This is a genomic window from Halorubrum sp. JWXQ-INN 858, assembly GCF_009806985.1.
In the GTDB taxonomy this organism is placed as follows: domain Archaea; phylum Halobacteriota; class Halobacteria; order Halobacteriales; family Haloferacaceae; genus Halorubrum.
Genome location: NZ_WUAX01000009.1, coordinates 109600 through 222424, shown reverse-complemented (window position 1 = coordinate 222424; position 112825 = coordinate 109600). Strand labels below are relative to the sequence as shown.

The 112825-nt window shown below is 69.3% G+C and carries 106 protein-coding genes and 2 tRNA genes (2 of these 108 running past the window's edge); 60 read left to right on the top strand and 48 right to left on the bottom strand.

Annotated features, from left to right (window positions below):
- Positions 1-1122 carry the 3' end of a heavy metal translocating P-type ATPase gene (locus tag GRS48_RS08255; RefSeq protein ID WP_159485395.1) on the top strand. It extends 1512 nt beyond the left edge of the window, so the window shows 1122 of its 2634 coding nt (coding positions 1513-2634); the start codon falls outside the window, past its left edge; the stop codon is at positions 1120-1122.
- A gap of 58 nt (positions 1123-1180) precedes the next feature.
- Positions 1181-1675 (top strand): DUF411 domain-containing protein, encoded by a 495-nt coding sequence (locus GRS48_RS08250; protein ID WP_159485393.1) that lies wholly within the window; start codon positions 1181-1183, stop codon positions 1673-1675.
- A 21-nt stretch (positions 1676-1696) separates the two neighbouring features.
- Here the strand turns inward: GRS48_RS08250 and GRS48_RS08245 are convergent, their stop codons facing one another.
- Positions 1697-3637: a copper-translocating P-type ATPase gene (locus GRS48_RS08245; RefSeq protein WP_235028028.1), complete on the bottom strand. Its 1941-nt coding sequence runs from the start codon at positions 3635-3637 to the stop codon at positions 1697-1699.
- 33 nt (positions 3638-3670) lie between these two features.
- Between GRS48_RS08245 and GRS48_RS15230 the strand changes: the two genes are divergently transcribed.
- On the top strand, positions 3671-3970 hold the full coding sequence (locus GRS48_RS15230) for a hypothetical protein (protein WP_235028027.1): 300 nt from the start codon (positions 3671-3673) through the stop codon (positions 3968-3970).
- 982 nt (positions 3971-4952) lie between these two features.
- Here the strand turns inward: GRS48_RS15230 and GRS48_RS08240 are convergent.
- Positions 4953-6026, bottom strand: coding sequence for an aldo/keto reductase (locus GRS48_RS08240; RefSeq protein ID WP_159485389.1), 1074 nt, complete (start codon positions 6024-6026; stop codon positions 4953-4955).
- Between the two features lie 178 nt (positions 6027-6204).
- Here GRS48_RS08240 and GRS48_RS08235 point away from each other — a divergent pair, with 178 nt between their 5' ends.
- Positions 6205-6642 carry a universal stress protein gene (locus GRS48_RS08235; RefSeq protein WP_159485387.1) on the top strand — a complete coding sequence of 146 codons (438 nt, stop codon included), beginning with the start codon at positions 6205-6207 and terminating at the stop codon, positions 6640-6642.
- Positions 6639-7556, top strand: coding sequence for a tRNA pseudouridine(38-40) synthase TruA (gene truA / locus GRS48_RS08230; protein ID WP_321168360.1), 918 nt, complete (start codon positions 6639-6641; stop codon positions 7554-7556). Before GRS48_RS08235 ends, truA begins: the two co-directional genes overlap by 4 nt.
- A gap of 142 nt (positions 7557-7698) precedes the next feature.
- On the opposite strand, the gene GRS48_RS08225 is transcribed toward truA, so the two are convergent.
- Complete coding sequence (locus tag GRS48_RS08225) at positions 7699-8259, bottom strand: Rrf2 family transcriptional regulator (RefSeq protein WP_159485385.1); 561 nt, start codon at positions 8257-8259, stop codon at positions 7699-7701.
- A gap of 211 nt (positions 8260-8470) precedes the next feature.
- Between GRS48_RS08225 and nadE the strand changes: the two genes are divergently transcribed.
- Positions 8471-9364 carry an NAD(+) synthase gene (gene nadE, locus GRS48_RS08220; RefSeq protein WP_321168359.1) on the top strand — a complete coding sequence of 298 codons (894 nt, stop codon included), beginning with the start codon at positions 8471-8473 and terminating at the stop codon, positions 9362-9364.
- A gap of 173 nt (positions 9365-9537) precedes the next feature.
- Here nadE and GRS48_RS08215 read toward each other — a convergent pair whose 3' ends face one another.
- A complete protein-coding gene (locus GRS48_RS08215) occupies positions 9538-10938 on the bottom strand; it encodes a M28 family metallopeptidase (RefSeq protein WP_159485383.1) in 1401 nt (466 codons plus the stop codon).
- A 171-nt stretch (positions 10939-11109) separates the two neighbouring features.
- The gene (locus tag GRS48_RS08210) at positions 11110-12348 is read right to left on the bottom strand and encodes a PLP-dependent aminotransferase family protein (RefSeq protein ID WP_159485381.1); all 1239 of its coding nucleotides are present in this window, start codon (positions 12346-12348) and stop codon (positions 11110-11112) included.
- A 250-nt stretch (positions 12349-12598) separates the two neighbouring features.
- Between GRS48_RS08210 and GRS48_RS08205 the strand changes: the two genes are divergently transcribed.
- Positions 12599-12669, top strand: a tRNA-Gly gene (locus GRS48_RS08205).
- A 292-nt stretch (positions 12670-12961) separates the two neighbouring features.
- Entirely contained in the window at positions 12962-14491 is a 1530-nt protein-coding gene (locus tag GRS48_RS08200) for an ATP-binding protein (RefSeq protein ID WP_159485379.1), read from the top strand.
- 164 nt (positions 14492-14655) lie between these two features.
- Here the strand turns inward: GRS48_RS08200 and GRS48_RS08195 are convergent, their stop codons facing one another.
- From GRS48_RS08195 to GRS48_RS08170, 6 genes are all read right to left on the bottom strand, one after another.
- The gene (locus GRS48_RS08195) at positions 14656-15879 is read right to left on the bottom strand and encodes a magnesium transporter (protein ID WP_159485606.1); all 1224 of its coding nucleotides are present in this window, start codon (positions 15877-15879) and stop codon (positions 14656-14658) included.
- A gap of 184 nt (positions 15880-16063) precedes the next feature.
- A complete protein-coding gene (gene yciH, locus GRS48_RS08190; RefSeq protein WP_159485377.1) occupies positions 16064-16357 on the bottom strand; it encodes a stress response translation initiation inhibitor YciH in 294 nt (97 codons plus the stop codon).
- 61 nt (positions 16358-16418) lie between these two features.
- Positions 16419-18713 carry a DUF3488 and DUF4129 domain-containing transglutaminase family protein gene (locus GRS48_RS08185; protein ID WP_159485375.1) on the bottom strand — a complete coding sequence of 765 codons (2295 nt, stop codon included), beginning with the start codon at positions 18711-18713 and terminating at the stop codon, positions 16419-16421.
- Positions 18710-19921, bottom strand: coding sequence for a DUF58 domain-containing protein (locus tag GRS48_RS08180; protein WP_159485373.1), 1212 nt, complete (start codon positions 19919-19921; stop codon positions 18710-18712). The genes GRS48_RS08185 and GRS48_RS08180 overlap by 4 nt, the downstream gene beginning before the upstream one ends.
- Positions 19922-19925: 4 nt before the next feature.
- Positions 19926-20948: a MoxR family ATPase gene (locus GRS48_RS08175; protein WP_159485371.1), complete on the bottom strand. Its 1023-nt coding sequence runs from the start codon at positions 20946-20948 to the stop codon at positions 19926-19928.
- Between the two features lie 314 nt (positions 20949-21262).
- On the bottom strand, positions 21263-22591 hold the full coding sequence (locus tag GRS48_RS08170; protein ID WP_159485369.1) for a dihydroorotase: 1329 nt from the start codon (positions 22589-22591) through the stop codon (positions 21263-21265).
- A 215-nt stretch (positions 22592-22806) separates the two neighbouring features.
- Here GRS48_RS08170 and serS point away from each other — a divergent pair, with 215 nt between their 5' ends.
- The 3 genes from serS (at position 22807) to GRS48_RS08155 (ending at position 27387) form a co-directional block, all read left to right on the top strand.
- On the top strand, positions 22807-24177 hold the full coding sequence (gene serS, locus GRS48_RS08165; protein ID WP_159485367.1) for a serine--tRNA ligase: 1371 nt from the start codon (positions 22807-22809) through the stop codon (positions 24175-24177).
- A gap of 83 nt (positions 24178-24260) precedes the next feature.
- Positions 24261-25619, top strand: a complete 1359-nt coding sequence (locus GRS48_RS08160) for a HEAT repeat domain-containing protein (RefSeq protein ID WP_159485365.1) — start codon at positions 24261-24263, stop codon at positions 25617-25619.
- Positions 25620-25746: 127 nt separating this feature from the next.
- On the top strand, positions 25747-27387 hold the full coding sequence (locus GRS48_RS08155) for a phospholipase D-like domain-containing protein (RefSeq protein WP_321168357.1): 1641 nt from the start codon (positions 25747-25749) through the stop codon (positions 27385-27387).
- A gap of 28 nt (positions 27388-27415) precedes the next feature.
- On the opposite strand, the gene GRS48_RS08150 is transcribed toward GRS48_RS08155, so the two are convergent.
- The 3 genes from GRS48_RS08150 to GRS48_RS08140 form a co-directional block, all read right to left on the bottom strand.
- On the bottom strand, positions 27416-28060 hold the full coding sequence (locus GRS48_RS08150) for an HAD family hydrolase (protein ID WP_159485602.1): 645 nt from the start codon (positions 28058-28060) through the stop codon (positions 27416-27418).
- A 179-nt stretch (positions 28061-28239) separates the two neighbouring features.
- On the bottom strand, positions 28240-28659 hold the full coding sequence (gene lwrS / locus GRS48_RS08145) for an LWR-salt protein (RefSeq protein WP_159485363.1): 420 nt from the start codon (positions 28657-28659) through the stop codon (positions 28240-28242).
- Between the two features lie 76 nt (positions 28660-28735).
- Positions 28736-29011 carry a 4a-hydroxytetrahydrobiopterin dehydratase gene (locus GRS48_RS08140; protein WP_159485361.1) on the bottom strand — a complete coding sequence of 92 codons (276 nt, stop codon included), beginning with the start codon at positions 29009-29011 and terminating at the stop codon, positions 28736-28738.
- A gap of 152 nt (positions 29012-29163) precedes the next feature.
- Between GRS48_RS08140 and uppS the strand changes: the two genes are divergently transcribed.
- Complete coding sequence (uppS, locus tag GRS48_RS08135) at positions 29164-30108, top strand: polyprenyl diphosphate synthase (RefSeq protein ID WP_159485359.1); 945 nt, start codon at positions 29164-29166, stop codon at positions 30106-30108.
- 163 nt (positions 30109-30271) lie between these two features.
- Here uppS and GRS48_RS08130 read toward each other — a convergent pair whose 3' ends face one another.
- Positions 30272-30730 (bottom strand): NOB1 family endonuclease, encoded by a 459-nt coding sequence (locus tag GRS48_RS08130; RefSeq protein WP_159485357.1) that lies wholly within the window; start codon positions 30728-30730, stop codon positions 30272-30274.
- Positions 30730-30975: a PRC-barrel domain-containing protein gene (locus GRS48_RS08125; protein ID WP_159485355.1), complete on the bottom strand. Its 246-nt coding sequence runs from the start codon at positions 30973-30975 to the stop codon at positions 30730-30732. The genes GRS48_RS08130 and GRS48_RS08125 overlap by 1 nt, the downstream gene beginning before the upstream one ends.
- Positions 30976-31115: 140 nt before the next feature.
- Here GRS48_RS08125 and infB point away from each other — a divergent pair, with 140 nt between their 5' ends.
- Positions 31116-32909 carry a translation initiation factor IF-2 gene (gene infB, locus GRS48_RS08120; protein WP_159485353.1) on the top strand — a complete coding sequence of 598 codons (1794 nt, stop codon included), beginning with the start codon at positions 31116-31118 and terminating at the stop codon, positions 32907-32909.
- Positions 32910-32924: 15 nt separating this feature from the next.
- On the opposite strand, the gene GRS48_RS08115 is transcribed toward infB, so the two are convergent.
- Both GRS48_RS08115 and GRS48_RS08110 read right to left on the bottom strand, forming a co-directional pair.
- Positions 32925-33302, bottom strand: a complete 378-nt coding sequence (locus tag GRS48_RS08115; protein ID WP_159485351.1) for a DUF5811 family protein — start codon at positions 33300-33302, stop codon at positions 32925-32927.
- A gap of 53 nt (positions 33303-33355) precedes the next feature.
- Positions 33356-33901: a pyruvoyl-dependent arginine decarboxylase gene (locus GRS48_RS08110; protein ID WP_159485349.1), complete on the bottom strand. Its 546-nt coding sequence runs from the start codon at positions 33899-33901 to the stop codon at positions 33356-33358.
- Between the two features lie 123 nt (positions 33902-34024).
- Between GRS48_RS08110 and GRS48_RS08105 the strand changes: the two genes are divergently transcribed.
- On the top strand, positions 34025-35086 hold the full coding sequence (locus tag GRS48_RS08105; RefSeq protein ID WP_159485347.1) for a prepilin peptidase: 1062 nt from the start codon (positions 34025-34027) through the stop codon (positions 35084-35086).
- Between the two features lie 89 nt (positions 35087-35175).
- Here the strand turns inward: GRS48_RS08105 and dnaG are convergent, their stop codons facing one another.
- Positions 35176-36657, bottom strand: a complete 1482-nt coding sequence (dnaG, locus tag GRS48_RS08100; protein WP_159485345.1) for a DNA primase DnaG — start codon at positions 36655-36657, stop codon at positions 35176-35178.
- Between the two features lie 283 nt (positions 36658-36940).
- Here dnaG and GRS48_RS08095 point away from each other — a divergent pair, with 283 nt between their 5' ends.
- From GRS48_RS08095 to GRS48_RS08080, 4 genes are all read left to right on the top strand, one after another.
- Positions 36941-37174, top strand: coding sequence for a hypothetical protein (locus GRS48_RS08095; RefSeq protein ID WP_159485343.1), 234 nt, complete (start codon positions 36941-36943; stop codon positions 37172-37174).
- Positions 37165-38691, top strand: a complete 1527-nt coding sequence (locus GRS48_RS08090) for a sodium:solute symporter (RefSeq protein ID WP_394351196.1) — start codon at positions 37165-37167, stop codon at positions 38689-38691. Before GRS48_RS08095 ends, GRS48_RS08090 begins: the two co-directional genes overlap by 10 nt.
- A gap of 492 nt (positions 38692-39183) precedes the next feature.
- Positions 39184-40047, top strand: a complete 864-nt coding sequence (locus GRS48_RS08085; RefSeq protein WP_159485341.1) for a YqcI/YcgG family protein — start codon at positions 39184-39186, stop codon at positions 40045-40047.
- Positions 40040-40594 (top strand): cysteine hydrolase family protein, encoded by a 555-nt coding sequence (locus tag GRS48_RS08080; RefSeq protein ID WP_159485339.1) that lies wholly within the window; start codon positions 40040-40042, stop codon positions 40592-40594. Before GRS48_RS08085 ends, GRS48_RS08080 begins: the two co-directional genes overlap by 8 nt.
- Positions 40595-40642: 48 nt before the next feature.
- Here GRS48_RS08080 and GRS48_RS08075 read toward each other — a convergent pair whose 3' ends face one another.
- From GRS48_RS08075 to cmk, 4 genes are all read right to left on the bottom strand, one after another.
- Positions 40643-42418 carry a BCCT family transporter gene (locus GRS48_RS08075; protein ID WP_159485337.1) on the bottom strand — a complete coding sequence of 592 codons (1776 nt, stop codon included), beginning with the start codon at positions 42416-42418 and terminating at the stop codon, positions 40643-40645.
- A gap of 291 nt (positions 42419-42709) precedes the next feature.
- Positions 42710-44440: a histidine kinase N-terminal 7TM domain-containing protein gene (locus GRS48_RS08070; RefSeq protein WP_321168355.1), complete on the bottom strand. Its 1731-nt coding sequence runs from the start codon at positions 44438-44440 to the stop codon at positions 42710-42712.
- Positions 44441-44515: 75 nt separating this feature from the next.
- Entirely contained in the window at positions 44516-45478 is a 963-nt protein-coding gene (locus GRS48_RS08065; protein ID WP_159485335.1) for a UbiA family prenyltransferase, read from the bottom strand.
- A gap of 217 nt (positions 45479-45695) precedes the next feature.
- Positions 45696-46310, bottom strand: a complete 615-nt coding sequence (gene cmk, locus GRS48_RS08060; RefSeq protein WP_159485333.1) for a (d)CMP kinase — start codon at positions 46308-46310, stop codon at positions 45696-45698.
- 120 nt (positions 46311-46430) lie between these two features.
- Here cmk and GRS48_RS08055 point away from each other — a divergent pair, with 120 nt between their 5' ends.
- The gene (locus GRS48_RS08055; RefSeq protein ID WP_321168354.1) at positions 46431-49217 is read left to right on the top strand and encodes an ATP-dependent helicase; all 2787 of its coding nucleotides are present in this window, start codon (positions 46431-46433) and stop codon (positions 49215-49217) included.
- Positions 49218-49314: 97 nt separating this feature from the next.
- On the opposite strand, the gene GRS48_RS08050 is transcribed toward GRS48_RS08055, so the two are convergent.
- The 4 genes from GRS48_RS08050 to GRS48_RS08035 all read right to left on the bottom strand — a co-directional run bounded on the left by GRS48_RS08050 (position 49315) and on the right by GRS48_RS08035 (position 52296).
- Entirely contained in the window at positions 49315-49530 is a 216-nt protein-coding gene (locus GRS48_RS08050) for a hypothetical protein (RefSeq protein WP_159485331.1), read from the bottom strand.
- Positions 49531-49613: 83 nt separating this feature from the next.
- A complete protein-coding gene (locus tag GRS48_RS08045) occupies positions 49614-50861 on the bottom strand; it encodes a lactate racemase domain-containing protein (protein ID WP_159485329.1) in 1248 nt (415 codons plus the stop codon).
- An 80-nt stretch (positions 50862-50941) separates the two neighbouring features.
- Entirely contained in the window at positions 50942-51148 is a 207-nt protein-coding gene (locus GRS48_RS08040; RefSeq protein WP_321168368.1) for a hypothetical protein, read from the bottom strand.
- A gap of 167 nt (positions 51149-51315) precedes the next feature.
- On the bottom strand, positions 51316-52296 hold the full coding sequence (locus GRS48_RS08035) for a formyltransferase family protein (RefSeq protein ID WP_159485327.1): 981 nt from the start codon (positions 52294-52296) through the stop codon (positions 51316-51318).
- Between the two features lie 172 nt (positions 52297-52468).
- On the opposite strand from GRS48_RS08035, the gene purS reads away from it, so the two are divergent.
- From purS to GRS48_RS08015, 4 genes are all read left to right on the top strand, one after another.
- Positions 52469-52720 carry a phosphoribosylformylglycinamidine synthase subunit PurS gene (gene purS, locus GRS48_RS08030; RefSeq protein WP_159485325.1) on the top strand — a complete coding sequence of 84 codons (252 nt, stop codon included), beginning with the start codon at positions 52469-52471 and terminating at the stop codon, positions 52718-52720.
- Positions 52721-52778: 58 nt separating this feature from the next.
- A complete protein-coding gene (purQ, locus tag GRS48_RS08025) occupies positions 52779-53456 on the top strand; it encodes a phosphoribosylformylglycinamidine synthase I (protein WP_321168353.1) in 678 nt (225 codons plus the stop codon).
- Between the two features lie 89 nt (positions 53457-53545).
- Positions 53546-54640, top strand: a complete 1095-nt coding sequence (locus GRS48_RS08020; RefSeq protein WP_159485323.1) for a putative sulfate/molybdate transporter — start codon at positions 53546-53548, stop codon at positions 54638-54640.
- 10 nt (positions 54641-54650) lie between these two features.
- Positions 54651-55352, top strand: coding sequence for a hypothetical protein (locus tag GRS48_RS08015; RefSeq protein WP_321168352.1), 702 nt, complete (start codon positions 54651-54653; stop codon positions 55350-55352).
- 297 nt (positions 55353-55649) lie between these two features.
- Here GRS48_RS08015 and GRS48_RS08010 read toward each other — a convergent pair whose 3' ends face one another.
- On the bottom strand, positions 55650-56291 hold the full coding sequence (locus GRS48_RS08010) for a non-canonical purine NTP pyrophosphatase (protein ID WP_159485319.1): 642 nt from the start codon (positions 56289-56291) through the stop codon (positions 55650-55652).
- A gap of 170 nt (positions 56292-56461) precedes the next feature.
- On the opposite strand from GRS48_RS08010, the gene GRS48_RS15225 reads away from it, so the two are divergent.
- The 3 genes from GRS48_RS15225 (at position 56462) to engB (ending at position 58295) form a co-directional block, all read left to right on the top strand.
- Positions 56462-56704 (top strand): DUF1328 family protein, encoded by a 243-nt coding sequence (locus GRS48_RS15225; RefSeq protein WP_235028026.1) that lies wholly within the window; start codon positions 56462-56464, stop codon positions 56702-56704.
- A 171-nt stretch (positions 56705-56875) separates the two neighbouring features.
- Complete coding sequence (locus tag GRS48_RS08000) at positions 56876-57577, top strand: DUF4013 domain-containing protein (RefSeq protein ID WP_159485317.1); 702 nt, start codon at positions 56876-56878, stop codon at positions 57575-57577.
- A gap of 91 nt (positions 57578-57668) precedes the next feature.
- A complete protein-coding gene (gene engB, locus GRS48_RS07995; protein WP_159485315.1) occupies positions 57669-58295 on the top strand; it encodes a GTP-binding protein EngB in 627 nt (208 codons plus the stop codon).
- Positions 58296-58324: 29 nt separating this feature from the next.
- Here engB and GRS48_RS07990 read toward each other — a convergent pair whose 3' ends face one another.
- Both GRS48_RS07990 and GRS48_RS07985 read right to left on the bottom strand, forming a co-directional pair.
- Positions 58325-59371 (bottom strand): hypothetical protein, encoded by a 1047-nt coding sequence (locus GRS48_RS07990; protein ID WP_159485313.1) that lies wholly within the window; start codon positions 59369-59371, stop codon positions 58325-58327.
- Between the two features lie 160 nt (positions 59372-59531).
- Entirely contained in the window at positions 59532-60242 is a 711-nt protein-coding gene (locus GRS48_RS07985; RefSeq protein WP_159485311.1) for a DUF1405 domain-containing protein, read from the bottom strand.
- 136 nt (positions 60243-60378) lie between these two features.
- Here GRS48_RS07985 and GRS48_RS07980 point away from each other — a divergent pair, with 136 nt between their 5' ends.
- The 3 genes from GRS48_RS07980 to GRS48_RS07970 all read left to right on the top strand — a co-directional run bounded on the left by GRS48_RS07980 (position 60379) and on the right by GRS48_RS07970 (position 62983).
- A complete protein-coding gene (locus GRS48_RS07980) occupies positions 60379-61086 on the top strand; it encodes an FxsA family protein (protein WP_159485309.1) in 708 nt (235 codons plus the stop codon).
- Positions 61087-61189: 103 nt separating this feature from the next.
- Positions 61190-61263 (top strand) — tRNA-Ile (locus GRS48_RS07975).
- 310 nt (positions 61264-61573) lie between these two features.
- Entirely contained in the window at positions 61574-62983 is a 1410-nt protein-coding gene (locus GRS48_RS07970; protein ID WP_159485307.1) for a hybrid sensor histidine kinase/response regulator, read from the top strand.
- 6 nt (positions 62984-62989) lie between these two features.
- On the opposite strand, the gene GRS48_RS07965 is transcribed toward GRS48_RS07970, so the two are convergent.
- The 5 genes from GRS48_RS07965 to GRS48_RS07945 all read right to left on the bottom strand — a co-directional run bounded on the left by GRS48_RS07965 (position 62990) and on the right by GRS48_RS07945 (position 68409).
- Positions 62990-64435, bottom strand: coding sequence for an MFS transporter (locus tag GRS48_RS07965; RefSeq protein ID WP_200840231.1), 1446 nt, complete (start codon positions 64433-64435; stop codon positions 62990-62992).
- 192 nt (positions 64436-64627) lie between these two features.
- Positions 64628-65107, bottom strand: a complete 480-nt coding sequence (locus tag GRS48_RS07960) for a type IV pilin (RefSeq protein WP_159485303.1) — start codon at positions 65105-65107, stop codon at positions 64628-64630.
- Between the two features lie 138 nt (positions 65108-65245).
- Positions 65246-65950, bottom strand: coding sequence for a ferredoxin Fer (gene fer / locus GRS48_RS07955; protein WP_159485301.1), 705 nt, complete (start codon positions 65948-65950; stop codon positions 65246-65248).
- Positions 65951-66112: 162 nt separating this feature from the next.
- Positions 66113-68251 (bottom strand): catalase/peroxidase HPI, encoded by a 2139-nt coding sequence (gene katG / locus GRS48_RS07950; RefSeq protein WP_159485299.1) that lies wholly within the window; start codon positions 68249-68251, stop codon positions 66113-66115.
- Positions 68248-68409: a hypothetical protein gene (locus GRS48_RS07945; protein WP_159485297.1), complete on the bottom strand. Its 162-nt coding sequence runs from the start codon at positions 68407-68409 to the stop codon at positions 68248-68250. Before GRS48_RS07945 ends, katG begins: the two co-directional genes overlap by 4 nt.
- A 252-nt stretch (positions 68410-68661) precedes the next feature.
- Here GRS48_RS07945 and GRS48_RS07940 point away from each other — a divergent pair, with 252 nt between their 5' ends.
- Positions 68662-69978 carry a phosphoribosylglycinamide synthetase C domain-containing protein gene (locus tag GRS48_RS07940; RefSeq protein WP_159485295.1) on the top strand — a complete coding sequence of 439 codons (1317 nt, stop codon included), beginning with the start codon at positions 68662-68664 and terminating at the stop codon, positions 69976-69978.
- Positions 69979-70197: 219 nt separating this feature from the next.
- On the opposite strand, the gene GRS48_RS07935 is transcribed toward GRS48_RS07940, so the two are convergent.
- Positions 70198-71004: an SDR family oxidoreductase gene (locus GRS48_RS07935; protein ID WP_159485293.1), complete on the bottom strand. Its 807-nt coding sequence runs from the start codon at positions 71002-71004 to the stop codon at positions 70198-70200.
- A 117-nt stretch (positions 71005-71121) separates the two neighbouring features.
- Here GRS48_RS07935 and GRS48_RS07930 point away from each other — a divergent pair, with 117 nt between their 5' ends.
- From GRS48_RS07930 to cruF, 3 genes are read left to right on the top strand one after another with little or no spacing between them, the layout of a single operon-like run.
- Positions 71122-72720: an NAD(P)/FAD-dependent oxidoreductase gene (locus GRS48_RS07930; RefSeq protein WP_159485291.1), complete on the top strand. Its 1599-nt coding sequence runs from the start codon at positions 71122-71124 to the stop codon at positions 72718-72720.
- Positions 72717-73718 carry a prenyltransferase gene (locus GRS48_RS07925; RefSeq protein ID WP_321168351.1) on the top strand — a complete coding sequence of 334 codons (1002 nt, stop codon included), beginning with the start codon at positions 72717-72719 and terminating at the stop codon, positions 73716-73718. Before GRS48_RS07930 ends, GRS48_RS07925 begins: the two co-directional genes overlap by 4 nt.
- Positions 73715-74602 carry a bisanhydrobacterioruberin hydratase gene (gene cruF / locus GRS48_RS07920; RefSeq protein ID WP_159485289.1) on the top strand — a complete coding sequence of 296 codons (888 nt, stop codon included), beginning with the start codon at positions 73715-73717 and terminating at the stop codon, positions 74600-74602. The genes GRS48_RS07925 and cruF overlap by 4 nt, the downstream gene beginning before the upstream one ends.
- A gap of 41 nt (positions 74603-74643) precedes the next feature.
- On the opposite strand, the gene GRS48_RS07915 is transcribed toward cruF, so the two are convergent.
- Positions 74644-74868, bottom strand: a complete 225-nt coding sequence (locus GRS48_RS07915; RefSeq protein WP_159485287.1) for a hypothetical protein — start codon at positions 74866-74868, stop codon at positions 74644-74646.
- Positions 74869-75185: 317 nt separating this feature from the next.
- Between GRS48_RS07915 and GRS48_RS07910 the strand changes: the two genes are divergently transcribed.
- From GRS48_RS07910 to GRS48_RS07900, 3 genes are all read left to right on the top strand, one after another.
- Positions 75186-76946 (top strand): glutamate--tRNA ligase, encoded by a 1761-nt coding sequence (locus GRS48_RS07910; RefSeq protein ID WP_159485285.1) that lies wholly within the window; start codon positions 75186-75188, stop codon positions 76944-76946.
- A gap of 90 nt (positions 76947-77036) precedes the next feature.
- Complete coding sequence (locus GRS48_RS07905; protein ID WP_159485283.1) at positions 77037-77366, top strand: ferredoxin family protein; 330 nt, start codon at positions 77037-77039, stop codon at positions 77364-77366.
- Between the two features lie 33 nt (positions 77367-77399).
- Positions 77400-78077 (top strand): class I SAM-dependent methyltransferase, encoded by a 678-nt coding sequence (locus tag GRS48_RS07900; RefSeq protein WP_159485281.1) that lies wholly within the window; start codon positions 77400-77402, stop codon positions 78075-78077.
- 135 nt (positions 78078-78212) lie between these two features.
- On the opposite strand, the gene GRS48_RS07895 is transcribed toward GRS48_RS07900, so the two are convergent.
- A complete protein-coding gene (locus GRS48_RS07895; RefSeq protein WP_159485279.1) occupies positions 78213-81353 on the bottom strand; it encodes an adenosylcobalamin-dependent ribonucleoside-diphosphate reductase in 3141 nt (1046 codons plus the stop codon).
- A gap of 424 nt (positions 81354-81777) precedes the next feature.
- On the opposite strand from GRS48_RS07895, the gene GRS48_RS07890 reads away from it, so the two are divergent.
- Together GRS48_RS07890 and GRS48_RS15060 are read left to right on the top strand one after the other, a co-directional pair.
- Positions 81778-82017, top strand: a complete 240-nt coding sequence (locus GRS48_RS07890; protein ID WP_159485277.1) for a hypothetical protein — start codon at positions 81778-81780, stop codon at positions 82015-82017.
- A gap of 39 nt (positions 82018-82056) precedes the next feature.
- Complete coding sequence (locus GRS48_RS15060; RefSeq protein WP_200840230.1) at positions 82057-82203, top strand: hypothetical protein; 147 nt, start codon at positions 82057-82059, stop codon at positions 82201-82203.
- A 404-nt stretch (positions 82204-82607) separates the two neighbouring features.
- Here the strand turns inward: GRS48_RS15060 and GRS48_RS07885 are convergent, their stop codons facing one another.
- Positions 82608-82895: an amphi-Trp domain-containing protein gene (locus GRS48_RS07885; RefSeq protein ID WP_159485275.1), complete on the bottom strand. Its 288-nt coding sequence runs from the start codon at positions 82893-82895 to the stop codon at positions 82608-82610.
- A 186-nt stretch (positions 82896-83081) separates the two neighbouring features.
- On the opposite strand from GRS48_RS07885, the gene GRS48_RS07880 reads away from it, so the two are divergent.
- Both GRS48_RS07880 and GRS48_RS07875 read left to right on the top strand, forming a co-directional pair.
- Positions 83082-83357, top strand: coding sequence for a PadR family transcriptional regulator (locus GRS48_RS07880; RefSeq protein WP_159485273.1), 276 nt, complete (start codon positions 83082-83084; stop codon positions 83355-83357).
- A gap of 353 nt (positions 83358-83710) precedes the next feature.
- Entirely contained in the window at positions 83711-85057 is a 1347-nt protein-coding gene (locus tag GRS48_RS07875) for an aspartate aminotransferase family protein (RefSeq protein WP_159485271.1), read from the top strand.
- Positions 85058-85222: 165 nt separating this feature from the next.
- Here GRS48_RS07875 and GRS48_RS07870 read toward each other — a convergent pair whose 3' ends face one another.
- From GRS48_RS07870 to GRS48_RS07855, 4 genes are all read right to left on the bottom strand, one after another.
- Positions 85223-85669, bottom strand: coding sequence for a universal stress protein (locus GRS48_RS07870; RefSeq protein ID WP_159485269.1), 447 nt, complete (start codon positions 85667-85669; stop codon positions 85223-85225).
- A 157-nt stretch (positions 85670-85826) separates the two neighbouring features.
- Entirely contained in the window at positions 85827-87152 is a 1326-nt protein-coding gene (locus tag GRS48_RS07865; RefSeq protein ID WP_159485267.1) for a hypothetical protein, read from the bottom strand.
- 80 nt (positions 87153-87232) lie between these two features.
- Positions 87233-88291, bottom strand: a complete 1059-nt coding sequence (locus GRS48_RS07860) for an asparaginase (RefSeq protein ID WP_159485265.1) — start codon at positions 88289-88291, stop codon at positions 87233-87235.
- A gap of 153 nt (positions 88292-88444) precedes the next feature.
- Positions 88445-89233, bottom strand: coding sequence for a TMEM175 family protein (locus GRS48_RS07855; RefSeq protein ID WP_159485263.1), 789 nt, complete (start codon positions 89231-89233; stop codon positions 88445-88447).
- 129 nt (positions 89234-89362) lie between these two features.
- Between GRS48_RS07855 and GRS48_RS07850 the strand changes: the two genes are divergently transcribed.
- Entirely contained in the window at positions 89363-91021 is a 1659-nt protein-coding gene (locus GRS48_RS07850) for a DUF255 domain-containing protein (RefSeq protein WP_159485261.1), read from the top strand.
- 130 nt (positions 91022-91151) lie between these two features.
- On the top strand, positions 91152-91958 hold the full coding sequence (locus tag GRS48_RS07845) for a TrmB family transcriptional regulator (RefSeq protein WP_159485259.1): 807 nt from the start codon (positions 91152-91154) through the stop codon (positions 91956-91958).
- A 25-nt stretch (positions 91959-91983) separates the two neighbouring features.
- Here GRS48_RS07845 and GRS48_RS07840 read toward each other — a convergent pair whose 3' ends face one another.
- Together GRS48_RS07840 and mptA are read right to left on the bottom strand one after the other, a co-directional pair.
- Positions 91984-93207 (bottom strand): CBS domain-containing protein, encoded by a 1224-nt coding sequence (locus tag GRS48_RS07840; RefSeq protein WP_159485257.1) that lies wholly within the window; start codon positions 93205-93207, stop codon positions 91984-91986.
- Between the two features lie 182 nt (positions 93208-93389).
- On the bottom strand, positions 93390-94316 hold the full coding sequence (gene mptA / locus GRS48_RS07835) for a GTP cyclohydrolase MptA (protein WP_159485255.1): 927 nt from the start codon (positions 94314-94316) through the stop codon (positions 93390-93392).
- Positions 94317-94566: 250 nt separating this feature from the next.
- Here mptA and GRS48_RS07830 point away from each other — a divergent pair, with 250 nt between their 5' ends.
- The 6 genes from GRS48_RS07830 to GRS48_RS07805 all read left to right on the top strand — a co-directional run bounded on the left by GRS48_RS07830 (position 94567) and on the right by GRS48_RS07805 (position 98764).
- Positions 94567-94860, top strand: a complete 294-nt coding sequence (locus GRS48_RS07830; RefSeq protein WP_159485253.1) for a 50S ribosomal protein L21e — start codon at positions 94567-94569, stop codon at positions 94858-94860.
- A gap of 1 nt (position 94861) precedes the next feature.
- Entirely contained in the window at positions 94862-95218 is a 357-nt protein-coding gene (locus tag GRS48_RS07825; RefSeq protein ID WP_159485251.1) for an RNA polymerase Rpb4 family protein, read from the top strand.
- A gap of 114 nt (positions 95219-95332) precedes the next feature.
- The gene (locus tag GRS48_RS07820) at positions 95333-95968 is read left to right on the top strand and encodes a DUF655 domain-containing protein (RefSeq protein ID WP_159485249.1); all 636 of its coding nucleotides are present in this window, start codon (positions 95333-95335) and stop codon (positions 95966-95968) included.
- A gap of 90 nt (positions 95969-96058) precedes the next feature.
- A complete protein-coding gene (locus tag GRS48_RS07815) occupies positions 96059-96985 on the top strand; it encodes a 16S ribosomal RNA methyltransferase A (protein WP_159485247.1) in 927 nt (308 codons plus the stop codon).
- 1 nt (position 96986) lies between these two features.
- Positions 96987-98192, top strand: coding sequence for a mechanosensitive ion channel family protein (locus GRS48_RS07810; RefSeq protein WP_159485245.1), 1206 nt, complete (start codon positions 96987-96989; stop codon positions 98190-98192).
- A complete protein-coding gene (locus tag GRS48_RS07805) occupies positions 98189-98764 on the top strand; it encodes a HemK2/MTQ2 family protein methyltransferase (protein ID WP_321168350.1) in 576 nt (191 codons plus the stop codon). Before GRS48_RS07810 ends, GRS48_RS07805 begins: the two co-directional genes overlap by 4 nt.
- Before the next feature lie 78 nt (positions 98765-98842).
- On the opposite strand, the gene GRS48_RS07800 is transcribed toward GRS48_RS07805, so the two are convergent.
- Entirely contained in the window at positions 98843-99757 is a 915-nt protein-coding gene (locus GRS48_RS07800) for an ABC transporter substrate-binding protein (RefSeq protein ID WP_159485243.1), read from the bottom strand.
- Positions 99758-99949: 192 nt separating this feature from the next.
- Between GRS48_RS07800 and GRS48_RS07795 the strand changes: the two genes are divergently transcribed.
- From GRS48_RS07795 to GRS48_RS07760, 8 genes are all read left to right on the top strand, one after another.
- On the top strand, positions 99950-100951 hold the full coding sequence (locus GRS48_RS07795; protein WP_159485241.1) for a 5-methyltetrahydropteroyltriglutamate--homocysteine methyltransferase: 1002 nt from the start codon (positions 99950-99952) through the stop codon (positions 100949-100951).
- On the top strand, positions 100951-102024 hold the full coding sequence (locus tag GRS48_RS07790; protein ID WP_159485239.1) for a methionine synthase: 1074 nt from the start codon (positions 100951-100953) through the stop codon (positions 102022-102024). Before GRS48_RS07795 ends, GRS48_RS07790 begins: the two co-directional genes overlap by 1 nt.
- A 292-nt stretch (positions 102025-102316) precedes the next feature.
- The gene (locus GRS48_RS07785; RefSeq protein WP_159485237.1) at positions 102317-102562 is read left to right on the top strand and encodes an Hsp20/alpha crystallin family protein; all 246 of its coding nucleotides are present in this window, start codon (positions 102317-102319) and stop codon (positions 102560-102562) included.
- A complete protein-coding gene (locus GRS48_RS07780; protein ID WP_159485235.1) occupies positions 102559-104838 on the top strand; it encodes a CDC48 family AAA ATPase in 2280 nt (759 codons plus the stop codon). The genes GRS48_RS07785 and GRS48_RS07780 overlap by 4 nt, the downstream gene beginning before the upstream one ends.
- A 162-nt stretch (positions 104839-105000) precedes the next feature.
- A complete protein-coding gene (priS, locus tag GRS48_RS07775) occupies positions 105001-106164 on the top strand; it encodes a DNA primase small subunit PriS (protein WP_159485233.1) in 1164 nt (387 codons plus the stop codon).
- Positions 106165-106171: 7 nt separating this feature from the next.
- Positions 106172-107338: a hypothetical protein gene (locus GRS48_RS07770; protein ID WP_159485231.1), complete on the top strand. Its 1167-nt coding sequence runs from the start codon at positions 106172-106174 to the stop codon at positions 107336-107338.
- 86 nt (positions 107339-107424) lie between these two features.
- Positions 107425-108054: a LysE family translocator gene (locus GRS48_RS07765; RefSeq protein ID WP_159485229.1), complete on the top strand. Its 630-nt coding sequence runs from the start codon at positions 107425-107427 to the stop codon at positions 108052-108054.
- 74 nt (positions 108055-108128) lie between these two features.
- Positions 108129-109208 carry an aminopeptidase gene (locus tag GRS48_RS07760; RefSeq protein ID WP_159485227.1) on the top strand — a complete coding sequence of 360 codons (1080 nt, stop codon included), beginning with the start codon at positions 108129-108131 and terminating at the stop codon, positions 109206-109208.
- 25 nt (positions 109209-109233) lie between these two features.
- Here the strand turns inward: GRS48_RS07760 and GRS48_RS07755 are convergent, their stop codons facing one another.
- Positions 109234-109578, bottom strand: a complete 345-nt coding sequence (locus GRS48_RS07755; protein WP_159485589.1) for a DUF5802 family protein — start codon at positions 109576-109578, stop codon at positions 109234-109236.
- Between the two features lie 213 nt (positions 109579-109791).
- Between GRS48_RS07755 and GRS48_RS07750 the strand changes: the two genes are divergently transcribed.
- Positions 109792-110586 carry a trans-aconitate 2-methyltransferase gene (locus GRS48_RS07750; RefSeq protein ID WP_159485225.1) on the top strand — a complete coding sequence of 265 codons (795 nt, stop codon included), beginning with the start codon at positions 109792-109794 and terminating at the stop codon, positions 110584-110586.
- A gap of 68 nt (positions 110587-110654) precedes the next feature.
- Positions 110655-111107, top strand: coding sequence for a universal stress protein (locus tag GRS48_RS07745; protein ID WP_159485223.1), 453 nt, complete (start codon positions 110655-110657; stop codon positions 111105-111107).
- 53 nt (positions 111108-111160) lie between these two features.
- On the opposite strand, the gene GRS48_RS07740 is transcribed toward GRS48_RS07745, so the two are convergent.
- Positions 111161-111727, bottom strand: coding sequence for a peptidylprolyl isomerase (locus tag GRS48_RS07740; RefSeq protein WP_159485221.1), 567 nt, complete (start codon positions 111725-111727; stop codon positions 111161-111163).
- 229 nt (positions 111728-111956) lie between these two features.
- Between GRS48_RS07740 and GRS48_RS07735 the strand changes: the two genes are divergently transcribed.
- A complete protein-coding gene (locus GRS48_RS07735; RefSeq protein ID WP_159485219.1) occupies positions 111957-112157 on the top strand; it encodes a XapX domain-containing protein in 201 nt (66 codons plus the stop codon).
- A 91-nt stretch (positions 112158-112248) separates the two neighbouring features.
- Positions 112249-112825 carry the 5' portion of an acyltransferase gene (locus GRS48_RS07730; RefSeq protein ID WP_159485217.1) on the top strand. The gene runs 332 nt beyond the window's last position, so only the first 577 of its 909 coding nucleotides appear in the window; its start codon is at positions 112249-112251; its stop codon lies beyond the right edge, outside the window.

The window sequence follows — 112825 nt, the reverse complement described above, 5'->3', positions numbered from 1 at the left end:
GGCGTCCTCTACAAGGGGGCAGACGTCCTCGAGAAGGCTCGCGGGATCGACGTCGTCGTCTTCGACAAGACGGGGACGCTCACCCACGGCGAGATGCGACTAACGGACGTGATCCCCGTCGGGGAAGCGGTCGAAACGAATGACGGAGCGGGACTTGCAGACGGCGGACTCGTCGAAGGCGAGAAGACAGCGGTCGACGAGGAGCTCCTATTGTCGGCCGCAGCGAGCGCCGAGTCCGGCTCCGAACACCCGCTCGCGCAGGCGATCGTCAAGGGAGCGGCGGAACGCGATCTGCGGCTCGCCGACCTGACGGAGTTCGAGAACGTCCCCGGCCACGGTATTCGAGCGACGATTCCGCAGGGCGAAGCACTGGTCGGGAACCGGAAACTAATGCGGGACAACGGCATCGATCCGTCTCACGTCGAACACACGATGGAGCGACTGGAGCGCGACGGGAAGACGGCGATGCTCGTCGCGCTCGACGGCGAGCTCCTCGGCATCGTCGCGAACGCCGATACGGTTCGTGAGAGTGCCAAGGAGACAGTCGCCGAACTTCACCGGCGCGGCTACGAAGTGATGATGCTGACAGGCGACAACGAGCGCACTGGTCGAGCGATCGGTGAACAGCTCGGTATCCCCGATGAGAACGTCCACGCGGAGGTGCTCCCCGAGGACAAGGCCGACGAGATCGACGCCATCCAGTCCGACGGGTCGCGGGCCATCATGGTCGGTGACGGGGTCAACGACGCGCCGGCGCTGACGACTGCGCACGTCGGCGTCGCGATCGGCTCCGGGACGGACGTCGCCATCGAGAGCGGCGATATCACGCTGATGCGGGACGACCCGATCGACGTGATCAAGGCGATGCGGATCGCCGACGCGACGATCTCGAAGGTGCGCCAGAACCTGTTCTGGGCGTTCGCCTACAACACCACGTTGATCCCGATCGCGGCGATCGGACTGCTCAATCCCGCACTGGCCGGGATCGCGATGGCCGCCTCCAGCGTGTCAGTCGTCTCGAACAGCCTCGCGTTCATGAAGTGGGATCCGCACGACGACTACATCTTCCTCCCGTTCCGGCCGTTCGTGTGGGCGTACGAGCGGATCGTTCCCGAGAGCTGAGTCCCGAAAACTGAGAACGGACGAACGACGAACCAGGCATGGACCCGAAGGACACACGATGTCACCCGAACCGCTCTCCCGTCGGTCGATGATCGTCGCTGCGGGGACGACGGTCGCACTCGCCGGCTGTCTCGGCGGCGACGCGACCCGCGAGGAGTGGACCGTGCCGGAGTCGCTCGCCGCCACACATGCCGTCCAGTACAACGCACCGAACTGCGACTGCTGTAACGAGTACGCAGCGTACCTCGATGACCACCTCGACGACGAACTCGACGTGCGGGAGCCCGCCGACATCGACGCCGTCAAACGCGAACGCGGGATCCCGTCCGATCTCGACAGCTGTCACACGGTCGAACTCGACGACTACGTGATCGAGGGGCACGTTCCAGTCGAAGTCGTCGGCGAACTGTTCGAGAGGGAGTCCGACGTCGCCGGAATCGCCCTTCCGGGGATGCCCGCCGGCTCACCGGGGATGGGCGGCGAGAAGGACGGGGAGTGGACCGTCTACGCCTTCGATGACGACGGCGAGTATGAGCAGTTCATCGAACTGTAGACGAACTCGACTCACCGAGTGCTATTCGAGATCCGCCCGCCGGAGTCGCTGGGCGTTGATCGCGACGATGACGGTACTCGCGGACATGAGCACGGCCCCGACAGCGGGCGACAGGAGGATGCCGATCGGCGCGAGGATCCCCGCGGCGAGCGGCAGTGCGAACACGTTGTACCCGGTCGCCCACACGAGGTTCTCCTGCATCTTCCGGTAGCTCTTCTTGCTCAGTCGGACCAGCCGGACCACGTCGACGGGGTCGCTGTCCACGAGGACGATGTCACCGGCCTCCACGGCGACGTCCGTCCCCGATCCGATGGCGATGCCGACGTCGGCACGCGTGAGCGCCGGCGCGTCGTTGACGCCGTCACCGACCATCGCGACCGCCTTCCCCGCGTCCTGTAGTTCGACGATCTTCTCGTCTTTATCCTCGGGCAGGACTTCGGCGAACACGGTATCGACGCCGAGCTGGTCAGCCACCGCCTCAGCGACGTCCCTACTGTCTCCAGTGAGGATCGCGACCTCGATCCCCATCCGGTGGAGGGAGTCCACCGCATCCGCGCTCTGTTCGCGGATGACGTCCGCGAGGGCGACGGCCGCCACTACTCGGCCGTCGCGAACGAGGTAGACGACGGTCTGTCCCCGCTCCCCGGCGTCGTCCGTGAACGTAGCGAGGGAGTCGGGAACGTCGGTGTCGAGATGGGTCAGGAGGTTCGGCCCTCCGACGTGAAGCGGTTCGCCATCGACGGTCGCCCGCACGCCCCGCCCTTTCAGCGCCTCGAACCCGGTCGCATTCGGAACGGCTACTCCACGTGCCGTCGCCTCGTCTCGAATCGCCCGGGCGATCATGTGCTCGGAGTCGCCTTCGACGGCAGCCATCAGCGAAAGCGCGTCCCCCTCGTCGATCGCCTCGGTCGCGATGTCGACGACGCCCTGTTCCCCTTTCGTGAGGGTTCCCGTCTTATCGAACACGACGGTGTCGAGGTTTCGCGCCTCCTCCATCGCGATGCGGTCCCGGATGAGGATGCCGTTCTTCGCGGCGGTCGTCGTGTTGATGGCGACGACGAGCGGGACGGCGAGTCCGAGCGCGTGCGGACACGCGATGACGAGGACGGTGACGACGCGCTCGACCACCGTGAGGCCGAAACCGACGGCGACGGTCCACGCGACCGCGGTTATCGCTGCGACGGCGAGCGCGACGTAGAACAACCACCCTGCCGCCCTGTCGGCGAGCACCTGCGTCCGTGACTTGCTTTGCTGTGCCTCCTCGACGAGTCGCATGATGCCGGCGAGCGCCGTTTTCTCACCGGTCGCCGTGATCCGGACCCGAAGGCTACCGTCGCCGTTTATCGTCCCGCCGACGACGTTGGCGCCCGGCTCCTTCGAGACCGGTTTCGACTCGCCGGTGATCATCGACTCGTCGACGTTCGAGTCGCCCTCCTCGACGACCCCATCCGCGGGGACGTTCGCCCCGGGACGAACGAGGACGAGGTCGTCCTCGCGGAGGTCGTCGAGCGGGACCTCCTCGACGTCGCCGTCGTCGCTGATCCGCTCGGCAGTATCGGGCATCAACCCGGCCAGTTCGTCGAGCGCTCCCGACGCCCGACGGACGCTTCGCATCTCGATCCAGTGACCGAGCAACATGATGACGATGAGCGTCACGAGTTCCCAGAAAAAGCCCATCGTCTCCGGAATCGCCATCGCCGCGAGGCTGTAGACGAACGCGACGGTGATCGCCATCGAGATCAGCGTCATCATCCCCGGCTCCCGGTTCGCGAGCTCCGTTCGCGCCATCTTGAGGAACGGCACGCCCCCGTACGCGAACACGACGACGGCGAGCCCCGCCGCGATCAGGTCCGACCCCGGGAGCGGCGGCGGCGTGTACCCGAGCAATCCCTGTACGAACTCACTGTAGACGACGACCGGAACGGAGAGGACGAGACAGACCCAGAACCGGCGTCGAAACATCCGCTCGTGACCGCTGTGGTCGTGTGTCGCTCCGTGACCCTCGTGCGCATCGTGCCGGTGATCATCCTCGTGATCACCCTCACGATCACTCTTCTGGCCTCCGTGGTCGACGTCGTGATCCCCGTGGTGGTCGTGGCCGTCGCGGCCTTTCTTGGCCCCGTGGCTGTCGGTGGGTTCCGAGCCAGTGAACCGCTCTCCTTCACGTTGAAGACTGCAGACGCGACAGCACGGACACTGTTTATCCGTCGGCCGGTCGCGAGACGAACCGCCGTTCTGTTTCATTCGGCATGCCTCTCTGTAGTCCGCGGGTCCGGGGAGGCTCCGATTGAATAGCGGTTCTGACTTCGCATAGTCTACACATCACTGGCTTGATTTATGCTTCTTGTTGCTATCGGGACAGTCATGTGGGTGTCAGCTGGATGTGGATGTCGGCCGGGTCCGTTCCGCTCGTCGTCATTGCCGTTCTCGGTTACGGAGAAGCGAGGCGAAAGCCTCGCGCTTCAGCGCGGGGAGGACGTCAAGGACGAGGAGTTTCAGGCGCGGAAAGCGGTACTCAACCCCGATCGATAGAACGGAGCGGCTCTACTGAAATTCCGTCTTCGGACAAATTAACGTCCCAAACAGCTGCTCGGTACAGTGTGCGTACTGACCGCGGAGAGTCCAACCAACCGATAAATAAAGGACGCGAGATGCTTGATAAAAAACGAGCTCTTCCCCCAAGAACCGTGGACCCGAGAGTATGCTCGAGTGGAGTGAATCAACGAGGTTGAAGGACTCGAAGAGACGCCTCGTCCAACGGCCGGGTGACCGATCGCCTGCTGAACGCTGAGGGATTGGTAACTCTACGTGGCACTCAAAAGGGCTCGCATCACGGTCAGTTTATAACCCTCAGTGAGGTAATTCGGCTGTGGTGGCCGTGACGACGTGTTACCCCCTCTGAGCCCCTTGTGATGACGGGTTTCGCCCGAGCCACCACTTCCGACCGCCGAGAGCGACGGCGACGTGGCGACGAGACGCCCCGAAACGACGGCCGGGAGCTCGTAGTGGAAGTGAATCTCCGATCCCTCGACGTCGACGGGTCGTGCGGTTTCGACGCGAAAGGGAGGTCGTGCTCCGTCGGAGATCCGTACCCGTCGAACGGCGGCCCGAAGCCCCTCCTCGTTTCTCCTTAAAAGGACCCTCAGTTGGCTCGATCCCTATTTAAAGGCAGGGACGGGGCCGCTCAGGTCTTAAAGGGCGGGAACGGGGTCGGCCTCCTCAAAGCCGACGCCGACCGTGTCCGATCGCGGCGCGGGTCAGTGCGCCCCGATGCGGATCAGTAGGACGCGGCGCGCTTGTCGAGGCCGGCCGCCTCAATGTCCTCGCCGTCGACGGAGGTGCGGAGCACGTCCATCCCGTCGTCGCGGTCGATCCCGAAGTTCGTCGCGTACAACTCCTCCAGCCGGTCGTACTCCTCGTCGGTGATCGGCGGGACGTCGCTGGCGGCGCTCCACGCGGCGATGTCGTCGACGTTCCGGAACGTCGGCGTGACCGACGCGACCTCGTCGTGGGCGAGCAGCCAGCGGATCGTCGCCTGGCTCAGCGTGCGGGCCCCGACCTCGCCGTCGACGTCCTCCAGGAAGCGGATCGTTTCGACCTTCTCCCACCCCGTCTCGTACCACTCCTGGGGACGGTGTGACCGGTGGTCGCCCTCCTCGAGCACGGTGTCGGGCGTCACCTGCTCGTTGAGCAGCCCGGAGGAGTGGGGCACCCGCGCGATGACCGAGGTGTCCGATCCCGTCTCGCGGATCGTGTCGACGAAGTGGCGGCCCGGCTCCTGCTCGAACAGGTTGAAGACGGTCTGGACCGCGTCGAACTCCTCATACTCGACGGCGGCGTCGCCCTCCGCGAGCCAGCCGATCGAGGGGCCGAGCGCCCACCCGAGCGCGCGGACGCGACCGTCGGCCTTCCACTCGCGGAGGAGGTCACGGACCTCCCCGTCGACCTCGCTGACGTTCGCGTTGTGGAGCTGTAGCAGGTCGACGTAGTCGGTGTCCAGCCGGTCGAGCGACCGCTCGAACGCGGTCTCCAAGTAATCGGTGGTCAGCTCCTTCGGGAGCTCGCCGTGGCCCGCCTGCGGGTTGTTGTAGAAGTCGTAGCCGACCTTCGTCGCGAGCGTCACCTCGTCGCGCCGGCCGTCGATCGCCTTCCCGACGATCTCCTCGCTGTCGCCGTGGCCGTACACGTCGCCCGTGTCGATGTACGTCACGCCGTGGTCGAGCGCGTCCTCGACCATCCCGATCGCCTGTGACTCGCTTCGGTCCCCCCACCAGTTCGTGCCGACGACCCACGCGCCGAAGCCGATCTCCGACACCTCGACGCCGGAGGCACCGAGTTCTCGGTAGTGCATACCCCGAGTTGGGGATCGGGGCACTTAGCGGGTGCGGTCCGGTCCCGTGCTGTGGGAGCGGGATCGCGGCTTTATAAGGGTCGATCCTCGGCCGCTCCGTCGTTTCCGATCTGTCGTTCTCGGCCCGCCGTCGACGACGGCCGGTATCGTTTTGCACGCCGCGCCACCACGGACGGGTATGTACGACGACATCCTCCTCCCCGTCGCGCCGGGGGGCGAGGCGAACGACGCGATCCCCCACGCGAGGAGCCTCGCGCGGCGGTACGACGCCACGGTCCACGTCGTCTCCGCGGTCGACACGCTCGAACGAACCCTGGCGGGCCCCCGCGTGAGCGACATCGCGGGGCGCGTCGAGGGGGCGGCACGGAAACGCGTCGAAGCGGTGACGGCGTCGCTGGCGGACGACGGCGTCGCGGTGACCGGGAACGTCGTCCGCGGCGAGCCGCTCCGCGCGATCGAGAACGCGATCGAGGACACCGGTGCCGACGTCGTGGTGATGCCGACGCACGCCCGAACCGGGCTCCAGCGGGTCCTCCTCGGCAGCGTGACCGAGAAGATCGTCCGGACCTCGCCCGTCCCGGTTCTCACGGTGCCGATGGCGGACCGCGAGGCGTGACCCGGCGGCGCGCGTACCGGGTCGCGTACGACGGCCGGGGGTTCGCGGGGTTCCAGCGGCAGCCGCACGCGACGACCGTCGAGGGGACGCTGCTGCGCGCGCTCGCGAAACACGGGCTTATCGAGCGCGGCGACGGCCCGACGCACGCGACGCCGCCGGGGTACGCCGCGGCGGGACGAACGGACGCCGGCGTCTCCGCGGCGGCCCAAACCGTCGCGTTCGACGCCCCCGACTGGCTCACGCCGCGCGCGTTCAACGGGCAGCTCCCCGGGTCGGTCCGCGTCTGGGCCGCCGCCGACGCCCCCGCCGGCTTCCACGCGACCCACGACGCCGCGAGCCGCACGTACCGCTACCACCTCTACGCCCCACGGGAGTCCGGCTCCGACCAGGCGCCGGGGGAGGACGCTTCCGAGCCACCGTCGATCGACGACGCCCGGCTCGCCGGGGCGCTCGACCGGCTCTCCGGCGCACACGACTTCCGGAACCTCACGTCGGATCGAACCGGGACGGAACGTGACGTCCGGGCGACGGCGACCCGCGTCGCGGAGGACCTCGTCGTCGTCGAGGTGACGGCGGGCGGGTTCCCCCGGGCGTTCGTCAGGCGGCTCGTCGAGGCGGCCCGGCTGGTCGGATGCGGGGCGGCGGAGCCGGCGTTCCTCGATCGGGTCCTCGGGCCGGAACCGATCGACGGAGGACGCGGCGTCGGGCCCGCACCGCCGGAGCCGTTGGTGCTGTGGAACGTCGGGTACGAGGGCGTGCGCTTCGTGGTCGACCCGGAGGCGGCGGGGAGCGCGAGAGCCGTCTTCGATGAGCGGCGTCGCGAGGCGCGGCTGGCGGTCGCGACGACCGGCGCGATAGGGGACCGGATCGCCGCGACGGAGGGGTCCACCCGAGACGATGCGGGGACCGACTGAGTCCCGCCCGAGACGATACGGGAACCGACTGAGTCCTCCCCGAGACGATACGGAGACGGGCTGAGTCCCGCCTGGGGCGGGGATGACCGTCGAGAACCGAATCCGACCGAGACGGGTGCGTGACGCGGGAACGGGCCGGTCGTCAGTCGGCCGCGCTCCCGAGCCGCCCGCCGCCCGATCCCGGCTCGGTGGGTGCCTGCATGCTCCGCGCGCGGACGACGAGAGTGTTCTCCATCGGGTTCACGCCGTCGACGACGCCGACGATACGGAGCTTCACGGTCGGCGTCGGGCCGACGACGATCCGGTCGCCCTCGGAGAACTCGTGGAGCGACCCCCGGACGACGATCTCGACGCGGCAGAGGTCGGGGTTGTGCACGCTCGCCAGGTCGATCCCCTCGACGTTCACGCCGGGTACCGGGGTCCCCTCGCGCTCGACGGGGACCTCCGCGGGGTCGTCCATCCGCTCGATGTCCAGCGTCTCGTACGCGTTCACGGTCGGCTTGTATCCGCCCTTCGGCCCGGGAACGCCCTCGACCAGCTGGAGCGCCCGAAGCGACTGCATCTGGTTGCGGACCGTGCCCGGGTTGCGGTCGATCGCGTCGGCGATGTCGCGCCCGCGGACGACGGCACCGTCGCCGTCCGAGAGGTTCACGAGGGACGTGAGGATGCGTTTCTGGCTCGAACTCAGCTGAAGGGTCGACATGCGTACGAACTGATCCGAATCTGATTTCAATAAACGTTCGGTAGTACGCCCTTATACACTACTATAGACTAGAGAACGAGAGGAGAAAAAGACATTAGTGCACCGAGACGCCGTGGTACTACGAGAATGTGTTTCCGAATAACGGCCATCGATACGGCGGTGATCGACGATCGGGGGTAGCCATCAGGGCGATACCCGGGAGACAACTGCCGTGATCGACCGCGACGCCGCCGATGCGGAGATCGATCGGATCGCCTCGTTCCTCCGCACTACCGTGCGGGACGCGAACGCCGAGCGCGTCGTAGTCAACATGAGCGGCGGGCTCGACTCGACGGTCACCGCCGCGCTCGCGACCGAGGCCCTCGGCCCCGAACGGGTGTACGCGCTGATACTCCCGTGTAACAAGGCGAGCGACGCACACGCGCGGGACGCGGAGGCGCTCGCTGGAGCGCTCGGGATCGGTCACGACACGGTCCACCTCCAGCCGCTGCTCGCTCGGTTCGGGGCGCTCGTGCCCGACGAGTTCGACCTCCACGGGGAGCCAGTCGTGACCGGAAACCTCGTGGCACGGCTCCGGATGTCAATGGCGTACCTCGCCGCGAACGCGACCACGGGGCTCGTCCTCGGGACGACGAATCGGAGCGAGCACCTCCTCGGCTACGTCACCAAACACGGCGACGGGGCGGCTGACCTCCTCCCGATCGGCCACCTGTACAAGACGGAGGTCCGAGCGGTGGCCGAGGCGCTCGACGTGCCCACGTTCGTCCGCGAGAAGCCGCCGGCTGCGGGGTTCCTCCCCGGACAGTACGACCGGGACGAGCTGGGTGCGTCCTACGACGTCGTCGATCGGGTGCTGCGGCTGGGCGTGGACGGCGAGAACGCGGCGGTGGAGGGTGCGGCGGTGGACGGGAGCGGGACGGTGGACCGGAGCGGGACGGGGATCGACGCCGACGCCATCGCCGCACGGCTCGACGTCGACTGCGAGGTCGTCGCACGGCTCCTCGCACGCCACCGGCGGACCGCGCACAAACGCCGCCGAGCGCCGACGCCGGCCGACAGCGCGTCTCCACGCACGGACCCCGACCGCGACGGGGCCGGACGGTAGCACGAGCCCTAACGGGACTGACGGTGACGAGACCCGCCTCCGGCGACGAAACGCGGCGGTCGACGCGTTCGCTCCGACCATCACCACCGCAGCCGACCGTCACCACCGCGGCCAACCGTCACCACCGCAGCCAACCGTCACCACCGCAGCCGACCGTCAGCGCCGGTCGTCGCTCACTCCCACCCGGCCGGCCAGAGCGCGGCCGCGCGCATGCCGGTCTCGAAGTCGGCGTCGCGGAACGCGTCCGCGAGGCCGTCGGCGTCGAGCCGCGGGACGGTCCGGTCCGGCTCCGCCAGCTCGGCGACGACCAGCGCGATCAACATTCCGTGTTCCCGCAGGTTCCGGTCGTCCACCTTGTCGCGGGTGTCGGCGTGGGTGTGTCCCCAGCCGCGCCCGCGCTCGCCCGAGTCGCTGTGTAACTGGAGCGCCGGCACTCCCCGTCGGACGAACGGCCACTGGTCAGAGAACGGATGCGGCTCCGCCCGCACCTCGATCGGGTGGTTCGTCGCCGTGGCGACCGCGTCCGCGACCGCCGCGGTCGCGTCGGACGTGTGCGCGAGCGCGACGAGGTCGCGGAACCGTCCCGCCCCGTCGACGTTGACGACGGCTTTGACGGCGTCGAGCGCGACCGACCCGGCGAGGCGTTCGGCACCGAGCAGCCCGACCTCCTCACAGCCGACCGCGACGACGTCGACGCCGATCGGCAGGTCGGCGTCCGCGAGGATCCCGGCGGTCGTCGCGACCGTCGCGATCCCGCAGCCGTTGTCGAGCGCGCCCTCCGCGATGTCGTGGCCGTCGTAGTGGGCGACGAGCAGGAGCCGCTCGTCCGTGTCGGGGCCGACCCGGCCGACGACGTTCCGGCTCTCGGCCGGGGCGGCGGTCGCATCCACGGAGAGGTCGACGTGACCGCTCGTTCCCGGGGTGTTGGCGGCGTACTCGCGGAGCCACGCGCCGGTCTCCTTCGAGACGCCGACCGCGACCGCCGCGGCCTCCTCGCCGAACGTGAGCGACCCCGTCGGCGGGAGCTGGCCGTCGAGGTGGTTGACGAAGACGAACCCCGCCGCCCCCTCGCCGATCGCGTAGCCGAACTTCTCCATCCGGTGGACGAACCGGGACCCCGACGGCGTGGTCGTCGACGCGACGACGACCTTCCCCTCGACGTCGACGGCGTCCACCTCCTCCGGGGTGCCGTAGCCGACGTCGACCAACTCGCCCGCGACGCGGCCGGCCGGGGAGTACGGCAGTGCGAGCGCCTCGAACTCGCGGGTCGACTCGCCGCCGTCGCGCCCGGGGGTGGTCACGCAGAGGGTGCAGCCGCCCCGCTCCCAGCCGAGCATCTCGAAGGGGTCCTCGTGGACGTCGCGGACCCCCGCTCGCTCGAAGGCGTCGGCGACGACGGCGGCCGCCCGGCGTTCGCCCTCGCTGCCGCCCATCCGGCTCCCGATCGCGGTCAGGTCGGTGAGGAAGTCCCACGGCTCGTCGTCGGTCCACGTGCGCCCCAGCGCCGGCGCGAACTCCTCGATCCGCTCGCTCACCCGATCGGTCGCCGCGTCTGCGGCTGTGTCGTCGGTCATACTCCCGGGTCCGCCGGCGACGGCTTAAACACACGGAAGCCGTCGTCGTCGCGCAGCACGGACCGTCCCGCCCACGACGTCAGGGACGGGTCGTCGGTCGTCCGCTGCCTCGGTAGTCGCCTGCTGCCCTTTTCAGTCGTCCGCCGCCTCGGTAGCCGTCTGCCGTCCTTTTCAGTCGTCCGCCGCCTCGGCGGTCGCGAGCGCGGCGCGCGTCGCCCGCGCGAGCGCCGCGATCCCCTCGTCGATCTCCTCGGGGGAGACGTGACTGAACGAGAGGCGAGCGTTCCGCCGGCCGCCGTCGTCGTCGTGGAAAAAGGAGCCGGCGAGGTACGTCACGCCCTCGTCGACGGCGTCGGGAAGCATCGCCTCCGCGTCGACGCCCTCGGGGAACTCGACCCAGACGAAGAAGCCGCCGTCGGGCTCGCTCCAGGAGGTACCCGGCGGCATCCGGTCCGCGAGCGAGTCGAGCATGGCGTCCCGGCGGGTCCGGTAGCCGTCACACAGCCCCTCGATCGCCTCGTCGAGCGGGTTCGACTCGCAGTACCGCGCGAGGACCCCCTGCGTGAACCGGTTCTCCCCGCCGGCGTTGACGCGGTCCAGCTGCTCGACGATCGCCTCGTCGGCGATGACCCACCCGGTGCGGACCCCCGGGGCGATCGTCTTCGAGAACGTGTTCACCCGGACGACGCGCCCGTCGTCGTCGAGCGCCTTGAGCGGCGGCGGCTCCGATCCGTCGTACCGGAGCTGTCCGTACGGGTCGTCCTCGAGGATCATGAAGTCGTACGTCGCGGCGAGCTCGAGGAGCCGCTCCCGGCGCTCCCGCGACAGCGTCACTCCCGTCGGGTTCTGGAAGTTCGGAATCGTGTACAGCAGCTTCGGGGGCGTCTCGCCGGCCCGCTCCCGCGCGGCCAGGACGTCGGCGAGCGCGTCGACGTCGAGCCCGTCGGCGTCCATGCCGACGCCCTCGATGTCGACTCCGTAGTTCCCGAACAGTCGCAGCGCGCCCATGAACGTGGGGGCCTCGACGACGACGAGGTCGTCCGGGTCGAGGAACGTCTGACACACCGTGTCGATCGCGTGTGTCGCCCCGTTCGTCAGGTGGATCTCCGCGGGCGTGCAGTCGATGCCGCGGTCCGCCGCCTGCTCGACGACGACGTCCGGGAGCGAGTCGGCGTACTCCCCGCCGGCGTACTGAAGCGCGTGGTCGGCCTCCACGTCGAGGAGCCCCTCGGTCGCCGAGACGAGCTCCGCGTTCGGGAACGACGCGGGGTACGGGAACCCGAACGCGAGCGGTACCGCGCCCTCGCCGCCGATCGAGCGCCAGGCCCCGTAGCCCGTCTCGCTCATCGTCTCGCGGACCGTGTCCGCGAACAGGTGTTCGACCCCGCTCGCGTCGTCGCGGTCGGTCATGTGCGCCTCCACCTCGGGTCGGGTTCGGACGATCGGAACTGAACGGCCGGAAGAGTGACCATACACCCAGTACTGCAGCCGGGCGTATATACTGTATTCAACCGGACACCGTTTCGGGGAACGCCCGTCCGCCCACCTCTCGTCCGTCGACCTGCTGTCCGCCGACCGTCCGTCCGTCGGCCATCCGTCCCGGGATTCGGGCGCTCGGATGGTAAATAGTTTATACCCGGACGCGCACGGATCGAGTGGAGCGCCGTTGGTCCAGTGGTAGGACAGTGGCTTCCCAAGCCACTAGCCCGGGTTCGATTCCCGGACGGCGCATCCCTCTTCCTTCGCTCTCCTGCGGTTTCCGCCCGTGACGGGGTTCACACGACGTCACGATCGAACATCACCCGGATCGGGACGGGCCGCCTCTCTCAACGCTGTCGGACGATCGCGACGTCCTCCCCGAAACGAATCTCGGTGCTTCACACGCGGCGGGAACGGGTTGAAGTAGCTACAATAGAACCTATATCTATGAGGACAGTACCTACGCGTCTGCGGATCGAGAGCGGCGGGTGGGATCGCACGTTTGAGGGCGGGAGAGTCTCGACTCGGAGGTCTCCCCCCTGCGATGTCTGAGTCCACCCGACCCGCCGAGGAAGCCAGACGTCGACTCTACGAGATCGTTCGCGGAACCGGCCCGTTCGAGGAGAAAGCGCGTGGGGCGCTCGCGCTCGGCGAGCGGTATCTGAGCGTCGACAACGGCCATCTCACGCGCATCGATCAGGAAACCGACCACTGGGAGGCGATGGTGAGCACGGACCCGCCGGACGGACGGTTTCCCGCCGGTTTGGAACTCGATCTCGGGACGACGTACTGTCGGCGCACGCTCGGTGCGGGCGGCTCCGTCGCCCTCTCCGACGCGACGGACCAAGGTTGGGCCGACGATGCGGCGTACGAGGCTCATGGACTCCGCTGCTATCACGGCACGACCCTCGTTCTCGAAGGGGAACCGTACGGGACGGTCTGTTTCGTCGCCGAAGCGGCTCGAAGCGACCCGTTCACTGACGCCGAGACGATGTTCGCCGAACTGCTGACGCGGCTTCTCGAACGCGAACTCGAACGCGAACACCACGAGGCGGAACTCACGAGACAGACCAACCTCGCTACCGTCCTCAACCGCGTCCTGCGACACAACATCAGGAACGACATGTCCGTCATCAGGGGGTTCGTCCAACTCATGGCCGACGAACTGGACGACGACGAGTACAGTGAGATCACGCTGACCAAGGTCGACGACCTCATCGAATTGAGCGAGAAGGCCCGCGAACTGAACCGGATCGTCACCGCCGACTTCGAACGCGAACCCGTGCCCCTCGGCGCGTTCATCGAAGGGACCGTCGAGCCGATCGCCGAGGAGCACCCGGCCGCGTCGATCACCGTCGACACCGCCGATCTGGAGCTCACCGTGGCCGTGCTGCCGAACTTCGAACAGGCACTCGACGAGCTGATCGAGAACGCGATCAAACACAGCGGTGACGACCCGACGGTCACCGTCACGGTCGACCCCGTTCCGAACGCGGTCGAGGTCCGGATCACGGACGACGGACCGGGGCTTGCAGACCACGAAGCCGACGTGATGGACGCCGGTACCGAGACACCCCTCGTCCACGGAAGCGGACTGGGTCTGTGGTTGGTACACTGGATCGTCACCAGTCACGGTGGATCCGTGGACGCGACCGTCACCGACGCCGGAACGACGATGACGGTTTCGGTTCCCCGGCGGCCTGCGACGAACGCCCGAGCGCAACTGACGGACCTCAGCGAATCCCGCGACAAGTATCGGGCAGCGTTCGAGGAAGCGTGCGATGCGATGGTGATCATCAACGACGAGTCCCGGATCGTCGACGCCAATCCGGCGGCAGCGACCCTCTGTGGGCTCGACCAGCAAGCGCTGCTCGGGCAGTCGCTATCGAGGTTTCATCCGGACGAGTTCGACTTCGAATCCGGGTGGCAGCGGTTTCAACGGGCCGAGCAGGTGCGTGATACGGTGACGCTTGTTGATGCCGACGGGACGGAACACCCGGTCGAATACACGGCGACGACGGACGTCGTCCCCGGGCAACACCTCGTTATCTATCGGGAGCTCCGTTCCCGGTGAGGCCCGCGAAGGCCGGCGAAAGCGGTTCCGTGAGGTCCGGCGAAAGCGGTTCCGTGAGGACCGGCGAAAGCGGTTCCGTGAACGCCCCGCCGCATGTCCCATCCATAGCGTCGGCCCGTCGCTTCGAATCGCTCGACAGCTACTGATAAAACCCACCGACGACGCTACAACAGGACGGCTTGCGCCAACCCGAGGAACACGAAAAAGCCCAGCACGTCGGTTGCCGTGGTGATGAATATCGTCGCCGACGTGGCCGGGTCGTATCCGATACGATCGAGCAACAACGGGGTTATCGCCCCGAAGAACCCCGCGATAACGAGGTTTGCGACCATCGAAACGCCGATCACGGCCCCGAGCAGGAGGCCGAACTCGCCGAACGAGAAGGCGATCGCGATCACGGCGACGAGCACGCCGGTAATGAGTCCGTTTGCGGCACCGGCGACGACCTCGTTGAAGACCACGCGCTTGCCGGTGTTGAGCGACACCTCGCCGAGCGAGATCCCGCGGACGGTGACCGCCATCGCCTGTGTCCCCGCGTTCCCACCCATCCCCGCAACGACCGGCATGTACGCGGCCAAGATGGCGACGGCGGCAATCGTCGACTCGAACAGTCCGACGACCGCCGCGGCCATAAACGCGGTTCCGAGGTTGAGGATCAACCACTTGTACCGCCGCCGTATCTTCGCTCCCGGGCCGTCGAGGACGCTCTCCTCCTCAGCGACGCCAGTGAACTCGTAGAGCGTTTCGCCCCGTGCCTCTTCGAGCATCCGCAACAGGTCCTCGGCGTGGATCACTCCGAGGACGTCATCGTCCTCGTCCAGCACCGCGACGGCACGCTCGCGGTTCTGCTTGAAAACCTCGAGCACCTCCTCGTCATCCCGGTCGAACCGGACGTGGGGCGTCTCCTGTACGTAATCGCCGATCCCCTCGGTTGCGTCATCCGCTATCGACAGCGCCGCGCCCGGGAGTTCCCCCAGCAGCTCATCGTCGTCATCGGTGACGAAGATCGTCGGGAGTCGTCCCGTTCGCTCCTCGAAGCGACGGACGCGCTCGGTCACTTCGACGAACCGTCGCGTTTCATCGACGGTGACGTAATCGAGGCTCATCAACCCGGCCGCGCTTTCGGGATCGAACGAGAGCAGGAAGTCGATCTTCTCGCGGCGCTCGCTGTCGAGCGTCGCGAGCAGGGCCTCACGCGTCTCTTCGTCGGTGTGTACGAGGACGTCAGTCACTTCGTCCGGGTCGAGTCGGTCGATAAACGCCTCCAGCTCCGACCGACTCATGTCCGCGACGAGGAGCTCTTGTACCTCGTCCGAGAGTCCGAAGAACACGTCCCGCCACTCCTTCGGGGGCAGGTCAGTGAACGGATCGGCCGGTGCAGGAGACATCGCGATCGTCTCCGAAACGTCCGTTGATTGCTCGATCACACACGGAGCGTCTCACTGGCGCATTATATGATGAGTGGTTGTCCATCGTGACGACCGGCTATCGTCGGCCACCGCTCTAACGGCGCGGCCGCTCGCCGCCAACGATACTCCGAAAAATGCCCGACGACGGGCGGTTAGGTGACGGTCACGCGACGTTGTATCCCTTGTCGCGGAGGAAGTCCTCCACGCGACCCGAGTGGTTCCCCTGCAGCTCGATGGAGCCGTCTTCGACGGTTCCGCCGCAGGCGAACTTCGATTTCAGATCCGAGGAGAGCGAACTCATGTCCACGTCCTTGGGGTCGAATCCTTCGATGACCGTTACCTCCTTACCGTACCTGCGCTCGTCGATGCGGATGCTGATCTGCTGGGACTCCTTCGCGACGTCTTCGCAGACGCAGAGTTCCTGGGGCAGCCCGCACGTCGAGCAGACTTCCGACATTACGACCGGAGATACTGGACGCCGGTATTAAATAGTGTCGGGAGTCCCGACCGGGCCGACCTCACGCTCGGGACAACAACCCGCCGATCACGGGCGTCGCCTCCAGGGCGAGCCGTCGCACCGTCGCGCGCGCCTCGTCGGCGTCCTCGCGGGTCACCGTGCCGGCGTACATCGCCCGCTCGTACGCCTCGCCGACCCCGTGGACGCGCTCGTCGACGCCGCGGAGCCGGAGCGCGGCCAGGTACGACCGGGGCGTCTCGCCCGGTCGCCGGGGGCGATAGCGGTCGGAGAGCAGGTATTCGAGGTCGACGAACGCCCGCTGGACGTCGGTCGCCGGGTCCCGCCGTCGCGCCGGGAGCCGGACCCCGATTGCACGGTACGCCCGGGTCGTCGCGCCGGTGTGGTGTGCTCCCGCGATCGCGACGACCACGAGGAACAGCGCGTAGCCGAGCGTCTCCCGGGACGGCACGGGGAGCCAGCCGCCCGGTCCCGTCCCGCCCGCTTCGGCCGCCCCGCCGACGTCGGCCTCATAACCCAGCTCGTCGGGTTCGGGCCCTTCGAGCCCGTCCATCGGGTCGGCGACTCCGTCCGTGACGTTGCCGTCGGTGGCGTTCGCGTCGCTGGCGGCTCCGTCGACGGGGGCATCGTCGTCGACCGGGACGCCCGGTGCCGGCTCCTCGTCGACGGTCGCCCCCTGCTCGGGCACCGACAGCGCCGTGTCGACGTCCTCAGCGCCGCTGGCGCGCGCCTCGGCGAGTCGGGCCAGCCGCACCTGATCGCGCTCCGCGCTGGGGGTCGGGTCGAACTCGACCCACCCGTGCTCGGGGACGTGCACCGTCACCCACGCGTGGGCGTCCTGCCCGCGGACGACCCACTCGTCGTCGGACACCTGCTCGCCGCTGCTGTACCCGGTGACGAACCGGGCGGGGATCCCCTGTGAACGCAACATGACGACCATCGTCGTCGCGAAGTACGTGCAGTACCCGGCGTCCATCTCGAAGAGGAACCCGTCGGCGACGTCGCCGTCGGGTCGCGCCACGGACAGCGAGTAGTCGTACTCCTCGATCAGGTAGCGCTCGATCGCGACCGCTCGGTCGTAGGGAGTGTCGGCGTCGGCCTCGGCGAGGATCTCGGCGGTCCGGTCGCCGACGCGGTCGGGCGTGCTCTCGGGGAGCTGGGTGTACCGGTCGACGATCCGGTCGTCGTACTCGTCGCCCGCGGCGCGGAGGTCGTCGGGGTCGGCGTCGAGGACTCGGCTCTCGACGGTCACTCGATCGCCCGCGAGCACCGGGGTCCCCGGCCGGATCGTTCCCCGATCGTCGACCTGCGCGCTGCCGGCGACCGGCCCCGCCACGTCGACGGCCTGCCACGGGGCGGGGATCGTCCCCATCACCGTCTCCGTGGTGAAGGAGGACTCGACGGTGACGGTCTCACCGGGCGGGCCGGCGAGCGGCCCGTCGAGGGGGTCTGGCTCGCCGGATCGAACCCAGCCGTCGCCGGTGTAGGTGTCGTAGGACCCCGTGTGCCAGTTCGCAGCACGGTCGCTTCGCATCGTGAACCGGACCTCCGGGGAGAGGCGGGTCGAGCCGACGATCTCGAGCTCGTCGTCGCCGTCGAGCGTCGATTCGAGCCCCGGGGTTCCGCGGTCGCCTCCCCACGGCTGGGCCGCGCCGGCGGGGATGAGCGTCACCGTCGCGCTCGCGACGACCATCAGCGCCAACAGGACCGCGAGCGTGTCCCCGCGGCTCCGCAGGCCGCCGGGGACCGAAAGCGTCGTCAGGCCGGCCGCGAGCGCGACGCCGCCGACGCCGACGAGAGTGGCGGCGCCGGTCGCGTCGCCGGTGAGCACGAGGAACCCCAGCGTCCCCCCGGCGACCCCCGCGGCGGGCACGTGCCGCCCGCGTCCGGTCAGGTACGCGACGAGGAACGTCGGCACGGGCGCGACCGCGAGCACCCACACGTCGGTGAGCGTGAGCCGCAACACCGAGAGCCCGGTGAGCAGCGAGAGGGTGTCGACCGCGACGGCACGGATCGAGAACAGGGCCCGCTGGCTCTCCGGAACGGCGAAGTAGTACCCGGCGAGCCCGACGACGAGGAGGACCGCGGTCAGGACCGCCGCGGTTCGCTCGTCGATCACGCGGGCGAGCACGACCCCCGCGACCGCGGCGGCCCCCATCGCGAGCGCGACGCGGGCGGTCCCGCCCACCACGTCGGTCAGCGAGAAGAAGACGTGTACGTACGCGGCCACGACAACGAGGACGCCGACGCTCGCTGGTCGCGCCAGCCCGTCGGGCAGCAGGCCGGCTGGCACCGGGCCGGCGGGGGCGGTCACGGCGTCGTCGCGGGATCGGGTCATCGACGTTCACCTCCATCGAGGGATCCGGCGCTCTCGGTTCCGCCGTCGGCGATGGGGGATCCGGTGGCGGTCCCGTCTCTGCTCCCCACGGGCCCCGTGCCGTCCCCGGAACCGACACCGCTCGTGCCGTCCTCGGAACCGATACCGTCCGTTCCGTCCCCGAAACCCACTGCATCCGTACCGTCCGATCCGGCCCTCTCCCCGGCCTCCGCTCGCAGATCGGCGAAGGAGACGACGCTGTCGCCCGCGCGGAGCCAGGCGTCAGCCTCGTCGGCGACGACGAGGACGTCCTGGTCGGCGTCGACGGCGGGATCCCCCGGACCGGTTCGCGCGGTCAACTCCAGCAAGGACCGTCGGCCGGTCGGTCCGGGGGCGGCGGCGACCGTCCCCGCGGGGAGGGTCACGTCGACCGAGACCCCGTCGGCCAGGAGCGCGAGCCCGAGGCTGGCGGTCGCGCTCGCGAGCACGTCCGCCGCGGCGTCGCCCTCGCCCGCGGCCGTCCGACCGACGATGGAGACGCGCCGGTCGTCGGTCTCCGCGGCGAACTCCTTGACGACGATGCCGTCGTGTTTGGCGGTCGCCGGCCAGTGGACGTCGCGGAGCGCGTCGCCGCGGGCGTACTCGCGGAGCCGATCGAACTCCTCGCGCTGGCGGCTCTGGCCGAGCGCTCCGTCGGCGTACAGCCCCCGCCGGAACCGCGCGGGGACGGGCTGGCGCTGGGGATACGCCAGCACGACGGTCTCGTCGGCGAGATCCATGCGACGAGTGAACAGCCCGAACACGTCCGTCGCCTCGAGCGTCACGGGACCGAACCGGCGCTCGCCGCGGGCGGCGTATCGAACCGTGTACGAGACGGGCTCCGCGCCGACGGTCGTCGACATCGCCGTCGCGTCCCCGTCGAGCCCGTCGTCGAGCCCGTCGGTCACCCGCGCGACGAACGGGGACGCGATCGACTCGCCGGGGGCCGTCCCGTGGAACGCGATCGACACCTCGCGCGTGTCGCCGACGGCCCCGTCGTCGGGACGCGACCGCTCGACGCGGGGGGTCTCGATCCGGGCGACCTGCAGGTAACCCGCCACGAGCGCGACGCCGCCGGACAGCACGACCGCGTTGAGCGATCGCCCCCCCGCGGCGACTGCCATGACGACGCCGAGGAGGCAGGCCGCGACGACGACGCGCCCCCGACGGGTGAGACGCACGGACGCCATCGGCTCACTCCACCGCGACCGCGTCGAGCGCTTCGGCGACGAGGTCGGCACCGACGTCTCCACCCGTGTCGCCTCGGATCCGATGGGCGAGCACGGTCGGTGCCTCCCGTTGCACGTCGTCGGGAACCACGTAGTCGCGACCGTCGAGCACCGCGCGGACCTGTGCGGTCCGCAGCAGCGCGAGGCTGCCTCGGGGGCTCACGCCGAGGTCCGCGTGTCGTCGGGTGTACGCTGCCAGCCGAGCGACGTACCCTCGGAGCGGCTCCGTCGCCTCGACGCCGGCGACCGTCGCGCGTGCGCGGCGGAGGTCGTCGAGGCTCGCGACCGGTTCGACCGATTCGACCGGATGGTCCCCGTTCCCGCCGATCATTCGGTCGAGGATCGCCGCCTCGTCGTCCGTCCCGGGGTAGCCGAGCCGGATCTTCTTCGTGAAGCGGTCGACCTCGGCGACGGGGAGCTCGTAGGTCCGTCCCGGCTCGACGTCGTTCTGCGTCGCGATGACGCAGAACGGGTCGGGGAGCGCGCGCGTCACGCCGTCCGTCGTCACCTGCCGCTCCTCCATCGCCTCCAACAGTGCGGACTGCGTTTTCGGCGGGGCGCGGTTGATCTCGTCGCCGAGGACGAAGTTGGCGAACACCGGCCCCGGCCGGAAGTCGAACTCCTCGGTGCGCTGGTTGAACACGTTGACGCCGGTCACGTCCGACGGGAGGAGGTCCGGGGTGAACTGCACGCGCTTGAACGACGCGTCGACCGAGCGGGCGACCGCCTTCGCGAGCGTCGTCTTCCCCACGCCGGGGACGTCCTCGACGAGGAGATGCCCGCCGGCGAGCACCGTGACGACGACGTGTTCGACGGCGTCGCGCTTGCCGACGATCACGGTCTCCACGTTGTCGATGACCCGCTCCGCGACGGCGGCCGCCTCCGTCGTTCCGAGGGCTCCGTGCTCCGCCGACGCGTCGCCGGCGTCGCCCGTCTGGCCCGCTTCGGCCGCCTCGCCCGTCTCGGCCACGTCGGTCGCGTCAGTCATCGCCGTGTGGTTCGTGAGTTCGCCGCACGTCTCCGATCGGTTCGCGGTTCGCTGTCGGTTCGCGGTTCGCTGTCGGTTCGCGGTTCGCTGTCGGCTCGTGGCTCGGTGTCGGTTCGCGGTTCGCTGTCGGTTCGTCGATCGGTCGCGTGCCGAACGACGATGGCCGAGCCGCGGGGATGGTTCGGTTCATGTGAACACAGCACTCGATGGTGATGTGTCCGATCCTATGTGAAGGAGCGGCATATGCGTTCCGCCGGGAAGAGAGCGCCTGAAGGGACGATATCTCCCGTCTCTTCCGATATCAACCGTTCCCGCTACGCCTGTCGAACGTTCCGCCCCGTCGGCTCGCCGAACGACTCCGCGCCCGTCACGGGGTCGCGGTCGTAGACGACCTCGCCGCGGAGGACGGTCAGCTCGGGGAAGACGCCCTGCCAGCCCTCGAACGGCGTCCACCCGCAGGCGCTGTGGAGCGCGCCCGCCTCGATCTCGCGCGGGTCGGTCAGGTCGACGAGGACGAAGTCGGCGTCGGCCCCGACCTCGATCCGCCCCTTCCGGTCCAGCCCGAAGACCGACGCGGGGTTCGCGGCGACGACGTCGCGGACCGTCTCCAAGGGGAGGTCGCCCTTCCGCACGGACTCCAACAGGAGCGGATACATCGTCTCCACGCCGGGGACCCCGCTCGGGGCGTCGGTGAGTCCCTGCCGCTTCTCGGCGACCGTGTGCGGGGCGTGGTCGGTGGCGACGACGTCGACGTCGCCGTCGCGGAGCCGTTCGAAGACGGCGACGCGGCGCTCCTCCGACCGAAGCGGCGGGTTCATCCGGCCGAACGTCCCGAGCCGACCCGTGTTCTCCCGCGAGAGGAAGAGGTGGTGCGGGCTGACCTCGCAGGTCGCGTCCGCGCCGTCCGCGGCCGCGTCGGCGACCGCGTCGATCCCCTCCGGCGTCGACGTGTGTGCGATGTGGACGCGCGCGTCGCTGCGCGCGCCGGCGGCCACGGCCCGCTCGACGGCGGCGGCTTCCGCCTCGGCGGTCCGGTAGGCCGACCACGCGTCGGCGGTCGCCGCCGTTCCGATCCCGCCGAGGTCGCCCTCGAGCGCCGACTCGTCGAACAGCGTCGCGTCCTCCGCGTGGACCGTGACGGGGACGTCACGGGCGGCCGCCTCGTCGAGCGCCTCCTCGAACAGGTCGAGGTCGATCCCCATGTCGCCCGTCGAGTCCGCGAGGAACACCTCCCCCAGCGCGAACACGGAGCGATCGAACAGCGATTCGGGGTCCCAATCCGGGGTGACGCCGCCGTTGATCCCGTAGTCGACGACGGACGCCGCGGCCAGCTCCGCCTTCTCGTCGAACGCCGCGCCGTCGACGGTCGGCGGCGACGTGTTCGGCTGGTCGACGACCGTCGTGACGCCGCCGGCGGCCGCGCTCCGCGAGCCGCTCGTCCAGGTCTCCTTGTGGCTACCGCCGGGCTCGCGGAAGTGCACGTGAACGTCTATCGCGCCCGGCAGGAGGTGTCGGCCGCGCGCGTCGACGACCAGGTCGTCGGGGACGGGGCCGAGCCCCTCGCCGACTGCAGTGATCGACCCGTCACGAACCCGCACGTCGCGAACCCGCCCGTCCGCCAACTCCGCCCCGGTAATGAGCATGGTGGGTGAGTCGGCGCGGGGCAAATAAACGGTGGTGATCGGACGGGCGAAACGAAGTGGTGATCGGACGGGCGAAACGAAGTGGCGATCGGACGGGCGAAACGAAGTGGCGATCGGACGGGCGAAACGAAGGTGGCGACCGGGCGGGCCGTCGACCCGAGGCTCGCGGCGACCCTCCGATACGGTTTTGGGCCGTCCCCCGGAAACGTGCGTAAATGCTGTCGCGACAGTTCCTCCGGGAGAACCCCGACACGGTCCGCGAGGCGCTCACGAACAAGGGCGTCGACGTGGACCTCGACCGGATACTCGACGTCGACGAGGAGTGGCGTGCGCTCAAGAGCCGCGGCGACGACCTGCGCCACGAGCGCAACCAGGTCTCCTCGCGGATCGGCGAGCTGAAAGCGGACGGCAAGGAGGCCGAGGCTCAGGAGGCGATCGAGCGGTCCCAGGAGCTCAAAGCCGAGCTCAACGGGATCGAGGAGCGCGCCGACGAGCTCGAGGCGGAGCTGGAGTCGTCGCTGCTCGAGCTCCCGGGGATCCCCCACGAATCGGTGCCGGTCGGCGCGGACGAGTCGGAGAACGTCGAACTCCGTCGCGAGGGCTTCGACGACCTGCGTGACCTCCCCGGGACGCTCGTCCCGCACTACGACCTCGGCGAGGACCTCGAGATCCTCGACTTCGACCGCGGGTCGAAGGTGGCGGGCGCGGGCTTTTACGTCGCGAAGGGGGACGGCGCGCGCCTCGAACACGCGCTGATCCAGTTCATGCTCGACGTCCACCGCGAACAGGGGTACCACGACGTGTTCCCGCCGCTGCCGGTCAACTCGGCGTCGATGCGCGGGACGGGACAGTTCCCGAAGTTCACCGAGGACGCCTACCGGATCGAGGGCGACAACACCGAACCGTACGACGACGACGACCTCTGGCTGCTCCCGACCGCCGAGGTTCCCGTGACGAACCTCCACCGCGACGAGATCCTCCTCGACGAGGACCTCCCGCTGAAGTATCAGGCGTACACGCCGAACTTCCGGCAGGAGGCCGGCGAACACGGCACCGAGACGCGCGGGATCGTCCGGGTCCACCAGTTCAACAAGGTGGAGATGGTGAACTTCGTGAAACCCGAGGCGAGCTACGAGCGCTTCGAGGGCCTCGTCGACGAGGCCGAGGAGGTGCTCCGACGCCTCGAGCTCCCGTACCGCGTCCTCGAGATGTGCACCGGCGACCTCGGCTTCACGCAGTCGAAGAAGTACGACCTCGAGGTGTGGGCCCCCGCCGACGACATGGAGGGCGGACCCGACGAGGGCGGTCGCTGGCTCGAGGTCTCCTCGGTGTCGAACTTCGAGGACTTCCAAGCGCGCCGCGCGGGGATCCGGTACCGCGAGGAGCACCACGAGTCGGCCGACTTCCTCCACACGCTCAACGGCTCGGGCCTCGCGGTGCCCCGCGTCGTCGTCGCGATCATGGAGTACTACCAGAACGACGACGGCACCGTCACGGTCCCCGAGCCGCTCCGACCGTACATGGGCGGCATCGAGGTCATCGAGGGACACGAGGCCGTCGGCGAGACGAAGCTCGGCGGTGACTGAGCGGCCGACCCGACGCGAGGAGAACACGCCTTCCGGCACGAAGGGAAACGCCTTAATGGACCACGCGCGCAGGTGTTACGTATATGAGCAACGGCGATGACGACCCGGCCGACGCCCCGGATCCGGCCGACGCCGCGGACGACACGGAGGAGGCTGCCGACGCCGAGGGGGCCGCCGCACCGACCCTCCCGGACGAGCCGACCGAGGAGTCCCTGACCGAGTACCTCGACGAGATCGAGGCGCTCCTGGAGGACGCCGACACCGAGGCCGACCTCGACGACGTCGAGGCCCTGTTGGACGACGCCGAAGCGGGCGTGGCGGAGGCGGACCTCCCCGAGCCCGACGAGGACGACGAGGACGCCGACGACCCGCGAGGGGACCTCGAGGACCGTATCGCCGGCCTTCGCGACGAGCTTGAGGAGGCCCGCGGCCCGTACGCCGAGGACGTCGTCGCCGCGGTCGAGGCGGCCGCCGAAACCGTCTCCGACACCGAGTGGACGGCCGACGGCGTCGACGACGTCGCGGCGGCCGTCGAATCGTTCGCCGGCGACGTCGCGGACGCGGTCGACGTCGGCGTCGACGTCGCCGCAGAGAGTGAGGACCCCGCCTCGCTCGCGGCCGCGCTCGAAGCGATCGCCGAGGGCGTCGGCGACGCCGGGCTGGACCCGGACGACGACGCCGAGACGATCGCGGACCTGATCGCGGCGGCGGACGCGCTTGCTGACGCCCTGGAGAACGCCGAGGAGTGGGACGACCTCGAAACCAACGAGCAGCTCCGGGCACAGGGCTTTTACGACGTGCTCGGCCACTACAAGGACTACCCCGTCGAGTGGTCCGCGCTGAAGGAACACGAAACGCGCGGCAACGTCGACATGATCCTCCTCGCGCTCGACTCGCTCGGCTCCGACTTCATGGAGCGACACTGCCTGGAGGCGCTCGAACGGATGGGCAAGCGCGGGAAGACGGACGCCTCCGTCGAGGAGCTGCTCGGCCGCGCGGGCAAGCGCGACCAGTTCGCGATCCGCATCCTGGGGAAGATGGCCGCCGAGGAAGCCACCGAGACGCTCGTCGAGTACGTCGACGAGGACTCGAACCCCGGGCTCCAGAAGGTGACGTTCAAGGCGCTCGGCGAGATCGGTGCCGCGGAGGCGGTGCAGCCGCTCGCGAACAAGCTGGCGATGGACGACGATCAGGTCCGCCCGCACGCCGCACGTGCGCTCGGACTCATCGGCGACACGCGTGCCGTCGAGCCGCTCGCCGACGCGCTCGCCGAGGACGACTCCGACGACGTCCGCGCGGCCGCCGGCTGGGCGCTCCGGCAGATCGGCACGCGGGACGCGCTGGAGGCCGTCGCCGAGCACGCCGACGAGCGCGTCTACATCGTACAGACCGAGGCCGAGAAGGCGATCGCGGCCCTCGACGCCGACGTCCCGACCGCGTAGCGGGACCGACTCCGACCCACCAGCAGCACGACCCTCCGAACTGCCGTCCGAGGATCCTTTTCGAGCACACGTTCCGAGGACCCTCTTCGAGCACACGTTTTTATCGGATGCCGGGCCCAGACGGGCCGTGCGCCGCCGTACCGTCGTCCTCGTCACCGTCCTCGTCGCCCTCGCCGCTCTCGTGGCGGCGGCCACGCTTCCGGCCGTGAGCGCCGCCGAGTTGCCGAACGGGACGTCATCGGCCCCGGCGAACGGCACCCTCCAAGACGGGCCCGACGCCGGCGGTTCCGACGCGCGGATCGTCGAGCTGTACCCGAACCCGGTCGCGGCGGGGAACCGCGGCGAGTACCTCGTGGTTCGGCTCCCGGAGCGGGGGAACTGGTCGCTCGACGACGGCTATCACGACGCGGCGATCCCGGCGAACGCGAGCGGCGAGATCGCGCTCGCGATGGACCCGTCGAACGCGAGCGCACACGTCGACGACGTCGACGTCCACGGGCTCGACGACTACTTCCCGTTGGCGGCGACCGGCGACCGGATCGAGCTCCGCCGGGACGGGCGCGTCGTCGACGTCGTCGAGTACGGCCGCGTCCGAGACGGCTATCGCTGGCGGGCCGCCTGGGGGGAGTGGCGGCCGGACGGGTACGAGCCACGGTCCGCCGAAGAGGCGGCGGGAGCGACGGTGACGCCGTTCGTCCTCCCGGATAGCCCCGATGCGCCGATCGCGGCGGTTTCGGGGGCCGAGGAGCGCCTCCTCCTGGCGGGGTACACGCTCGAATCGGCGCGGGTGGTCGACGCGCTCGTCGCGGCCGCCGACCGCGGCGTGACGGTACGCGTGCTGATCGAGGGGACGCCCGTCGGCGGCTTCTCGGAGCGCGGCGCGTCGGTCGGCGACCGGCTCGATTCGGCCGGCGTCGACGTGCGAGTGCTCGACGGGAACCCCGACCGTTTCCGGTTTCATCACGCCAAGTACGCCGTCGCGGACGACCGCGCGGTCGTGCTCACGGAGAACTGGAAGGCGTCCGGCACCGGCGGCCGGTCGAACCGCGGCTGGGGCGTCGTCGCGGCCGACGAGCGCGTCGCGGACGATCTCGCCGCCCTGTTCGAGAACGACGCCGCGGCCGGGGACACGCGGGAGTGGACCGCGTTCCGTCGCGACGCCGCCGTCTACCCGTCAGGGACCGCCAACGACACCTACCCCGCCCGGTTCGAGCCGCCGCCGGCGACGGCCGCTGACGTGACGCTTCTGACCGCACCCGGGAACGCGGCTGACCGACTGGTCGCCCGGATCGACGAGGCGGACGACCGGGCGCTCGCGATCGTGCCGCGAACCGGCGGTCCCGACGAGCGTGTCGTACACGCGCTCCGGCGTGCCGCCGACCGGGGCGTCGACGCCCGCCTGCTGTTGTCGGGCGCGTGGTACGACCGGGACCGGAACCGGGAGCTCGCGGCGTCGCTCGCCGACGAGCCGATCGACGTCGCCGTCGCGGAGCCCCGGGGACGGTTCGGCAAGGTCCACGCGAAGGGCGTCGTCGTCGACGACGCCGTCGTGGTGGGGAGCCTCAACTACAACGAGGTGGCACGGACCGAGAATCGAGAGGTCCTGCTCGCGATCGAGAGCGCGGCCGTCGCCGACTTCTACGCGCGGGCGTACGCGGCCGACTGGCGCGGCGGCGGGCGCCAGCTTCCGATGGGGTTGCTCGGAGGGTTCGGCATCGCGCTCGCCGCGGGACTGGCCGTCGCCCGGCGGGAGGTGACGTTCGTCTGAGCGGCACGGTGGCTCGGAGGACCGCTCGCTACCACAGTTCGTCGAAGCTGTCCACGCGTCGGTCGCCGAGCACGCAGCGACCGCGGTCGGCGTGGCCGACGCGCTCGACGTGGACCGCGTCGAGCCCGGCGTTCCACGCCGCGCCCACGTCGCTCTCGCCGTCGCCCGCGTAGTATCCGCGATCGGTGGCCGCCGAGACGCCCATCTCCCGCATCGCCAGCCGGAGCGGGTCGGGGTCGGGCTTCCAGCCGGTGTCGTCCGTACAACAGACGATCGCGTCGAACCGGTCGTGGAGGTCGAGCCGGTCGAGCACCGGGTCCGCGAGGAACCGTTGACAGTGGGTCACGAGGCCGGCGGGAGCGGTCGACTCAGCGAGCCGATCGAGCAGGCGGGCCGCGTCGTCGTGGAGGAACGTCGACGCTGCCCGAGCGGCCGGGTCCTCTACGGCGTGGAAGGCGGGCCAGAACCGGTCGGGATCGATACCGAGGTCGCGTAAGGTGTCCGCCCGCGCGCCGCCCAGACCGTGCCAGAGGACGTACGCCTCCCGGTCGCTGAACCGCCGTCCGAGCCGGTCGCCGACCCGGTCGAACACCGACCGGGTGTACGACCAGTCGGCGTCGACGAGGGTGCCGTCGAGATCGAACAGATGGAAATCGTACTCGGAGAGGACCATGAAGTCGGCCATACGTGATCGGACGATAAATCGGTTTCCGTCCCTTCGGGGGAGCGGATGCGGTGGGTGCGGTAGATGTGGGGGATGCGGTAGATGTGGGGGATGCGGTAGATGTTGGAGGTGCGGTAGATGTGGGGGATGCGGTAGATGTCGGGGTGCGGCGGGTGTGATCTCGGGGATCACCCTCGGACGTGGATCGACGACCCGAAGTACTTGTGAAGGACCTCGTCGACGGAGTCGGCGTTGAACCGGTCTACGTCCTCGCCGATCCCCGCCTTCAGCGCGTCGAGGTACGCCTCGTCGGTCCGGAGCTCGCTGAAGGCGACCTCGACGACGGTGACCCCGAGACGGTCCGTGGCGAACGTACGGAACGTCGGCTCGTCGCCGACCTCGCCGCGCCAGAGCCGATCGCGGAAGAACAGCCAGTCGACGGCGTCCGACCCGGCCGGCCGATCCGAGCCGTTCGCTACGGACGATCCCTCCGGCCCGTCCGGGAGGGGCGCGGGGATCGCCATGGTCGTCTCGAAGCGGTTCGGCTCGACTCGTGCTCCCGCGGGCGTCAGCCGGAACGTCACGCGGAAGCGATACGTTGCGTCCATCGTGTTTCTCTCGTCGTTTCCCTCGTCGGTCTTTGGTGGCGTCTCTCGTGATCTCGTTGGGGCGATGTCCCCGCGTTCAGTACTCGTCGTTACAGAGCCCGGCGGATCGAAGGTCACGCTTCGTGACCCCGTCGACCTCGTGAGTGGTGAAGCGAACCGTAACCGACTCGTAACCGATCTCCATCGTAGGGTGGTGGTGCTGCTCCTCGGCCACCTCGGCGACCGCGTTCGCGAAAGTGACGCCGTCGAGGTAGGCGTCGAACCCGTAGGTCCGGACGATCTCGGTCCCGTCGCGCCGCCAGCCGTCGGGGAGGGCTCGCTCGACCTCCGCCGCCGAGAGTACGTTCACCATACGTCGACGTTCGTCGCGCCCGCGATAACCGTTTCCCCGTTCGCGTCCGGAACGCCTCCCGCCCCGGGTTCCCGGCCTCGAGGGCGCGAGTCAGTGCCGGAACGACACCGGACACGAAAAGGTACATACCGCCGGGTGTCGTGGCCTCGACCATGCCGACCCGGATCCGCGAAGGCGTCGAACGCGCGTACCTCCGACTCCTCCGTCGCGAGATCGACCGGGTCCCCGAACACGTCGCGATCATCCAGGACGGGAATCGCCGCTACGCGCGCGAGCGTGGCGACGACGCGCCCGACGGCCACCGCGCGGGTGCCGACACGACCGAGCGCGTGCTCGATTGGTGTGCGGACCTCGGTATCGAGGAGCTGACGCTGTACGCCTTCTCGACCGAGAACTTCGCGCGGCCGGCGGCGGAGCTGGAGCCGCTGTTCGATCTGTTGGAGGCGAAGCTCCGGGAGTTCGCCGACGCCGACCGGGTCCACGACCAGGGGGTCTGTATCCACGCGATCGGCGACGTGGCCCGCCTCCCGCCCCGGGTCCGCGACGCCGTCGACTACGCCGAACGCCGCACCGCCGACAACGACCGGTTCCGGCTCAACGTCGCGTTGGCGTACGGCGGGCGGAACGAGCTCCTCTCGGCGGCTCGCGGGATCGCCCGCGAGGTCGCCGCCGGGGAGCTCGACCCGACGGACGTGGACGTCGGAACGGTCGAGGACCGCCTGTACGACCGACCCGTCCGCGACGTCGACCTCATCGTCCGCACCGGCGGGGACGAGCGCACCTCGAACTTCCTCCCGTGGCACGCGAACGGCAACGAGGCGGCCGTCTACTTCTGTGCGCCCTACTGGCCGGAGTTCTCCGAGATCGACTTCATGCGGGCGATCCGAACGTATCAGTCGAGGGAGGAGTCGTGGCGGCGGGACCGCACGGAGCGGGCGGTCGCGCTCGTCCGTGCCGTCGCCGAGGTGGAGCTCGCGGAGGCGCGACGCGTCGCCGGACGGCTCCGGGAGCGGCTCCCGATCGTCGACCCGGACGCGCTCGCGACGGCGGTCCCGGACGGCGACGCCGCGGACGGCGACTCGGACTCGATCGATTGAGGGCGGAGTCGTGCGGTCCGTTGCAGCGCGTACGTGGGATCCGTTGCAGCGCGTACGTGGGATCCGTTGCAGCGCGTACGTGGGATCCGTTGCAGCGCGTACGTGGGGTCCGTCCGAATCGCTCGGTTCGTAGAGGGATCCCCTCGGATCGTCGGCCCCTGCCTCAGGCGGGGTTCTTCCGGCTCAGATCGCTGCCACAGATCGGACAGCGCTCCTTGTTCTCGTCGAACGTCCGCCCGCAGCCGGCACACTGGAAACGCCACTCGCGCTCCTCGGTGATCCCCTCCCTCGCGATCGGTTCGACGGAGACGTCGAGCCGCTCGGCGACGTTCTGCATCGCGTAGTCGTCGGTAACGAGGGTGCCGCCGAGCTCGAGCGCGGTCGCGACCAGCCGTAGGTCCGTGTCGGACAGCTCCGCGGCGTCGCCGGAGCCCGTCGCCGCGCGTTCGACTTGACCGACCGCGCCCGGGGCCGGCACGTGGATCGTCATTCCGGAGCCCTCCATCGCGTCGAACCGGAGGGCGGTCCCGCCCTGGAGCTCCTCGTGCACCTCGGGGATCGAGGCGACCTCGTCGTCGGTCGTGTACTCGTGGATGAACGCGGACGAGTCGAGGATCCGCATCAGCGGGCGACGACGATGTAGTCCTTGACCGCCTGCACGCGCGCGACCGGCACCCGGATCCGACCCCGGTCGTCGACGTCGAACCCGGACCGGGCGGGGTCGAGGTGCTCGTGGGGACTGACGAGGAGGTCGTACAGCTGTCCGGATTTCAAGTCCATCGTGATGTTGTACAGGTCGCCGAGCTCGGTTCCGTCGGCACCCATAACGGCCTTCCCGGAGAGGTTCTCCGCGAGTATGTCTACCATGTCCCCGATCACCCGTGCGACGGTCTTAAACGCCACGGGGCGTCGGACGGACGGCCGACGCGGTTCGTCGTCCACGTTCTGAAACACTTAACTGACGGCCGGGCCGAACGGTACACAACGACCTTTTCGGGGCGATTCTCATGACTGACGACACACACACGGACACCCTTCGGACACCGATCGTCGCCGTGCTCGGCCACGTCGACCACGGGAAGACGAGTCTGCTCGACAAGATACGCGGCTCCGCGGTGAGCGAGGGTGAGGCGGGGGCGATCACCCAACACATCGGGGCCACGGACATCCCGCTCGCGACGATCTCGACGATGGCGGGCGAGCTCGTCGACCCCGACGACTTCGACCTCCCCGGCCTCCTGTTCATCGACACGCCGGGTCACCACTCCTTCTCGACGCTTCGGGCGCGCGGCGGGGCGCTCGCGGACATCGCCGTCCTCGTCGTCGACGTCAACGACGGCTTCCAGCCGCAGACCGAGGAGGCGATCGACATCCTTCGCCGAACGGGGACGCCGTTCGTCGTCGCCGCCAACAAGGTGGACACGACGCCCGGGTGGAACCCCCAGGAGGGGGAGCCGATACAGCGGAGCCTGGAGGCGCAGTCGGCGCGGGCCGAATCGATGCTCAACGAGAATCTCTACGAGATCATCGGCCAGCTCTCCGACGCGGGGTTCTCCGCGGACCTCTACTGGCGCGTGCAGGACTTCCAGAAGAACATCGGCGTCGTCCCCGTCTCCGCGATGACTGCCGAGGGGATCCCGGACCTGCTCGCGGTGCTCATGGGGCTCTCCCAGCGGTTCATGAAAGAGGAGATGGCGATCGACGTCTTCGGCCCCGGCGAGGGGACCGTGTTGGAGGTGAAAGACGAACGTGGGTTCGGCGCGACCGTCGACGCCGTGATCTACGACGGCGTGATCCGCAACGGCGACACGATCGTCGTCGGCGGGCAGCACGACCCGATCGTCACGGAGGTCCGCGCGCTGTTGCAGCCGCGACCGCTGGAGGAGATCCGGACCGAAAAGAAGTTCGAGAAGGTGGCGGAGGTCGGCGCGGCGGCCGGCGTGAAGATCGCCGCGCCCGACCTCGACGACGCGATGGCGGGCGCACCGATCCGCGTCGTCCGCGACCATCCCGTCGAGGACGTCATCGCGGACGTGAGGGCAGAGCTGGCGGAGATCGAAGTCGACACCGCCGAGGACGGCGTCGTCGTCAAAGCCGACACGCTCGGCTCGCTGGAAGCCATGGCGAACGCGCTCCGGGAGGCCGAGGTGCCGATCATGCGCGCGGAGGTCGGCGACATCGCGCCGCGCGACGTCGCCATCGCGGAGACCGCGAACCAACAGGAGCACAAGGCGATCCTCGGCTTCAACGTCGACGTCCTCGCGAACGCCGAGCGGGAGCTGGAGACCGCCGACGTGAAGCTGTTCCGGAACGACGTCATCTACCAGCTCATCGAGGACTACGAGACGTTCGTCGAGGAACGGCAGCGAGCCCAACAGGAGACCGTACTCGACAAGGTCGTCCGCCCCTCCCGGTTCCGTATCCTCCCCGACCACACGTTCCGGCAGAACGACCCGGCGGTCGTCGGCGTCGAGGTCATCTCCGGGACGCTCCAGAACAACCGCAACGTCGGCTACTTCGAGGGGAACGAGTTCGTCCGCGTCGGGAGCCTCTCGGGGATCCAGAAACAGGGCGACGACGTGGACGAGGCGCGGGCGGGCGAGCGCGTCAGCATCGCCATCGACGGCCCCACCGTCGGCCGCGGCATCGAGGAGGAGGACACCCTCTGGACGGAGCTCCCCGAGAAGCACGCGAAGATCCTCGAACAGGAGTTGACGGAGGAGATCACCGCGGACGAGCGGGAGGCGCTGTCGGCGTACCTCGACACGCGGCGGAAGCGGGACCCCTTCTGGGGCAAATGAGCCGACTGCCCGGCGCTACTTCGCGGTGGGCGTGACGTCGCCGACCGCGTTCATCACCTGCACGGCGGCGCTCGCGGCGAGCCCGCGGGCGACCTCGTCGGCGTCGGCGTCGGCGATCCCGGCGTCGAGCTCGTCGGCGTCCGGCGTGAATCCGGCGGAGACGGGGTGGCCGGCCGGCGGGTTGACGGCGACGGTGGCCTGCGCCCCCTCCGCCCCCACGGAGAGCTCCGAGCCGACGACGTAGCTGTCGGGGAGGTACGACTCGGTCCGCGTGACGATGCCGGCGACGGTCCGCCGGAGGCGACGCTCCTGGTCCGGCGTGAGGTCGACGGCCGCGGGTTCGCCGGCGTCGGTGACGCCCGGCGGCCCCGCATACGGGTTGTTACCGTTCATTGAAGATGGGTGGTATAAGTTGACCCCGTTGAAAAAGGCGTCGGCGACCGCGGCTACAGGACCGGTTCGGACTCGCCGTACGCCGCGACGACGACGGCGGTCGTGTACGCGCCGGGTTCGGGTGCGGCCGTCTCGACGCGGAGCTCCCGATCCGTGAGCTCCCAGTCACGGAGGTCGCTCCCGGCGTCGAGCCCGGCGTGGATCCGCTCGCGGACGTCCTCGGGGTCCGACCCGGTCACCTCGTAGAAGATCCCCGGTCCCGGCCCCGTCGCCCAACCGAGCCCCGCCGCGACGGAGGGCCGTCGTCGGGGCGCGCGCTTGCTCTCGGCGTCCTCAGCGCCCGCACGGCCCCCCTCCCGGAAGTCCACCTCGTCGCTCGGTCCGACGGTTCGCCGCGCCTCAACGACGGTGAGGCCGTTCCCGGCCGGGCCGAGATCGGGTGCCCGATCGACCGGTGTCACGGCCGCGGTCGCCGGGACCACCGAGGAGACGGCGATCAGGTTGTAGTTGTGGAGGTTCGCGTCCGCGAGCGCCGCGTCGTACGACGCCATCGCCGTGTCGGCGATCCCGACGCCGCCGACGACGTGGATGGTGTTCATTGCCGGCAGTCGGCGGCGGGTCGGGTAAGCAGTTACGGACCCGGGCGGCGCGTCGCCCCCGCCGGTTCTCAGCTTCGAGGATCGAACCCAAACCCATAATTCCCCCCGTCACGGGGTGCGAGTATGTTCGCATCGCTGCCGGACCTCCTCCGGCTGCTCGTCGTCCCCGTCTTCGCGTGGGCCGCGCTCCGGGACGTCCGGACGCGCCGGCTCCCCAACCGGATCTGGCCGCCGCTGTACGCGTTCGGGCTGATCCTGCTCGTGTGGGAGGTCGCCCGGCTCTGGCCGCTGATGGGGTTCGGCGGTCGGCTCTTCGTCATCCAGGCCGCGATCAGCCTCGGGCTCGTCGCGCCGCTCGGCTACGCGTTCTGGTACCTCGGCGCGTTCGGCGGGGCGGACGCGAAGGCGCTGATCGGGCTCGCGGTCGTCTTCCCGACGTTCCCGACGTACGTCGTCGGGACGACGGCGTTCCCGCTCGTGGTCACGGACCTCGGCGTGTTCTCGCTGACGATCCTGACGAACACGGTGCTCATCGGGCTGGCGTACCCGCTCGGGCTCGCCGCCGTCAACCTCGCGGCCGGCGAGCGGTCCGCGACGATGTTCTTCGCGCGCCCGGTGGCGACCGAGTCGCTGCCCGAGCGACACGGACGGCTGTTCGAGGATGCAGACGGAACGACGCGGCACGGGCTCGACCTGGACGCGCTCCGCATGTACCTCCGCTGGCGGGGGCTCACCCTCGCGGAGCTCCGATCGGACCCGGAACGCTTCGCCGACCCGGAGAGCGTTGGCGAGACGTTCGACCCGACCGACGGGGGGACTCACGTCGGGCCCGCGACCGACGGCGGCGAAGTCGTCGCGGACGGCGAGGACTCTCGCGACGAAGCCGCGGTCGGGGACCGGGGCCGGGACGAGGACGGCGCCGAGGGCGATGCCGATTCGGGGGGGAGCGCTCACGCCCACGACGACCCGTGGGCCGCCGAACGGTTCCTCGCGGAAATCGACGGCACCGCGTACGGGACGGATCCCGACACCCTTCGCGGGGGGCTCGCCGCCGTCACGCACCGGGATCTGGTGTCGGTCTCTCCGGGGATGCCGTTCGTGGTCCCGATGTTCTTCGGGCTCGTCCTCGCGCTCGTCTACGGCGACCTGTTGTTCGCGCTCCTCGCCGTGGCCGGGTTGGTGTGAGAAAACGGGTCGCGAAGGAGCGGGAGAGAGGTGAACGGCGGGAAAGGGATGAACGAGCGGGCCGTCGGTCGGCCGGCCCGGCGACGGGCTCAGGCCTCGGCGTTCGCCCGGAGGTCGCCGACGGTCCGGACGCGCGTTCCGATGGGTCGTTTCACGAACTCCCCGACGCCGCGGCCGAACACTTCGCTCACGCCGCGCTGTGCGGCCACGTCCAGCAGTCGCTGGTCGATCGACCCGTCGACGACGACGGTGTGGGGCGGGTCCTCCGCGTCGGCGACCGCGTCGAACGTCCCGTCGGCGTCGACCTCCGACCGAACGCTGAGATCGGCTTCGAGCAAGCGTGCGCGCCCGCTTCCCGCGTCGATCACCTCCTGAACGTGCTCCTCGAGCGATCGTGGTTCGTCGTCCGCGTCGTCCGCGTCGTCCGCGTCGTCCGCATCGTCCGCATCGTCTTCGACGTTCACGTTGTCGGTGTCGTCCGTGCCGTCCGCGGCGTCGGTTCCGTCCGCGGCGTCAGTTCCGTCCGCAGCGTTATCCGCGTCGTCTCCGGTCGGTTCCGGGTTCGCCTCTCCGGCTTCGTCAGCTTCAGCGTCCGCCTCCGTCCCCGAGCGGTCGTCGTCCCCGTCGGACCCGCCCGTCCCGTTCCGGCCGTCGGCGCGTCGGCCACCCCCGCCGTCCCGGTCCGTGCCGACGCCGGCGGTGGCCGTCGGGGTCGTGGTCGACGCTGACGTCCGGGCGCCGTCGGCGGCCTCGCGGAGGTTCGACTCGTCGGCGAGCGTCTCGTACGGGACCTTCGCGCGCAGCGCTTCGAACACCGCACCCCGGTCGAGGTCCTCGACGGACTCGCCGGCGGGCGCGAAGGCGACGTAGTCGACGTCACCCACCTGCGCGAGCTCCCGGAGGATCAGCTCTCCGCCCCGGTCGCCGTCGAGGAACGCGGTCACGGTCCGCTCCTCCGTCAGGTCCGCGACCGCGTCGGGGACGTTCGTCCCCTCGACCGCGACGGCGTTCTTGATGCCGCACTCGAGCAGCGTGAGCACGTCGGCGCGCCCCTCGACGACGATGACGGCGTCGGAGTCGCCGACGCGTGGCCCGGCGGGGAGCCCCTCGTAGTCGGCGATCCCTTCGACGCGGGCGGCATCGCGGACCTCCTCTAACACGTCCGTGCTCGCGAGGCTCGTCTCCTCGAAACCGTCGGCCAGGAGTTCCTTCGCGCGCTCGACGACCTCGCGCCGCTTCGCGGCGCGGACGTCCTCGATGCTCGTCACCTCGACGGAGGCGTGACAGGGGCCGATCCGGTCGATCGTCTCCAGTGAGGCCCCGAGGATCGCCGTCTCGACTTTGTCGAGGCTCGAGGCGACCGTCACCTCGCCGAAGGACTGTCCGTTCTCGGACTCGACGGCGACGTCGATCCGACCGACCTTCGAGGAGTCCTGGAGGTCCCGGAGGTCGAGCTCCTCGCCGAGGAGCCCCTCGGTCTGTCCGAAGACGGCCCCCACGACGTCGCTCCGCTCGACGACGCCGTCGGCGGCGATCGTCGCGTGGATCAGGTATTTGGCTGTGTCGTTCATGTGAGTGATAGTGATCGTGATCGGGCGGCGCGGGCCGTCCCGGGGTTTATATACTGGCGTTTCGGGCAAATAGTTATCGCACTCGTCGCCGGGGGTGTCGCTTCGGCCACTGCGGCCGAATCGTCGCGGCCGGATCGTCGCGGCCGGATCGTCGCGGTCGGATCGCCACGGTCGGAGCGTCGCCGTCGGAGCGTCGTGGGCGGTTCGCCGCGATCGGATCGCCGCCGTCCCGAAGCCGTCCCGACCGGCACCTTTTATACCCTCGTCGGGGTGACACACGACAATGTCTCGCGTTCGAAGGGATCTGCTGTGGATACCGACGTTCGCGGTCCTCGTCGCTTTCGCGGTGCCCTGGCCCCTATGGGGGGTCGACGTCGTCGTCGCCGGGCTTCCGGTGTGGATCTGGTGGCACGTCGGGTGGCTCGCGCTCTGTTCGGTGCTGTTCCACCGGTTCGCCGCGAGCGGCGCGTGGGAGCGCGGCATGGGGGTCACGCCCGACGACGGGGGATCGCCGTGAGCGTCGCGCTACAGGTCGGGATCGTCGTCGCCTACCTGCTGGTCGCGCTCGCGATCGGCCTGCTCGCGTATCGCGTCGCGGAGTCGACCGCCGAGGACTACTACCTCGCGAGCCGGTCGCTCGGGACGCTCGTGCTGCTGTTCACGACGTTCGCGACCCTCCTGTCGGCGTTCACCTTCTTCGGCGGGCCGAACCTCGCGTATCAGGCGGGCCCCGAGTGGCTGATCGTGATGGGGGTGTTGGACGGCGTCCTTTTCGCCGTACTCTGGTACGTGATCGGCTACAAACAGTGGCTGATCGGGCGGCGAAACGGCTACCTGACGCTCGGGGAGATGCTCGGCGACCGGTTCGGCTCGCCGGGGCTTCGCGCGCTCGTCGCCGGCGTGAGCCTCATGTGGCTGTTCCCGTACGTCATGCTCCAACAGATGGGGGCGGGCGAGGCGCTGGTCGGGCTCTCCGGCGGCGCGGTCCCCTACTGGGCCGGGGCGGCGCTCATCACCGCGTTCATGGTGCTGTACGTCGTCCTCGCGGGGATGCGCGGCGTCGCGTGGACCGACACGGTACAGGGGCTGTTCATGCTCTCCATCGTCTGGATCGCGGTCGTCTGGGTGCTGTCGGCGGTCGGCGGGCTCGGGGCGGCCACGGGGTCGATGCTCGAGGCCCGTCCGGAGTTCGGGAGCTTCGGCGGCGGCCTCTACACGCCGGGGTTCATCGTTTCGACGGCGATCACCATCGGGTTCGGGGTGACGATGTTCCCGCAGATCAACCAGCGCTTCTTCGTCGCCGAGAGCGGGGCCGTGCTCAAGCGGTCGTTCACGCTGTGGCCCGTCCTCGTGCTCCTGCTGTTTTTACCCGCGTTCATGCTCGGCGCGTGGGCGGTCGGGATGCCGGTCGAGGTCCCCGAGGGGGCGAACGTGCTCCCCGTCGTGTTGAACGAGTACACCCCGCTGTGGTTCGCGGCGCTCGTGATCGCGGGCGCGATGGCGGCGATGATGTCGTCGTCCGACTCGATGCTGCTGTCGGGGTCGTCGTACTTCACGCGTGACGTCTATCGGCCGTTCGTCAACCCCGACGCCTCCGCGCGCCGCGAGGCGTGGCTCGCCCGGGTCGGCGTCGGGGCGTTCGCCACGCTCGCCTTCTTCGCGAGCCTGCTGCGGCCCGGCACCCTCATCGAGGTCGGCGACACCGCGTTTTCGGGGTTCGCGCTGCTCGCGCTCCCCGTGATCTGTGCGCTGTACTGGGACCGGACGACCCGCGACGGGATGGTCGTCGGCGTCGTCGTCCCGCAGGTCGCGTACCTCGCGCTCGTGTTCGTGCCGGCGCTGCCGCGGAGCTACGCCGGGTGGGACTACGCGCTCGCGCTGATGGTCGTCTCGGCGCTGTTGACCGTCGGCGTCTCGCTGCTCACGGACCCGACCGACGGGAGCGACGCCTCGCGGTTCGCGGTCGTCGATAGTGGCGAGGGCGGGGAGGGTGTCGCTGACGACGTGACCGGCGGCGACGCCATCGACGACTGATCCGGGCGTCCGGGTCGCAGTGGCGTCGGTATCCCTTATCAGTGGTTCCCGCGACGGGGACGACGTTAAAGCCCCGACTGCGAGGTCATCGGGCACCGTTACGCCTCCTCAGCCGCAACCACACCTCACGCCTGCCTAGCGTCGCGGTTTCCCAGCCTCGCGGCTCCTCAGCCTCACACCTCCCCAGCCTCGCGGCTCCTCAGCCTCACGCCTCCCCAGCCTCGCGGCTCGCTCCGCTCGCCGCGTCCCTCGCGCTCGGTTCGCGCCCTTATAAGGGCGCGAACCGGGGCGCGCCACCGCGGACGCGTGCTTATATACTTCGTCACCCGTGAACCGTGCGTGGTGGATATCGAGTTCGCTTCCGGTTCGTTCCTAGCCTGTTCGCGGCTCGTTCGCGGTTCGTTCCCGGTTCGCTCCCGGTTCGCTCTCGGTTCGTTCCCGATCCGCTGGGGTCGTCGAAAGGCAAAAGCCCGTCTACCACCCAGCACACGTATGAACGAGCCCGGCACCGAGGGCGTGCTGTTGGACCAGGAAACGCTCCACGATCGGCTCGACGACGCGCCCGGGTGGCTACGGGAGCACTACCGGACGTTCCGCGAGTCGATGCTCGGCGATCGCGACGGGTCGCCGTTCCCTTGCTACTTCGGGATCGAGGTCGAACGCGAGGGGGACCTGCTGTACGCCGCTTGCGAGTCCACGACCGACCCGGCCGCGCTGCTCCGGCTGCGCGACGTCCTCCTCGAGTACCTCGAGACGTACGCGGACCACGCCGACCGGACGCCGCTCGCGGTTTTCTTCAACCCACCCGAAGGCGAAGCGACCGAGGCGGACTACCACGAGGCGCTCTGGCACGTCCTTGAGTTCCTCCACGTCCACGACCCGGAGCCGTGGCCCGACGACATCCCGACGGAGCCGGACGACGCCCGGTGGGAGTTCTCCTTCGGCGGCGAGCCGCTGTTCCCCACGTCCCGCGCGCCCTTTTATACCGACCGCAAGAGCCGCTACTCCCCGGTCGGGCTGGAGATCACCTTCCAGCCGCGGGCCGTGTTCGACGGCCTGACGGCCGACACCGAGGCGGGCGAGCACGCCCGCGAGGTCATCCGCGAACGCATGGGCGAGTACGACGGCGTCTGTCCGCACGCGGACCTCGGCGACTGGGGCGTCGAGGGGGACCGCGAGTGGAAACAGTACCTCTTCCGCGAGGACGACGCCGAGAGCCCCGACGAGTGCCCGCTCGACCCCACCCGAGAGCACCCGAAAGCGCCCACCGAACTGCTCGAACCCGGCGCGTGGCGACGGTTCGCCGACGGGGCACGGGGGACGACGTCGCCGGTGGCCGGGGGCGACGATGACTGACGACGCCGCCCTCCTCCTCGTCGACTTCCAGGTCGGCTTCGACGAGCCGTCGTGGGGCGAGCGGAACAACCCCGACGCGGAGGCGGTCGCCGCGTCGCTGCTCCGGGCGTGGCGCGACGCCGGTCGGCCGGTCGCACACGTCCGCCACGCGTCGACGGAGCCGGGATCCCCGCTCCGGCCCGACGGCCCGGGGTTCGCGTGGAAGCCCGAGACCGCCCCCGTCGACGGCGAGGCGACGTTCGCCAAGTCGGTCAACGGCGCGTTCGTCGACACCGACCTCGACGGCTGGCTCCGCGAGCACGGCGTCGACGACCTCGTCGTCTGCGGGCTCACGACCGACCACTGCGTGTCGACGACGGTCCGGATGGCGGAGAACCGCGGCTACGACGTCGTCGTCGTCGCCGACGCGACCGCGACCCACGGGCGGACGGATCACGAGGGCGGGACGATCGATCCCGAGACCTCCCACCGGGTCGCGCTCGCACACTTAAAAGGGGAGTTCGCGACGGTCGTCGACGCCGCCGACCTGCTGGCCGAGATCGACTGAGCGGCCGGCGACCCGGTAGCGGAACGGTCAAGCAACCGAGCGGGACGCTCAGTCGTCGTCCGTGCCCGCCGCCGCTCGCGTGTCGTCTTCGGGCGGCTCGCCGACCCACCAGGACTCCTCTTGCAGGAGGAGCGGTTCGCCGTCGGCGGTGAACTGTCGGAACAGCCCGACCATCGCGATCAGACAGACGAACGCGAACGGCGCGCCCGTGATGATCGCGGCCGACTGGAGCGCGTCGACGCCGCCGAGCGTCATCAGGATCGCGGCGGTCATCCCGAGGACGACGCCCCAGAAGACGCGGTTGATGTTCGACGGCTTCGCCTTGCCGCCGGTCGTCATCATCGAGACGGCGAGCGTCGAGGAGTCCGCCGACGTGATGAAGAACGTCGTCACCAGGATCATGAACGCGATCATGAACACGGAGCCGAGCGGGAACGCCTCGAAGAGGATGAACCCGGACACCTCCGCCCCGAGCTCGAACGCCATCACGCCGCCGAAGTCGGCGATGCCGTGGTGCTGGTTGTAGACGGCGGTACCGCCGACGAAGGTGAACCAGGGGATCGTCGCGGCCGACGTCGCGGCGATGCCGGTGAACGCGACCTCGCGGACGGTCCGGCCGCGGGAGATCCGCGCGATGAACAGCCCGGCGAACGGCGACCACGAGAGCGCCCACGCCCAGTAGAAGACGGTCCAATCGTTCATCCACTGGGTCCCGCCCTCGGTGCCGGCCCCGGTGAAGAGGCTCATCGAGACGAAGTCGCTGAACATCCCGCCGATCGCCTCCGTCCCCATGAGGACGAGGAACGCGGTCGGTCCGACGATGAACGTCGCGAGCATGAGCGCGGCGAAAAGCACCATGTTGAAGTTCGAGATACGGCGGATCCCGCGGTCGACGCCGAGCACCATCGAGACGGTGAACAGCAGCGTCATGCCGGTGACGACGAGGATGACCCCGGTCGTCCCGAGGTCGATCCCCCACTGGAAGGCGAGCCCCTCGACGAACTGGCTCCCGATGAACCCGAGGGAGGTGGCGACGCCGCCGATCGTCGCGAAGACGGCGAGCACGTCGACGAGCTTCGCGACCGGGCCGTCGAGGTTCTCACGGCCGAGGATCGGCGTCAGCGCGGAGGACACCCGCAGCGGGACGCTCTCGAAGTTGTACGCGAAGTAGCCGATGGCGATCCCCATGATGGTGAACACCGCGAGTTGCGGGATCGCCCAGTGGAACAAGGTCTGTTGGACCGCGAGCGGGATCGCCTCCGCGGTGCCGCCCTGCACGTCGAACAGCGGCGAGGGGTTGTCGTAGTAGAACAGCGCCTCGGTCGGCCCCCAGAAGACGACCCCTGCAGCGAAGCCGGCCGAGTACAGCATCGCGAAGAAGGAGAGGAAGCTGTACTCGGGCTTGTCGTCGCCGAGCCGGAGCCTCCCCCACGGCCCGAGGATGAGGAACACGAGGAACGTAACGATGAGGAAGACGATCACGAGGAGCGCCCAGTTGAAGTAGTCCAGCATGAACCCGTTCAGCATGCCGATACCGTCCTCGACCGTCCCGGGATCGACGAAGTACAGCAGGATGAGCCCGAGCGTGAGCCCCGCTCCGAACAGGAAGACGGCCGGGTCGAGCTCCTCGCGGAACCGACCGATCGGGCCGTCGGGTTCCACCCCGCCGTCAGCCTCGACGCCGACGCCCGTGTCCACTCCGGTACCCGTGTCCACCCCGTCGCCTGTGTTGACGCCCGTGTCCACCTCGTCGTCGGACGGCGAGCCGGCAGCGGTCACGTCGCCCCACCCCGTTTGTCCCGGGACGTTGCACCGGTCGTGCATCCGATCGACGGCCGATCCCGAACCCAAAACACCGTGCGCCGTGATGTCATACATCAGTGGTTGGAGTTATGATATTTAAATTTTCCTGTTATCGTAGTTGATGTATACAGTTTATGTAGACGGATGCTGTCGCCCGCGGAGCCACTGGCGTTGCTGGCGTCGTTGGCGTCGCTGGGGGCGGTGGGGGCGCTGGCGTTGCTGGCGTCGTTGGCGTCACTGGGGGCGGTGAGGGCACAGAGGGCGCTAACGACGATCACTTCGTCGGCGACGTCTCGGCGTCGCGGGGGGACGTCAAGCGTTCGACTGACCGGCAGTGGGCACCCGAACCGTCACGACGGTCCCCGTCGGATCGCGGTCGTCGAAGGAGACTCGCCCGCCCGCGAGATCGACCCCCCACTTCACGACCCAGAGGCCGATCCCGCTGCCGTGTTCTAACGGCGTCTCGGTCCCGCGTTCGAGCACGGCGTGTTCAGCCTCGTCGATGCCGCAGCCGTCGTCGGCGACCGCGATCTCGACCCAGCCGTCGTCCGCCGTCGCGGAGAGCCATGCCGACGGCGCAGGTCCGTCGTTGTGCCGGACGGCGTTCGACAGGAGGTTCTCGAGCACCACGTCGATCACGCTCGGCACCTGGACCTCGGGGACGTCTCCCGCGACCGAGACCGTCGCGTCGGGGTGTTCCTCGCGGGCGCGTTCGACCGCCGTCGTCAGGAGTTGGCCGAGCTCGGTGGGAACGAGCGTCTCCGAGCCCGCGTCGAACATGTCGCTGGCCGAGCGCGTCCGCTCGCTCAGGTCGTGGATCCGGTTCGCGCTGTTGCGGACGATCGAGAGCGCCTTCCCGTCCTCCGGATCCGTCGCGAGCCGGTCCACGTAGCCGTTGATGAGGTTCGTCTCCGTGCGGATGTTGTGTCGGAAGACGCGGTTGAGCACCTCGAGCCGCTGCTGCTGGCTGAGGTACTCGCCGACGTCGTGGAAGACGATCACGCGACCGACGGATCGGTGGTGAACGTTCGTCACGTCCTGGACCGTCACGTCGTACGGGCGGCGTCCGCTCGCCCCCACGACGCTGACGTAGCCGGCGTTCGCGCCGCCGTTGGTTGTGCCCCGGTCGCCGTTGGATGCGTCCCCGTCGCCGCCGTCGGCGAACTCCTCGTAGGCGGGGACGGCGTTGCGGGCGAGCTGGCCGACCGTCGCGTGACGGTCGAGGCCGAACGTCGTCACCGCGCTCTCGTTGAGGTCGACGACGTACCCCTCGCTGTCGAGGACGAAGACGGGGGCGTGGAGGTATTCGAACACGAGCTGTCGCGCCTGCCGTCGCGGCGCGGGACTGATCGTGAGGAGCCGGAACCGCGAGAGCGCGAGGAGGTACGCGACCCCCGAGACCGCGAACGCGAAGGGCGTCGGGTCCAAGCCCGGCACCGGGAGCCAGCCGAGGACGTAGATGACGCTGCTCACCCACGGGGCCGCCGTTCCGACGAGCAGGGCGGCGCTCTGCCCGCGGAAGGGGCGCGCGTCGTCGCGGACCAGCTGGAGGAGCGGCACCGACCCGACGAGCCCGAGCAGGTACGTGTAGCCGGCGATGACGAAGTACCACGGCCCGGGATCGGTCACCAGGAACGGGCCGAGCGGCGTCTCGATCAGCGACATCCCCACGATCAGGAACCCGTCACCCAACCCGGTGATCGCGAGGACCACCGTCAGCACCGGCACGATCGATAGCCCGGCCACGACCGGGGGGGTCACGTAACGGTTCCGGCCGGTGTACTCCAACGCGAACAGCAGCCACGCGACGGGGATCACGACGACGCCGATCCACTGTACGTCGTACCACCACACCTTTGCGGCGAGCGTCGTCGACTCGAGCTCGAACACCAGAAACACCGTCCACCACACCTGGCCGACGAGTAGCAGCGTCAACCACGTCGCGCCCGCCTCCGGACGCTCCCGCCACGCGAGGATCGCCGCCGTCGTTCCGGTGGTTATCACCACGAGGAGCGCGACGGTGAGTGGGGTCAGCGAAACCACATAAATCCGCACTCAGTCGAGTTATAAATAACCGGTGGGCCGAAGGGAGACCCTCGAACGGCCGAGCGACGCGACTCAGCCGAACAGCACGGCGGCGACCATCGCGCCCCCGACGACGAGGTAACAGCAGTCGGGCGCGACGCCGAGCACGTCGGTGTCCGACACCCGACCGGCGAGCGCGGTCACGCCGAGCGAGACGGCGAGCCCGACGAGCAGCGCCGCGGCGAACGGCCACGCGATGAGCCCGGCCGAGGCCGCGACCGCGATGAGCGCGGCGGTGCCGAGGTCGACGCCGTACAGCGCGCGGCGGGTCCACGTCACGCCGACGACCACCGGGAGCGTCGCGACCCCGATCGCCGCGTCGGCGTCCACGTCACGGACGTTCGGCAGCTCGGCGTCGACGAACGACCGCAGGAAGAAGTACGCGAAGACGACGACGACCGTCGGCGTGACCGCCGCGTCGGCGAACGCCAGCGGCAGGAAGGTCAACGCGACCGCCCACCCGGTCGCGACCAGCGCGGAATTGACGAGGAGGACGTCCTTCAGCCGGGGGAGGTCCCCGGTGACCCGTTCGATGGAGCGTCCCGTTTCCGGGAGCCAGTCGGAGGCGTACACGACCCAGAACGCGCCGGGCAGCACCGTCAACGCGAGCGCGAGCGGACCGCCCAGTACCGCGATCGCGACCGCGACGCCGTACGCGCCGGCGGCGGCGATCATCAGTTGGTCGCCGTAGCGGCGGGCGTACGTCGCCCGGCCGGGGTTCGAGCGGGCGTCCGTGTCCGCGTCGGCGACGCTGTCGGTGGTGTACACGGCGAAGGTGACGAGCGCGACGACGAGCGGCGCGGCCGTCAGCGGCACGCCGAGGAGGGCGGTCGCGATGCCGACCTCGACGGCCGCGACGAGCGCCATGAACACGGAGCTGTACACGAGAGTGCTTCCGAGACGTTTCAGGTACCCCGTGAGCCGGGAGGTGTCGGGGCGATACGACGGGTTCGTGCCGTCGACGATGGACGACGGCGATTCGGTCTGTTGTGACATTCGTTCGGGAGGACGCGTATCCGCCGCGTGCCCCCCAACGAAGCCTACGAAGTCCCGATACATACGTTTCGGTCAGCTATCGGAAACTAACCGTATCGGGAAGCGTGGTGAATCCTTCGGGCGAGGTACGTCGTCAATCATTCGGTCGGCGAGCACCGTGACGTTCGGTCGGCGAGCGCCGTGACGTTCGGCCGGAGCACAGCGCCCGATCGCCGGCTCAGATCTCGAACTCGGGGGTCGGGAACGCCCCCTCGTCGGCGTCGACGTCGTAGCGCTCGATGCCGGTCAGCGCCACGTCGAGCGTCGCCTCGGGGTCCCAGCGGCCGGTGTTGATCGTCAGGTCGTAGATCGACCGGTCGTCGAGGTCGATCCCGTAGTAGGACTCGTACCGTTTCGCCTCGATGACCTCCCTGACCTGCATCTCCGAGGTCAGCTCCTCGCGGCCGGCGGTACGTGCCGCGCGGACCTCCTCGGGGGCGTCGAGCCAGATCCGGATATCGGCCCGGTTGCCCGCGAGCCAGCCAGCGAGTCTCGACTCGAGCACGAACGCCTTGTTCGCGGTGCCCCATTTCTCGGCGATCCGCCGGAGCCGACGGTCGAGCGCGCGGTCGATCTCCGCGGATTCGCTCGTCTTCGCGATCAGCTGTGAGAGGCTCATGTCGCGCTCGGCGGCGATCTCCCGGAACAGCTCGCCGCCGGAGACGTATCCGCAGTCGAGCGCGTCGGCCAACCCCTCGGTGAGTGTGGTCGCGCCGCAGCCGGGCGGTCCCGAGACGGTGACGAAGAGGTTCCGGTCGATGCGTCGGTCCGACGCCTCCGCGGGCGGACTCATGTGCGCTCGCCAACGACGCCCGGCCGAATAAACGGGACGGTTGCCACAGTCGTTGGCGACGTGGCGGCCCTCGATTCCCGACACGACCGCTTTTCCGCTTCGGGACCGTACCCTCCCGGCGTGAGCGACCTCCCCGACCCCACGACGGACGGCGACGTCGGGCGGGCCCTCCTGCACGAGACCGCGTCCGACCGCGAGCTCCCGTTCGACCCGGCGACGGTCCCGATCGCGGACGGCGAGCTGCTCGAGCGCCTCTCGCCGGCGGTCAGACGGTGGTGGGTCGACGAGTTCGCGCCGTATGTCGGCGAGAACGGGGGGTTCTTCACCCCGCCACAGCGCGGGGCGATCCCGCACATCGCCGCCGGCCGGAACTGTCTCGTCGCCTCCCCGACGGGGAGCGGCAAGACGCTCGCGTCGTTCACCGCGATCCTCGACGACCTCTTCGTCCGCGAGCGTGAGGGCGGGCTCGAGACGGGCGTCCACTGCCTGTACGTCTCCCCGCTGAAGTCGCTCGCGAACGACATCGAGCGCAACCTGGCGGCCCCGCTGTCGGGGATCGCGGCCGAGCTGGCCGACGCGGGCCACGGGACGGACGTCCGCCAAGCGATCCGCCACGGCGACACGACGGACGCCGAGAAGCGGTCGATGCTGGCCGACCCCCCGCACGTCCTCAACACGACCCCGGAGACGCTCGCGATCCTGCTCAACGCCCCGCGGTTCCGCGAACACCTCCGGACCGTGCGGTACGTCGTCGTCGACGAGATCCACTCGCTGGCGGCGGGCAAGCGCGGGACGCACCTCGCGGTGTCGCTGGAGCGGCTGACGGAGCTGACCGACGGCTCACCGACCCGGATCGGCTGTTCCGCCACGGTGGAGCCGCTCGACGAGGTCGCGGAGTTCCTCGTCGGTCGCGAGCGCGTCGCCGGCGCGGTCGGGGACGAGGACGGGCTCGAACCGCGCCCGTACGAGGTGGTCGACACCCGGTTCGTCCGCGAGTACGACCTCGAGTTGCGGACGCCCGCCGCCGACCTCGTCCACACGCCGCGGGCGACCGTCACGGACCGGTTCTACGACGCGCTCGACGAGCTGATCGGGGCCCACGACAACACGCTGGTGTTCACCAACTCCCGGTCGGGGGCCGAGCGCGTCCTGCGCGACCTCCGGGAGCGGTACGGCTACGACGAGTCGAACTCCGGCTGTCACCACGGGAGCCTCTCCGAGGAACGGCGGACGCGGGTCGAGGAGGGGCTCAAAGGCGGCACGCTCGACGTCGTCACCACGTCGACGAGCCTCGAGCTCGGGATCGACATGCCGCACCTCGACCTCGTCGTCCAGGTCGGCTCGCCGAAGTCCGTCGCGGCGCTGCTTCAACGGGTCGGCCGCGCGGGACACAGCCCCGGCGAGACGGTCGAGGGACGGGTGTTCGCGCTCGACCGCGACGAGCTCGTCGAGTGCGCGACGATGCTCGCGCGCGCGGCTGACGGCTTCGTCGACAGCGTCTCCGTCCCGGAACGCGCCTTCGACGTCGCGGCCCAACACGTCTACGGGATGGCGATCGCCCGGATCCGCCCCGACCGCGAGGTGCGCGAGGTGCTCCGGCGGGCGTACCCGTACCGCGGCTTCGACGACGCCGACTACGGGACGCTCATGCGCTACCTCACCGCCGACTACGAGGGGCTCGAGGAACGACACGTGTACGCGAAGGTGTGGCGGGACGGCAACGACCCGCCCGATGGCGAACACCACCACGAGGGGTTCCCGGTCGGCGAGACGCTGGTCGGGAAGCGCGGTCGCCTGGCGCGCGTCATCTACCTGACCAACGTCGGCACGATCCCCGACTCGTTCACGTGCGACGTGTTCACGCGGAACGACGAGTGGGTCGGCACGCTCGACGAGGCGTACCTCGACACGGTCGATCCCGGCGACGTCTTCGTGTTGGGCGGCGACCGGTTCGCGTTCCGGTACCGCCGCGGCTCGAAGGTGTACGTCGACCGCACGAGCGAGCGAGCGACGGTCCCCTCGTGGTACGCCGAACGGCTCCCGCTCTCGGCGGACCTCGGGCGGGAGGTGTTGGCGTTCCAGGAGCAGCTTCTCGACCGGTTGGCCGACGGCGGTCCGCCGGCGGTCCGCGCGTGGCTTCGGGAGCTCCCGCTCGACGGCAACGCGGTCCGGGCGATAACCCGTATGTTCGACGAACAGGTCGCCTACGCCGGGCGCGAGTCGGTGGCGACCCCCTCCCGGATCGTCGTCGAGGAGGAGCTGGATCGGACCGCGTACAAGCGTCGGTACTACGTGCACACGGGACGCGGCCGACGGTTCAACGACGGGCTCTCCCGGCTCGTCGCCGCCGAGTGCGCGGCTCGGGCGACCGCCAACGTCGCCGTCGCGGTCGCCGACAACGGCTTCAGTCTCTCCGTGCCGCTCAACCGGAAGGTCGACGTCGCCGGGACGCTCCGGGGGCTCGATCCCGCCACGGTCCGCGCGGACCTGCGGGACGCGCTCCGTGACACGGACCTGTTGAAGCGCTACTTCCGGATCGACGCCGCCCGGTCGCTGCTGATCTTGAAACGGTACAAGGGGTACGAGAAGTCGGCCGCCGAACAGCAGGTGTCCGCGGAGATGTTGCTGTCGTTCGCGGCCGGCCTCGACGGCTTCGCGGTGATGGAGGAGACGTACCGCGAGCTGTTGGAGGACCGTCTCGACGTCGACCGGATCCGGGACGTCCTCGCCGCGATCGCGGCGGCGGAGGTCGCCGTCGCCGAGCACACGGTCGACTCGCCGACGCCGCTCGCGTTCGGGCTGGCGACGCTCGTCGACTCCGACGTCGTGCTCGCGGACGACGAGTCGGCCGCCCTCCGCGAGTTCCACGCCCGCGTCCACGAGGCGATCGACGACGGCTCGGCGTAGCTGTCCCCGCGGCGGGCGTCCGTCACTGGACCGGGCGGAACCGAACCGGCTCTCAGCGAACCGACACTCAGCGAACCGACACTCAGCGAACCGGCTCTCAGCGAACCGGCCGACGGCGACGCAGGACGTAGATCGCGTGGACGCTCCCCGCGTAGGCGACGCCGACCAGCGTCGCGAGGGCGAGACGGGCCAGCGCGCCGTCCGGACCGTACGCCGCGGCGAGGAGGTACGCCGCCCCGCCGACGAGGAGCGCGTACGCGATGATTCGTGTCGGCCCCACGTCGGCGAGCCGCTGCGGGTTCGGTCCGGTCATGGGGCGGCACAGGCGGAGGTGACGGGTATACCTCACGGTCGAGCCGTGTCGGGTCGCGTCGATCGCGGCCCGTTCGCACGGCGTTACTGCTCGTCGCCGGTCGGCGCGGTCAGGAGCGTGTGGAGCGCGTCGGGGACGACGAGCACCCGCGACCCCGGCGCCAACGCGTCGGTCACGTTCTCGTGTGCCGTCATGAGACAGTCGTCGACGAGGTCCGGGTGGTCGGTGTTCGTGACGTGAACCGGGTTCCGGCGAAGCGCCCGGGCGAGCACGAACGCGCGCTGTGCGCCCGGCTCGTACCCGTCCCGCATCTCCTCGTACAGCGCGTCGGCGCTCGACGCGCCCCGGAGCCGTTCGTGGAACCGCCGCTCCCCGGTTCCCTCCCCTGCGCCCTCGGGGATCCGCGCGGGGACGACGACCGGGCCGCCGGCTTCGACCGGGTTGTGCGGCCCGAGACAGCAGTACGTCGCCGCCCGACTCGCCTGATAGAGGTTCGCGTCCTTGGGTGCGGGCACGCAGGTGATCGCCGCGTCGAACGTCCCGTCGACCGCGACGGAGAGCGCGTCGAGCCCGGTCGCCGTCAGGTCGCGAACGACGTCCCGCGGTCGGCCGGCGCTCACCCCGATGATCCCCTCGGGGGCCGCGGTCACGTTGACACAGAAGTCCGGCCCGGCAAGGTCGCCCGCGCGGTCGAGCGTCTCCCGGAACGGATTGTCGTCGATCCGCCCCAGCCGGACGCCCGGCAGCGAGAGCAGCTCCGGGCCGTGGGTGTATCTGATGAGCGACTCGGACCCGGAGCCGATGACGACCGTCTTCGCCCCGCCGGAGAACCCCGCGTACTGGTGCGGCTCGACCATCCCGGTCGAGACGACGAGGTCTGCCTCGACGACGGCCGGATGGACGTCGATCGGGACGGGATCGCCCCCGCCGGCACCCTCGACGGCTCCGACCCGGACGACGTCGTCAGGGTCGTGGTTGACCGCCAGGTCGGCGTTCTCGCCGAGCCCCTCGCGGACCTCGGCGTCGGTCATCGGTCGGTGAAGCCCGAGCCCCAACACGACCGTCACGTTCGAGCGCGGGACCGGCAGTCGGTCCAACAGCGCGGCGAGGAGGACGTCGTCCGGCGTGTCGCGGGTCACGTCGGTGACGACGACCGTCACCTCGTCGTCGGGGTCCGCGAGCGCCGAGAGCCGCGGGCCGTGCGGGTCGTCGAGGGCAGCCTCGGTGGCCGTCGGCACGTCCACCGGATCGCCGCCCGTCGGGGTGGCGACGGTCACGTCGTAGTCGTCGAGGTCGACGTCGAGACGACCGTCGCCGTACGGGAGTCGCATGGCGGCTATACCGCCCCGGCTATGAAAGGACTGACGGGTACGGCTCCGGGAAGCAACGGGGCGTCGATCGGAGGCGAGGATCACCCGTCCGCAGTCGGCGGGAGCGCCGAACCGACGCGAGAGGGCGACGGGTTCTCGGGAAGGACGTCCGGCAGCCCCTCCAGCACGAGCGTGGTGTAGTAGAGGAAGACGGCGAGCGCGAGGATCGAGAGGAGCAGGAGGAACAACAGGACCGCGCGCTCATCGCTCCGAACGAGCGCGCGCTCATCGGTCAGCACTCGCGTCACGCGCCTGGATCGCTTCGACGGTTCCGTGTGTTTCGGCGGCTTCGACGGTTCCGCGCGTTCCGACGGCTTCGACGGTTCCGGCCGATCCTCCTCGATCATCTGACGGCTATATCTCCGGCTCCGTCGTTAAGAAGACGACGATGAACGGGGGTCGGCCCTTCCGCCCGTCAGTCGGAGTCGACGGGCGGGGTGGCCGTACCGCTCAGCGGCTCGCCGTCGACCGGCTCGTCGGGGTTGGCCGCGCGGGCCTGTTCGGGGAGCCCGAGTTGTGCGTCGAGGTCGACGTCCTCGCGGACGTGAACGGTACCGCGATGGACGGCGATCGCGTCCGCGAGGTGGAGCCTGACGGCTTCCAGCAACACCTCGGCCTCGAGCGGCTGTCCGCGCCGTTTGATCTCGTCGACGTCCGCGCCGTCGGGGACGTCGAAGGCGCGCTGAGCGATGACGGGCCCCTGATCGAGGTCCGTCGTCACGTAGTGGGCGGTGACGCCCGCGATCCGAACGCCCGCGTCCTTCGCTTGCCGATACGCCTCCGCGCCGGGGAACGCCGGCAACAGCGAGGGGTGGACGTTGACGATCCGCCCTTCGTAGCGGAAGACGACCTCCGGCGAGAGGATCCGCATGTACCGCGCCAGCGCGATGAGGTCGATGTCGTACTCCGCGAGCAGGTCGAGGAGCCGCCCTTCGTCGGTGTTACCGCTCCCGTCCCCGACGTCGTAGAAGGGCTTGTCGTACCGCTCGGCCAGCGACCGGAGGTCGCCGCGGTTGCCGATCACGACCGGGATCTCCGCCCGACCGTCGGCGGCGAGCTCGTCGTTGGCCTCCGCCTCCAACAGCGCCTCGGGCGCGTGCGTCTCCTTCGTGACGAGCAGGGCGATCCGGCGCGCGTCGCGGTCGCTCGGGAACCGGACCTGGATGTCGACGCCGAGCTCTCGGCCGAGCTCCGCGAGCGCGCGGCGGAGTTCGCCACGAGAGGTGTCCATCTCGGCGGTGTCGACTCGGGTCGTCATCCGGAAGACACCCTCGCGAACCGCCTGATCGAGGTCCTCAATGTTGATCGAGCGCTCGAACAGCAGGGAGGTGACCCGCGCGATCAGTCCCGTTCGATCTCCTCCGACGACCGTGATCTCGGTTAGTTCGCGGGTCATGCGACGATCACCTCCGCAGGTTCGAGCGGCAGCATACGTCGACGCCAACGGTGCGGACGGGTTTGCCCCTTTCGTTCCACTGTGGTATCGACAGTCCGTCCCAATATCCACGAGCGTGTATATCGAGACGCTTCCAAAACGGTTTTTGCCCACGGCTCCGCATTACCCGACGATGACGGCATACACCGCGACCGTGACCGTTCGACTGAAGCGGGGCGTCCTCGATCCCGAGGCCGAGACGACCCGGCAGGCGCTCGAGCGGCTCGGCTTCGACCTCGACGGCCTCCGTTCGGCGGATCGGTTCGAGGTCGACCTCGACGCGCCCGACGCCGACGAGGCGGCCGCCCGCGCCGACGAGATGGCCGAGCGACTCCTCGCGAACCCGACCATCCACGACTACGAGGTCGCGGTCGCCGAACGATGAGGGCTCCCGACGATCCGACCGGAACCACCGCGGACGTCGCCGGCGCGAGGTGGTCGACGTGACGGTTTCGGTCGTCCAGTTCGGCGGGTCGAACTGTGACCGGGACGCGGTACGCGCCCTCTCGTACCTCGGCGTCGAGGCCGAGCGCGTCTGGCACGAGGACGGGCTCCCCGAGGACACCGACGGAATCGTCCTCCCCGGCGGGTTCTCGTACGGCGACTACCTCCGTGCCGGGGCGATGGCCGCCCGCGCGCCGGTGATGAACGAGGTGCGTGCGGCCGCCGACCGCGGCGTTCCCGTGCTCGGCGTCTGCAACGGCGCACAGATCGGTTCGGAGTCCGGGCTGACCCCCGGCGCGTTCACGACGAACGCCTCGGCTCGCTTCCAGTGCGAGCCGGTCTTCCTCCGCGTCGAGCGCGCGGACACGCCGTGGACGGCCGCCTACGACGAGGGCGAGGTGATCGAGGTGCCGATCGCCCACGGAGAGGGGCGATTCGAGATCGACGACGAGGCGTACGAGGACCTCGTCGACGACGACCGGATCCTCTTCCGGTACTGTGACGCCGAGGGGGCCGTGACCGACGCGGCGAACCCGAACGGCTCGACGGGGAACGTCGCCGGCGTCCTCGGCGAACGCGAGACGGTCGCGGTGTTGATGCCCCACCCCGAGCGTGCGACCCTCCCCGACGTCGCGACGAGCACCGACGGTGCTGGCGTCCTACACGCGTTCCGTTGAGTAACCACTCGTAGTTACTTCTCTTCGATCACGGGAACGTTTCGGGTTACTGGGAACGGCTTTACCGATCCGCGCGTTCCTCGTACCTGATGGGTCTTCACGTCGTCCCGGATCGTTTCGGGGTCCGGTTCGACTCCGGTGAGGTAACCGGGGCGTTAGGAGATTCAGTTACGGTCCTTCCGATCGTCGTCTCGCTCGCGCTGTTGACGCCGCTGTCGCTCCCACACACCCTCGTGGCGTTCGGTGTCTTTCAGGTCGTCTGGGGCGTCGTCTACGGGATCCCGCTGTCGGTCGAACCGATGAAGGCCCTCGCGGGGCTCGCGATCGCCGGGGCGATCTCGCTCGGCGAGCTCGTCGCCGCCGGCGTCCTCGCGGGCGTCGTCCTCCTCGTCGCGGGCCGGGTCGGGCTCGTCGGCGCGATCGAACGCGCGGTCGGTCTCCCGGTTGTTCGCGGGATCCAACTCGCCGTCGCGCTGCTGCTGGCGACGACCGGGATCGGCCTCGCTGCCGGTGCGCCGGTCGTCGCGGCGGGGGCGACGGTCGTCGTCCTCCTCGTCGTGCTCGTGGGCCACCGCGACGCGAGCGCGCTGGTCGTGTTGGGGCTCGGCGGCGTCGTTGCCCTCGGGGCCGGCGGCGTGCCGACGCCGACGCTCCCCGAAGCGACCCTCTTCGCGAGCGGCGGGCCGACGTTCTCATGGGCCGCGTTCGACGCGACGCTCGCGCAGTTGGCGATGACCGTCGGCAACGCCGCGGTCGCCACCGCGTTGCTCTGTTCGGACCTGTTCGATCGGGAGGTCTCGGCCGACCGGCTGGCCGAAAGCATGGGAGTCATGACCCTCGTCGCGATCCCGATCGGCGGGCTCCCGATGTGTCACGGAAGCGGTGGACTCGCCGGAAAGCACGCCTTCGGCGCGCGAACCGGCGGCGCGAACCTGATCCTCGGCGTCGGCTACCTCGCGCTGGCGCTCGTCGCCGGGGTCGTTCTCGCGTTTCCGATGGCCGCGCTCGGAGTGTTGCTCGCGATCGTCGCCTACGACCTCGCGCGGACCGCGTTAGCGAGCGACGACCGGCTCCTCACGGTGGGTGTCGGCGTGCTCGGGCTCGTCGCGAACATCGGGGCGGCGTTCGTGATCGGTGCCGTCGCCGGCTGGGTTCGCCGGAAGACCGATGACCGTGGCGCGTGACCGATCCGTCGTGGAACGCGACGATCACCCCACGACCTTCGCGGAACTGTTCGAGCGGGCGGCCGGCTACGACGTCGACGAGGACGCGATCCGATCCGTACTCGCGGAGCGACGAACGGGGACGCGCAACCGGTCTGACGACGGTGGCGGCGGTGAGGGGCCTGACGACGATGGCGACCGTGACGACCGCGACGCCGAAAGCGACCGCGACACGACTGGACCGGCCGGCTCGAACGTGACGGGCCGGCCGGATCCGAGTCCCGCGCGCGTCGTCGCCGACGCGGACGTTCTCGCGGCGGACTTGTTGGTGGGGGGCGATGCCCGCGCCGCGCTCGACGTCCTCCGGTCACACTCGTGGACGACGCTCGTCGCGAGCGACGCGCTCCTCGCGGACGCGACGGCCGTGATCGCGTCGGTGGCCGACGAGGGGCTCGCGGCGGACTGGCGACGGACGATCTCTCGATGGCGGGAGCCGGTGGACCACCCGGCGGGCGACCACCCCGCGCTCGCGTCGGCGTACCGCGGTGGCGCGATGCAGGTCGTCACCCTCGACCCGTCGCTGACGGGCGCACGGACCGCAGCGGGCCTCCGGAAGCGGCTGCCGGTGAGCGTTCGCGACCCTCACGCGTTCGCGGCGGTGTTCTCGCCGGAACGGCTCTACCCGTCGGCCGTGGGTGGGTCGTATCCCGGCCCGGACAGAGAACCACGATAGGAGCCCGGTTCCGATCGTTCCGAACGGACCCGCTCGGAGCCCGATAGTGCGGCGGAGAGGTGTGAGGAACGGGGAGGACGGAGAAGACAGGTGGAACCGAGCGATTCGCCAGATCGGTAGCTCGGTAGCTCGGCAGCCCGACGGTCCGGCGGTTTGACGGCGTGGCGAACAGGCGACACGGTCTCTGTCCCGACACGACGTGTCACACACCCGCTTCCCGTGCCGGGACGGCTCGGAAGGGCACGGAACGGTTTGTGGCGGTATCCCGGATAAACCCGAGCACGAGGGACGACGGAACTACCGGTCGGCGTACCACTCGGCGAACTTCTCCAGCGCCCGACCGCGATGGGAGACCGCGTTCTTCCGTTCCGTGTCCATCTCGGCGAACGTCTCGTCGCCGTGCTCGAAGATCGGGTCGTAGCCGAACCCGCCGTCGCCGCGGGGCGAGACGATCCGGCCGGGGACGTACCCCTCGAACAGCTTCACCGGGAGGGCCGCCGGCTCCCGCTCGTTTGAGCCGTCCGCGTCCGTGGGACCGGCCGCGGCGGCCGCGGCTCGGTCTCCGCGGTCGACGGCGTCGGGACTCGCCGCGAAGCCCTCGCCGTCACAGTACGCGAGGGTACATCGGAACGCGGCCCGCGGGTCCTCGAGGTCCCGCGCGAGCTCGCGGACGCGGTCGATCCCGAGCGTGTCCTCGACGTACGCGGAGTAGGGTCCGGGGAACCCGTCAAGCGCCTCGATGAACAGCCCGGCGTCGTCGACGAGTACGGGTTCGTCGGCGTGACGGTACGCCTCACGCGCCCCTCGTGCCGCGATCGGCCCGAGCGATCCCGCCTGGATCTCGGTGTAGTCGAAGTCGAGCTGGCTGACCGACCCCTTGGCGAGGTAGCTCTCCGCTTCGCGGACCTTCCCCGCGTTGGTCGTCACGTACCTGAGCATGGGATGGATCGGGACCGTCGCCACGAATAGCCGTCGATGCCCGATGGGCCCCCCGTCGCAGCTCGGACCCCGCCACACGGTGTCCGTATGGCGACCATACGCGCCGATCGGGTCGCCGTAACCGGAATATGAGGATCGTAACGATACGTCCGCGAGGCCTCACGTGGAGTATGGTCGAGACAGCGACGACGGCGGCGGTCGTATCGAGCCTCTGGTCGGACGCGACGTCGACGGCGACGGCGGCCCCCGCCCAGTTCTCCGGCGGGTTCCTCGAGCTGGCGCTCCTCTTTTTCCTGTTGGCGATCGTCGCCGCGGTCCTCGGCGCACGCGGCGTCGCCGGCGTCAGCATGACGGTCGCGAAGTGGCTCGTGATAATCTTCCTCGTGCTGGCGGTCATCTCGCTGCTGCTGTGAGCGTCGACGACGCTCATCGGCGAGTCGGCGGCGACAGCGACGATCCCTGCGGTCCGCGTCTCTTTACAGCCGACGGCTCCTTCTGAGACCCGGACCGCGGGGATCCAGCACTGCCGGCCCGATCGGCGTCCGACGGAACGTTTAATCGAGTCTCCTCTGTGCGCGTACAGTATGCTCGAAGACGGACTGTCGTACCCCGTACGCGGCGACTGGATCGGACGCGTGATCATCGGCGGCGTCCTCGGGTTCTTCTCGTGGCTCGTGATCCCGGGGTTCCTGCTGTTGGGCTACCTCGTCGAGGTGCTGGAGTCGACCGTCGCCGGGTCGGACACCCCGCCGGAGTTCACCGACTGGGGGACGCTGCTCGTACGCGGGATCGTCGCGACGGTGATCGGGTTGGCGTACACGCTCCTCCCGATGATCGCGTACGGCGTCTTCGTCGTCCTGGTCATCGGGACGGGTGGGGCGATCGGCGGCGACGCGGGCGCGCTCATCGGCGGCCTCGGCCTGCTGGCGGCGCTCGGGTTCCTCCCGGTGATCTTCGTCGTGTACTACGCGGTGCCCGCGGCGCTCACCGCCTACGCGGTCGAGGGGAACGCCAAAGCGGCGTTCGACCCGTCGCTGTTGAAGCCGACGCTGCTCAGCGTCGAGTACCTCGTGGCGGTGCTGATGCCGCTCGTCGTCACGTTCGTCCTCTGGATCGCGACCGGCGTGCTCGCGGTGACGATCGTCGGACTGCTCCTCGTCCCGTTCCTCCAGTTCTACGGGCAAGTCGCGGTGTTCCGCATGTTCGGGACGGCGTTCGCGGACCAGAGCGATCGGCTGTCGACGCCCGGCTCCGCCGTCGACGACGCGACCGAAACCATCCCGTAGCGGTCGCTCCCTCGGTGCGCCCCGCCGTCCGACCCCGCCGCACCACGCTTCCGTCGCGCCGTTTAAAAGGCTGAGACCCGCACCTACGGCTATGTTCAAGTACGAAGACCGGCCCGCCCGCGACGCCGAAGTCGTGCTGGTCGGACGGTCGAACGTCGGCAAATCGACGGTGATGCGCGAGCTGACGGGCCACGACTTCTCGACGGGGGGGAAGCCGGGCGTCACCCGCAAGCCGAACCACTACGACTGGGCGAGCGAGTCGTTCATGTTCACCGATCTCCCGGGGTTCGGGTTCATGTCCGGCGTCGAGGCCGACCGCCGCGAGGAGATCAAGACGGACATCGTCCAGTACCTCGAGGCGCACGCCGACGACATTCTCGCCGGCGTCGTCGTCGTCGACGGCAAGTCGGCCGTCGAGATCATCGACCGCCACCGCGAGCGCGGCAACATCCCCCACGACGTCGAGATGTTCGGCTTCCTCCAGGAGATCGGGATCGAACCGATCGTCGCCGTGAACAAGACGGACAAGATCGACGACCTCGACGAGCGGCTCGACGACATCTGTGACCGCCTCGGGCTCTACCCGCCGTGGCAACAGTGGTCCGACACGATCGCGCCGATCTGTGCGAAACGCGGCGACATCGACGCGCTGGAGGAGTGCCTCCGCGATCGGTTCCACGCACACAGTCGCGACGACCTGTTGAAGTTCGTCTCCTAACGTTTGCGTTCGTCTCCCGAGGACGGCTTTTAAAACTCGAAGCCGACCGCGGCGTCGGCGGGCGCGATCGGGCTCGTCGGATACGGCGGCGACGCGTCCGGGTCGTTGAACGCGCCGGGAGCGACGTCGTTTGGTGCGTCCGGGTAGTACAGCGCGGCGAGCGTCTGTATCGCCGTCCGCCCGCTCGCCAGCTCGAACTGCCCGCCACCGTACATCGTGATGCCCTCTCGCTCGCAGTACGCGATCGTCTCGAACAGCGATTCGAGGGTGCCGAACCGCGACGGCTTCACGTTACACCACCCCGGCTCGACCGGCAGCGCTCGCAGGCTCTCGACGCCGTCGATCGGGTAGTCGAAGGCGAGCCGGTCCGCCTGCGGTTCCAGGAGCGGCGTCGTCTCGGGCGTGAAGGCGGCGTCCTCGACGACCGCCGTCGGGAAGGCCGCGAGGACGTCGCGGTACAGCTCCGGGTCGGCGGGGACGTCCACGTCGGTTCCCTCGTACCACCCCTTTAAATCAAGCACTCGAACGGCGTCGGTCTCACGGAGCCTGACGAACGCCTCGCTGGGCCAGTCGGGCGTCGGGTCGAGCTTGAACTCCAGGTCCGCATCGAGCGCGAGCAGCTCCTCGACCCGGTCGGTCGTGGGCGGGTCGCCGAGGCGCGTCGAGACGACGAACCGGACCGGGTCGGGTTCGATCCCGAGGCGCTCGCCGAGGCTCACGCCCGCCTGTCGGAGCCCGAGATCGAGCGCGGCGCTCTCGACGGCCCACCGTCGATAGGCGCGGGCACTCTCCCGCTCCGGGCCCCCGCCCGCGAAGAGGTCGCGTTCGTCGAGGACCGCCGAGAGTTCGGCGATCGTCCACTCCCCCTCGAGGTCTATCGGGTCGGTCGCCGCGAGCGCGTCGTGGTCGGCAGCGTCGTAGCCGACGTCCTCGCCGCGGCCGGTCACGCCCTCGCCCGCGAGCCTGAACTCCGTCGTCGTCCGCTCGAACCCGCTCGTCGTCGCCGCGGAGTACCGCCTCCGGGCGACGGATTCGACCGTCACCGTGAGGTCCGATATCGCGTCGTACGCACTCATATCGCATGGAAGGCGACGGAGCGGGATAAAACGCGCCGTGTCGCGGGTGCACACCCCGTGCCCCGCGCTCCGCGCCGCAGCTGGTGCTGGTCAAGCGTTCGATCGCGTGTCGCCTCCGATACGGGCGGGGTGTTCGACCGCGCCGCATGCTGAACGCGGATCAGTCGTGGGGGTGGGGACGGTGGCGGGTCCGGAGCGTGGCGATCCGGGTTCCGAGCGCGAGACAGAGCGGGACTACCGTCAACACCACCGCGCCGGCCGCGGCGACCTGCAGGACCGTCGTCGTGAACCACGGCTCGCCGCCGGCGTACGGGAGGGACGTATGGGTGACGTCACCGATCACCGGGACGAAGTAGTCCATGAGGAGGTCGACGGTGTACCACGCGCCGGCGACCGCGACCGCCTTGAGGGGGAAGTCGGTCATCCGGTGGAGGACGAACGCCTGCAGCGCCATGCCGAGGTGGCTCACGAGCAGGAACGCGTACATCGGGGTCGACGACGTCGCCAGGAAGCCGGGCGCGAAGACGACGAGCACGTAGGGGGTCCACAGTCCGAGCTTGATGTTCCCGACGAACGCGAGCGCCGCGAGGGTGTCGTTCGGCTTCCCGACCGCCCACGACGCGAGCGCCAGGGCGATAAACAGCGTCGCGAGCGGGCTGTCGGGGACGAACGCCCACAGCTCCGGGGGGACGCGGCCGAACTGGAACCGGTAGTACCAGAAGCCGAAGGCGGTGCCGGCGAGGTTGATCGCGACGATGACCCAGACGAACCGATAGGCGACGTCCTCCAGCGCGGCCGGGAGGGGCGCGGCCCATCGAGGCAACGAGTCGCGTTCTGGCGGGTCGCGACCGAGCGCGCCGACGAGGTCCATGCGGTGGGGTCGCCCCCGTCGCTCAAAGCCGTGGCGGTCGCGGACGAGCGCGTTCGAGGTAGTGATCACGGCTCGAACCGTGTCGCGGGCCGTCCGCGACGAAAAGGGCTATGGGTGCCCGCCCGGAAGCGAGGGTATGCGCCCGCGAACGCTGCTCGCGTTACTCCTCGTCGTCCCCCTCGTGGACGCGCTGTTCCTGATCTACGTCGCGACGCGGCTCGGGGCCGTCCTCACGGTCGCGCTCGTCGTGTTGACGGCGGTCCTCGGCATGCTCCTCCTGCGCGCGGAGGGACGCGCCACGCTGGGTCGGATGCAGCGCAAGCTCGCCCGCGGGGAGCCCCCGACGGACGAACTGCTCGACGGCGGCCTCCTGATCGCGGCCGGCGCGCTGCTGCTCACGCCCGGGCTCGTCACGGACGCCATCGGGTTCCTGCTCGCACTTCCGCTCTCGCGGGTCCCGATCCGGATGGCGCTCAAGAAGTACGTCGTCGTGCCGTACATCGATCGCGAGACGGACGGGTTCACCACCGGGAACGTGTACGTCGGCGGGTTCCCGAGCGGCGACGGCGACGGCCCCGCCGGGTTCGGCGGCGACTTCGGCGGCGGTTTCGGCCCCGCCGGCCCCGGGAGCTGTCCGAACGACTCGTTCGACCTCGACGACGGTGGCGCTCGCGGCGGCTCCGGCAGCTCCGGCGGCCGCGGTGCGGACCGCGACGACGTCGTCGACGTGGACTTCACCGTCGAGGAGGGGAACGACGGGATCGACGGCGACGATACTGATGGCGATGGCGACGACGCTGGCGGAGACCGCGGTGGGAACCGTCGGGGCGACGGTCGCGAGTGAGCGCGCGGCGTGTGAACGACTCCCGAAACCGACCGACGGCGGGGGCGCTCACGAAAGGAAACCCTTAAACTGCTACCCGCGCAACGACTGAATGCGCTCACCTGGGCCAATAGCTCAGTCAGGTTGAGCGCTCGGCTGATAACCGGGAGGTCCACGGTTCAAATCCGTGTTGGCCCACCTACAGCGTCCACGGCTCTTTGCCGTGGCGTGTTAGGGGCCGGGAACTCCCCAGCCACCTAACTTCGTATTCTACAACCCACGAGCGACCGCCTCGACTGCGGCGGGCGATCGCCGTACGGCTTCACACGCGTTCACGTCGACGAGCTCACGAGGATCGTCGATGGCCGGGTCGGCATTCATTTATCAACCCGTCCGGCACGAGTCACCGCAGATCGACGGATCGTACTACTGAGATCGAGCCAATCGATCACACGTCTGAGGAACCTCGCAAGCGTGTTTTTATCTATTTCCAAACGCGCTATTTCCCATGGCGGAACCGATCCAGGTCGTTCACCTCGACGACGAGCCTGATTTTGCCCGGTTGGTCGCGGCGAATCTCGAACGTGAGAACGAACGGCTCAGCGTCCAAGCTGCGCGCTCTGTTGAAGAGGGGTTCGACCTGATCGGAGACGACACGGATTGCGTTGTTAGTGATTATCAACTGGGCGATGGAACGGGCCTAGAAGTTCTCGAAGCTGCTCGGAAGGAGATCCCGGACGTGCCGGTCATACTGTTCACCGACACGGGAAGCGAGGAAGTCGCAAGCCGTGCGATTAGTGCTGACGTCACGGATTACATGATCAAGGGTGTTCTCACGGAACAGTACGGGCTACTGGCAAACAAGATCGTCACCGCTGTGGAGCAACGTCGGGCAGTCCAACGGGCCGAACAAGTCGAACAGCACCTTCACGAACTGAGCGAACAGGCTAACGATGTCTTGTACGTATTCGAGGGGGACTGGACGGAGGTCCTGTTCATCAACTCGGCGTATGAGACGGTCTTCGAACGACCGGTAGACGCGGTTAAAAACGACCCGACAACGTTCGTACAGGCGATCCATCCCGACGATCGTGAGCGGGTGCTGATGGCGATGGAACGTGTTTCGGAGGGTCAATTCATTCAAGCAGATTACCGAATCGACACCGCTGGCTTGGATGAAAAGTGGGTGGAATCACACGCCAAACCGGTCGTCGTAGACGGTGACGTGACCAGGATCGTCGGGTACACTCGAGACATCTCGGATCGGAAAGCGCAGATGCAGGAATTGAAGCGGAAGAACGCCCGGCTAGATCGGTTCTCTTCCGTCGTTGCTCATGACCTTCGGAACCCGTGGAACGTCGCTCACGGCTATTTGGAAATCGACCGATCCAGAGAGGACAGCCAGGAACTGGAGAAGGTCTCGAACGCGTTGACGAGGATGGACCAGATAATCACGAATTTGCTAGAGCTGGCTCGAATCGGGACAACAGTAGACGGGGTTGAGCCGATCTCGTTGCAGGGTCTCGCCGAGAGGTGCTGGACCTCCATTGCCCACCCCGAGGCGAGCCTCAACGTCGAGGCGGATGTCACCATCGAGGGGAACGCCACGAGACTCGCGCAGCTGTTCGAGAACCTGTTTCGAAACGCCATCGATCACGGCGACGCGGACGTCACGATTACGGTCGGTCTCGCGGAGGACCGATCGGGCTTTTTCGTGAAAGACGACGGTCCGGGGATCCCACCGAGCGAACGCCAAGCGGTACTCGAATGGGGGGTTTCGACCTCCGACACCGGGACGGGGTTCGGATTGGCGATCGTTCAGGAGATCGTCGACGCACACGGGTGGGATCTGCAGATCACCACCCAACCCGAGGGAGGGGCTCGGTTCGAGTTCACCGGTGTCGAGTTCCGCGCGTAGGTGAGCTTAATCGGCCGCGTCTCCGGTCGCGTCGGCGGCCGGATGAGGGGCGTACACGCGCTCGGAGTACAACAGCGCGACGCATATCCCGGCGAGTATCGGTCCGATCGCGAGCAGGAGGAAGCCCTGGCGCATCCCCAGCGTCTCGAGCAGGTAGCCGATCAGCGCCGGCATCGGCGCGCCCGTCAGCGTCACCGCGGTGAACACGTAGCCGAACGTGCGCCCCTCGCGCTCCGGCGGCGAGAGGTCGCTTATCAGCGCGTCCCGCGCCGGGTTGACCCCGTACAGTCCCGTCCCGAGCGCGACGATCACGACCGCGAGCAGGAGCGGGTGTAGCGGCACCAGCGCGAGCAGGACCATCCCGACCGTCCCGACCGCCATACACCCGAGCAGCACGACCCGCGAGTCGTACGCGTCCGTCGCGCCGCCGAGGACGAGCTGCATCACCGCGCCGGAGACGAGCAGCAGCGCGAAGAACACGTTGGCCACCGACTCCGCCCCCACGTGAACGCCGATCGCGTCGACGGAGTAGGAGTAGGCGTAGACGGCGACGAGGAAGGCCGGCAGGAACGTGTTGAGCGCGCGGGTCGACAGCCCGCTCGTGACGAAGTAGAGGTACACCGCCGTCATCGGGTAGAGGTACGTCCGCCGGTCGCCGTCCGCCGCCGTACCGGCCCGATCGGGACCGTCCCCGTCGGACCCGACATCGTCGATCGAGTCGGTGTCGTCGCCGAGGTCAGCACCGTTGCCGGTCGAGTCGGCATCGTCGTCGGGGTCGGCGACGCCGTCGGCGTCGTCCACCCCTCGTTTGCCGGCCGGCCGCGTCTCGAACTCGTCGGACCGGAGCACCACCGCGAGCATGAGGCCGTAGACCACGCCCGCGACCCCGAACAGCAGGATGATCTGCTCCCACGCGAGCAGCAGGATCAACACGGCGACGGCGGTCGGGGCCGCGGCGTCGCCGAGCTTGGAGGACGCGCCGAAGACGCCGAGCACCTTCCCTTTCGAGCCGGCGTCGACGTTGTCCGTGATCATCGGATAGCCCGTCGGGTGGACCACCGCCAGCCCGACGCCGACGACGACCATCGCGAGCGACATGACGAGGTAGCCGCCCTCGAAGAGGTAGCCGAACGCGGTCAGCGCTGGCAAGGGTGCGCCGAGCGTCGGCGCGGCCGCGAACAGCACGTACGCCGCGCCGGTCAGCGTGAGCCCCGTCGGCAGGAGGAAGCGGCGGTCCATCCGGTCCGAGAGGACGCCGAGCGGCGCCTGCGCCAGCCCCATGCCGATGGAGTACAGCGAGATCAACAGCCCGAGCTGCCACAGGGGGTACTGGAGTGCGACCGCCAACACCGGAATCAGCGGCGGGAGCACGCGGTAGTAGACGTGTTGTGTGAAGTGCGCGGAGCTGACGACGAGCGCGAACCGCAACTCCTTGCCGGTCAGTCCGTACACGGTTGGATCCGGCGTCGGTACGGGGCCGTATATATACATGGGTGGCGGACAAGCGCGCCACCTCCGACCGCGACGACGTACGTCCCGGCTGACTGCGCCGGCGACGCACACCCCGCCGGCGGACTGAGCGGCGGCTCAGGGGTCGCGTGTTAGGGTTTAAAAGGGCGCGTCAGTCGGAATCGAATCGGGAGCCTACTGGACCGTGTAGGTCGTCAGCGTCGACGAGGAGCCGCCGCCGGATGCGGTCCAGATGACGCGGAGTTCGTCGTTGCTAGAGATGCCTTCCGTGTTGTCCTCGATATTACTGTCGTCCATCCAGTCGACCGAGTCGCCGGACGATATCTGGCCGTTACCTGCCCATTCAGCGCCGAGTTGCTGTTCGGGATCTGCACCAAACGTGATCGCGTTACCCTCAACCGTCCCGGTCACGCGGTCCGCGTCGATGTTCTGACCGCTCACGTGCGTGAGGGTGACCGAGGTGACGTCAGCACCCGATCCGCTCTGGTCCCAATCGTAGCTCGCGCTCGGGGCGCTGTCGCCGATCGAGTCGCCGAGGCCGAGGACGAACGTGCCGATGACCGCCGCCAGGATCACCGTGATGGCGACCATGAGGATGACCCCGATAACGGGAGACACCGCCTTCTCGTCGTTGAATAGCTTGCTGAGTTGCATTGTGTACCTCCATCGGGGACGCACGCGCGATCGGCCGACGACCGCGCGGTTCCCCTCCGGTTACCGAACGGTAGGTTCCACATACCTATAAATATGCACTAAATGATTTCTTGAGTGACATTCTCATGGGTGTGCTGATCACTCGGAGCGAGCCCGCCTGAACGGTCCCGGCGGCAGTTTCAACTCGTCGAGCTCCGGCAAGTGTTTGACGTTGAACACGACTTGGAGCTCGTCGGTGATCGGATACCCGTTACACGACAGCCGGAAGCCGCGGTCCGCGAGCTCGTCGGGAAGGATGTGGTTCGCCGGCTGTGAGAGCTCCCCCGAGGCGAGGTACACCGCACAGTTCGCACACGCCCCGCCCCGACAGGAGAACGGCCACGTGTACCCGCGCGCCTCCGCGGCCTCCAGCAGGCTCTCCGTCGGCTCCGCGAGCAGCCGTCCGTAGTCGGCGGGGCCGAGGTCCGCGGCGGCGGCCCGTTCGAACAGGTCGGGGTCGTCGAGGCCCCACCCGTAGTCGTCGACGACCGCGTAGTCGAGGAACTCGACGCGGACCGGTTCGACGTCGGCGGCGCCGTCACCCTCCCCGTCGCCGCCCCCGCCGGCCGCGTCGTTCCAGCCGTCCGGCGTCCCGCGCTCGTCGGCGTCGAGGTCCGCGACGTCGCCGTTTCCGTTCCGGTCGCGCTCGCGCAGCGCCGCGTACGCTCGCTTGACGAGCTGGAACTCCTCGACGCTGCCGCCCTGGTCCGGGTGGACCTCCTTGACGCGTTCGCGGAAGGCGCGCCTGATCGTCGATTCGTCGGCGTCGGGGTCGACGCCGAGCACCGCTGACGGGGAGACCATTCGATACCCCACCGTAGCGGCTTCATCGGGATAAACGCCTCAGTCGGCGACCGTCCTGCCGGTGACGGAACGGGTCGATCGGCGGAGCGAACTCAAGCGAAACGCAACGGAAACGCGGGTCGGTCGGTTCGAGGGGGCGGTCCCCCTTGGTCGGCGTCGCGGCTACTCGAGGTCGAACCGGTCGAGGCTCATCACCTTGTGCCACGCGTCCACGAAGTCACGGACGAACTTCTCGTCCGCGTCGTCGCTCGCGTACACGTCGGCGACGGCCCGAAGCCGGGCGTGGGACCCGAAGACGAGGTCCACGCGGGACCCTCGCCACTCGAGCTCGCCCGTCTCGCGGTCGTACCCCTCGAAGACGCCCTCGTCGTCCGCGGCCGGCTCCCACTCGATCCCCATGTCCAGCAGGTTCACGAAGAAGTCGTTGGTCAACGTCCCCGGGCTGTCGGTGAAGACGCCGAGGTCGGACCCGCCGTGGGTCGCGTCCAGCGCCCGCAGCCCGCCGACGAGAACCGTCGTCTCGGGCACCGACAGGTCCAGCAGGTCCGCCCTGTCGACGAGCGCCTCCTCCGCGGGTCGCTCGTGGCCGTCCGCCCGGTAGTTGCGGAAGCCGTCGGCGTCCGGCTCCAGCGCCTCGAACGACTCGACGTCGGTCTGTGCCTGTGAGGCGTCCGTTCGCCCCGGCTCGAACGGCACGTCCACGTCGTGGCCGGCGTCCGCCGCCGCCCGCTCGACCGCGGCGTTCCCGCCGAGCACGATCAGGTCGGCGAGCGAGACGCGGGTCCCGTCGTCGCGCGAATCGTTGAAGTCGGCCTTGATCCCCTCGAGGATCTCGAGGGCCGCCTCCAGTCGGTCCGGCTCGTTCGCTTCCCAGCCCCGCTGCGGTTCGAGGCGGATCCGCGCGCCGTTCGCGCCGCCGCGCTTGTCGCTGTCGCGGTACGTCGACGCCGCCGCCCACGCCGTTTTGACGAGCTCGGGAACGGAGAGCTCCGAGTCGAGGAGTTCGCGCTTGAGCTCCTCGATCTCCGCCTCGCCGATCGGGTCGTAGTCGGCCTCCGGGATCGGGTCCTGCCACAGCATCTCCTCGTCGGGGACCTCCGGGCCGAGGAACCGGGACGGCGGGCCCATGTCGCGGTGGATCAGCTTGTACCACGCCTTCGCGAACGCCGCCTGGAACTCGTCGGGGTTGTCGCGGAAGTGCTCCGCGATCTCCCGGTATTCCGGGTCCTTCTTCAGCGCGATGTCCGTCGTGAGCATCATCGGGGTCCGCATCTCCGACGGGGCGTGTGCGTCCGGGACGGTGTCGTGGAGCTCCTCGCTCTTCGGGGTCCACTGCCACGCGCCGCCGGGGCCCTTCTCCGGCTCCCACTCGTGTTCGAGGAGGTTGTCGAGGTAGCCCATGTCCCACGAGACCGGCGCGTCGGTCCAGGGGCCCTCGATCCCGCTGGTGATCGTGTCGGGGCCCTTGCCGGTGCCGTGTTCGTTCTCCCAGCCGAGACCCTGCTTCTCGATGGGGGCGGCCTCGGGCTCGGCACCGAGGTTTTCGCCGGAGTCGACGCCGTGGACCTTCCCGAACGTGTGGCCGCCGGCGATGAGCGCGAGCGTCTCCTCGTCGTTCATCGCCATCCGGCCGAACGAGTCACGGATGTTCTCCGCGGACGCGATCGGGTCCGGCTGACCGTCCGGTCCCTCGGGGTTCACGTAGATGAGGCCCATCACGGTCGCGCCGAGCGGGTCCTCGAGCTCGCCGTCGTCGCTGAAGCGGTCGGACGCCTCCATCTCGGTTTCGGGGCCCCAGTAGACGGCCTCGTCGGGCTCGAAGGCGTCCTCGCGGCCGCCGGCGAAGCCGAACGTCTCGAAGCCCATCGACTCGAGGGCGACGTTACCGGCGAGCACCAGCAGGTCGGCCCACGAGAGCTGGCGGCCGTACTTCTGTTTGACCGGCAGGAGCAGCCGGCGCGCCTTGTCGAGGTTCGCGTTGTCGGGCCAGCTGTTGAGCGGCGCGAACCGCTGTGTACCGCCGGCCGCGCCGCCGCGTCCGTCGGCGGTTCGGTACGTGCCGGCGCTGTGCCACGACATTCGGATGAAAAGCGGACCGTAGTGACCGTAGTCGGCCGGCCACCACTCCTGTGACGTCGTCATCAGCTCCTCGATGTCCGCCTTCACCTCGTCGAGGTCGAGCTTCTCGAACTCCGCGGCGTAGTCGAAGTCGTCCCCCATCGGCCCGATGTCGCGGGCGTTCTGGTCGAGGATCTCCACCTGCAGCTGGTTCGGCCACCAGTCCTGGTTGCGCCCGCTCATTGTCGGGCGACCTCCGGGCTCCGCTCACGGGTGTCGTGTGAGCGCGTCCCCGGCAGGCGGGTGGTGTCGGCGGTCGGTTCGGCAAGGGTCGTCGGCGAGCGGCCGCCCGGTTCGGCGGCGTCGGCGTCGCCCGTCTCGTGGATTGGGTCGTCAGACATTCGGGTGTCTCGTGTGGTTCTCCTCGTGGACGTTAAAGAATGCAGCTATTCGCGCGGAAAAGTATCGGCAACTGAAACCGCTGTTTCTAAATAATAAACTTTCCTTCGGAGATGCCGGAAACTCCGCTTTCAGCGACGAGGCGCGGCGAGAACGACGTCGGGAAGGCGATCGCGGCTGCTTTTTAAGCGACCCCGGCCGAATTTTACCCGACCGTAACCGATTTTATATGAACGCCGGCGGAAGGTGGCGGTATGGACTCCAAGCACTTCCTGTTCGTCTCCGCGGACGCCGCGCTGATAACCGACCTCGCATGGCAGGTCCACCGGGAGGGACACGACGTCAAGTACTACATCGAGTCGGAACACGACGCGGAGATCGGCGACGGCTTCGTGCCGAAGACGGACGACTGGCGCGCCGACGTCGAGTGGGCGGACGTCATCGTTTTCGACGACATTTGGGTGGGATCGGACGTCGGGACGGGAAAGCTCGCTCGGGAACTCCGTGAGCAAGGCAACGCTGTCGTTGGTGGAACGCCGAACACCGATCACCTCGAAGAGGACCGCGGCTACGCGATGGAGATCCTCGAAGCACACGGCGTGAACACGGTCGAACACCACATCTTCCACGACTTCGACGCGGGCATCCAGCACGTGCAGGAGAACCCGGCTCCGTACGTCATCAAACCGCTCGGTGAGGTTCAGAACGTCAAGCGCTTGCTGTACGTCGGGAACGAGGACGACGGCAGCGACGTCATCGACGTGCTCCGCGCCTACAAGAAGGCGTGGGGCCACCGGATGAAGGGGTTCCAGCTGCAGCGGAAAGTCGACGGCGTGGAGATCGCCATCTGCGGGTTCTTCAACGGCAACGAGTTCATCGATCAGGTGAATTTCAACTTCGAACACAAGAAACTGTTTCCGGGAAACATCGGCCCCCAGACCGGCGAGATGGGAACCTCGATGTTCTGGGCCGGCCAGAACAAACTGTTCAAAGAGACGTTCGGAAAGCTCGAAGGTTGGCTCGCCGACGAGGGGTACGTCGGGAGCATCGACATCAACTGCATCGTGAACGAGACCGGGATCTACCCGCTGGAGTTCACACCGCGGTTCGGGTATCCGACGATCGCGTTGCAAGAGGAGTCCATCGAGTCGTCTACCGGCGAGTTCTTCTACGACCTCGCGCACGGCAACGATCCGGGAGTAGCGGTGCACAACGGGTACCAGATCGCCGTTCGGATCGTTCTGCCGCCGTTCCCGTTCGACGACGAGAAGACGTACGACGAGAACTCCCGGAACGCGGCCGTGGTGTTCGAGACCGAAAGCCGCGAGGGGATCCACCTGGAGGACGCGAAGAACGTCGACGGCCAGTGGCGCGTCGCGGGCGACAACGGGATGCCCATCGTCGTCACCGGCAAGGGCGACACGATGCAGGCCGCGCGTGAACAGGCGTACGACCGGATCGACGACATCGTGATGCCCAACATGTACTACCGCGACGACATCGGCGAACGGTGGACCGACGGCGACGGCGACCGGCTGCAAGCGTGGGGATACCTCGGTCCGGGACGCTAGCGCCGGGATCGCTCCCGCCGACGCGTGCCTACCGTGTCGCTCCCGTCGGCGCGTGCCTACCGTGTCGCTCCCGTCGGCGCGTGCCTACCGTGTCGCTCCCGCCGATGCGCGCCGACCGCGTCGCTCCCGCCGACGCTCGCCGATCGCGTCGCTCCCGCCGGCCTCGGTTCCTCCGTTCGAGTCCTCGTTTCTCCCCCTTGCGACACGCTCGGCTCCGACCTACCGCGTCGCCGCCTTCCACTCCCGGAGCCCGATCCGGCCGCCGTTGAGGTCCGCGGCGGGCGCGTCGGTCGCGGCCCAGACGAAAAGCGGCGCGACGCTGTCGGGGTTTCGGGCGCGCTCCATACCCGTGAGATCCGTGGCGACGAGCCCGGGATCGACGACGCCGACCGTGGCGTCGACGTCGGCCGCGAACCCCCGTGCGACGGCCTCGGCCGCGGCCTTCGACGTCGCGTACGCGCCCATGCCCGGCTTCGACTCGTGGGCGACCGATCCCGACGGGACGATCACCCGCGCGTCGGCGGCCAGGTGCGGGAGCGCCTCGCGGATCGTCGCGAACACCCCGCGGGCGTTCGTTCGCATCGTGTCGTCGAAGTCGGCGTACGACGTCTCGTCCGCGGGCCGGTCCCCGGGCGACCCGTGAAGGACGGCGGCGTTCGCGAGCACCACGTCGATCGGCCCCGCCTCGCGGGCGACCCGCTCGAAGAACCGTTCGAGGTCGAACTCGTCGCGAACGTCGACCCGAGCCCCCCATGCACGACCCGCGGCCTCGGTCGCGACGGCGTCGCCGTCGCCCAGGCCGTCGCCGTCGTCCACGCCGTCGCCGTCGCGGGTGTGTTCGCGGCCGGCGGCAGGCTCCCGGCCGGCGGCGGGCTCCCGATTCCCGTTTAACGCTGCCACCGTGCGGTCGACCGCGTCGCCGTCGCGGCCGCAGACGGCGACGAACGCGCCCGCCTCGACGAACGCGTCGGCTACCGCCCGCCCGATCCCGCTCGTCGCCCCCGTGATCGCGACCGTCGGATCCATGTCCGCCTCCGGCTACGGCCGACGGCGACTTATAAGGTACCGACCGGGGACCGTTCCGGGCCCGTTCGCCGCCCGCGTCTGGCCGGTGTTTATACCGACGCCGGTCCACGTGATCCCATGGACGCGGCCCCCGACATCGACGCCGTGGCCGGCGAATCCGTCGTCGTAATAGGCGGCGGGTTCGGCGGCCTCTCGACGGCCTGTTACCTCGCCGACGCCGGCGCGGACGTCACCCTTCTCGAGAAGAACGAACAGCTTGGCGGGCGCGCGAGCCGCCTCGAAACGGGCGGCTTCCGGTTCGACATGGGCCCCTCGTGGTACCTCATGCCCGACGTGTTCGAGCGGTTCTTCGGGCACTTCGGGCGGTCGCCCGAGGAGTTCTACACGCTCTCACAGCTCGACCCCCACTACCGCGTGTTCTGGAAGGACGGCGACCGCGTCGACGTGGTCCCGGACCTCGAACGCAACAAGGAGCTGTTCGAGTCGTACGAGCCGGGCGCGGCCGACGCCCTGGACGCGTACCTCGAGAAGTCCGAGTACACCTACGACGTCGGCATGGAGCACTTCGTCTACGAGGACCGCCCCCGTCTGCGCGACTACGTCGACCCCGACGTGCTCCGCTACTCGTGGGGGCTCTCGCTGCTCGGCAAGATGCAGGGACACGTCGAGGACTACTTCGAACACCCGAAGCTCCAGCAGCTGATGCAGTACACGCTGGTGTTCCTCGGCGGCTCCCCGACGAACACGCCCGCGCTGTACAACCTGATGAGCCACGTCGACTTCAACATGGGCGTCTACTACCCCGACGGCGGGGTCGGCGCGGTCGTCGACGGGATCGTCGAGCTCGCCACGGACCTCGGCGTCGAGTTCGTCACCGACGCCGAGGTGACGGCGATCGAGGGGCGGCGCGGCGCGTTCGCGGTCGACGTCGCCGGGAACGGGGACGCCGACCGGGGACACGCCGCCGGCGGCGACGCCAACGAAGGACGCACCGCCGACGGCGACGCCCGCGAGGTGAGCGCCAACGGCGGCGACGGCGATCGGTACCTCGCGGACCTCGTCGTCTCGAACGCGGACTACGCACACACCGAGCGGGAGCTGTTGCCCCCCGAGAAGCGGCAGTACACCGACGCGTACTGGGAGTCTCGGACGTACGCCCCGTCGGCGTTTCTGTTGTACCTCGGCGTCGAAGGCGACGTCGAGGAGCTGGCGCATCACACGCTCGTCCTGCCGACCGCGTGGGACCGACACTTCGAGCAGATCTTCGACGACCCCGCGTGGCCCGACGACCCCGCCTACTACCTCTGTGTCCCCTCGAAGACCGACGACACGGTCGCGCCGGAGGGGCACAGCAACCTCTTCGCGCTCGTCCCCATCGCGCCCGGGTTGACGGACACCCCGGCGCTCCGCGACCGTTACCGCGACGTCGTCCTCGACGACATCGCCGCGAACACCGGGACGGACCTCCGCGACCGGATCGTCGTCGAGGAGACGTTCTGTGTCGACGACTTCGCGGACCGCTACAACAGCTATCAGGGGTCCGCGCTCGGGCTGGCACACACGCTCCGGCAGACGTCGCTGTTCCGGCCGCCACACGCCTCGGGAACCGTCGACGGCCTCTACTTCACCGGGGCGACGACGACGCCCGGCATCGGCGTGCCGATGTGTCTCATCAGCGGACAGCTCACGGCCGAACGGGTCGCCGACACCCTGTGACTACGGCCGTGACCGATCCCGACACCCGCCCGAACGGCGCTATCGACGCCCCGGGTGACGACGGCCGAACCGCTGGCTCCGAAGGGGCGGGTACCGAAGGGACGGGTACCGAAGGGGCGGGTACCGACGGCGACTCCCCGTCCCTCGGAGCGCGGCTCCGATACCTGCTGGTCCTCTCGCGGCCGCGGTTCTGGCTCTACCTCGCCGGCCCGGTCGCCGTGGGCGTCACCTACGGGATCGCCGACGTCGACGGCCTGTTCACGCCGACGACGGTCGCGCTCGCGGCGTACTTCCTGCTGCCGGCGAACGTCCTGTTGTACGGCGTCAACGACGCCTTCGACGCCGAGATAGACGCGAAGAACCCCAAGAAGGCCGGCGACCGCGAGGCGCGGTGGCGGGGCGACCGGGTCGTCACCGCGGCGATCGTTGCGGCCGGGACGCTCGGGGCGGCGACGTTCGCGATCACGCCGCCCGTCGCGTGGCCCTACCTCGCCGGGTTCTTCGTGCTCGGGGTGGGCTACAGCGCGCCGCCGCTTCGGTTCAAGACGAAGCCGATCGCCGACTCCGTCTCCAACGGCCTGTACGTGCTGCCGGGGGCCGCGGCGTACGCGACGGTCGCGGGGGCCCACCCGCCGCTCGCCGCGCTCGTCGGCGCGTGGCTGTGGACGATGGGGATGCACACGTTCTCGGCGGTGCCGGACATCGAGCCGGACCGCGTCGCGGGGATCCGGACCACTGCGACCGTGCTCGGCGAAGCTCGGACGTACGGCTACTGTCTCGCCTGCTGGGTCGGTGCGGCCCTCGCGTTCGCCGTGCTCGACCCCCGGCTCGGCGCGCTGCTCGCGGTCTACCCGGCGTTCGTCGCGTGGGTCGCGTCGTCGTCGGTCGACGTCGCCCGCGCGTACTGGTGGTTCCCCGCGCTCAACACCGTCGTGGGAACCCTGCTCGCGATGGGCGGGCTGTGGCGGGTGTACCCGCTGTGGGAGGTGGTCGGATGACCGACGACCCCCCATCGACCTCGGCGCACGGGTCGACGGGAGCGTCCGCGCTCCGCGACCGGCTCCCGAACACCCGCGACGGGGCCGAAGCCGCCCTCGACCGGGTCGTCCGCGAGAACCGGTTCACGATCGCGGTGCTGTTCCCCGCGATCGGCGCGATCACCCTCGTGGCGAGCGCGGAGGGGTGGCTCCCGGAGCCGCTCGCGTTCAACCCGTGGTTCGTCCTGTTCGGGGTGGTCGTGATGCGGTCGCCGCTTCTCGTCGGCGTGTTGCCGCTGCTCGACCGTCGGGCCGTGGGCTGGGTCGGGCTGCTCGTCGCGTACACGTACTTCATCGAACACCTCGGCGTCCGCACGGGGTGGCCGTACGGGACGTTCGAGTACACCGTGAGCCTCGGTCCCATGGTCGGCGGCGTCCCGCTGGCGCTGCCGGTGTTCTTCGTTCCGCTGGTGTTGAACGCCTACCTGCTGTGTCTGTTGTTGTTGGGCGCGCGCGCGGCGACTTGGTGGCTCCGTCTCCTCGTCGTGATCGCCGCGGTCGTGACGATGGACGTCGTGTTGGACCCCGGCGCGGTCGCGCTCGGCTTCTGGACGTTCGGCGGCGGCGCGTTCTACGGCGTCCCGCTATCGAACTACGCGGGGTGGGTGCTGTCGGCGACCGTCGCGGTCGTCGCGCTCGACCGCGCGTTCGACGTGACGGCGCTCCGCGAGCGGCTGACTGGCTGTGAGTTCATGCTCGACGACATGGTGAGCTTCGTGATCCTCTGGGGCGGGATCAACCTCTGGTTCGGCAATTACGTCCCGGCCGCCGTCGCGATCGCGTTCGGCGTCGGTCTCGTTCGCGCCGACCGCTTCGACGCGCGCCTGCTGAACCCGCGGCGGTGAGGGGGTCGGGTCGATCCCGACCGTTCACCGCGAGAGGGGCGTCATCGGCGCGGTCCGGGCGTGAACTCGCCGGCGAGCCCGCGCAGGTACCACAACAACGCCAGCCCGACCACGAAGCCGCCGCCCGCCGCGGCCGCGAGCTGGATCGCGGACGGATCGCCAAGCAGGAGCATCAACGGCGGGGACACCGTAACGAGCAGGAGGAACCCCGCCTGGACTTTCCGGTTCCCCGACTCGCGCTCCTCGCGACTCATCGGCTCTACCATCGCCGCGCCTCCGGATCCATGCCGACGCGAGGGGCTCAGCGACAATGAATCCCGTGACCCGAGCCCCGGCGGTTAGCGTCGGGGGTACTTAACGACCGCGACGGTTCACGGCGGTAGGGTGAGCCGAACCCGTGAACGGTCGTCACTCCTTAAGAGCCTCGGCGTCTGACGTGCGTCTTGCCCCTACCCGCCGGCCCGACGGCCCCGCGCTTCGCCGTCGCCGACGGGCCGACGGCGGTGACGACCGCCCGCGCCGTCCGCGGCGTACGACGGTCGTTCCGCCGTGTTTTTGCCCCGACGCCGACAACCGAGCCGTAATGGACGACGAACTCCGCGAGCGTGTCGAGGCCGCCGGCGAGCGGGCCGCGCTGTTCAACGCGCTCAAACACGGCAACGACCCCGACGTGGGCGCGATCATGGGACCGTTGATGGGTGAGAACCCCGACTTCCGACCGCACGGCAACGAGATCCCCGGCGTGCTCGGGCCGGTCGTCGGCGAGATCGCGTCGATGGACGAGCCCGCCCGCCGCGAGCGGCTCGCCGAGATCGCACCCGACCTGATCGACGAGCTCGAGGCCGAGGCGGAGACGGACGAGCACGTCCTCCCCGACCTCCCGGACGCCGAGCCGGGGGCGGTCGTCATGCGCGCCGCGCCGAACCCCAACGGCCCGTGGCACATGGGCCACGCCCGAATGCCCGCCGTCATCGGGACGTACAAGGAGCGCTACGACGGCGAGTTCATCTGCCGGTTCGACGACACCGACCCCGAGACGAAGCGCCCGGATCTGGACGCGTACGACGCCATCCTCGAGGACATCGACTACCTCGGCTTCGAGCCCGACCGCGTGCTCAAGGCCTCGGACCGCGTCGAGACGTACTACGAGCACGCCCGCGAACTCATCGACCTGGGCGGCGCGTACACCTGCGACCTGCCCGGCGAGGAGTTCTCGGAGCTGAAGAACGCCGGGAAGCCCTCGCCGAACCGCGACAAGGACCCGGAAACGGTCCGCGAGGAGTTCGAGGCGATGGTCGACGGCGAGTACGCGGCCGGCGAGATGACTCTCCGCGTGAAGACCGACATCGAGCACAAGAACCCGGCGCTTCGCGACTGGGTGGCGTTCCGGATCGTCGACACGCCGCACCCGCGCGAGGAGGCCGCCGACTACCGGTGCTGGCCCATGCTCGACTTCCAGTCGGGGATCGACGATCACCTCACCGGCGTCACCCACATCATCCGGGGCATCGACCTCCAGGACTCCGCGAAACGCCAGCGGTTCGTCTACGACTACTTCGGCTGGGAGTACCCCGAGGTCCTCCACTGGGGCCACGTCCAGATCGACGAGTACGACGTGAAGATGTCCACCTCGACGATCAAATCGCTCATCGAGGACGGCGAGCTGACCGGGTGGGACGACCCGCGCGCGCCGACGATCCGATCGGTCCGCCGCCGCGGGATCCAGGGCGAGGCCATCGTCGAGTCGATGACCGAACTCGGGATGTCGACCTCCGACGTCGACCTGGCGATGTCGTCGGTGTACGCCAACAACCGGGACCTCGTCGACGACGGGGCGAACCGGTACTTCCTCGTCCGCGACCGCGAGGACGACCCGGCCGTGGAGCGCGACGTCGTCGGCGGTCCCGAGGCCGGCCATCCGCCGCTGCACCCGAGCCACGAGGACCGCGGCGATCGGACGATCCCCGCCGGCCGCGTCGTCGTCGAGGAGTCCGACCTCCCGGCGAACGGCGACCGGGTCTGGCTGAAGGGGTTCGGCTGCGTCCGCCACGTGCGCGACGCGTTCGAGTACGTCGGCGACGACATCGACATGGTCCGCGAGGAGGGCGTCGACGTCGTTCACTGGGTCCCGGCCGACGAGAGCCTCGAGACGCTGATGCGGGGCGTCGAGGGCGACGTACGGGGCCGCGCGGAACCGGCGATCGCCGACGCCGACGTCGACACCGTCGTCCAGTTCGAGCGCGTCGGCTTCGTCCGAGTCGACGCGTTCGACCCCGAACCGGCCGACGGCGCGGGCGGGCCGACCGGCGAGGAAGACCTCGTCGTCTACTACGCGCACCCCTGAGGCGTCGAGCGGGCCGGGGCGCCCCCGACGCCGGCCCGAACGCGTTCGCCGCCGCTTTTAAATAGCACGCCGCGAACTGAGTTGGTAACGATGGCCATCGATCCCAACTTCGAAACGAACCGCGAGCAGGTCGACGAGGAACACGGGGTCGCCGTCTGGGGCCCCGTCGACCCGCCGGAGGAGCTCGGCATCCGCGGTACGCACGTCGCGGTGGATTTCGACATCTGCCTCGCGGACGGCGCCTGCCTGGAGGACTGTCCCGTCGACGTCTTCGAGTGGGTGGACACGCCGGGCCACCCCGAGTCGGAGATCAAGGCGAACCCGACGAACGAGGACCAGTGTATCGACTGTATGCTGTGTGTCGACGTCTGCCCCGTCGACGCGATCGACGTCGATCCCGGCCGCGCCGGGCGTATCTGAGCCCACGCTCGCTCACGACCGCAATCCCCTCCGATGACTGGGATCGACCGACGACCCGAGGCGGAGTCGGAGTACGCCGACCGACTCCGCCGTAGCGAGCGCCTCTGGAACCGTTGGAGCGACTGGTACCGACTGAGCGAACGCGACTTCGAACCGATCCGACGGGAGCTGATCGACCGGCTCGGGATCGAGCGGGGCGACGCCGTCCTGGAGATCGGCTGCGGGCCGGGGGTGAACTTCGAGCCGATCCGAGCGGCGATCGGCGAGGAGGGGCGGCTCGTGGCGATCGACTACAGCCCCGACATGGTCGCGAAGGCGACCGCCCGCGTCGACGAACGCGGATGGGAGAACGTCACGGTCGTCCGGGCGGACGCGACGACGGCCGATCTCGGCGGTCCCTACGACGTCGCCGTGGCGACGCTCTGTCTGAGCCTCCTCCCCGACGTCGGGCACGCCCTTCGGAACGTCTACGACGCGCTCGAGCCCGGCGGCGTGCTCGGGGTGCTCGACTTACAGCCGTTCCAGTCGGGGCCCGCGAGGGTGCTGAACCCACTGGTGTGTCGGTTCCTGTGGTGGTACGCGAACTGGAACCCGGACGCCGACGTTCCCGGCGCGGTCGCCGCCGTCTTCGACGACGTCGAACGGCTCGACACACACCTGTACGGCACCGCGTACACGATACGAGCGACGCGATCCGCCGGACCGACTTGAAGGTGACGTTCGGCGGCGACGGCGGGAAGACGGACGTCGGTGGGGAGTGGAGCCACGGAAAGGGGGAAAGGGAAAAAAGGGGAAGAGACGAACGCGAGAACGGATCGAACGCCGAGAGGGCGGATTACCGACCGTTCAGCACTCCGACCAGCCGCACGACTCGCACGTCTTGCAGCCCTCGGAGTAGTAGAGGCTCATTCCGCCGCACTCGGGACACTCGGGTGACTCGCCGGCCGCGATGAGGTCCTGTACGGCGTCGTCGTCCGCGCCGGGTCCGGACTGTCCGCCGGGCGCGGCCGCCGTGCCGCCGTCCGTCGATTCGTCGAGGGACGGCTCCGTGGACGCCGCCGCGTCGACTCCCTCGCCGGCGACGTCGTCGAGGCTCTGCTGTTGGGGGATCCCCTTGTCGATCTCGTCGTCGAGGTAGCGACGCAGGGCGGTGCCGATCGCGTCCGGGATCGACTGGATCTGCTCGCCCTTGTCCCACGCCACCTTCGGGCTCCGGGTGCCCTGCAGCTCGTCGACGATCTCCTCGGGGTCGACGCCCGAGCGCAGCGCGGTCGAGATGACTTTCGCCAGCGCCTCCGTGAAGGAGTTGGTGTAGCCGCCGGAGTGGCCGATGTTCGCGAACAGCTCGAACGGTCGGCCGTCCTCGTCCTCGTTGACCGTGACGTAGAGCTTCCCGTACCCCGTCTCGACGCGCTGAGTGACGCCCGACAGCGAGTCGGGACGGGGGCGCGTCTCGGTGTAGTCGACGCTCGGGTCGTCGGTCGCCTCGAGCAGGTCGGCGATCTCCGCATCGATGCGGGCCTGTACGTCCTCGTTGTCGAGGAACGCCTCGAGGCCGCCGAACACCTCGCGGATCTGCTCGACGATCGTCTCCGCGGCCTCGGTCTCGTCGGCGAACTCCGCGTTCTTCGCGCGGGTCGTCAACACTTGCTTCGAGCGGGTGCCGTCGCGGTAGACGGTGACGCCCTTTCCGCCGTGGTCGTAGATGTAGCGGTACACCTCGTCCATGTCCTCGACGGAGGCGTCGTTCGGGAAGTTACACGTCTTCGAGATCGCGGAGTCGACGCCTTCCTGACAGGCACACTGCACCGCCGCGTGCTGGATGCCCGAGAGGTTGCCCGTGACGACGAACAGCTCGCCGATGGCGTCCGGCACCGTCGACAGCCCCTCGACGCCGTCGAACTCGTTTTCGGCCATCTGCGCCTGCGCCTCGCGTTTGACCGCGTCGACGTCGATGTCGTTCTCCTCTAAGGTCCGGAGGAAGTAGTCGTCGAACTCGACGAGCATCTCGTCGCCCTGCACGTCGTCGGAGACGTTCTTGTAGTAGGCGACGTTGTAGATCGGCTCACAGCCGCCGGTGGTGTTGCCGATCATCGACGTCGTGCCGGTCGGCGCGATCGTCGTCGTGTTGTGGTTGCGGATCGGGAAGCCGTCCGCCCACTCGTCGGCGTCGAGCCCGGTGTGGTGTTCGAACCACTCGCGGTACGCCGTCGGATCGGCGTACTTCGAGTCCGCCCAGTCGTTGAAGACGCCGCGATCCTCGGCGAGTTCGTGGGAGGTCAGCTTCGACTGGTGGTTGATGTGCGTCATCAGCTGGCGGGCGACCTCGTTGCCCTCCTCGGAGCCGTAGCGGACGCCGAGCTGGATGTACAGCTGGGCGAGCCCCATGACCCCGAGACCGATCTTCCGCATGTCGCGGACCTTCTCTTCGATCTCCGCGACCGGGAAGTCCGACATCGTGACGACGTTCTCCAGGAACCGCGTCCCGTAATCGATGCGCTCGTCGAACGCCTCGAAGTCGATCGCCTCCTCGAGGAACGCCGAGACCGCCGCCTCGTGGGTGTCGTACTCGTCGGCGTGCGCGTCGCTCCAGACGCGCCAGTCCGGCGCGTCGAGGGCAGCGAGCGTCGAGAGGTTGATGTGACCGAGGTTACACGCCTCGTACTCCTCCAGCGGCTGCTCGCCGCAGGGGTTCGTCGCGAGGATCCGGTGATCCGGGTGCTCCTCCACGTCGAAGGAGTGTTTCTTGTTCACCCGTTCGAGGTAGATGACGCCCGGCTCGCCGTTCTCGTGGGCCCCGTCGACCATGTGCTCCCAGATGTCGGCGGCCGGGATCGAGAGGACTTCGCCGACCTCGACGTGGTGGCCGAGGTCGAACATCTCGTAGATCTCCTTCGTCTCCGGCGTGGCGACGTGCGGCTCCTCCGTGCGCGGGTTGGTGAAGACGAACTCCTCGTCGTTGTACAGCGCCTCCATGAAGTCGTCGGTGACGCCGACGCTGATGTTGAAGTTCGAGAGGTGCCCCTCGACGGCGTTGCGGAGGTGTTCGGGGACGCGCCCCTCGTCGTCGATGAACTCCCGAGCCTCCTCCAAGGCGTCCGCGAAGGAGTTGTGCGTGAAGTCGTCGGGGTCGTTCAGTCGCAGCGAGTGCGCCAGGGAGACGTCCTTGTTCTTCGAGTGGATGAACTGGATGACGTCCGGGTGCGAGACGCGCATGACGCCCATCTGTGCGCCGCGGCGCGCGCCGCCCTGCGCGATCGTCTCGCACATCTGGTCGAACGTCCGCATGAACGTGATCGGGCCGGACGCGATCCCGCCGGTCGAGCCGACCGCGTCGCCGTACGGTCGGAGCTTCCAGAAGGCGTAGCCCATGCCGCCGCCGCTCTGGAACACTTCCGCGGCCTCCTTTGCGGTCTGGTGGATGTCGGTGATGTCGTCGCCCGGGGAGTCGACGAAGCAGGCCGAGAGCTGCTGGAGCTCGTCGCCGGCGTTCATCAGGGTCGGCGAGTTCGGCATAAAGGAGAGCGACTCCATTCCCTCGCGGAATCGGTCCGCGGTCGCCTCGACGTGGTCACGGACCGAGTCGGGGAGTTCGGGGACCACGGTGTCGTACGCGAACTTGTTGACGTTGTAGACGGAGAGCGTCGTCTCGACGTCGTCCTCGGGGGAGACGCCCGCGCCGAACACCTCCGCGGCGAGCTCGTCGCGTCGGGGGTGATCGGGCTTCAGCTGATCGGGCGTGACGGTGACCTCGATCCCCTGTTTTTCGGCCTCGAAGACGGCCTCGGCGAGCGCGACGTTGCGCGCGACGCGGACGAACAGCCCCTCGGGCGACTCGATCGGCTCGCCGTCGGCGTCCTTTCGGAGGTAGCGAGCGGGGAGGATGTTGTGGTAGGCGTTGCCCGTCAGACGCTCCTCCAGCGTCTCTCCCGTGGTTCGTTTGATCGGCAGTTCCAGCTCGTTCGCGGAGACGTCGCCGCCGCTCATTCGGCGGCACCTCCCTGTCGGTGGCGTTCGGATCGGTTCATGTATCGTGATGTTATACTGGCGAAGTGGACCCCTTTAGCGTTCCGTTCCCGGTCCATAGTAGGTGAATATCTGTTCGATCCGTTATGTAACGGCGTGTCGGTGTGTGCGGCTCCGAAAGCGGTCGGTCGGTACGGAAGGGACGCATCGATATAAGCATAGGTAGACCGAAGTGAAAGTGATACCGAAACACCGAGATCGAATGACTGTAGAGCCCTACTCACCGGAAACGAAGGGGGGTCGGAACTGACGCTCGCCGGCGTTGCTGACGCTCGATCAGTAATCGTCCCCTTCGTAGCACGGATCGGAAACTCCCATCGGTACGCCCAACGTATCAGTTATCGATAATTGGACCCGTCCGTCGGTTCGGCGGTCCCACAGACTTATGGCTTCCGTCGCCGTCGGGGCGGACATGCTCGGGACGATCGCCGATCCCTGGACCGTGTCGCTGCTGCAGGCGGGAATCACCGGCGACCCCGTCGGACAGCTGTTGATCGCGCTCGTCGCCGTCGCACTCGTGATCGTCGTCGGCAAGTTCGTCCTCTCGCTGGCCTGGCGGATCGTCACGATCGGCGTCGTCGTGGTCGCGGTTTTCTACCTCCTGTCGACGCTGGGGCTGTTCTGAACGGCGGCGCTTATCGGTCCAGGGGCGTTACCGTTACGTATGCGCTCGGAAGCCGAGGTCCGCGAGCAGTACGAGTTCCTCGCCGAACAGCTGGCCGACGAGGAGATGAATCACCGAGGGGTCGAGGAGCTGTTCACCCACTACAAACGCGCGCTCGGGTGGGTGTTGGAAGAGGAACACATGTGAACCGGGAGGAGTGCCGTGTACCCGAGAACGATACCGCTGAATCGGGACGCGTACAACCGACCCGGAGAGGACGACACACGAGACGCCTACGTGACGGCGAGCGGATGCGCCGAGGCCGACGGGCCACAGGGGTCGAAACGTGTTCCGGGACCCGAAACGCGTCCCGATCCGCGTCGGCGTGTTCGACACGGAAACGTGTCGCCTCGGCTGACACGCGTGCCCGCCTCCCGTTAGGTTTATACCGGACGATGCGGTAGCAAGAGTCGACGCTTCGTCTGGAGGGCCGAAGCGTCAGCGGGGACCAATTTAGGGGGCAGGCCTCACGCGGCTTTTTTCCGCGTGGGGCTCGCTTCCTTTCCGACACGCCTCGAGCAGCGCGTTCGTACCGACGCCGGCTCGTCCGTTTACTCGACCGAGAGCGACGCGTCGCTTTCGCCGTCACCGTCGCCGCCGTCGTCGTTCCACTCGATCTCGAACTCGACGCTGAGCTCGTCGGGGCCGGACCCGGTTTCGCGCTCGGCTTTCACCTCGAACGTCGGTCGGGCCGGGACGTCGAGCGTGATCGACTGTTCGCCCGCCGAGAGCGTGACCGGGTCGCCGGCGTCGAGCCGGTCCGCGACCGACCGGAGCAGCTCCGCGATCGTCGCGCGATCCGTCGTGTTCTCCGTGGCAAAGAGGACTTCTTCGGCCATACGCTCGGATACGTCCTCCGCAGGCATAAACGTCCGTGTGGGTCACGTCCTGTCGGCGTCGTTGGTTTCTTGCTTGACACGACACTGAACCCCGCTTATCGCGTGTATCGCCGGTTTCGAGCCGTTTCAAACCAGTATGAAACGATATATTTATTTATTTTCGACAAGTAACAACGAACCAGTACAATGTACGATCTCACGGGGTTTCAACGGGACCTGCTGTACGTGATCGCCGGCCTTGACGAGCCCCACGGGCTGGCCATCAAGGAGGAGCTGGAGGACTACTACGAAAAGGAGATCCACCACGGGCGGCTGTACCCGAACCTCGACACGCTGGTCGAGAAGGGGCTCGTCGAGAAGGGCCAGCGCGACCGCCGGACGAACTACTACACGCTCACGCGCCGCGGTCGCCGAGAGATCGACGCCCGCACCGAGTGGGAATCCGAGTACGTCGACCACTAGGCGGAGCCGAACGCCGCACTGGCGGGACGGCCTCCGGACCACGCCCCCTGAAACTTCCTCCGTATCCGTTTTCTTCCGTCTCCCTCCGCGTTCCTCCGTTTTCTTCCGTCCTAGCCCACCGAACGACTCACCTTCGCCCGTCTCGTGACCCATCTTCGCCCGTCTGGTGACCCAGGTCGCCCGTCTGGTGAACCGCGCGTTCCGTACCGCTCTCCACCCCGTCCGGCACCGGTCCCTGTTCGGCGTCGCATCCGCCCACACTGAAGTCTCACTCCGCCCGCCGAGGTTGAACGTTTCTCCAACGATCGCGTCGCGTGCTCGACTTTAACTCATCGCGTTCGAAACGGGTGTGCATGAACCGTGATACCGCACGGCCCGAAGTCACCGACTTCCCGGGAGAGCGTGCCCGGGACTGGGTAGCACATCATCACGGGTCGGCCGCGCCGAGCACGTACGTGTACGACTTCGTCTGGGACCGGACCGCCCCCGCGGAGGGGCCGTTCTGTACCGACGTCGACGGCAACGTCCTCATGGACTTCACGAGCCACGTCGCCGCCGCGCCGCTCGGCTACAACAACCCGCTGATCATGGAGCCGCTCTCCGAGTTCGACCTCGTCGACCCGCTGAAGATCGCGGGCCAGGACTTCTACGTCGCCGGCGACGGCGCGCCCGGCGACACGCTCCCCGGTCCGTCCGACCTGATGGATCGGCTGACCGACCTGACCGCCCACTACGACATGGACATGGTGTTCCTGTCGAACTCCGGCGCCGAGGCCGTCGAGAACGCGGTCAAGATCTCGTACGACCACGCCGACGGCGGGAAGTACGCGATCACGTTCGACGGCGCGTTCCACGGCCGGACGCTCGGGGCGCTCTCGCTCAACCGCTCGAAGGAGGTGTACCGTCGGAAGTTCCCCGAGATCAGCTCCGTCCACGACGCGCCGTTCTGTGACGACCGCGGCTGTGACGCCGCGACCTGTTCGTGCGGGTTCTTCGTCGACGGCGTCTCGCGGCTGCGCCGGAAGCTCGACCCCGACCGCGGGCACATCAATCCCGAGGAGGTCGCGTACCTGATCATGGAGCCGATCCAGGGCGAGGGCGGCTACCGGTTCCCTTCCGACGCGTTCATGGACGAGATCGCGGCGCTCGTCGACGAACACGACATCACGCTCATCGCCGACGAGATCCAGTCCGGGCTCGGCCGAACCGGCGAGATGTGGGGCGCGGACAACTACGCCATCGAGCCCGACGTGATCACGAGCGCGAAGGGCCTCCGCGTCGGCGCGACCGTCTCGCGCTCGGACGTGTTCCCCGACGAGAAGAGCCGGATCTCCTCGACCTGGGGAGCCGGCGACATCATCGCCTCGTTGCAGGGCACGTTGACGATCGACGCGATCCTCGAGGAGGGGCTGATGGACAACGCGACCGTCCGCGGTCGACAGTTCATCGAGACGATGCGCGACGCCGACCTCGACGGCGTGACCGACGTCCGCGGCAAGGGGCTCATGCTCGCCGTCCAGTTCGAGGAGAAGGCGCTCCGCGACGACGTCATGGAGGCGGCGCTCCAGCACGGGCTGCTCACCCTCTCGTGTGGCTACGACGTCCTCCGGATCCTGCCCCCGCTCGACGTCACCGAGCGCGAGATCGACCTCGGCTGTGAGCTTCTGACCGCGGCGATCGAGGACGCGAACCGGACGTGAGCGTCCTCATCGAGGGTCCCGCCCCGTCGAGGTCGGGTCGATAGGAGGAAGGCCGTTTAAAAGAAGGCAGTTTAAAAGAAGGCCGTAGAAGGAACGTCCATTTAAAAACGGAGCACGCGCGTGGGGCGGCGGAACCGCGACCGCACCGTCGACCACACCTCTCGATCAGTCCGTCGTGCCGTCGCCGGCCTGCGGGCTCGGGAGGACGACCGCGGGGAACTCGTTGTCGTTCGTCAGCTTCGAGCGCACGTTCCCGGAGAGGAACTCCACGATCCGCCCGCCGCCGCGGGGAACGAACGCGATCGCGGTCGCGTCGTATTCCCGTGCGGCGTCCTCGATCGCGTCCGCGATGTCGGTGCCGTACCGGATCGACGTCTCGACGGAGACCCCATCCTCGGCTGCGAGCCGGCGGAAGACGGCGAACGCCGCCTCGGCCACTTCCTCGCGCTGTTCGACGCCGGCCTTGTCGATCCCGCCGCCGGCCTTCTCGATCACGTGTATCAGGACCGGGGCGGCGTCGGGACCGAGGTACGTCGAGATCGTCGCGTACGTCTCTTCGGCGTCCTCCTCGCTCGCGACCGGGACCACGGGTCGAGCCATCAAGTCGGTCATGGTCGGCGTTCACGCGCGAGGGTTATAGGGGTTTCCGGCGTTCCCGCGCGTCGAGTGTCGTCGCCTTCGCACGAACCGCGTTCACAGTCGTCGCCGTCGCGTGAACCGCGTTCACAGTCGTCGCCGTCGCGTGAACCCCGTTCAACCTCGTGTCGCGTCAGCCCTCGTAGTCGAACGCGACCGCGACGGGTTCTGCCCCCCAGAACACGAACCGGTACCGCCCCGGTTGGAGCGTCGGGCAGACCCGTAAGCGGTCCGCGTGCGGGCCCCCTTCGACGAGCCCGTCCTCCGTCATCGTGAACGCCCACGAGACCCGCTCGCCCGGCGAGAGCAGCCGTAGCTCGTCGGTGTACGGGAACGACTCGCCGTCGTCGCCGCCGCGGACCTCCGTCCACCCCGCCGCCGTCTCCGCCTCGAGGTTGTACTTCCCCTCGTTGCCGACCCCGAGCTGCCTCGACGAGACGTTCGTGAGCTCGATCCGGACCTCGTCGCCGCGCGAGAACGTCAGCGCGCCCTCCGGAGGGGTCGGGCCGTCGGGGCCGTTGGCAGTCTCGGTGTCGCCCGCGGTGGCGAGCGGCGGTTCGTCGAGCGCGTCGTGTTCGCTCGCCTCGACGTCTGGAGGATCGGGCGGCTCGTCCCGGCTCAGGACCCGCAGCTCGAGGCCCGCCCGGCCGTCGACGCCCGCGGCGGACCCCCACGCGACCGCGTCCGAGTCGGCGTACCCTGGGTAGTGCCGCTCGAAGCCGTCGTCGTCGCATACGAGCGCGTCCGGGACCGCAGGCGGCTCCTCCGCGGGCTCGACGTACCCCCTGAGCAACCCCGGGTCGAGCACGTTATCGTCCGAACGGACGGTCGCCTCCTCGCCCCAGCCGTTCGTGATCCGCAGCCGTGCGACCTCGGGGAGGGGATCGGCAGTCACTCGAACCAACGCGCCGGGGTAGTTGAGGGCCGGGCCGCACATCTCGGCGGCGGCGGCGGTGTCGATCGCGGCCGCCTCCCCCGCGAGCGTCCCGTTCTCGCGGGTGAACGCGCCGAACTCGAGGTCGGTGTAGCAGATAGTGGGCCCGACAGATTCGACGTACAGCAGGGCGGCGGCGTCGAAGTCGGTGCCGGAGACGAACGCCCGCGCGTCGGCGTCGGCGTCCGCGAACAGCCACTCGCCGTCGAACGCGTCGCGGAAGAGGAAGCAGACGCCGGGGCGCTCGCGATGGTCCCACACCGCCTTCGAGAGCCCGTCCGCGACTCGGTGGACCTCGATCTCGATCCCGTCCCCGTGGTCGGCGTCGTCCTCGCCGTTCTCCACGTCGTCTCCGTTCTCGTTGCCGTTTCCGGTGCCGCCACCGTTTCCGGCGTCGTCGCTCCCGTCGTCCGTGCCGTCCCCGCCGTTCGGCCCGGCTGCCGGCGGAGCGAGACAGCCGGCGAGCGCGACCCCGGCGGCACCCCCGAGACCGTGCAGGGCGCGTCGGCGCGTGAATCGTGTCATGAGCGCCCATACGGTGGCGATATATAAGGGCTTCCCGCCGGGTGCGGGGGGAGGCGAAGGGATCGAACCGCCGTCCCGGTTCAGACGCGCGCCGGTGGCCGGAGCAGGTCAGGGAGGACCTCGCGGTCGACGCCGGCGGCGAGCCCGAGCGCGAGCGCGATGCGGGCCTTCGCCGCCGGGAGCTCGTCCGCGAAGACGACCCCGTGTCCGTCGAGCGTGACCGCGCCGCCGCCGGTCCCGTAGACGGGTTCTGTCGGGCCGGCGTGGACGCGGCTCGCCACGACGACCGGAACCGTCTCGACGGCCTTCGCGACCGCGTCGCCGATCGCCGCGGTCGCGTTGCCGAGACCCGTCCCCTCGACCACGATCCCGCCGACGTCCGCGTCGAGCGCGCGCTCGATCCCGCCCGCACCCGCCCCGGTCCCCGAATGGACGATGGGGACCTCGGGGATCACGGTGGTTTCGGGGACCTCGGGGGATTCCGGGGTGTCGACGTTTTCCGAGGAAGCGTCGGAGACGTCCAGCGGATCGGCGGCGACCTCCCGGCGCGGCTCCCGGAGGAGCCGGCAGTCGGCGCGTGTGAACGTCGCGACCGGCCCCGTCGACGGCGAGGTGAACGTCGAGAGCGCGTTCGTGTGCGCCTTCACGACGTCGCGGGCCGCGTGGAGCTCGTCGTCGAACGCGACGTGGACGCCCGGAGCGAATCGGGAGTCGGCCGCGGCCCGAACCGCGAGCGTCAGGTTGGCCGGCGCGTCGCTCGACGGCTCGTCGAGCCGTCGCTGGGACCCGGTGACGACGACCGGCGCCGGCAGGTCCGTGAGGAGGTCGAGCGCGAACGCGGTGTCCGCGAGCGTGTCCGTCCCGTGCGTGACGACGACCCCGTCCGCGCCGGTCGCGACGGCGTCCCGGACCGCGTCGGCGGTCGCCAGCACGTCGCGCCACCGGACGTCGAACCCCGGCCGCCGACAGACCTCCCGGGCCGACACCGTCGCGTACGTCTCGATGCCCGGTACCGCGGCGACGAGGTCGTCGCCGGTCTTTTCAGGGGCCGCGCCGTCGTCGCTCGGTTCCGAGGCGATCGTCCCGCCGCAGGCGACGACCGACACTGTCGGGTCGGTCGAAGCCGTCGTCTCGTTCATACGCCTGGGTGCCCGGGGATCGGTAAACCCGTTCGGGTTCCGGCCGGCCGATCGGTCGTTCGGCGTCCCCCCGCGTTCACGACGTCTCCTCTCCCATGGTGCTCCCGCGTCCACGACGTGCGCGTCGCCGGGAGCCGGCCGCCTCCGAGCGGCTCACTTCGACGCGCGATCCAACGCGACGTCGACGAGCAGCAGCGACACCCACAGAAGCGGCGTCCACGCGGCGAGCAGCAGCGACAGGGGAACGCTGACGGCGAAGACGACGGCGGTCAGGACCCCGCGTGCCACGTCGATCCGGTAGGACCGCTCGGTGACCTCGGAACGGAGGATCCCCCGCCGACGCGCGTAGACGAACATCGACGTATCGACGACCGCCAGCGCGGCGAGGACGGTCCCGAACACGGCGTACGCGAGCGGCTCGCCCTGGAACGTCCCGATCAGCTCGTTCGGGAAGGGGACGAGCGCGACGAGCGCGAGGTAGCCGACGTTGAGCCCGAAGAGCGTCCCGTCGATCCCCGCGAACGACTCGAACAGCTCGTTGTGGTTCCGCCAGTACAGCGCGACGACGAACACGGTGAGCCCGAACGCGACCGCGTTCGGCAGGAGCGCCGAGAGCGCCCGCCCGAGGTCGCCGCCCGCGGTTCCTCCGGGGATCGAGAGGCTCAACACGAGCAGCGTCAACGAGATGCCGAACACCCCGTTGCTCAGCGCGACCGTCCGCGTGAACCGGGCGCTCTCACGGCCGTGGACGCCGCGGCGTCGATCGGTCGGGTCCTCCGGGCCGTCCCGCTCGCCCGGGCCGTCTCGCTCGTCCGGATCGCCCCGCTCGTCCGGATCGTCCCGCTCGTCCGGATCGCCCCGCTCGTCCGGATCGTGCCGCTCGCCTGGGTCGCCGTATCGCGTCCATCGACGGCTCGCCCGCGCTCGGTTCCGCGTGTTCATGTGCGACGAACCCGCGGCCGCGGGATAAACGCTTCCGCAGGGGTCGTGGACGGGAGCGCCAGCGCGGCGAGGACGAGGAGAGGCGACCGTCTCGAAGCCCTTACCCGCCGGCCACCCCCACGGGCGGGTATGACCGATCGGACACATGTCGAGTGGCGTGAGTGGGGTCCCGAGGCGTTCGCCGAGGCCGACGACCGCGACCGCCCGATGCTGCTCTCGCTGTCCGCGACGTGGTGTGAGGGCTGTCACGAGATGGACGCGACCACGTACGCGGAGCCGCGGATCGCCGCCAACGTCAACGAGGGGTTCGTCCCGGTCCGCGTCGACGTCGACCGGAACCCTCGGGTGCGCGAGCGGTACAACATGGGCGGGTTCCCGACGACCGCGTTCCTCACGCCGGACGGCGAGCTGCTCACCGGGGCCGGCTACCTCGGGGTGGACGGGATGCGACAGGTGCTCGAGTCCGTCCGTACGATGTGGGCCGAGAAGGGGCGCGACGCCGGCCGGATCCCCCGCGCGCTCGACGCGGCGCTCCCGCCGAGCGGCGAGTTGACGGACGCGGTCGAGAGCCACCTCGCCGGACAGCTCGAGGCGAAGTACGACACGGAGCACGCCGGCTGGGGGACGGAGGCGAAGTTCCCGCTCCCGCGGACGGTTGAGTTCGCGCTGAAACGCGACCGCGAGCGCGCCCTGCGGACCCTCGACGCGGTCCGTGACCACCTCGCCGACGACGTCGCCGGCGGGTTCTTCCGGTTCGCCGGGAGCAATGACTGGGGGAACGTCGCCTACGAGAAGCCGATCGACACCAACGCGGCCGTCACCCGCGCGTTCGCGAACGCCTACCTCTACACCGGCGAGGCGGCCTACCTCGACCCCGCCGTCGACGCCGTGGGGTTCCTCACCGACGACCTCTGGACGGGATACGGCGTCGGCGGCAGCCTCGGACCCGGACTGGGGCGGGCGTACTACGCCGCGCCCGCAGACGATCGCGCGGAACTGGACTCGCCCCGCCGCGACCTCACCGTCTACGCCGGCGGCAACGCCCTCGCGGCGGACGCGCTCCTCGCCGTGGCCGCGTACACCGACGACGATCGCGCCCGCGAGTACGCGCGGCGGATCCTCGACGGACTGGAGCGCGACCTGATAGACGTCGAGACCGGCGCGGTGACGCGATACCGCGCCGGCGACGCGGTCGGGGAGCGCGACCTGCTCGAGGACGCCGCCCGGACCGTCGCCGCGTACACTCGCGCGGCGGGCGTGCTCGGCGAGGGGACGGAGGTCGCCCGGGCGGTCGCCGACCGGGCCATCGACGAACTGCACGTCGACGGGTCGTTCGTGGACGGCCCCCGATCCGGCGCGGGGCTGCTCGATCGTCCCTTCCGCCCGCTCGACGGCAACGTGGAGATGGCGACCGCGCTGCTCGACCTCGCCGCGGTGACGGGAACGGACCGCTACCGGGAGGTGGCCCGGGAGACGGCGTCGTCGTTCGCGGGCGCGACCGAGCGGCTCGGCGTGCAGGTCGCGGGATACGGGAGCCTCGTCGGCCGGCTGCTCCGCGGAAGCACCGTGGTCGCCGTCGGCGAGGCGCCCGGAAGCGACCTCCACCGGGCGGCGTGGCGCGTCGCCGACCACGAGAAGGTCGTCGTCCCGAACGCCCACCGCGCGGACGCGCCGAGCCCCGTCGACGTCGACGAGGGCTCCGCGGTCGTGCTCGCCGGCGGCACGGTCTCCGACCCGGCGACAACACCGGACGAGTTGATGTCGCGGGTCGCCGAAACGGTTCGATAGCGAGACGAAGCGTACGGCCCCCGCGGCGTCGCCCACCGCTCGCAGCGTCGACCCGGAGGGAAACGATCGGACACGTTCCGAACGTGTAAACCGTCGGTGCGTTTATACTGTCGCCGGTCGACCGAGTAGTATGGCATCGCTTCGCGACCTCGGCCTCTCGGAGTACGAGGCCCGCGCGTACCGCGCGCTGTTACGGACGGGACCGACGACCGCGAAGGACCTCTCACGGGCGAGCGAGGTCCCGATGGGACGGATATACGACGTTCTCAACAGTTTGGAGCAGCACAGCCTCGTCCGGAGCCAGGCGGCGAGTCGACCGAAGAAGTACGTCGCCGTCGAGCCCGACGCCGCCTTGGACCGACTCCTCGAGGAGAAGAAACGGGAGCTCGAGACCCGTGCGGAGCAGTACGAGGAGGTCGTCGACGACCTCTCGGTCGAGCTGGAGGCGGGCGAGCCGGTCGACGGGGGGTTCTGGACCGCCGCCGTCGGGGCCGAGGAGACGACCGACCTGCTGTTGGAGCGGATCGCCGCCGCGGACCGGCGGATGGTCGTCGTCGCCGGCGCGCCGGCGACCGGGTTCGACCTCGGAACGGTAGGCGATCGGGTGACTGCGGAGCTGGAGGCCGCGCTCGACCGCGGGGTCGAGATCCGGGTGTTGCTCTCGCCGGAGGCCGTCGACGAGCTTCCCCGGAGCGTCGGCCGCCGCTACTCCGCCGCGCTCGCCGACAGGGACGGGTTCGAGGTCAGGACCACGGCCGACGTCCAGGGGACGTTCAACGTCTTCGACGGGGTCGAGGTGTGCATCGAGGTCCCACACCCGCTGTCGGCGGACGAGCCGTTCGCGGTGATCGACCTGAAGGACGCGGAGTTCGCCGCGAAGGTGAAAGACCGGTTCGAGCCGCGGTGGGCGGAGGCGGAGCCGCTGACGTTCGGGTAGTCAGCGGTGTACGGACGGCCGGCGGTCAGCCGTCGCCTTCGAGTATCCATCCGAACCGCTTCTCCCAGAACTCCTCGCTCGGCGGCTTCTTGCTCCGCCCGTACGTCTTCTTGTCCCGGATTCGGCGTTCGAGCACGTCCCGCGCCTCGTTGAGCGCGTGGGAGGCCCCGTACCCCTCGCCCGAAGCGAGGTAGAGTCCCCGGTCCGTGTGGAGCCGGATCCGGGCGAGCAGCAGCGGCGTGCCGCGGTGCGTCTCGTCGTGTTCGTGGAGGTGGACCTTCGCGTCGAGGACGGACATCCCGTGGTCCCTGTCGTCGAACTTCTCGATCATCGCCACGATCTCGTCGTACTGCACGTCGTCGAGGAGGTCGGTCCCGTACACCTGAACGGCTCGGTTCCCGTCCGCCTCCCACGTGAGCGCGTCGAGGACGTCCGTCTTCGTGACGATCCCGATCGTCTCGTCGTTCTCCGTGACGACCAGCGAGGAGCCGCCGGCCTCGAACAGCTCGTTCACGGCGTCCTGGAGCGTTCGGTCCGGGGAGATCGTTCGCGCGGGCGAGGTCATGACGTCGCGGACGGGGAGGTCGAGGATCCGGTCCATCTCGCCTTCGCGGGCACCGAAGCCCCCGCGACGCGTCCGCCCGCCGCTGACCGCCGAGGAGCCCTCTTTCGTGGAGCCGTCGCCCGCGTCGCCGCCCTGGCTCCGTTCGACGTCCCGGACGGTGATCCCCGTCACGTCGTAGAGGCTCAACACGCCGACCGCGGCGCCGTCCTCGACGACTGGGAGATGCGTGATCCGGTACTCCCGGAAGGCGTTGAGCGCTTCGCCGACGCTCGTGCGCGGGCCGACGGTGACGAGGTCAGTCGAACACGCGTCCTCGACGGTGGCCGCGTCGAGGAACGGCTTCACCGCGTCGAGCACGTCGTCGGCGGTCACCACCCCGATCAGCTCCCCGCCCTCGACGACGGGGAGGATCTGGGACCCCCCGTCGATCATGAGTCGGGCGACCTTCCGGACGTCCTCGTCGGGGGCGAGCCGAGGGACGTTCCACACCACGGAGCCGAGCTTCTCGTTCGGCTGGTGGTGCGAGCTCGCGATCCGTCGTCTCGTCACGACGCCCTCGAACTCGTCGCCGTACACGACGACGCCGACGACCTCCGGGTCGTCGAACGTTCCGGTGAGCTTCGAGACCGGGGCGTCGGGAGGGAGCTGCACGTACTCCGTCGAAACGATGTCTGTGATGTCCATGATCGTGGTCGTGGTCTGCGGTTGGTCGACCCGTTCGGTCCGCCTATCGATGTCGCACCGCCCACGTTCGAAAGGATGTGAGTCGATAACAAGTAGCCATCGGCGGTTCTCGACGGGCGAAAAAGATCGGTGCCTGCGCGTCGAGCTCGTCGTGCGAGGGCGTTTACCCGCCGTGAGGCTGCCTACGCGTCGAGCTCGTCGCGGAGGTCACCCAGCGTGACCTCCCGCTCCGCGTGGGCGTTGTGTTGGTGGATCGATTCGTCGTTCGACTGTTTCATGTGGACGACGGCGTCGTCCGGGAGCCCGTCGAACTCCTCGACCGTCCCCTCCGCGAGCGCCCGGACGCAGTCCTCGACGAACTTCGCGTCGGCGTGGGCGTGGTACGTCATGTAGTCCTCGTCGGGGCGCTTCGCCATGTTGTAGATCCGCGCGCTCATCGAGTCGCGGGCGATGTCGATCACGTCGCGGAGGTCGACGTCGGGGTGGCCGTCCGTGGTGATCGTCAGCGTCGCGTGACCGCGCTGGGAGTGACCCGGCTGCGGGACGGCGTCGAGGAACGCCTCCGTCGTCTCCTCGTCGACGCCGAGCGCGTGGAGCTCGTCGCGGGCGCGGGACTCGCTCATCCCCTGCGAGCAGGGACAGACGGTCATCCCCGTGACCTCCGCGCCGATCTCCTCGCGGGTCCCCTCCTCGGTCGCGGTGGCGCTGGCGATGATCGTCGACGTGCTCTGTGTCTCGAGTCCGGACGCCGGCGTGTTCTCGCGGGTGACGAGCTCTGCGGTCATCGACACCTCGGCGGTCGTCGTGTAGTCGTGTTTCGCGAGGAGCCGCTCGGCGGCGTCGCCACAGACGTCCTCGACGCGGTACGCCTCCTCGCGCGTGATGTCCTCCAGTATCTCGTCGATCGTCGCGAGGTTCCGCGACATGTCGATCCCCTTGCGGCCGCCGGGGAGGTCGACGAACACCTCGAACTCGGCCATGAGGACGATCGGGCGCGCGTCCTCCCGGGCGAGCTTGACGAGCTTCTCCACGCCGGTGACGCCGACCTGTGAGAGCCCGACGGCGACGTCGGGGGCGGACGCCTGTACGTCAGGCAGCTGATGACTCATTACGTGTTTATCAAGGGAGGCGACCGATTAGTGCTTTCGAAAGGGGTGGTCGGATCGCCCCCGGGTCGACGTCGTCGAAGCGTTTCGTCGCCGGACCGAGCGGGTCGACGTGTCACGGGGCGAATCGGCAGGCGTCACGAAGCGAACCGCCAGGCGTCACGAAGCGAACCGGCAGTATGGTACGCGTCCGCGTCCTGCGCCCCGTAACGCACCATTTATAACTGCGGCAACGGAAGGGGGTCACACGACTATGCCGAGTTCCAATGGGCCCCAGAAGGCGACCCGCGACAAGCTGTCCAACAAGCCGCGTGACCGCGGTACCTCGCCGCCGCAGCGCGCGATCCAGGAGTTCGACGAGGGGACGCAGGTCCACCTCAAGATCGACCCGAGCGTGCAGGAAGGGCGGTTCCACCCGCGATTCGACGGCCGCACCGGAACCGTGATCGGGAAGCAGGGAGCCGCGTTCAAGGTGGAGATCGTCGACGGCCGCAAGGCGAAGACGCTCATCGTTCGGGCCGCCCACATGCGCGCACAGCAGAACTGAGATGACCATATTCAAAGAGAAGCTCGACGAGGAATACGTCACCACCTCCGAGGCGAAGCAGATCCTCGTCGAGATCGAGGACGCGCGTGCGGCCGACGACGAGCGCGAACTGCGCTACGAGTTGGCGCGCGCCATCGAGCACGTCAACCGGTTCGCCCACCTCGACGCCGAGGAATCGCGCGAGCTGGTCGAGGAGCTCGCCGAGCTGGAGCCCATCGACGTGCCGACGGCGATCAAGATCGCCGACCTGCTCCCGGAGGACCGGACCGAGCTGCGGTCCGTCTTCGCCCAGGAGCGCTACTCGCTCGACGGCGACGAGCTCGACGAGGTCCTCGACATCGTCGCGAAGTACGCCTGACGGCGGCGCTCGAACGCGAACGGCGCGTGACCGCGGCCACGACGGCGTTCCCTCGGCGAACGTCGTCGCCCCCGCGGCAGCGATTTTTTAAGTCCCCGGAGCCGTAATAAGGGTATGAGTGACTCCGACACGGACGCGCCCGGAGACGACCCTGTCGGCGACGACTCCGTCGGCGACGACGCCACCGACGAGGCCGACGGGGGCCCCACGTCCCAGGCGGTGCTGCTCGACGTGCTCCCGACCGGGCGGCCGGACGACGGTCGGCCGGGGTACCAGAAGTCGCCGATCGCGTACGGGCTCGGCGTCGACGACTTCCGGCTGTACGAGGTGATGCTCGCGGCGGACGCCGACGTCTCCGTGAGCGATCGGATCCCCCTCGACGACGACCGGTACGCGACGCGCTATCGCGAGATCGACGCCGACGACCTCACGCGCAACGCGGCGGCGGAGATCGAGTACGCGGTCGCCGACGTGGTCGAGTCCGACGAGCGACGCTTCGTCGACTTCTTCAACGAGGCGGGCCCGATCACCCTCCGGCTCCACCAGCTCAACCTCCTGCCCGGGATCGGCAAGAAGCTCCGGAACAAGGTCATCGACGAGCGCAAACGGGGCCCCTTCGAGAGCTTCACCGAGCTGACCGACCGCGTCTCGGGGCTCCACCGACCCCGCGAGGTCGTCATCGAACGCATCGTCGAGGAGGTCCGCGAGGACGACCTGAAGTACCGGACGTTCGTCGGCCGGAACGAGTGACGACGGGGCGCTGACACGGGACGCCGGTCGGCATCGCGGCGGGAGTCACGAAACGAGACTTTTACCCGGAATCGCCGTCTACCGCCGCCAATGACTGACCCATCGACGGGGGAACCCGCGGGGTACGGGGCTCGCGACCCCGACGCGCTCGCGCGTCGGGCGGGGACCCGCGCGGACCCCGACCACGACCAGCACTTCCTCGTCGACGACCGCGTCCTCGACCGGATCCCGACGTACCTCCCGGCGGACGCCGACCGGAGCCACCTCCTCGAGATCGGCGGCGGGGCGGGAGCGCTCACCGACCGACTGCTCGCGGCCGTCGACGCCGGCGGACCGGAGCCACGCGGCCGGGTGACCGTCGTCGAACGCGACCGGGCGTTCGCGGCGTTCCTCCGCGAGGAGTTCGCGGACGCCGTCGACGCGGGGTCGCTCGACGTCGTCGAGGGCGACGCGCTGACGGTCGCCCTCCCGGAGTTCACGGCCTGTGTCGCCAACCTCCCGTACGGCGTCTCCTCGGAGATCGCCTTCCGGCTGCTCCCCGAGCGGAAGCCGCTGGTGTTGATGTTCCAAAAGGAGTTCGCCGAGCGGATGGTCGCCGCCGCGGGCGAGCCCGAGTACGGCCGGCTCTCCGTCTCCGCGGGCCATTACGCCGACGTGGAGCTCGTCGAGAGCGTCCCGAAGGAGGCGTTCGACCCCCAGCCGGCCGTCGAGAGCGCGATCGTCCGGTGTACCCCTCGCGACCCGGAGTACACCGTGGGCGACGAGGCGTTCTTCCTCCGGTTCGTGAAGGCGCTTTTCACCCAGCGCCGCAAGACGGTTCGGAACGCGATCCGGAACACGGCACACATCTCCGGGTTGGCGGAGCCCGAGGCGGTCGTCGACGCCGCCGAGGAGGACCTGCTTCGCCGCCGACCGGGTACCCTCGACCCGAGCGCGTTCGCCGCGCTGGCGGAGCTGGCCCGGGAGCACGGGTCGCCGCCGGACACGGCGGGCGACGGCCCGTCCACGGAGGGGTGAGATGTCCGGAGCCGGATCGCGGACGCTCGCGGACGGGCTCGTCTCCATCGAGCGGTTCGCGGGCGGGGACCTCGAACGGATCGGTCTCACGATCGCGATCCTCGCGGCGGTCGTCGCCGTTCGGCTCGCGATCGGCTGGCTGAAGCGGCGCGAGGGGGAACGCACCTCGAAACAGCGGCTCCTGCTCTCCTCGGCCGTGGCGGCGGCGACCGCAGCCGGCGTCCTGGGCGTGCTCGCGGTGTGGGGGCTCGGGAGCGCGCTCCTGAACGCGTTGGAGAACGCGGCCATCGCCGACCACCTGTCGAACATCGTGCTCGCCGTCGTGCTCTTGGCGAGCGCCTACGCGCTGACGGACTTCCTCGGCGGCGTGGTCCGCGAGCTCGCGACCGAGAGCACCGCGGTCTCGGAACACCAGGAGGAGATGCTCCGGCGCACGATCCAGATCACGGTCTACACCCTGGTCGTGCTCGTGACGATCGGGCTGTTCACCGACAACGTCGGCAGCCTCCTCGTCGGGGCCGGGTTCTTGGGGATCGTCGTCGGGATGGCGGCGAGACAGACGCTCGGTGCGGCGCTTGCGGGGTTCGTCCTGATGTTCTCGCGCCCCTTCGAGGTGGGCGACTGGGTCGAGGTCGGCGACCACGAGGGGACCGTCACCGACATCTCGATCATCAACACGCGGATGCGGTCGTTCGACGGCGAGGTCGTCACGATCCCGAACGACGAGGTGCGCTCGCGGCCCGTGATCGACCGCTCCCGCCGCAACCGGCTCCGCATCGAGATCGAGGTGGGGGTGGACTACGACGCCAACGTCAACCGGGCGGCGGCGGTGCTCCGGGAGGCGATCGTCGACATCGACGGGATCGCTCGGATGCCCGAGCCCGACGTGGTCACGAAGCGGTTCGCGGACTCCGCAGTCGTCCTCGGGGTCCGGTACTGGATCACGGACCCGAGCATGCGGAAGCGCTGGCGCACGCAGACCGCCGCGATGAGCGCGATCAAGTCCGGGTTAGAACACGAGGGGATCACCATCCCGTTCCCACAGCAGACGCTGTCCGCACGACAGGGGGAGTTCGGGGTGCAACTCGACTCGGCGGTCGGTCGGGACGTCGCCCGCGGTGACGGATCGATCGGGGGCACAGGAGCGGACGGAGCCGGGGGCGGCTCACCCGGCCGCAGTCAGGGGTCGGGAGGTGACGGGCGGTGACCGACCTCGCCGAGCGTCGCGGGCTCGACCTCGACGTCTATCAGCCGGCGGAGGACTCCGGCCTGCTCGCGGCGGCGGCGGTCGAGGGCGCACACGGGCGAGTGTTGGAGGTCGGCACCGGCTCCGGCTGGGTCGCCGAACGGATCCGCGAGGAGTGCGGGCTCCGCGTCGTCGGCAGCGACCGCAACCCGAACGCCGCGCGGCAGGCCGGCGAGCGTGGCGTCGAGGCGGTCGTCGGGGACTTGCTCGACCCGTTCGTCGCCGACGCGTTCGACACGGTCTGTTTCAACCCGCCGTACCTGCCGACGGACCCCGACAACGAGTGGGACGACTGGATGGAGCAGGCGCTGTCGGGCGGCGAGACCGGCCGCGAACTCATCGACCCGTTCCTCGCGGACGTCGACCGGGTGCTCGCGCCCGACGGCGTCGTCTTCCTGCTCGTGAGCTCGTTGACCGGGTACGAGGAGGTGCTGGCGCTGATCGAGGCGGCCGGCTTCGACCACGCCGTCGCCGTCGAGGAGTCGTTCCCCTTCGAGACGCTCACCGTCCTGCGGCTGACTCGTGCGGGATAGCGCGGTCGGCGGGGTAGTGGAAGCCGACGGAGTGGGAGGTCAGCGGGGTAGTGGAAGCCGACGAGGAAGGAGCGACGGTCAGTCGGTCGGCGTCGCGACCCGCCGGACACGGTCCCGGTCGGTCGCGACCCCGAACCGATCCGGGCGTATCACGGCCGCGAGCGCCTCCAGCGTGTCGACGACGCGGTGGCTGTGGCGGTTCAGGTACGCCGCCCCGTCCATCGCGTACACGCGGTCGTCGCGCGCGGCCGCCAGCTCGCCGAACCACTCCCGACCGGCCAGGTCCGCGGCCGCTCGCTCGGCGGCGTCGACGTCGTAGCCGCAGGGGGCGACGACGACGACCTCGGGGTCGAACGCCAGCAGGTCGCTCGGATCGACCCGTCCGGACCGCTCGCCGGGATCGGCGAGGCCGACCTCCCCGCCGGCGAGGGCGATCAGCTCCGGCACCCACAGCCCGCCGTGTCGGAGCGGGTCGGTCCAGTCGAACACGGCGACCCGCGGACGACTCCCCTCCGAACCCGTCGCCGTCGAGACGGACCGGTCGACGGCGTCGATGCGGTCCTCGAGCTCCGCTCGGAGGTCGTCCGCCGCGGCGGGGCGACCGATCGCCGCGCCGATCCGGTCGACGTTCGCGAGCACGTCGCCGAGGTCGTCGGCGTGCACGTCGAGCACCGTGGCGTCGAGGCCGAGCCGCTCGACGGCGTCGTGTGCGAGGCCCGCGTCGAGCGCGCAGACGGCACAGACGCCCTGCGTGAGCACGACGTCCGGGTCGGCGTCCGCGAGGACGGTCCCGTCGAGGTAGTAGACGTCGTCGTGGGCGACGATCCGGTCGACCGTCGCCGGGGGCGAGTCGAGGTCCCGAACGAGTCCGGTGAGCGTCGGCCGGTCCTCGACGGCCGGCGGGTGGTCACACTGGTGTGAGACGGCGGCGGGGGTGCCCCCGAGCGCGGCGACGACCTCCGTGGCCGAGGGGAACAGCGAAACGACGGTCATGGACGCGGGTTTCGCGCCGAGGCGGTTAACGGTTCGTCCGTCGTCGCGTGACCGCGCGGCGGCCGTCGAGGACCGGCGCGGCCCGTCACCCATCGCCCACCACTCCCGGACCCGTTCATGACCGTGGTGAATAACCAGTATGCATCAAACTGGTTCGCAAATATTATACAGCGGCATATCGAAGGGTCGGTGATGACTGAACGAGTCGCGACCACACCGGGGCTGTATCCGCTCCCGGACTGGGCGAAAGAGACGCTCTCGGACCTGAAGGGTCACCAGAAGGGCGATCTGTTGAGCGGGGACGAAGGGGCGGAGATCGAGTCGGTGTACGACGAGGTCCGCGCGGAGTACGTCGACGACCAGCTCGAGGCCGGCGTCGACCGCGTCGTCGAGGGGCAGGCGCGCTGGGACGACATGATCGCGCACCCGCTGACGGTCCACGACGCGGTGGAGACCGGCGGGATCGTGCGCTACTACGACAACAACAACTTCTACCGCGACCCGCGCGTGACCGGCGAGCTCACGCCCTCCGGCGACGTCGCGGCCGAGCTGACGGCCGCCGCGGACGTGTTGGCCCGCGACGCGCCGCTGCAGGCGACGCTGCCGGGTCCGTACTCGCTTGCGGACCTCGCGAGCGACGAACACTACGGCGACGAGGCGGCGTTCCAGGCCGCCGTCGCCGACTTCCTCGCCGGCGAGGTCGACTCGTTCCCCGACCACGAGACGCTGTTCCTGCTCGAGCCGTCGCTGGTCGAGAACCCGCCCGCGGCGGGCGAGGAGGAGCGCGCCACCGACGCGATCCGAACGGTCGCGGCGGCGACCGACGCCGACGTCGTGGTCCACACGTACTGGGGCGCGCTCGGGGAGAAGCTGTACGCCCACCTCGTCGACGAGGCGGGCGCTGACGCGCTCGGGCTCGACCTCGTCGCGGACGACCGCGACGACACCGTCTACAACGTCCAGGAGTACGGCGCGACCGACTCGCTGGCGCTCGGCGTCGTCGACGGGCAGAACACGCTCGTCGAGGGCGCGGAGACGACCGCCGACCGCGTCGAGTGGTTCGAGTCGCAGGTCCCCGCACAGTCGTTCGACACGACGTACCTGACGTCGAACACGGAGCCGTTCTACCTGCCGGAGAACAAGTACAAGGAGAAACTCGCCGCGCTCGCCGCGGCGGTGGAGGTGCTCGAATAATGGTCCGAACCCCCGACGCCAACCGCGAACAGTTCCGCCCGAACGACCACCCGAACGACGCGTTCCTGCTCACGACCGTCGTCGGCTCGTACCCGAAGCCGAAGTGGCTCAACCGGGCGGACGAGCTCGTCGAAGACGACGAGTCGAAGTTCGACGCGGGCGACCTCACGGAGGCGCACGACGACGCCTGTCGACTCATCACCCACGAACACGATCGCGCCGGCCTCGACACCGTCGTCGACGGCGAGATGCGCCGCAACGAGATGGTCGAGTTCTTCGCCGAGCGCATCCCCGGCTACGAGTTCAACGGCCCCGTGAAGGTGTGGGGTCACAACTACTTCGACAAGCCCTCCGTCGTCGAGGAGGTCTCCTACGACGAGCCGTGGCTCGTCGACGAGTTCGAGTTCACGTCGAACGTCGCCGAGCGCCCGGTCAAGGTCCCGATCACGGGGCCGTACACGCTCGGGTTCTGGGCGTTCAACGAGGCGTACCCCTCGACGGAGGAGCTCGTGTACGACCTGGCGGACCTCGTGAACGAGGAGGTCGAGAAGCTCGTCGAGGCGGGCGCACGCTACATCCAGATCGACGAACCCGCGTTGGCGACGACCCCCGAGGACCACGCCATCGTCGGCGAGGCGCTCGAACGCATCGTGAGCGGGATCTCCGAGGACGTCCGCATCGGGCTCCACGTCTGTTACGGCGACTACTCGCGGATCTACCCCGAGATCAACGACTACCCGATCGACGAGTTCGACGTCGAGCTGTGTAACGGCGACTACGAGCAGATCCCGACGTTCCAGGACCCCGAGTTCGAGCCGGACCTCGCGCTCGGCGTCGTCGACGCCCACACCGCCGAGGTCGAGCCCGTCGAGGAGATCAAACGGAACATCCTCCAGGGGCTTCGGGTCGTTCCGCCGGAGAAGCTCACGATCTCGCCCGACTGCGGACTGAAACTGCTCCCGCGCGAGATCGCGTACGGGAAGACGGAAGCGATGGTGACCGCGGCCCGCGAGGTCGAAGCCGAGATCGACGCCGGCGAGATCGACCTCGACGACCCGCTCGCGAACTACTGACCGGGGTCGCTCCCCACGCCACCGGTAACGGGCTCCCCACGCCACCGGTAACGGGCTCCCCACGCCACCGGTAACGGGCACCTCACACCGCTCATCGCTCCCTCCTCCCGCCATTTATAAGTCCCTCGCGCTGCAGGCGACGCGCTCTCTAACCGCCGGATACGACGGCCATCGCCACACCGAGCCGGGGTGTGAACCGCAACACAACTAAATACAGTAAACCCGGTTTCGTCCCCCGATCCACTGGCGACAGATTTATATAGTTCCACACCTAACTTGTAGTTAGCATACTATGAATCTCACCCAATCCGCCGGCGGGGACGTGTTGCTTCGCCGCTACGATTACGAGGACCGGTGGGTCGTCGCCGCCGACGTCGGCGTCGACGACGACGCGCTGAGCGTCGACACGGTCGGCGACACCGCGATCGTCGTGGTCGAGGCGAACGGCGACTCCACGGAGTCGGAGTTCGAGCTCCCCGGGACGGCCGACAGCGTTTCGGTGACCAACGGCGTGTTCACCATCGAGGGCGATCGATGAAACTCACCGTTAAACCCTTAAAACAGAAGGACGCCGGGCGTCGCCTCGCCGCCATCGAGCGGCTCGCCGCCGAGGAGCTCGAGCTGTCCGGCGGGGACTTCATCCGCGTCGAGGGCTCCGAGGGAGCCGCGATCGCGCGTGTGTGGCCCGGCTACCCGGAGGACGACGGTACGGGCGTGGTCCGGATCGACGGGAGGCTTCGCCAGGAGGCGAGCGTCGGGATCGACGACCGCGTCACGGTCGAACCCGTCGACGTCGAGCCCGCGGAACGGATCGCCATCGCGCTGCCACAGCGGCTCGGGATCCGCGGCAACATCGACGCGCTGATCCGCCGCGAGCTGGGCGGCCAGCCGGTAACGGAGGGACAGAACGTCCAGCTACCGCTCGGTTTCGGCTTCATGGGCGGTCAGTCGCAGGCGGTCCCGCTGAAGGTCGCGTCGACGTCCCCGTCGGGGACGGTCGTCGTCACCGATTCGACGGAGATCGAGATCTCCGAGAAGCCCGCCGAGGAGATCATGGACGCCCCCGCCGGACAGGCGGGTGCGGCCCCCGGCGACGGCTCCCCGGACGTCGCGTACGAGGACATCGGTGGGCTCGACGACGAGCTCGAACAGGTCAGGGAGATGATCGAGCTGCCGATGCGCCACCCCGAGCTGTTCAAGCGGCTGGGGATCGACCCACCGAAGGGCGTCCTCCTGCACGGGCCGCCGGGGACCGGGAAGACGCTGATCGCGAAGGCCGTCGCCAACGAGATCGACGCGAGCTTCCACACGATCTCCGGGCCGGAGATCATGTCGAAGTACTACGGGGAAAGCGAGGAGCAGCTCCGTGACGTGTTCGAGGAGGCCACCGAGGAGGCCCCCGCGATCGTGTTCATGGACGAGCTCGACTCGATCGCGCCCAAACGCGAGGAGGCCGGTGGCGACGTGGAACGCCGCGTCGTGGCCCAGCTGCTCTCGCTGATGGACGGGCTCGAGGAGCGCGGCGAGGTCGTCGTCATCGGCGCGACCAACCGCGTCGACGCCATCGACCCCGCGCTCCGGCGCGGCGGCCGGTTCGACCGCGAGATCGAGGTCGGCGTCCCCGACCGCGACGGCCGCAAGGAGATCCTGCAGGTCCACACGCGGAACATGCCGCTGACCGACGGCGTCGACCTCGACGAGTACGCCGAGAACACCCACGGCTTCGTCGGGGCCGACCTCGAGTCGCTGGCGAAGGAGTCCGCGATGCACGCGCTCCGGCGCATCCGCCCGCAGCTCGACCTCGAGAGCGACGAGATCGACGCGGACGTGCTCAACTCCATCCAGGTCACCGAGGGCGACTTCAAGGAGGCGATCAAGGGGATCAAACCCTCCGCCCTGCGGGAGGTGTTCGTCGAGATCCCCGACGTCACGTGGAGCGACGTCGGCGGCTTGGAGGACACCAAAGAACGGCTCCGCGAGACGATCCAGTGGCCGCTCGAGTACCCCGAGGTGTTCGAGGAGCTCGACATGCAGGCCGCGAAGGGCGTCCTGATGTACGGCCCGCCGGGAACGGGCAAGACCCTGCTCGCGAAGGCCGTCGCCAACGAGAGCGACTCGAACTTCATCTCGATCAAGGGGCCCGAGCTGCTCAACAAGTTCGTGGGCGAATCCGAGAAGGGCGTCCGCGAGGTGTTCAGCAAGGCCCGCGAGAACGCGCCGACGATCGTGTTCTTCGACGAGATCGACTCGATCGCGACCGAACGCGGGAAGAACTCCGGCGACTCCGGCGTCGGCGAACGCGTCGTCTCCCAGCTGCTGACGGAGCTCGACGGGCTCGAATCGCTGGAGGACGTCGTCGTCATCGCGACGACGAACCGCCCGGACCTGATCGACTCGGCGCTGCTCCGCCCGGGACGGCTGGACCGGCACGTCCACGTCCCCGTCCCTGACGAGGACGCGCGCCGGAAGATCCTCGAGGTCCACACCCGCGAGAAGCCGCTGGCCGACGACGTCGACCTCGACGCGATCGCCCGGCGGACGGACGGCTACGTCGGCGCGGACCTCGAGGCGGTCGCCCGCGAGGCGTCGATGAGCGCCTCCCGGGAGTTCATCGCCAGCGTCCCGCGCGAGGAGGTCGGCGAGTCGATCGGCAACGTCCGCGTGACGATGGCTCACTTCGAGGAGGCCTTATCGGAGGTCGCCCCGAGCGTCACCTCGGAGACGCGCGAGCGCTACGAGGAGATCGAACAGCGGTTCAAGCGGGCCGAGGTCGAGGACGAGCCCGAACCCGGGGCCGGCGGCGCGTTCCAGTAGACCGTCGTCCAGTAGCCCCTGTCGGTTCCTTTTCTGACCCGTCTCGGCCGGTTTCGGAGCCCCGCCGTCATCGTTCGAACGCTTCCGTCGCCTCCGGTCTCACGCCGCTCGGCGGCCGCGAACGACACGCCTTTACCGCGACCGCGGATACTTGTGGGAACGATGGACGATCGGACCCGTGAGTACCTCTCGGGACGCTTCGGCGACTACTACCGGAGCGTCTCGCTGTCGCCGCCCCCGGACGCCCACCTGCGCGAGTGGGGCCACATCCCGTGGACGCCCGGGTCGGGGACGACGATGGTCCGACACCAGTCGCTGTACGACCTCGGCGACGTCGACGCCTTCTTCGCGGACAACGCGCCGCGACACGCCTACTTCTCGGCCGCGCGCTACGACGACCCGGGCGCGTCCACCATGTCGAAGAAAGGGTGGCGCTCGGCGGACCTCGTCTTCGACCTCGACGCCGACCACCTCCCCGGCGTCGACCCGGCGACCACGACGTACGCGGAGATGCTGTCGGCCTGTAAGGACGCGCTGGACCGGCTGCTCGACTTCCTGGAGGACGACTTCGCGTTCGAGGACCTCACTGTCGTCTTCTCCGGCGGGCGCGGCTACCACGTCCACGTCCGTGACGAGTCGGTGCGGGAGCTCGACGGCGAGGCGCGCCGGGAGATCGTGGACTACGTCCGTGCGATCGATCTCGACACGGGGAACCTGATCCACACGGTGACCGAGCGCGGCACCAACAAGCGGGTCCTCCGCACGGAAGGCGGGTGGGGCGCGCGCGTCCACGAGGCGCTCGTTGACTACGCCGACGACCTCCGCGAGGACGACGAGGAGACGGCCCGAGAGCGCCTGATGGAGCTCGACGGCATCGGCGAGGGGCGCGCGGGGACCATCCTCGGCGCGTTCGAGCGCAACCCGGCGGCCGTCCGCGAGGGCAACGTCGAGGCCGGCGGACCCGGGGTCCGGCGACTGGTCTCGGCGCTCGCCGCCCGCGTGGCCGCGACCGATACGGCACCGATCGACGAGCCGGTGACGACCGACACGCGCCGGCTCATCCGGTTCCCGGGGACGCTCCACGGGGGGTCCGGGCTGGTCGTGACCCCGATCGAACGCGATGACCTCGACGGCTTCGATCCCCTCGTGGACGCGGTGCCCGAGCGGTTCGTCGGCCGGGAGATCGCTATCGAGACCGAGGTGGATCGGACGGTAGAATTAAACGGTCGGCGCGTCTCAGTGGAACCCGGTAGAAACACCGTTCCCGAGTTCGCGGGCGTCTTCCTGATGGCCCGCGGCGAGGCGCGAAAGGCCCCCGAACGATGACCGACACATGAACCTCGACGAACTCCGATCGGTCCAATCGAAGGAGCGACGGAAGGACAGCCTTCAGCATCTGCGCGACGCCTTCTACGACGACGTGGCGGCGTACATCGCGGACCTCCGTGCCGCCCGGGACCACCGCGCCGAGCGCGTCGAGAGCCCCTTCTCCGACGACGACGTCCGGCGGATGTCCGACGAGATCGAGACGGCCGAGGAGGTCGCCAAGGCGCTGTACGAGCGACGCGTCGGCAAGGTCGTCAAGCTCGCCTCCTTCGCCGCGGCCGAGATCTCGGTCGAGACGGAGGGGATGACGACCCAGGAACGGTCGCTGTTCGACGACCTCGTCGAACGGATCGGCGAGAACAAATCGATGGTCCTGGACGCGCTCGCCGGCGAGGAGCCGTCGGCGGCGATGGACGCCGAGCCGGTCCCGTCGACCGACTCGGCCCCGTCGACCGACCCGGCGGCGGCCACGGATCCCGCCCTTCAGGAGGAACCCGAGACACCGGACGCCGGCACCTCCGGGGCCGGGACCCACGGCGCCCCTCCCCGCTCTGACGGTTCCGTCGAAGGCGACGAGCCCGCGGAGCCGGCGGACGCCGACGCAACCGGCGCCGACCCGACCGGGGGCGACGCGGGTGGGGCGCTCGCGGACGCGATGGGCGGATCGGCGGCGGACGGATCGGCGGCGGACGGATCGGCGGGAGGAAGCGGGGACACGTCGTCCGGGTCGCCCGGCGACGCCCCGCCGGACGCTCCACGGGACGCGCTGCCCGAGACGGACCCGGTTGCGGGGGCCTCGAGTAACGCGTCGGCGGGCGCCCCGACGCCGGTGGACCCCGAGCCGGCCCCACCCGGGGCCGTCGGTGGCGACGATCGGGGGCCGGCCAAGCCGGCCGAGGCAGACGGCTCGGAGCGTTCGGACGGCTCGGAGCGTTCGGACGGCTCGGACGGGGCCGGGAACGCGAGCAGCGACCGTGACGGCTCCAGCGAACCCGCCGGTTCCGCGGGCTCCGACGGCTCCGACCGGACGACGGTCCGGATCACCCGGGACGTCGGGGCGATACTCGGCGTCGACGAGCGCGAGTACGACCTCGCGAGCGAGGACGTCGTCACCCTGCCGTCGGCGAACGCCGAGCCGCTCGTCCAGCGTGAGGCCGCCGAGCGGCTGGAATGATCGGCGGACCGGAAACGGCGGTCGGAGCGGTCGGCGCGGTCGGCGCTGTCGGCAGTTCTCACGCGGTATCGACGGTATCGGGAGCCATGCCGGTCGCGGCCGCGGTGTTCCCGGAGCCGTCCACGTACGCCCTCTTCGTGCTCGCGGCCGCGGCGCTCATCGTCACGCCGGGTCCCGACACGCTGTTCGTGCTTTCACGGGGGCTCGAGGGGCGTTCGCTCGGGCTGCGAGCCGCCTGTGGCGTCACCGCTGGGATCCTGTTTCACACCGCGCTGGTCGTCGTCGGGGTCGCGGCGCTCTACCGGAGCGTGCCCGGGGCCGAACGGATCGTCGGCGTCCTCGGCGGCGCGTACCTCTGCTATCTGGGGATCGACACGTTGCGCTCGGCCGGCGAGACGGAGCCGGCCGGGACCGGAGGGGTCCGTGAGGGGTTCCTCGTCAACGCGCTCAACCCGCAGGTCGCGCTGTTCTTCCTCGCGTTCCTCCCCGGGTTCGCCGCGGGCGAGGAAGGGGGATCGGTGGCGGCCCTCGGCGTCACGTACGCGGCGCTGACGGCGGTCTACCTCGGCGGCGTCGCCCTCGCCGCCGACGGGACGGCACGGCTCCTCCGCTCCGAGCGTACCCGCGTGTGGCTCGACCGGGTCGCGGGAGCCGTGCTGGTCGGGCTCGGCGTCTGGCTGATCCCCTTCCCGTCGGTCGGTGCGATCGCGGTCTGATCGATCGGACGTCCCGTCGCCCGGTCGGCTCCGCTTCCAAAAGGGGTAATCCGTCGGAACGCGAGGGTGGGCGTATGGACGCCCGCATCAGGGAACACGCCGAGACGATCGCGGACCACTCCACCGGCATCGAGGCCGGCGACGACGTCGTCATCCAGGTGCCCAAGGAAGCCGAGGACCTCGCGGTCGCGCTCCACGAGATCTGTGGCGACCGCGGCGCGAACCCGGTGTACATCAACTACTCGAAGCGCGCGGACCGCGCGTTCAAGCGGGCCGCGGACGGCTTCGAGGAGCCGAGCCACCGACGCGCGCTGTACGAGGAGACCGACGTGTTCGTCATCGCCCGCGGCGGGCCGAACGTCACGGAGGACGCCGACGTCGATCCGGCGACGAACGCCGCGTACAACCGTGCAATGGAGGATATCAAACGGGAGCGGCTCTCGAAGACCTGGTGTCTCACGCAGTACCCGACGGCGGGACACGCCCAGTTGGCCGGGATGAGCACGGAGGCGTACGAGAACTTCGTGTGGGACGCCGTCTCGCTCGACTGGGACGCCCAGCGCGAGTTCCAGGCGGGGATGGTCGAGGTCCTCAACGACGCCGACGAACTGCGGATCCGCTCGGGCGAGGAGACCGACGTGACGATGCGTCTCGCGGGCAACGAGGCGCTCAACGACTACGGCGAGAAGAACCTCCCCGGCGGCGAGGTGTTCACCGCACCGGTCCGCGACGGCGTCGACGGCGAGGTGTACTTCGACCTCCCGCTGTACCGCTACGGTCGCGAGATCGAGGGCGTCCGCCTCCGGTTCGAGGACGGAAAGGTCGTCTCCCACAGCGCCGAACGCAACGAGGATCTGCTGACGGGCATCCTCGACACCGACGAGGGGTCACGGTACCTCGGCGAGCTCGGGATCGGGATGAACCGGCAGATCGACCGGTTCACGTACAACATGCTGTTCGACGAGAAGATGGGCGACACCGTCCACATGGCGGTCGGCTCGGCGTACCCCGAGACGGTCGGCGAGGACAACGAACGCAACGAGTCGGCCGAACACGTCGACATGATCGTCGACATGAGCGAGGACTCCGTCATCGAGGTCGACGGCGAGGTCGTCCAGCGGAACGGGACGTTCGTCTTCGAGGACGACTTTTAAACGCGGAGGCGGTCGTCCCGAGCGGTCAGGCGTTCGCGAACGGCTCCCAACCCTCCCAGCGAAGGAGGGTCTCCGCGCGGTCGGCGTCGGCGAGGAGGACGTGTCGCGTCCCCGGCAGCCCGTCGTCCGCGAGCTCCCGCGGGATCGCGAGCGTCCCGCTGGGGACCCCGTCGTCGCCTCCGACCGGGATGTGGCCCCCGCCGACTTTCATCACGATCGGCGCGTCGAGCCGCTCGACTCCCGTGCCGTCCGCGTACAGCTGCTCGTTGACGTGCTCGTGGTCCGCTCGTTGAATGACGGCGCGCCCGCCGTCGTGCGGTTCCACGTACAGTTCCCCCAGGTAGTAGCCGCTCGAGAAGCGTTCGAACATACTATGCATGCTACTCTCTGTCATGGTTGGGTATAAGCGTTGCCAGGAAGGTTTATATCGACGTGCAATCGGTCGGTACGCGGCGCCGACCGGTGGCGTCGTCGATCAGCGGCGTGGTGTCGTCGACCGGTGGCATGGCGTCGTCGACCGGTGGCGCGGCGGCGACGGAACCGCGGCCCCATCCCTTAAGTCGACCCCGGCCGCAGGAAGGCCATGTCACAGCCGCCCACGGACGGGACGAACCGCTGGGACGCCGAAGCGTACGACGACGGCCTCTCGTTCGTCTACGAGTACGGCACCGACGTGCTCGACCTGTTGGCCCCCGAGCCGGGCGAGCGCGTTCTCGACGTCGGCTGCGGCACCGGCCACCTGACGCGGGCGATCGCGGACGCCGGCGCGGAGGCGGTGGGGGTGGACGCCTCGGAAGCGATGGTCGAGGCGGCCCGTCGCGAGCACCCCGGGCTCCGGTTCGTCCACGCCGACGCCCGGGACCTCGCCGCCGCGGACGACGCGGCGCTCGCGGGGGCGTTCGACGCCGTCTTCTCGAACGCGGCGCTCCACTGGATCACCGAGCAGGACCGCGCGATCGCCTCGGTGGCGGACGTCATTCGCCCCGGCGGGCGGTTCGTCGCCGAGCTCGGCGGCGCGGACAACGTCGCCGCGATCGTCGACGCGACGCTCGCCGCGCTCGCGGACCGGGGCTACGACGGCGAGAACCCGTGGTACTTCCCGACGGTCGGGACGCAGGCGACCACGCTCGAGCGCCACGGCTTCGAGGTGCGATACGCGACGCTGTTCGACCGACCGACCGAGTTGGACGGGGGCGCCGACGGACTGGCGAACTGGCTGCACGCCTTCGGCGACGGGCTCCTCGCGCCGGCACCCGCGGACGAGCGCGACGCGATCGTCGCCGACGTCGAGGACGCGCTGCGGGCGGACCGGTTCCGCGACGGGACCTGGGTGGCGGACTACCGACGGCTCCGGTTCGTCGCCGTTTACACGGGGTGACGTCGTCTCGACCGGACACGCCGACGACGGCGGCTCCTTTTAAGTGTCGGGCGGGAGAACGGTACGATATGTACGATCGGATCCTGCTCCCGACGGACGGAAGCGAAGGCGTCGACCGCGCGGTCGACCACGCCATCGACGCGGCCGACCGCTACGACGCGACGCTTCACGTGTTGTACGTCGTCGACAGCGACATCGTCAACGCCTACTCCGGCGACGAGTACGTCCACGAGTTCGAGGGCGCGGAGGCGACCCTGGAAGAGAGCGGGAACCGGGCGGTCGAGACCGTGGCGGAGCGCGCCGGCGACGCCGGCGTCGAGACGGTGACGGCGATCGTCCACGGAGCGCCCCACGAGGAGATCCTCCGGTACATCGACGACGAGTCGATCGACCTCACGGTGATGGGGTCGAAGAACCGCCCGGGCGATTACCGCCGGATGCTCGGCTCCGTCACCGAGCGCGTCTCGCGGATGTCCGCGTCGCCCGTCAGCATCGTCAAGACGACCGTCGGCGCGCGCTGAGGCGGAAGTCGCCGGGCCGTTAACAGGAAACGGAAACGTTCGCGGCGTCCGGGCTACTCCTCGACGGTGACGCGCTCGATCTCGACGGTGTCGCGGGGGCCGTCGCGGCGGTCGGTGGGGACCGATCCGATCTCCTCGACGACGTCCATCCCGTCGATGACCTGGCCGAAGACGGCGTGTTTCCCGTCGAGGTGGGGCGTGGCGGCGAGCGTGATGAAGAACTGCGAGCCGTTCGTGTCCGGACCGGAGTTCGCCATCGAGAGGATCCCGGGCCCGTCGTGCGTCAGGTCGTCGTGGAACTCGTCGTCGAACTGGTAGCCGGGGCCGCCGCGGCCGTTCTGCATCGGGTCGCCGCCCTGGATCATGAAGTCCTCGATGACGCGGTGGAACACGTTGCCCTGGTACAGCGAGTCGCCCCGGACGTCGCCGCTCTCGGGGTCCGCCCACGTGTTCGTGTCGGGTGCGGGGTCGGCGTCGGCGGCGGGGTCGTGGCGCGCGAGGCCGAGGAAATTCTCCACGGTGCGGGGTGCGCGATCGGCGAACAGCTCGATCGTGACGTCGCCGTGGTTCGTGTGTAGGATCACTTGCGGGTTGTCGGGGTCGTGAACGGCTCGTGCCATACGCGGTTCAACGTCGTCCCGTCGGAAAACCTTGCTCATACGGAACGTCCCTCCGTGGTCGCCGTGTCCGTCGGTTCCGATCGATGTCTCCACCGGTTCCAGTCGGCGCCTCCACCGGTTCCGATCGATGTCTCCACCGGTTCCAGTCGGCGCCTCCACCGGTTCCGATCGGTGTCCCTTGCGGCGTCGAACGCCGTCCTTTTGAGGGGGCGGCTCCGAGAGGAGCGTCATGAGTTCGACAGCGGCGTTGACGGTCGTTGCGCTGGTCGTCGGTCTGACGGTCGGCGCGCTGTTCGCGTTCCTCCGCGTGCCGATCCCCGCCCCGCCCGAGCTGCCCGGCGTCATGGGGATCATCGGCATCTATCTCGGTTTCAAGCTCATCGGCTACACCGACCTCGGCTTCGACGCGCTCGACGCGCTCGGATTGTAAGTACCGCCCGTCCGCGACGACGACGGGTGCCGGTTCGGTCCGTTCGACGCACACCCGAATCCCTTTGAACGTTCCCGTCGAACAGGAGACGATGACAAAGCGACACGTGTCCCTGCCCGACGCCGCGGAGGCCGGGGTCCGAGGCTTCATCGACGAGGTGGACGAGCGCCTTTCCTCGGACGAGGACACCTGTATCGTCGTTCGAGACACGCTGATCGACCTGTTCGGCGACCGGGAGGCGTGGGAGGCCTGGCAGGACGGCGAGTCCGTCTCGAAGGCCGAACGCGTCAGGCTGCAGGGGTACGACCCCTGCAACGCCACGCTGGAGTCGGAGTACTACGCAGAGAAGGACGAGGAGGCGTTCAAGCGCTCGAAACACCTCCAGTGGCTCTGGCGACAGTTCGACGCGACCCCGATGGCCGACAACGTCGCGTTCGCGCTTCGGTTCCGCCGGATGCTCGGAAACCACCTCTTCGCGGAGTGTGGGGAGGGATGCCGGTTCTTCAAGGGCATCTCGTTCACCTACGGCCACAACATCGAGATCGGCGACAACGTCGTCGTCCACGACGGCGTCCACCTCGACGACCGCGGGAGGCTCACCGTCGGCGACCGCGCATCGGTCTCCGACGGCGTCCACGTGTACAGCCACGACCACGACATCGTCGATC

Coding starts and splice junctions, on each gene's coding strand:
- GRS48_RS07970 (WP_159485307.1), top strand. CDS start 61,574: ATGGCGGAACCGATCCAGGTCGTTCACCTCGACGACGAGCCTGATTTT.
- GRS48_RS08225 (WP_159485385.1), bottom strand. CDS start 8,259: ATGTCGACCCTTCAGCTGAGTTCGAGCCAGAAACGCATCCTCACGTCC.
- GRS48_RS07930 (WP_159485291.1), top strand. CDS start 71,122: ATGGACGCGGCCCCCGACATCGACGCCGTGGCCGGCGAATCCGTCGTC.
- GRS48_RS07830 (WP_159485253.1), top strand. CDS start 94,567: ATGCCGAGTTCCAATGGGCCCCAGAAGGCGACCCGCGACAAGCTGTCC.
- uppS (WP_159485359.1), top strand. CDS start 29,164: ATGCCGACCCGGATCCGCGAAGGCGTCGAACGCGCGTACCTCCGACTC.
- priS (WP_159485233.1), top strand. CDS start 105,001: ATGGACGATCGGACCCGTGAGTACCTCTCGGGACGCTTCGGCGACTAC.
- serS (WP_159485367.1), top strand. CDS start 22,807: ATGCTGTCGCGACAGTTCCTCCGGGAGAACCCCGACACGGTCCGCGAG.
- GRS48_RS07845 (WP_159485259.1), top strand. CDS start 91,152: ATGGCATCGCTTCGCGACCTCGGCCTCTCGGAGTACGAGGCCCGCGCG.
- GRS48_RS08010 (WP_159485319.1), bottom strand. CDS start 56,291: ATGCTCAGGTACGTGACGACCAACGCGGGGAAGGTCCGCGAAGCGGAG.
- GRS48_RS07890 (WP_159485277.1), top strand. CDS start 81,778: ATGGCTTCCGTCGCCGTCGGGGCGGACATGCTCGGGACGATCGCCGAT.
- GRS48_RS15225 (WP_235028026.1), top strand. CDS start 56,462: ATGGTCGAGACAGCGACGACGGCGGCGGTCGTATCGAGCCTCTGGTCG.
- GRS48_RS15060 (WP_200840230.1), top strand. CDS start 82,057: ATGCGCTCGGAAGCCGAGGTCCGCGAGCAGTACGAGTTCCTCGCCGAA.
- GRS48_RS08130 (WP_159485357.1), bottom strand. CDS start 30,730: ATGCGGATCCTCGACTCGTCCGCGTTCATCCACGAGTACACGACCGAC.
- GRS48_RS07820 (WP_159485249.1), top strand. CDS start 95,333: ATGAGTGACTCCGACACGGACGCGCCCGGAGACGACCCTGTCGGCGAC.
- GRS48_RS08080 (WP_159485339.1), top strand. CDS start 40,040: ATGACTGACGACGCCGCCCTCCTCCTCGTCGACTTCCAGGTCGGCTTC.
- GRS48_RS07765 (WP_159485229.1), top strand. CDS start 107,425: ATGCCGGTCGCGGCCGCGGTGTTCCCGGAGCCGTCCACGTACGCCCTC.
- GRS48_RS08195 (WP_159485606.1), bottom strand. CDS start 15,879: ATGTCTCCTGCACCGGCCGATCCGTTCACTGACCTGCCCCCGAAGGAG.
- GRS48_RS08250 (WP_159485393.1), top strand. CDS start 1,181: ATGTCACCCGAACCGCTCTCCCGTCGGTCGATGATCGTCGCTGCGGGG.
- GRS48_RS08095 (WP_159485343.1), top strand. CDS start 36,941: ATGTCTCGCGTTCGAAGGGATCTGCTGTGGATACCGACGTTCGCGGTC.
- katG (WP_159485299.1), bottom strand. CDS start 68,251: ATGAGCGGGCGCAACCAGGACTGGTGGCCGAACCAGCTGCAGGTGGAG.
- GRS48_RS07875 (WP_159485271.1), top strand. CDS start 83,711: ATGAACCGTGATACCGCACGGCCCGAAGTCACCGACTTCCCGGGAGAG.
- GRS48_RS07735 (WP_159485219.1), top strand. CDS start 111,957: ATGAGTTCGACAGCGGCGTTGACGGTCGTTGCGCTGGTCGTCGGTCTG.
- GRS48_RS07885 (WP_159485275.1), bottom strand. CDS start 82,895: ATGGCCGAAGAAGTCCTCTTTGCCACGGAGAACACGACGGATCGCGCG.
- GRS48_RS08065 (WP_159485335.1), bottom strand. CDS start 45,478: ATGTCACAACAGACCGAATCGCCGTCGTCCATCGTCGACGGCACGAAC.
- GRS48_RS08185 (WP_159485375.1), bottom strand. CDS start 18,713: ATGACCCGATCCCGCGACGACGCCGTGACCGCCCCCGCCGGCCCGGTG.
- engB (WP_159485315.1), top strand. CDS start 57,669: ATGTTCAAGTACGAAGACCGGCCCGCCCGCGACGCCGAAGTCGTGCTG.
- GRS48_RS07825 (WP_159485251.1), top strand. CDS start 94,862: ATGACCATATTCAAAGAGAAGCTCGACGAGGAATACGTCACCACCTCC.
- GRS48_RS07915 (WP_159485287.1), bottom strand. CDS start 74,868: ATGGTAGAGCCGATGAGTCGCGAGGAGCGCGAGTCGGGGAACCGGAAA.
- GRS48_RS08180 (WP_159485373.1), bottom strand. CDS start 19,921: ATGGCGTCCGTGCGTCTCACCCGTCGGGGGCGCGTCGTCGTCGCGGCC.
- mptA (WP_159485255.1), bottom strand. CDS start 94,316: ATGAGTCATCAGCTGCCTGACGTACAGGCGTCCGCCCCCGACGTCGCC.
- GRS48_RS08075 (WP_159485337.1), bottom strand. CDS start 42,418: ATGCACGACCGGTGCAACGTCCCGGGACAAACGGGGTGGGGCGACGTG.
- GRS48_RS08210 (WP_159485381.1), bottom strand. CDS start 12,348: ATGACCGACCGCGACGACGCGAGCGGGGTCGAACACCTGTTCGCGGAC.
- GRS48_RS07840 (WP_159485257.1), bottom strand. CDS start 93,207: ATGGACATCACAGACATCGTTTCGACGGAGTACGTGCAGCTCCCTCCC.
- GRS48_RS07905 (WP_159485283.1), top strand. CDS start 77,037: ATGGCCATCGATCCCAACTTCGAAACGAACCGCGAGCAGGTCGACGAG.
- GRS48_RS07750 (WP_159485225.1), top strand. CDS start 109,792: ATGTCACAGCCGCCCACGGACGGGACGAACCGCTGGGACGCCGAAGCG.
- GRS48_RS07935 (WP_159485293.1), bottom strand. CDS start 71,004: ATGGATCCGACGGTCGCGATCACGGGGGCGACGAGCGGGATCGGGCGG.
- GRS48_RS07900 (WP_159485281.1), top strand. CDS start 77,400: ATGACTGGGATCGACCGACGACCCGAGGCGGAGTCGGAGTACGCCGAC.
- GRS48_RS08110 (WP_159485349.1), bottom strand. CDS start 33,901: ATGAACACCATCCACGTCGTCGGCGGCGTCGGGATCGCCGACACGGCG.
- GRS48_RS07760 (WP_159485227.1), top strand. CDS start 108,129: ATGGACGCCCGCATCAGGGAACACGCCGAGACGATCGCGGACCACTCC.
- purS (WP_159485325.1), top strand. CDS start 52,469: ATGACGGCATACACCGCGACCGTGACCGTTCGACTGAAGCGGGGCGTC.
- GRS48_RS08245 (WP_235028028.1), bottom strand. CDS start 3,637: ATGTTTCGACGCCGGTTCTGGGTCTGTCTCGTCCTCTCCGTTCCGGTC.
- infB (WP_159485353.1), top strand. CDS start 31,116: ATGACTGACGACACACACACGGACACCCTTCGGACACCGATCGTCGCC.
- cmk (WP_159485333.1), bottom strand. CDS start 46,310: ATGAGTCCGCCCGCGGAGGCGTCGGACCGACGCATCGACCGGAACCTC.
- GRS48_RS07860 (WP_159485265.1), bottom strand. CDS start 88,291: ATGAACGAGACGACGGCTTCGACCGACCCGACAGTGTCGGTCGTCGCC.
- GRS48_RS07780 (WP_159485235.1), top strand. CDS start 102,559: ATGAAACTCACCGTTAAACCCTTAAAACAGAAGGACGCCGGGCGTCGC.
- GRS48_RS08045 (WP_159485329.1), bottom strand. CDS start 50,861: ATGCGACTCCCGTACGGCGACGGTCGTCTCGACGTCGACCTCGACGAC.
- GRS48_RS08170 (WP_159485369.1), bottom strand. CDS start 22,591: ATGCTCATTACCGGGGCGGAGTTGGCGGACGGGCGGGTTCGCGACGTG.
- GRS48_RS07895 (WP_159485279.1), bottom strand. CDS start 81,353: ATGAGCGGCGGCGACGTCTCCGCGAACGAGCTGGAACTGCCGATCAAA.
- GRS48_RS08175 (WP_159485371.1), bottom strand. CDS start 20,948: ATGACTGACGCGACCGACGTGGCCGAGACGGGCGAGGCGGCCGAAGCG.
- cruF (WP_159485289.1), top strand. CDS start 73,715: ATGACCGACGACCCCCCATCGACCTCGGCGCACGGGTCGACGGGAGCG.
- GRS48_RS07960 (WP_159485303.1), bottom strand. CDS start 65,107: ATGCAACTCAGCAAGCTATTCAACGACGAGAAGGCGGTGTCTCCCGTT.
- GRS48_RS07945 (WP_159485297.1), bottom strand. CDS start 68,409: ATGTCTGACGACCCAATCCACGAGACGGGCGACGCCGACGCCGCCGAA.
- GRS48_RS07770 (WP_159485231.1), top strand. CDS start 106,172: ATGAACCTCGACGAACTCCGATCGGTCCAATCGAAGGAGCGACGGAAG.
- GRS48_RS07810 (WP_159485245.1), top strand. CDS start 96,987: ATGTCCGGAGCCGGATCGCGGACGCTCGCGGACGGGCTCGTCTCCATC.
- GRS48_RS07870 (WP_159485269.1), bottom strand. CDS start 85,669: ATGACCGACTTGATGGCTCGACCCGTGGTCCCGGTCGCGAGCGAGGAG.
- GRS48_RS08000 (WP_159485317.1), top strand. CDS start 56,876: ATGCTCGAAGACGGACTGTCGTACCCCGTACGCGGCGACTGGATCGGA.
- GRS48_RS07850 (WP_159485261.1), top strand. CDS start 89,363: ATGACCGATCGGACACATGTCGAGTGGCGTGAGTGGGGTCCCGAGGCG.
- GRS48_RS08050 (WP_159485331.1), bottom strand. CDS start 49,530: ATGACCGGACCGAACCCGCAGCGGCTCGCCGACGTGGGGCCGACACGA.
- GRS48_RS08235 (WP_159485387.1), top strand. CDS start 6,205: ATGTACGACGACATCCTCCTCCCCGTCGCGCCGGGGGGCGAGGCGAAC.
- GRS48_RS07800 (WP_159485243.1), bottom strand. CDS start 99,757: ATGACCGTCGTTTCGCTGTTCCCCTCGGCCACGGAGGTCGTCGCCGCG.
- GRS48_RS07740 (WP_159485221.1), bottom strand. CDS start 111,727: ATGGCACGAGCCGTTCACGACCCCGACAACCCGCAAGTGATCCTACAC.
- GRS48_RS07795 (WP_159485241.1), top strand. CDS start 99,950: ATGACTGAACGAGTCGCGACCACACCGGGGCTGTATCCGCTCCCGGAC.
- dnaG (WP_159485345.1), bottom strand. CDS start 36,657: ATGAACGACACAGCCAAATACCTGATCCACGCGACGATCGCCGCCGAC.
- GRS48_RS08215 (WP_159485383.1), bottom strand. CDS start 10,938: ATGACCGACGACACAGCCGCAGACGCGGCGACCGATCGGGTGAGCGAG.
- GRS48_RS08200 (WP_159485379.1), top strand. CDS start 12,962: ATGTCTGAGTCCACCCGACCCGCCGAGGAAGCCAGACGTCGACTCTAC.
- GRS48_RS08150 (WP_159485602.1), bottom strand. CDS start 28,060: ATGGTCCTCTCCGAGTACGATTTCCATCTGTTCGATCTCGACGGCACC.
- GRS48_RS08035 (WP_159485327.1), bottom strand. CDS start 52,296: ATGACCCGCGAACTAACCGAGATCACGGTCGTCGGAGGAGATCGAACG.
- GRS48_RS08115 (WP_159485351.1), bottom strand. CDS start 33,302: ATGAACGGTAACAACCCGTATGCGGGGCCGCCGGGCGTCACCGACGCC.
- GRS48_RS08160 (WP_159485365.1), top strand. CDS start 24,261: ATGAGCAACGGCGATGACGACCCGGCCGACGCCCCGGATCCGGCCGAC.
- GRS48_RS08240 (WP_159485389.1), bottom strand. CDS start 6,026: ATGCACTACCGAGAACTCGGTGCCTCCGGCGTCGAGGTGTCGGAGATC.
- GRS48_RS08020 (WP_159485323.1), top strand. CDS start 53,546: ATGGGTCTTCACGTCGTCCCGGATCGTTTCGGGGTCCGGTTCGACTCC.
- GRS48_RS08125 (WP_159485355.1), bottom strand. CDS start 30,975: ATGGTAGACATACTCGCGGAGAACCTCTCCGGGAAGGCCGTTATGGGT.
- fer (WP_159485301.1), bottom strand. CDS start 65,950: ATGGTCTCCCCGTCAGCGGTGCTCGGCGTCGACCCCGACGCCGACGAA.
- GRS48_RS07940 (WP_159485295.1), top strand. CDS start 68,662: ATGGACTCCAAGCACTTCCTGTTCGTCTCCGCGGACGCCGCGCTGATA.
- GRS48_RS07790 (WP_159485239.1), top strand. CDS start 100,951: ATGGTCCGAACCCCCGACGCCAACCGCGAACAGTTCCGCCCGAACGAC.
- GRS48_RS08140 (WP_159485361.1), bottom strand. CDS start 29,011: ATGGTGAACGTACTCTCGGCGGCGGAGGTCGAGCGAGCCCTCCCCGAC.
- GRS48_RS08105 (WP_159485347.1), top strand. CDS start 34,025: ATGTTCGCATCGCTGCCGGACCTCCTCCGGCTGCTCGTCGTCCCCGTC.
- GRS48_RS07745 (WP_159485223.1), top strand. CDS start 110,655: ATGTACGATCGGATCCTGCTCCCGACGGACGGAAGCGAAGGCGTCGAC.
- lwrS (WP_159485363.1), bottom strand. CDS start 28,659: ATGGACGCAACGTATCGCTTCCGCGTGACGTTCCGGCTGACGCCCGCG.
- GRS48_RS07815 (WP_159485247.1), top strand. CDS start 96,059: ATGACTGACCCATCGACGGGGGAACCCGCGGGGTACGGGGCTCGCGAC.
- GRS48_RS07990 (WP_159485313.1), bottom strand. CDS start 59,371: ATGAGTGCGTACGACGCGATATCGGACCTCACGGTGACGGTCGAATCC.
- GRS48_RS07985 (WP_159485311.1), bottom strand. CDS start 60,242: ATGGACCTCGTCGGCGCGCTCGGTCGCGACCCGCCAGAACGCGACTCG.
- GRS48_RS07865 (WP_159485267.1), bottom strand. CDS start 87,152: ATGACACGATTCACGCGCCGACGCGCCCTGCACGGTCTCGGGGGTGCC.
- GRS48_RS07755 (WP_159485589.1), bottom strand. CDS start 109,578: ATGTTCGAACGCTTCTCGAGCGGCTACTACCTGGGGGAACTGTACGTG.
- GRS48_RS08085 (WP_159485341.1), top strand. CDS start 39,184: ATGAACGAGCCCGGCACCGAGGGCGTGCTGTTGGACCAGGAAACGCTC.
- GRS48_RS07855 (WP_159485263.1), bottom strand. CDS start 89,233: ATGAACACGCGGAACCGAGCGCGGGCGAGCCGTCGATGGACGCGATAC.
- GRS48_RS07880 (WP_159485273.1), top strand. CDS start 83,082: ATGTACGATCTCACGGGGTTTCAACGGGACCTGCTGTACGTGATCGCC.
- GRS48_RS07910 (WP_159485285.1), top strand. CDS start 75,186: ATGGACGACGAACTCCGCGAGCGTGTCGAGGCCGCCGGCGAGCGGGCC.
- yciH (WP_159485377.1), bottom strand. CDS start 16,357: ATGTCGGAAGTCTGCTCGACGTGCGGGCTGCCCCAGGAACTCTGCGTC.
- GRS48_RS07785 (WP_159485237.1), top strand. CDS start 102,317: ATGAATCTCACCCAATCCGCCGGCGGGGACGTGTTGCTTCGCCGCTAC.
- GRS48_RS07980 (WP_159485309.1), top strand. CDS start 60,379: ATGCGCCCGCGAACGCTGCTCGCGTTACTCCTCGTCGTCCCCCTCGTG.